The 111802-nt window shown below is 61.9% G+C and carries 109 protein-coding genes and 3 pseudogenes (2 of these 112 running past the window's edge); 60 read left to right on the top strand and 52 right to left on the bottom strand.

The features are described from left to right. Nucleotides 1-41 carry the 5' portion of a FadR/GntR family transcriptional regulator gene (locus tag J3P89_RS00805; RefSeq protein ID WP_434696465.1) on the bottom strand. It extends 667 nt beyond the left edge of the window, so the window shows 41 of its 708 coding nt (coding positions 1-41); its start codon is at nt 39-41; its stop codon lies beyond the left edge, outside the window. 254 nt (nt 42-295) lie between these two features. Between J3P89_RS00805 and J3P89_RS00800 the strand changes: the two genes are divergently transcribed. The 5 genes from J3P89_RS00800 (at nt 296) to ppx (ending at nt 4900) form a co-directional block, all read left to right on the top strand. Beyond that, nucleotides 296-1081: a transporter substrate-binding domain-containing protein gene (locus J3P89_RS00800; RefSeq protein WP_434571010.1), complete on the top strand. Its 786-nt coding sequence runs from the start codon at nt 296-298 to the stop codon at nt 1079-1081. Between the two features lie 21 nt (nt 1082-1102). Beyond that, the gene (locus J3P89_RS00795; RefSeq protein ID WP_434696464.1) at nt 1103-1771 is read left to right on the top strand and encodes an amino acid ABC transporter permease; all 669 of its coding nucleotides are present in this window, start codon (nt 1103-1105) and stop codon (nt 1769-1771) included. After that, the gene (locus J3P89_RS00790) at nt 1768-2418 is read left to right on the top strand and encodes an amino acid ABC transporter permease (protein ID WP_434696463.1); all 651 of its coding nucleotides are present in this window, start codon (nt 1768-1770) and stop codon (nt 2416-2418) included. Before J3P89_RS00795 ends, J3P89_RS00790 begins: the two co-directional genes overlap by 4 nt. Beyond that, nucleotides 2405-3139 (top strand): amino acid ABC transporter ATP-binding protein, encoded by a 735-nt coding sequence (locus J3P89_RS00785; protein ID WP_039590243.1) that lies wholly within the window; start codon nt 2405-2407, stop codon nt 3137-3139. Before J3P89_RS00790 ends, J3P89_RS00785 begins: the two co-directional genes overlap by 14 nt. Nucleotides 3140-3397: 258 nt before the next feature. Continuing rightward, nucleotides 3398-4900: an exopolyphosphatase gene (ppx, locus tag J3P89_RS00780; protein ID WP_434627199.1), complete on the top strand. Its 1503-nt coding sequence runs from the start codon at nt 3398-3400 to the stop codon at nt 4898-4900. Between the two features lie 198 nt (nt 4901-5098). Here the strand turns inward: ppx and ppk1 are convergent, their stop codons facing one another. Next, nucleotides 5099-7315 carry a polyphosphate kinase 1 gene (gene ppk1, locus J3P89_RS00775; RefSeq protein WP_434602202.1) on the bottom strand — a complete coding sequence of 739 codons (2217 nt, stop codon included), beginning with the start codon at nt 7313-7315 and terminating at the stop codon, nt 5099-5101. A gap of 17 nt (nt 7316-7332) precedes the next feature. Next, nucleotides 7333-8346, bottom strand: coding sequence for a porphobilinogen synthase (gene hemB, locus J3P89_RS00770; protein WP_434571002.1), 1014 nt, complete (start codon nt 8344-8346; stop codon nt 7333-7335). A 204-nt stretch (nt 8347-8550) separates the two neighbouring features. Here hemB and J3P89_RS00765 point away from each other — a divergent pair, with 204 nt between their 5' ends. Continuing rightward, entirely contained in the window at nt 8551-9174 is a 624-nt protein-coding gene (locus J3P89_RS00765) for a DedA family protein (protein WP_305498000.1), read from the top strand. Here J3P89_RS00765 and J3P89_RS00760 read toward each other — a convergent pair. After that, on the bottom strand, nt 9155-10390 hold the full coding sequence (locus tag J3P89_RS00760; protein ID WP_434696462.1) for a sterol desaturase family protein: 1236 nt from the start codon (nt 10388-10390) through the stop codon (nt 9155-9157). The genes J3P89_RS00765 and J3P89_RS00760 overlap by 20 nt on opposite strands. A 122-nt stretch (nt 10391-10512) precedes the next feature. Between J3P89_RS00760 and elbB the strand changes: the two genes are divergently transcribed. Then, on the top strand, nt 10513-11181 hold the full coding sequence (gene elbB, locus J3P89_RS00755; protein ID WP_434570998.1) for an isoprenoid biosynthesis glyoxalase ElbB: 669 nt from the start codon (nt 10513-10515) through the stop codon (nt 11179-11181). A 122-nt stretch (nt 11182-11303) separates the two neighbouring features. Here the strand turns inward: elbB and J3P89_RS00750 are convergent, their stop codons facing one another. After that, entirely contained in the window at nt 11304-11759 is a 456-nt protein-coding gene (locus J3P89_RS00750) for a YaiI/YqxD family protein (RefSeq protein WP_434696461.1), read from the bottom strand. Nucleotides 11760-11868: 109 nt separating this feature from the next. Next, complete coding sequence (locus tag J3P89_RS00745; protein WP_434696460.1) at nt 11869-13767, bottom strand: FTR1 family protein; 1899 nt, start codon at nt 13765-13767, stop codon at nt 11869-11871. 313 nt (nt 13768-14080) lie between these two features. On the opposite strand from J3P89_RS00745, the gene J3P89_RS00740 reads away from it, so the two are divergent. From J3P89_RS00740 to J3P89_RS00725, 4 genes are all read left to right on the top strand, one after another. Further along, nucleotides 14081-15475 (top strand): COG3014 family protein, encoded by a 1395-nt coding sequence (locus J3P89_RS00740; protein ID WP_434570992.1) that lies wholly within the window; start codon nt 14081-14083, stop codon nt 15473-15475. Nucleotides 15476-15493: 18 nt separating this feature from the next. Continuing rightward, nucleotides 15494-15865: a DUF1425 domain-containing protein gene (locus J3P89_RS00735; protein ID WP_434627189.1), complete on the top strand. Its 372-nt coding sequence runs from the start codon at nt 15494-15496 to the stop codon at nt 15863-15865. A gap of 198 nt (nt 15866-16063) precedes the next feature. After that, complete coding sequence (gene lpoB, locus J3P89_RS00730) at nt 16064-16651, top strand: penicillin-binding protein activator LpoB (protein ID WP_305497989.1); 588 nt, start codon at nt 16064-16066, stop codon at nt 16649-16651. Between the two features lie 3 nt (nt 16652-16654). Continuing rightward, nucleotides 16655-17398, top strand: a complete 744-nt coding sequence (locus J3P89_RS00725) for a penicillin-binding protein activator LpoB (protein ID WP_434696459.1) — start codon at nt 16655-16657, stop codon at nt 17396-17398. A 140-nt stretch (nt 17399-17538) separates the two neighbouring features. Here the strand turns inward: J3P89_RS00725 and rhtB are convergent, their stop codons facing one another. The 3 genes from rhtB to J3P89_RS00710 form a co-directional block, all read right to left on the bottom strand. Continuing rightward, nucleotides 17539-18171, bottom strand: a complete 633-nt coding sequence (rhtB, locus tag J3P89_RS00720) for a homoserine/homoserine lactone efflux protein (RefSeq protein WP_434696458.1) — start codon at nt 18169-18171, stop codon at nt 17539-17541. A 94-nt stretch (nt 18172-18265) separates the two neighbouring features. Continuing rightward, nucleotides 18266-18847, bottom strand: coding sequence for a mechanosensitive ion channel domain-containing protein (locus J3P89_RS00715; RefSeq protein ID WP_434654799.1), 582 nt, complete (start codon nt 18845-18847; stop codon nt 18266-18268). Beyond that, complete coding sequence (locus tag J3P89_RS00710; RefSeq protein ID WP_434696457.1) at nt 18847-20757, bottom strand: ATP-binding cassette domain-containing protein; 1911 nt, start codon at nt 20755-20757, stop codon at nt 18847-18849. The genes J3P89_RS00715 and J3P89_RS00710 overlap by 1 nt, the downstream gene beginning before the upstream one ends. 50 nt (nt 20758-20807) lie before the next feature. Between J3P89_RS00710 and J3P89_RS00705 the strand changes: the two genes are divergently transcribed. Further along, nucleotides 20808-21272, top strand: coding sequence for a TIGR02444 family protein (locus J3P89_RS00705; RefSeq protein WP_434696456.1), 465 nt, complete (start codon nt 20808-20810; stop codon nt 21270-21272). Here J3P89_RS00705 and J3P89_RS00700 read toward each other — a convergent pair. Beyond that, nucleotides 21269-22426 carry an AlgP family protein gene (locus tag J3P89_RS00700; RefSeq protein ID WP_434696455.1) on the bottom strand — a complete coding sequence of 386 codons (1158 nt, stop codon included), beginning with the start codon at nt 22424-22426 and terminating at the stop codon, nt 21269-21271. The genes J3P89_RS00705 and J3P89_RS00700 overlap by 4 nt on opposite strands. A gap of 193 nt (nt 22427-22619) precedes the next feature. On the opposite strand from J3P89_RS00700, the gene J3P89_RS00695 reads away from it, so the two are divergent. After that, a complete protein-coding gene (locus J3P89_RS00695; RefSeq protein ID WP_434627176.1) occupies nt 22620-23285 on the top strand; it encodes an FKBP-type peptidyl-prolyl cis-trans isomerase in 666 nt (221 codons plus the stop codon). Between the two features lie 57 nt (nt 23286-23342). Here the strand turns inward: J3P89_RS00695 and rsd are convergent, their stop codons facing one another. The 9 genes and pseudogenes from rsd to J3P89_RS00650 all read right to left on the bottom strand — a co-directional run bounded on the left by rsd (nt 23343) and on the right by J3P89_RS00650 (nt 30141). Then, nucleotides 23343-23801 (bottom strand): sigma D regulator, encoded by a 459-nt coding sequence (rsd, locus tag J3P89_RS00690; RefSeq protein WP_305497980.1) that lies wholly within the window; start codon nt 23799-23801, stop codon nt 23343-23345. Nucleotides 23802-23965: 164 nt separating this feature from the next. Further along, nucleotides 23966-24520, bottom strand: coding sequence for a disulfide bond formation protein B (locus tag J3P89_RS00685; protein ID WP_434627174.1), 555 nt, complete (start codon nt 24518-24520; stop codon nt 23966-23968). 252 nt (nt 24521-24772) lie between these two features. Further along, nucleotides 24773-26008 (bottom strand): heme biosynthesis protein HemY, encoded by a 1236-nt coding sequence (locus J3P89_RS00680; protein WP_434696454.1) that lies wholly within the window; start codon nt 26006-26008, stop codon nt 24773-24775. Next, nucleotides 26005-27135, bottom strand: coding sequence for a uroporphyrinogen-III C-methyltransferase (locus J3P89_RS00675; protein WP_434698076.1), 1131 nt, complete (start codon nt 27133-27135; stop codon nt 26005-26007). Before J3P89_RS00675 ends, J3P89_RS00680 begins: the two co-directional genes overlap by 4 nt. A gap of 36 nt (nt 27136-27171) precedes the next feature. Continuing rightward, nucleotides 27172-27918: pseudogene (locus J3P89_RS00670) on the bottom strand (uroporphyrinogen-III synthase); the annotation flags it as partial. Beyond that, nucleotides 27915-28856: a hydroxymethylbilane synthase gene (hemC, locus tag J3P89_RS00665; protein WP_434696453.1), complete on the bottom strand. Its 942-nt coding sequence runs from the start codon at nt 28854-28856 to the stop codon at nt 27915-27917. The gene hemC and the pseudogene J3P89_RS00670, both read right to left, overlap by 4 nt. 127 nt (nt 28857-28983) lie before the next feature. Next, nucleotides 28984-29730: a LytR/AlgR family response regulator transcription factor gene (locus J3P89_RS00660; protein ID WP_305497976.1), complete on the bottom strand. Its 747-nt coding sequence runs from the start codon at nt 29728-29730 to the stop codon at nt 28984-28986. Then, nucleotides 29727-29876: pseudogene (locus tag J3P89_RS00655) on the bottom strand (sensor histidine kinase); the annotation flags it as partial. The gene J3P89_RS00660 and the pseudogene J3P89_RS00655, both read right to left, overlap by 4 nt. 43 nt (nt 29877-29919) lie before the next feature. Further along, nucleotides 29920-30141 (bottom strand): hypothetical protein, encoded by a 222-nt coding sequence (locus tag J3P89_RS00650; RefSeq protein WP_434602214.1) that lies wholly within the window; start codon nt 30139-30141, stop codon nt 29920-29922. Nucleotides 30142-30192: 51 nt separating this feature from the next. On the opposite strand from J3P89_RS00650, the gene argH reads away from it, so the two are divergent. Then, nucleotides 30193-31587 carry an argininosuccinate lyase gene (gene argH / locus J3P89_RS00645; protein WP_434696452.1) on the top strand — a complete coding sequence of 465 codons (1395 nt, stop codon included), beginning with the start codon at nt 30193-30195 and terminating at the stop codon, nt 31585-31587. 131 nt (nt 31588-31718) lie between these two features. On the opposite strand, the gene J3P89_RS00640 is transcribed toward argH, so the two are convergent. Beyond that, entirely contained in the window at nt 31719-32378 is a 660-nt protein-coding gene (locus J3P89_RS00640; RefSeq protein WP_434570968.1) for a glutathione S-transferase family protein, read from the bottom strand. Between the two features lie 124 nt (nt 32379-32502). Here J3P89_RS00640 and J3P89_RS00635 point away from each other — a divergent pair, with 124 nt between their 5' ends. From J3P89_RS00635 to J3P89_RS00625, 3 genes are all read left to right on the top strand, one after another. Further along, the gene (locus J3P89_RS00635; RefSeq protein WP_434570967.1) at nt 32503-32787 is read left to right on the top strand and encodes a hypothetical protein; all 285 of its coding nucleotides are present in this window, start codon (nt 32503-32505) and stop codon (nt 32785-32787) included. Nucleotides 32788-33025: 238 nt separating this feature from the next. Continuing rightward, the gene (locus J3P89_RS00630; protein WP_150724924.1) at nt 33026-33271 is read left to right on the top strand and encodes a TIGR02647 family protein; all 246 of its coding nucleotides are present in this window, start codon (nt 33026-33028) and stop codon (nt 33269-33271) included. A 176-nt stretch (nt 33272-33447) separates the two neighbouring features. Next, nucleotides 33448-36291, top strand: coding sequence for a class I adenylate cyclase (locus J3P89_RS00625; RefSeq protein WP_434696451.1), 2844 nt, complete (start codon nt 33448-33450; stop codon nt 36289-36291). A gap of 6 nt (nt 36292-36297) precedes the next feature. On the opposite strand, the gene rnk is transcribed toward J3P89_RS00625, so the two are convergent. The 3 genes from rnk to cyaY form a co-directional block, all read right to left on the bottom strand. Next, a complete protein-coding gene (rnk, locus tag J3P89_RS00620; protein WP_434627157.1) occupies nt 36298-36708 on the bottom strand; it encodes a nucleoside diphosphate kinase regulator in 411 nt (136 codons plus the stop codon). A gap of 258 nt (nt 36709-36966) precedes the next feature. Continuing rightward, nucleotides 36967-37185: a DUF1289 domain-containing protein gene (locus J3P89_RS00615; RefSeq protein WP_305497964.1), complete on the bottom strand. Its 219-nt coding sequence runs from the start codon at nt 37183-37185 to the stop codon at nt 36967-36969. Nucleotides 37186-37189: 4 nt separating this feature from the next. Next, nucleotides 37190-37522, bottom strand: a complete 333-nt coding sequence (gene cyaY, locus J3P89_RS00610) for an iron donor protein CyaY (RefSeq protein WP_434696450.1) — start codon at nt 37520-37522, stop codon at nt 37190-37192. A gap of 184 nt (nt 37523-37706) precedes the next feature. Here cyaY and lptM point away from each other — a divergent pair, with 184 nt between their 5' ends. Genes lptM through J3P89_RS00580 form a run of 6 tightly spaced genes read left to right on the top strand, consistent with a single transcriptional unit; the run spans nt 37707 to nt 42310 of the window. Then, the gene (gene lptM / locus J3P89_RS00605) at nt 37707-37877 is read left to right on the top strand and encodes an LPS translocon maturation chaperone LptM (protein WP_047226132.1); all 171 of its coding nucleotides are present in this window, start codon (nt 37707-37709) and stop codon (nt 37875-37877) included. 9 nt (nt 37878-37886) lie between these two features. Continuing rightward, nucleotides 37887-39134 (top strand): diaminopimelate decarboxylase, encoded by a 1248-nt coding sequence (gene lysA / locus J3P89_RS00600; RefSeq protein ID WP_434627154.1) that lies wholly within the window; start codon nt 37887-37889, stop codon nt 39132-39134. A 4-nt stretch (nt 39135-39138) separates the two neighbouring features. Continuing rightward, nucleotides 39139-39969 carry a diaminopimelate epimerase gene (gene dapF, locus J3P89_RS00595; RefSeq protein ID WP_305497961.1) on the top strand — a complete coding sequence of 277 codons (831 nt, stop codon included), beginning with the start codon at nt 39139-39141 and terminating at the stop codon, nt 39967-39969. 12 nt (nt 39970-39981) lie between these two features. Continuing rightward, complete coding sequence (locus J3P89_RS00590; protein WP_305497960.1) at nt 39982-40707, top strand: DUF484 family protein; 726 nt, start codon at nt 39982-39984, stop codon at nt 40705-40707. A gap of 2 nt (nt 40708-40709) precedes the next feature. Beyond that, nucleotides 40710-41609 (top strand): tyrosine recombinase XerC, encoded by a 900-nt coding sequence (xerC, locus tag J3P89_RS00585; protein ID WP_434696449.1) that lies wholly within the window; start codon nt 40710-40712, stop codon nt 41607-41609. Then, nucleotides 41606-42310 carry an HAD family hydrolase gene (locus J3P89_RS00580; RefSeq protein WP_305497957.1) on the top strand — a complete coding sequence of 235 codons (705 nt, stop codon included), beginning with the start codon at nt 41606-41608 and terminating at the stop codon, nt 42308-42310. Before xerC ends, J3P89_RS00580 begins: the two co-directional genes overlap by 4 nt. Nucleotides 42311-42509: 199 nt before the next feature. Here the strand turns inward: J3P89_RS00580 and sutA are convergent, their stop codons facing one another. The 4 genes from sutA to glnK all read right to left on the bottom strand — a co-directional run bounded on the left by sutA (nt 42510) and on the right by glnK (nt 45282). After that, nucleotides 42510-42833 (bottom strand): transcriptional regulator SutA, encoded by a 324-nt coding sequence (gene sutA, locus J3P89_RS00575; protein ID WP_007941277.1) that lies wholly within the window; start codon nt 42831-42833, stop codon nt 42510-42512. A gap of 101 nt (nt 42834-42934) precedes the next feature. Then, nucleotides 42935-43360 carry a secondary thiamine-phosphate synthase enzyme YjbQ gene (locus tag J3P89_RS00570; protein ID WP_434570954.1) on the bottom strand — a complete coding sequence of 142 codons (426 nt, stop codon included), beginning with the start codon at nt 43358-43360 and terminating at the stop codon, nt 42935-42937. Between the two features lie 214 nt (nt 43361-43574). After that, a complete protein-coding gene (locus tag J3P89_RS00565; protein ID WP_305497956.1) occupies nt 43575-44909 on the bottom strand; it encodes an ammonium transporter in 1335 nt (444 codons plus the stop codon). Between the two features lie 34 nt (nt 44910-44943). Beyond that, complete coding sequence (glnK, locus tag J3P89_RS00560; protein WP_002555808.1) at nt 44944-45282, bottom strand: P-II family nitrogen regulator; 339 nt, start codon at nt 45280-45282, stop codon at nt 44944-44946. A 415-nt stretch (nt 45283-45697) separates the two neighbouring features. On the opposite strand from glnK, the gene J3P89_RS00555 reads away from it, so the two are divergent. The 10 genes from J3P89_RS00555 to J3P89_RS00510 all read left to right on the top strand — a co-directional run bounded on the left by J3P89_RS00555 (nt 45698) and on the right by J3P89_RS00510 (nt 55747). Further along, on the top strand, nt 45698-45958 hold the full coding sequence (locus J3P89_RS00555) for an accessory factor UbiK family protein (protein ID WP_434602221.1): 261 nt from the start codon (nt 45698-45700) through the stop codon (nt 45956-45958). Between the two features lie 400 nt (nt 45959-46358). Beyond that, nucleotides 46359-46790: a hypothetical protein gene (locus tag J3P89_RS00550; RefSeq protein WP_434696447.1), complete on the top strand. Its 432-nt coding sequence runs from the start codon at nt 46359-46361 to the stop codon at nt 46788-46790. 99 nt (nt 46791-46889) lie between these two features. Then, entirely contained in the window at nt 46890-47690 is an 801-nt protein-coding gene (locus J3P89_RS00545; protein ID WP_434696446.1) for a hypothetical protein, read from the top strand. A gap of 400 nt (nt 47691-48090) precedes the next feature. Then, the gene (locus J3P89_RS00540) at nt 48091-48522 is read left to right on the top strand and encodes a hypothetical protein (protein ID WP_434696445.1); all 432 of its coding nucleotides are present in this window, start codon (nt 48091-48093) and stop codon (nt 48520-48522) included. A 103-nt stretch (nt 48523-48625) separates the two neighbouring features. Beyond that, nucleotides 48626-49420 carry a hypothetical protein gene (locus J3P89_RS00535; protein WP_434696444.1) on the top strand — a complete coding sequence of 265 codons (795 nt, stop codon included), beginning with the start codon at nt 48626-48628 and terminating at the stop codon, nt 49418-49420. A 100-nt stretch (nt 49421-49520) separates the two neighbouring features. Then, on the top strand, nt 49521-50180 hold the full coding sequence (locus tag J3P89_RS00530; RefSeq protein ID WP_434698075.1) for an ABC transporter ATP-binding protein: 660 nt from the start codon (nt 49521-49523) through the stop codon (nt 50178-50180). Further along, a complete protein-coding gene (locus tag J3P89_RS00525) occupies nt 50173-51375 on the top strand; it encodes an ABC transporter permease (RefSeq protein ID WP_434696443.1) in 1203 nt (400 codons plus the stop codon). Before J3P89_RS00530 ends, J3P89_RS00525 begins: the two co-directional genes overlap by 8 nt. Next, nucleotides 51368-52846, top strand: coding sequence for a TolC family protein (locus tag J3P89_RS00520; protein ID WP_434696442.1), 1479 nt, complete (start codon nt 51368-51370; stop codon nt 52844-52846). The genes J3P89_RS00525 and J3P89_RS00520 overlap by 8 nt, the downstream gene beginning before the upstream one ends. Further along, nucleotides 52839-54098, top strand: coding sequence for an HlyD family secretion protein (locus J3P89_RS00515; protein ID WP_434696441.1), 1260 nt, complete (start codon nt 52839-52841; stop codon nt 54096-54098). Before J3P89_RS00520 ends, J3P89_RS00515 begins: the two co-directional genes overlap by 8 nt. A 155-nt stretch (nt 54099-54253) precedes the next feature. After that, nucleotides 54254-55747, top strand: a complete 1494-nt coding sequence (locus tag J3P89_RS00510; RefSeq protein WP_434602234.1) for a YifB family Mg chelatase-like AAA ATPase — start codon at nt 54254-54256, stop codon at nt 55745-55747. 5 nt (nt 55748-55752) lie between these two features. Here the strand turns inward: J3P89_RS00510 and J3P89_RS00505 are convergent, their stop codons facing one another. The 3 genes from J3P89_RS00505 to J3P89_RS00495 all read right to left on the bottom strand — a co-directional run bounded on the left by J3P89_RS00505 (nt 55753) and on the right by J3P89_RS00495 (nt 60429). Further along, nucleotides 55753-56967: an aldose 1-epimerase family protein gene (locus tag J3P89_RS00505; RefSeq protein ID WP_434696440.1), complete on the bottom strand. Its 1215-nt coding sequence runs from the start codon at nt 56965-56967 to the stop codon at nt 55753-55755. Nucleotides 56968-57351: 384 nt separating this feature from the next. Next, nucleotides 57352-59328 (bottom strand): methyl-accepting chemotaxis protein, encoded by a 1977-nt coding sequence (locus J3P89_RS00500; RefSeq protein ID WP_434696438.1) that lies wholly within the window; start codon nt 59326-59328, stop codon nt 57352-57354. 180 nt (nt 59329-59508) lie between these two features. After that, entirely contained in the window at nt 59509-60429 is a 921-nt protein-coding gene (locus J3P89_RS00495; protein ID WP_434654744.1) for a LysR substrate-binding domain-containing protein, read from the bottom strand. A gap of 157 nt (nt 60430-60586) precedes the next feature. Between J3P89_RS00495 and J3P89_RS00490 the strand changes: the two genes are divergently transcribed. Further along, nucleotides 60587-61981: a NorM family multidrug efflux MATE transporter gene (locus J3P89_RS00490; RefSeq protein ID WP_434698074.1), complete on the top strand. Its 1395-nt coding sequence runs from the start codon at nt 60587-60589 to the stop codon at nt 61979-61981. 129 nt (nt 61982-62110) lie between these two features. Here the strand turns inward: J3P89_RS00490 and J3P89_RS00485 are convergent, their stop codons facing one another. Beyond that, on the bottom strand, nt 62111-63781 hold the full coding sequence (locus tag J3P89_RS00485) for a putative bifunctional diguanylate cyclase/phosphodiesterase (RefSeq protein WP_434654738.1): 1671 nt from the start codon (nt 63779-63781) through the stop codon (nt 62111-62113). A 274-nt stretch (nt 63782-64055) separates the two neighbouring features. On the opposite strand from J3P89_RS00485, the gene rep reads away from it, so the two are divergent. Together rep and J3P89_RS00475 are read left to right on the top strand one after the other, a co-directional pair. Beyond that, nucleotides 64056-66065, top strand: a complete 2010-nt coding sequence (gene rep / locus J3P89_RS00480) for a DNA helicase Rep (RefSeq protein WP_434696437.1) — start codon at nt 64056-64058, stop codon at nt 66063-66065. Nucleotides 66066-66119: 54 nt separating this feature from the next. Continuing rightward, a complete protein-coding gene (locus tag J3P89_RS00475; RefSeq protein ID WP_003206836.1) occupies nt 66120-66692 on the top strand; it encodes a xanthine phosphoribosyltransferase in 573 nt (190 codons plus the stop codon). Between the two features lie 108 nt (nt 66693-66800). Here the strand turns inward: J3P89_RS00475 and J3P89_RS00470 are convergent, their stop codons facing one another. From J3P89_RS00470 to dadA, 6 genes are all read right to left on the bottom strand, one after another. After that, nucleotides 66801-68735, bottom strand: a complete 1935-nt coding sequence (locus J3P89_RS00470) for an acetyl-CoA hydrolase/transferase C-terminal domain-containing protein (protein WP_434696436.1) — start codon at nt 68733-68735, stop codon at nt 66801-66803. Between the two features lie 138 nt (nt 68736-68873). Beyond that, nucleotides 68874-69287: a c-type cytochrome gene (locus J3P89_RS00465; RefSeq protein WP_434574329.1), complete on the bottom strand. Its 414-nt coding sequence runs from the start codon at nt 69285-69287 to the stop codon at nt 68874-68876. A gap of 183 nt (nt 69288-69470) precedes the next feature. Beyond that, entirely contained in the window at nt 69471-70019 is a 549-nt protein-coding gene (locus tag J3P89_RS00460) for a cupin domain-containing protein (RefSeq protein ID WP_030138196.1), read from the bottom strand. A 128-nt stretch (nt 70020-70147) separates the two neighbouring features. Then, complete coding sequence (alr, locus tag J3P89_RS00455) at nt 70148-71221, bottom strand: alanine racemase (protein WP_434696435.1); 1074 nt, start codon at nt 71219-71221, stop codon at nt 70148-70150. Between the two features lie 97 nt (nt 71222-71318). After that, nucleotides 71319-71672 carry a RidA family protein gene (locus tag J3P89_RS00450; protein ID WP_434602243.1) on the bottom strand — a complete coding sequence of 118 codons (354 nt, stop codon included), beginning with the start codon at nt 71670-71672 and terminating at the stop codon, nt 71319-71321. After that, a complete protein-coding gene (gene dadA / locus J3P89_RS00445) occupies nt 71644-72948 on the bottom strand; it encodes a D-amino acid dehydrogenase (protein ID WP_434696434.1) in 1305 nt (434 codons plus the stop codon). The genes J3P89_RS00450 and dadA overlap by 29 nt, the downstream gene beginning before the upstream one ends. Nucleotides 72949-73103: 155 nt before the next feature. Here dadA and J3P89_RS00440 point away from each other — a divergent pair, with 155 nt between their 5' ends. Then, nucleotides 73104-73592 (top strand): Lrp/AsnC ligand binding domain-containing protein, encoded by a 489-nt coding sequence (locus J3P89_RS00440; protein ID WP_003206849.1) that lies wholly within the window; start codon nt 73104-73106, stop codon nt 73590-73592. A 108-nt stretch (nt 73593-73700) separates the two neighbouring features. Here J3P89_RS00440 and J3P89_RS00435 read toward each other — a convergent pair whose 3' ends face one another. Next, complete coding sequence (locus J3P89_RS00435; RefSeq protein WP_198796221.1) at nt 73701-74054, bottom strand: YkgJ family cysteine cluster protein; 354 nt, start codon at nt 74052-74054, stop codon at nt 73701-73703. 146 nt (nt 74055-74200) lie between these two features. On the opposite strand from J3P89_RS00435, the gene J3P89_RS00430 reads away from it, so the two are divergent. Next, nucleotides 74201-75514 (top strand): NAD(P)/FAD-dependent oxidoreductase, encoded by a 1314-nt coding sequence (locus tag J3P89_RS00430; RefSeq protein ID WP_434696432.1) that lies wholly within the window; start codon nt 74201-74203, stop codon nt 75512-75514. 147 nt (nt 75515-75661) lie between these two features. Here the strand turns inward: J3P89_RS00430 and J3P89_RS00425 are convergent, their stop codons facing one another. After that, nucleotides 75662-75907, bottom strand: coding sequence for a DUF1127 domain-containing protein (locus J3P89_RS00425; protein ID WP_305497928.1), 246 nt, complete (start codon nt 75905-75907; stop codon nt 75662-75664). A 178-nt stretch (nt 75908-76085) separates the two neighbouring features. Between J3P89_RS00425 and J3P89_RS00420 the strand changes: the two genes are divergently transcribed. Together J3P89_RS00420 and J3P89_RS00415 are read left to right on the top strand one after the other, a co-directional pair. Next, on the top strand, nt 76086-77519 hold the full coding sequence (locus J3P89_RS00420; RefSeq protein WP_434627115.1) for a PLP-dependent aminotransferase family protein: 1434 nt from the start codon (nt 76086-76088) through the stop codon (nt 77517-77519). Nucleotides 77520-77581: 62 nt separating this feature from the next. Beyond that, on the top strand, nt 77582-79147 hold the full coding sequence (locus J3P89_RS00415) for a phospholipase D family protein (protein WP_434696431.1): 1566 nt from the start codon (nt 77582-77584) through the stop codon (nt 79145-79147). Between the two features lie 136 nt (nt 79148-79283). Here the strand turns inward: J3P89_RS00415 and J3P89_RS00410 are convergent, their stop codons facing one another. Continuing rightward, nucleotides 79284-80426 carry an MFS transporter gene (locus J3P89_RS00410; protein WP_434696429.1) on the bottom strand — a complete coding sequence of 381 codons (1143 nt, stop codon included), beginning with the start codon at nt 80424-80426 and terminating at the stop codon, nt 79284-79286. A gap of 209 nt (nt 80427-80635) precedes the next feature. Further along, complete coding sequence (locus tag J3P89_RS00405; RefSeq protein ID WP_434696428.1) at nt 80636-82129, bottom strand: aldehyde dehydrogenase; 1494 nt, start codon at nt 82127-82129, stop codon at nt 80636-80638. A gap of 231 nt (nt 82130-82360) precedes the next feature. On the opposite strand from J3P89_RS00405, the gene J3P89_RS00400 reads away from it, so the two are divergent. Further along, nucleotides 82361-82723: a cupin domain-containing protein gene (locus tag J3P89_RS00400; RefSeq protein ID WP_434627107.1), complete on the top strand. Its 363-nt coding sequence runs from the start codon at nt 82361-82363 to the stop codon at nt 82721-82723. Between the two features lie 105 nt (nt 82724-82828). Then, nucleotides 82829-83140 carry a hypothetical protein gene (locus tag J3P89_RS00395; RefSeq protein WP_434654720.1) on the top strand — a complete coding sequence of 104 codons (312 nt, stop codon included), beginning with the start codon at nt 82829-82831 and terminating at the stop codon, nt 83138-83140. 101 nt (nt 83141-83241) lie between these two features. On the opposite strand, the gene rpmG is transcribed toward J3P89_RS00395, so the two are convergent. Beyond that, a complete protein-coding gene (rpmG, locus tag J3P89_RS00390; RefSeq protein ID WP_003177274.1) occupies nt 83242-83397 on the bottom strand; it encodes a 50S ribosomal protein L33 in 156 nt (51 codons plus the stop codon). 11 nt (nt 83398-83408) lie between these two features. Next, the gene (gene rpmB / locus J3P89_RS00385; RefSeq protein WP_003177273.1) at nt 83409-83642 is read right to left on the bottom strand and encodes a 50S ribosomal protein L28; all 234 of its coding nucleotides are present in this window, start codon (nt 83640-83642) and stop codon (nt 83409-83411) included. Nucleotides 83643-84089: 447 nt separating this feature from the next. On the opposite strand from rpmB, the gene J3P89_RS00380 reads away from it, so the two are divergent. Next, entirely contained in the window at nt 84090-85676 is a 1587-nt protein-coding gene (locus J3P89_RS00380) for an ABC transporter substrate-binding protein (RefSeq protein ID WP_434696427.1), read from the top strand. Between the two features lie 137 nt (nt 85677-85813). Here J3P89_RS00380 and radC read toward each other — a convergent pair whose 3' ends face one another. After that, nucleotides 85814-86488, bottom strand: coding sequence for a RadC family protein (radC, locus tag J3P89_RS00375; RefSeq protein WP_434627101.1), 675 nt, complete (start codon nt 86486-86488; stop codon nt 85814-85816). A 144-nt stretch (nt 86489-86632) separates the two neighbouring features. On the opposite strand from radC, the gene coaBC reads away from it, so the two are divergent. The 4 genes and pseudogenes from coaBC (at nt 86633) to argB (ending at nt 90886) form a co-directional block, all read left to right on the top strand. Then, nucleotides 86633-87841 (top strand): bifunctional phosphopantothenoylcysteine decarboxylase/phosphopantothenate--cysteine ligase CoaBC, encoded by a 1209-nt coding sequence (coaBC, locus tag J3P89_RS00370; RefSeq protein ID WP_434696425.1) that lies wholly within the window; start codon nt 86633-86635, stop codon nt 87839-87841. A 5-nt stretch (nt 87842-87846) separates the two neighbouring features. Further along, entirely contained in the window at nt 87847-88302 is a 456-nt protein-coding gene (gene dut / locus J3P89_RS00365) for a dUTP diphosphatase (RefSeq protein ID WP_053126549.1), read from the top strand. Between the two features lie 248 nt (nt 88303-88550). After that, nucleotides 88551-89957, top strand: a pseudogene (locus tag J3P89_RS00360) (phosphomannomutase/phosphoglucomutase); the annotation flags it as partial. Between the two features lie 23 nt (nt 89958-89980). After that, a complete protein-coding gene (argB, locus tag J3P89_RS00355; RefSeq protein ID WP_305497915.1) occupies nt 89981-90886 on the top strand; it encodes an acetylglutamate kinase in 906 nt (301 codons plus the stop codon). Between the two features lie 193 nt (nt 90887-91079). On the opposite strand, the gene pyrE is transcribed toward argB, so the two are convergent. Beyond that, nucleotides 91080-91724 (bottom strand): orotate phosphoribosyltransferase, encoded by a 645-nt coding sequence (gene pyrE / locus J3P89_RS00350; RefSeq protein WP_434570908.1) that lies wholly within the window; start codon nt 91722-91724, stop codon nt 91080-91082. A gap of 82 nt (nt 91725-91806) precedes the next feature. Here pyrE and J3P89_RS00345 point away from each other — a divergent pair, with 82 nt between their 5' ends. After that, on the top strand, nt 91807-92586 hold the full coding sequence (locus J3P89_RS00345; RefSeq protein WP_013694557.1) for an exodeoxyribonuclease III: 780 nt from the start codon (nt 91807-91809) through the stop codon (nt 92584-92586). Between the two features lie 175 nt (nt 92587-92761). Here the strand turns inward: J3P89_RS00345 and J3P89_RS00340 are convergent, their stop codons facing one another. Further along, nucleotides 92762-93130, bottom strand: coding sequence for a DUF4870 domain-containing protein (locus J3P89_RS00340; RefSeq protein ID WP_434570906.1), 369 nt, complete (start codon nt 93128-93130; stop codon nt 92762-92764). A gap of 30 nt (nt 93131-93160) precedes the next feature. Next, complete coding sequence (gene rph / locus J3P89_RS00335; RefSeq protein WP_434570905.1) at nt 93161-93883, bottom strand: ribonuclease PH; 723 nt, start codon at nt 93881-93883, stop codon at nt 93161-93163. A 264-nt stretch (nt 93884-94147) separates the two neighbouring features. Between rph and J3P89_RS00330 the strand changes: the two genes are divergently transcribed. From J3P89_RS00330 to J3P89_RS00305, 6 genes are all read left to right on the top strand, one after another. Beyond that, a complete protein-coding gene (locus tag J3P89_RS00330; RefSeq protein ID WP_305497911.1) occupies nt 94148-95011 on the top strand; it encodes a YicC/YloC family endoribonuclease in 864 nt (287 codons plus the stop codon). A 12-nt stretch (nt 95012-95023) separates the two neighbouring features. Continuing rightward, the gene (gene gmk, locus J3P89_RS00325) at nt 95024-95644 is read left to right on the top strand and encodes a guanylate kinase (RefSeq protein ID WP_434696424.1); all 621 of its coding nucleotides are present in this window, start codon (nt 95024-95026) and stop codon (nt 95642-95644) included. A 167-nt stretch (nt 95645-95811) separates the two neighbouring features. Continuing rightward, a complete protein-coding gene (gene rpoZ, locus J3P89_RS00320) occupies nt 95812-96075 on the top strand; it encodes a DNA-directed RNA polymerase subunit omega (protein ID WP_003177259.1) in 264 nt (87 codons plus the stop codon). A gap of 60 nt (nt 96076-96135) precedes the next feature. Next, complete coding sequence (spoT, locus tag J3P89_RS00315) at nt 96136-98241, top strand: bifunctional GTP diphosphokinase/guanosine-3',5'-bis pyrophosphate 3'-pyrophosphohydrolase (protein WP_407682909.1); 2106 nt, start codon at nt 96136-96138, stop codon at nt 98239-98241. 35 nt (nt 98242-98276) lie between these two features. Then, nucleotides 98277-98657, top strand: coding sequence for a RidA family protein (locus J3P89_RS00310; RefSeq protein WP_030142177.1), 381 nt, complete (start codon nt 98277-98279; stop codon nt 98655-98657). 55 nt (nt 98658-98712) lie between these two features. Then, nucleotides 98713-99453, top strand: coding sequence for a hypothetical protein (locus J3P89_RS00305; RefSeq protein ID WP_434602252.1), 741 nt, complete (start codon nt 98713-98715; stop codon nt 99451-99453). Nucleotides 99454-99571: 118 nt separating this feature from the next. On the opposite strand, the gene J3P89_RS00300 is transcribed toward J3P89_RS00305, so the two are convergent. Next, nucleotides 99572-100429, bottom strand: coding sequence for an NAD-dependent epimerase/dehydratase family protein (locus tag J3P89_RS00300; RefSeq protein ID WP_434696423.1), 858 nt, complete (start codon nt 100427-100429; stop codon nt 99572-99574). A gap of 189 nt (nt 100430-100618) precedes the next feature. Here J3P89_RS00300 and exbB point away from each other — a divergent pair, with 189 nt between their 5' ends. The 6 genes from exbB (at nt 100619) to J3P89_RS00270 (ending at nt 107467) form a co-directional block, all read left to right on the top strand. Next, the gene (gene exbB, locus J3P89_RS00295) at nt 100619-101599 is read left to right on the top strand and encodes a tonB-system energizer ExbB (RefSeq protein WP_434627086.1); all 981 of its coding nucleotides are present in this window, start codon (nt 100619-100621) and stop codon (nt 101597-101599) included. Nucleotides 101600-101605: 6 nt separating this feature from the next. Beyond that, nucleotides 101606-102034, top strand: coding sequence for a TonB system transport protein ExbD (gene exbD, locus J3P89_RS00290; RefSeq protein WP_305497902.1), 429 nt, complete (start codon nt 101606-101608; stop codon nt 102032-102034). After that, on the top strand, nt 102031-102786 hold the full coding sequence (locus tag J3P89_RS00285) for an energy transducer TonB family protein (RefSeq protein WP_305497900.1): 756 nt from the start codon (nt 102031-102033) through the stop codon (nt 102784-102786). Before exbD ends, J3P89_RS00285 begins: the two co-directional genes overlap by 4 nt. Before the next feature lie 198 nt (nt 102787-102984). Continuing rightward, nucleotides 102985-103905 (top strand): LysR substrate-binding domain-containing protein, encoded by a 921-nt coding sequence (locus tag J3P89_RS00280; RefSeq protein ID WP_434696422.1) that lies wholly within the window; start codon nt 102985-102987, stop codon nt 103903-103905. A 9-nt stretch (nt 103906-103914) separates the two neighbouring features. Then, complete coding sequence (gene recG, locus J3P89_RS00275; RefSeq protein WP_434696421.1) at nt 103915-105990, top strand: ATP-dependent DNA helicase RecG; 2076 nt, start codon at nt 103915-103917, stop codon at nt 105988-105990. Between the two features lie 79 nt (nt 105991-106069). Further along, nucleotides 106070-107467, top strand: a complete 1398-nt coding sequence (locus J3P89_RS00270; protein WP_434570889.1) for an HDOD domain-containing protein — start codon at nt 106070-106072, stop codon at nt 107465-107467. Nucleotides 107468-107670: 203 nt separating this feature from the next. Here the strand turns inward: J3P89_RS00270 and J3P89_RS00265 are convergent, their stop codons facing one another. The 4 genes from J3P89_RS00265 to J3P89_RS00250 form a co-directional block, all read right to left on the bottom strand. Further along, the gene (locus tag J3P89_RS00265) at nt 107671-108051 is read right to left on the bottom strand and encodes a helicase (RefSeq protein WP_305497892.1); all 381 of its coding nucleotides are present in this window, start codon (nt 108049-108051) and stop codon (nt 107671-107673) included. 634 nt (nt 108052-108685) lie between these two features. Further along, on the bottom strand, nt 108686-109627 hold the full coding sequence (gene tagQ / locus J3P89_RS00260; protein ID WP_305497890.1) for a type VI secretion system-associated lipoprotein TagQ: 942 nt from the start codon (nt 109625-109627) through the stop codon (nt 108686-108688). An 85-nt stretch (nt 109628-109712) separates the two neighbouring features. Beyond that, nucleotides 109713-111440, bottom strand: coding sequence for a formylglycine-generating enzyme family protein (locus J3P89_RS00255; RefSeq protein ID WP_434696420.1), 1728 nt, complete (start codon nt 111438-111440; stop codon nt 109713-109715). Beyond that, nucleotides 111433-111802 carry the 3' end of an FtsX-like permease family protein gene (locus J3P89_RS00250; protein ID WP_434696419.1) on the bottom strand. 827 nt of this gene lie beyond the right edge of the window, so the window shows 370 of its 1197 coding nt (coding positions 828-1197); its start codon lies off the right edge, out of view; its stop codon occupies nt 111433-111435. Before J3P89_RS00250 ends, J3P89_RS00255 begins: the two co-directional genes overlap by 8 nt.

Genomic DNA, 111802 nt, shown 5'->3' with positions numbered 1-111802 from the left:
TGCAGGGCGACTTCCGGAACGGCACGAGAAATGGAATTCATGGTTTTTCAGGGAAACCGAGTCAATGAGCGGCTAGTTGTAAAGCTATTCGAAGCCCTCGGCAAGTCGTGCCCCAGCAGGGTTCGGCGGCTTGTATCAACGCTCGATAAAGGTGCGAAACGCGACGCAACTGTTCAGACCAGTCAGACCGATGCCCGCCAGCAAAATCGCGGCTTTGGTGGATCAGCAAGGCCTTTGGCATGGCCTGTGCTCTGTCCGATCAGAGAAATCACATCATCGACTGCGGAGATTCACCATGATCCAGCGTTGCAGCGTCCTGCTCACTGCCCTGTTTGCCAGCCTGATGCTTTGCCAATTGCCCGCCCACGCTGATGGCCTGGAAGACGTGGTCAAGCGCGGTACGCTCAAGGTTGCGGTGCCTCAGGATTTTCCACCGTTCGGCTCCGTGGGTCCGGACATGAAGCCACGCGGCCTGGACATCGATACGGCGAAACTGCTTGCCGACCAGCTCAAGGTCAAGCTTGAACTGACGCCCGTCAACAGCACCAACCGCATTCCATTCCTGACCACTGGCAAGGTCGACCTGGTGATTTCCAGCCTGGGCAAGAACCCCGAGCGTGAAAAAGTCATCGACTTCTCCAGCGCCTACGCGCCGTTCTACCTGGCCGTATTCGGCCCGCCTGATGCCGCCATCAACGGCCTGGACGACCTCAAGGGCAAGACCATCAGCGTCACCCGTGGCGCCATCGAAGACATCGAGCTGAGCAAGGTCGCCCCCGAAGGCACCACCATCAAGCGCTTCGAAGACAACAACTCGACCATCGCCGCCTACCTGGCCGGCCAGGTGGACCTGATCGCCAGCGGCAACGTGGTGATGGTCGCCATCAGCGAGCGCAACCCCAAGCGCGTTCCGGCGTTGAAAGTGAAACTCAAGGACTCGCCGGTGTACGTGGGCGTGAACAAGAACGAGCCGGCGCTGCTGGACAAGGTCAACCAGATCCTCGCTACCGCCAAGACCGATGGCAGCCTGGAAAAAAATTCCCAGACCTGGCTCAAGCAGCCACTGCCGGCCGACCTCTGACCGTCGCTTGAGAGGCTGAGCATGGCTTATCAGTTCGATTTCCTGCCGGTGGTGCAAAACACCGAGCTGCTGTTGCGCGGCGCGCTGTTCACCCTTGAACTGACGGCCATCGGCGCGTTGCTCGGGGTCGGCCTGGGCATCGTCGGGGCGGTGGTTCGGGCGTGGAATATCCGTCCGTTCGCGGCGATATTCGGCGTGTACGTGGAACTGATCCGCAACACGCCGTTCCTGGTCCAGTTGTTTTTCATCTTCTTCGGCTTGCCGTCCCTGGGCCTGCAGATTTCCGAGTGGCAGGCGGCGGTGCTGGCGATGGTGATCAACCTCGGCGCGTATTCCACCGAGATCATCCGGGCCGGCATCCAGGCTATTCCGCGAGGGCAACTGGAAGCCGCAGCGGCACTCGCGATGAGCCGCTTCGAAGCGTTCCGCCACGTAATCTTGCTGCCGGCACTGGGCAAGGTCTGGCCGGCGCTGAGCAGCCAGATCATCATCGTGATGCTCGGCTCCGCCGTCTGTTCGCAGATCGCCACCGAAGAGCTGAGCTTCGCCGCCAATTTCATTCAGTCGCGCAATTTCCGCGCGTTCGAAACCTACGCGCTGACGACGCTGATCTACCTGTGCATGGCGCTGTTGATCCGCCAGTTTCTCAACTGGGTCGGGCGTCGCTACATTGCCAGGAGCAGCCAATGAGCGATTTCACTTTCTGGGACGTGGTGCGCAACCTGCTCACCGGCCTGCAATGGACCCTGGCGCTGTCGCTGGTGGCGTTTATCGGCGGCGGTGCGATCGGCTTGCTGGTGATGGTGCTGCGCATCTCCAAACGCGCCCTGCCGCGTAATGTCGCCCGGACCTATATCGAGCTGTTCCAGGGCACGCCGCTGTTGATGCAGTTGTTCCTGGTGTTCTTTGGCGTGGCCCTGGCCGGGGTGGAAATTTCCCCCTGGATGGCGGCGGCGATTGCCCTGACGCTGTTTACCAGTGCCTACCTGGCGGAGATCTGGCGCGGTTGCGTCGAGTCGATTTCCAACGGTCAATGGGAAGCGTCCGCGAGCCTGGCACTCAACCCGCTGGAACAGTTGCGCTACGTGATCCTGCCCCAGGCCCTGCGGATTGCCGTGGCGCCGACCGTGGGCTTCTCCGTGCAGGTGGTCAAGGGCACGGCCGTAACGTCGATCATCGGCTTTACCGAACTGACCAAAACCGGCGGCATGCTCGCCAATGCCACGTTCGAGCCGTTCATGGTCTACGGCCTGGTGGCCCTCGGTTATTTCCTCCTTTGTTACCCCTTGTCCCTCAGCGCGCGCTACCTGGAAAGGAGACTGCATGCCTCTGCTTAGAATTTCCGCCCTGCATAAGTACTACGGCGATCACCACGTGCTCAAAGGCATCGACCTGAGCGTCGAGGAAGGCCAGGTGGTGGCGATCATCGGCCGCAGCGGTTCGGGGAAATCCACCTTGCTGCGCACCCTCAACGGTCTCGAATCGATCAACGACGGCGTGATCGAAGTCGATGGCGAGTACCTCGACGCGGCACGCGCCGACCTGCGCAGCCTGCGCCAGAAAGTCGGGATGGTGTTCCAGCAATTCAATTTGTTCCCGCACCTGACGGTCGGCGAGAACGTGATGCTCGCGCCACAAGTCGTGCAAAAAGTGCCCAAGGCCAAGGCGGCCGAGCTGGCGCGGCAGATGCTGGAGCGGGTCGGGCTCGGCGAGAAATTCGATGCCTTCCCGGACCGTTTGTCCGGCGGCCAACAGCAACGGGTAGCGATTGCCCGAGCCCTGGCGATGTCGCCGAAGGTGCTGCTGTGCGATGAAATCACCTCGGCCCTGGACCCGGAGCTGGTCAATGAAGTGCTCAGCGTGGTGCGGCAATTGGCCAAGGAAGGCATGACGCTGATCATGGTCACCCATGAAATGCGCTTTGCCCGGGAGGTGGGGGACAAGCTGGTGTTCATGCACCAGGGCAAGGTGCATGAAGTGGGGGACCCGAAGGTACTGTTCGCCGATCCGCAGACGGCCGAGCTGGCGAACTTCATCGGGACGGTGGAGCCTGCCTGAACTTTGCTGGCAAGACCTTCTGTGGCGAGGGAGCTTGCTCCCGCTCGACTGCGCAGCAGTCGCAGGCCCTGCCAGCCGGTTTATTCCTGATGTATAGGGTTGATTCATTTGGGGCTGCTGCGCAGCCCAGCGGGAGCAAGCTCCCTCGCCACAGAAGCCAAGCCAAGCTGCTCTGGGTCAGTGGTTTGGATCAGGCGCGTTGGCGTAAGCGATCGATCGTGGCAGGATGGCAAGGTTATCGACCGAGACTTTTTGACCATGCCGCTATCCCAAGCCAAGAATCTGTCCCTGATCGCTGCCATAGACCTGGGCTCCAACAGCTTTCACATGGTCGTCGCCAAGGCCCAGAACGGGGAAATCCGCATTCTTGAGCGACTCGGCGAGAAGGTCCAGCTGGCCGCCGGTATCGACGAAGAACGTCAACTGAGCGAAGAATCCATCCAGCGCGGCCTCGACTGCCTCAAACGGTTTGCCCAACTGATCAACGGCATGCCCCTGGGCGCGGTGCGCATCGTCGGCACCAATGCCCTGCGCGAGGCGCGCAACCGCGGCGAATTCATCCGGCGCGCCGAAGAGATCCTCGGCCATCCGGTGGAAGTCATCTCCGGCCGTGAAGAGGCCCGCCTGATCTACCTGGGTGTTTCCCACACCCTGGCGGACACCCCGGGCAAGCGCCTGGTGGCGGACATCGGCGGCGGCAGTACCGAATTCATCATCGGCCAGCGCTTCGAACCACTGTTGCGCGAAAGCCTGCAGATGGGTTGCGTCAGCTTCACTCAGCGCTACTTCCGCGACGGCAAGATCACCCCGGCCCGCTACGCCCAGGCCTACACGGCGGCGCGCCTGGAAATCATGAGCATCGAGCACGCGCTGCACCGCCTGACCTGGGATGAAGCCATCGGCTCCTCGGGCACCATTCGCGCCATCGGCCTGGCACTCAAGGCTGGCGGCCATGGCAGCGGCGAGGTCAACGCCGAAGGCCTGGCCTGGCTCAAGCGCAAAGTGTTCAAGCTGGGCGAATCGGACAAGATCGACTTCGAAGGCATCAAGCCTGATCGCCGGGCGATTTTCCCGGCGGGCCTGGCGATTCTCGAGGCGATTTTTGACGCCCTCGAGCTGCAACGCATGGATCACTGCGAAGGTGCCCTGCGTGAGGGCGTGCTCTACGACCTCCTGGGGCGCCATCATCACGAAGACGTCCGCGAGCGCACCCTCGGCTCGCTCATGGAGCGTTACCACGTCGACCAGGAACAGGCGGCGCGGGTCGAGCGCAAGGCCCTCCACGCGTTCGACCAGGTGGCCGACGACTGGGACCTGAACGACGGTGTCTGGCGCGAACTGCTGGGCTGGGCCGCTAAAGTTCACGAAGTCGGCCTGGACATCGCCCACTACCATTACCACAAGCACGGCGCCTACCTGATCGAGCACTCGGACCTGGCGGGTTTCTCTCGCGAGGACCAGCAGATGCTTGCGCTACTGGTGCGTGGTCACCGGCGCAATATTCCCAAGGATAAATTCGCCGAGTTCGGCGATGACGGCATCAAGCTGATCCGCTTGTGCGTGCTGTTGCGCTTCGCAATCCTCTTCCACCACATCCGCGGCACCCAGGAAATGCCCCAGGTAACCCTGCATGCCAATGGTGATCAACTGGATGTGATATTCCCGGACGGCTGGCTGGAAGAAAACCAACTGACCCAGGCCGACTTCGCCCAGGAAGCGGAATGGCTGACCCGGGTCGGGATTGTGCTGAATATCCACTGATCGGCACCACGGCACGCTCCCCCGTGGCGAGGGAGCTTGCTCCCGCTCGACTGCGCAGCAGTCGCAGGATCTGCCTGAAATGGAAGTTTTCCTGATACACCGAGCTGAATGGCTTCAGGGCTGCTGCGCCCGAAGCGTCGGACCGACCCAGCGGGAGCAAGCTCCCTCGCCACGAAAAGCCGATCCGGCCTCCAGGCGTTAACGAACCGCCAACACCGGGCTGCTAAGCCGATCCAGCAAGGTCGCCTGGGCACTGCGCGGGTTCTGGTTGCCGGTCGGCGTGTTGCGGATGTAACGGCCGTCCGACTGCAGGCTCCAACTGTGGGTGTTGTCGGTGAGGTAGCTTTCCAGCTCTTTCTTGACCCGCAGGATCAGCTTCTTGCCCTCCACCGGGAAGCAGGTCTCGACGCGCTTGTCGAGGTTGCGCTCCATCCAGTCGGCACTGGAGAGGAACATTTGCTCCTCGCCGCCATTGAGGAAATAGAACACCCGCGTGTGCTCCAGGAAGCGCCCGATGATCGAGCGCACATGGATGTTGTGGGACACCCCAGGAATGCCTGGCCGCAGGCAGCACATGCCGCGTACCACCAGGTCGATGCGCACGCCCGACTGGCTGGCCTTGTAGAGCGCGCGAATGATCTTCGGATCAGTCAGCGAGTTGAATTTGGCGATGATGTGCGCGGGCTTGCCGTCCAGGGCGAACTGGGTTTCCCGGGCGATCATGTCGAGCATGCCCTTTTTCAGGGTGAACGGCGCATGCAGCAATTTTTTCATGCGCAGCGTCTTGCCCATGCCGATCAGTTGGCTGAACAGCTTGCCGACGTCCTCGCACAGCGCATCATCCGAGGTCAGCAGGCTGTAGTCGGTATACAGCCGAGCGTTGGCGGCGTGATAGTTGCCGGTGCCCAAGTGCGCGTAGCGCACAATCTCGCCGGCCTCGCGCCGCAGGATGAGCATCATCTTGGCGTGGGTCTTGTAGCCAACCACGCCGTAGATCACCACCGCGCCGGCCGCTTGCAGGCGGCTGGCCAGTTGCAGGTTGGATTCTTCGTCGAAACGCGCGCGCAATTCGATCACTGCGGTGACTTCCTTGCCGTTTCGCGCCGCGTCCACCAGGGCGTCGACGATCTCCGAGTTGGCGCCGCTGCGGTACAACGTCTGGCGCACCGCCAATACGTGGGGATCCTTGGCGGCCTGGCGCAGCAAGTCGACCACCGGCGTGAACGACTCGAAGGGGTGCAGCAGGAGGATGTCCTGCTTGCTGACCACACTGAAAATGTTCTCGCTGTTCTGCAGCAGTTTCGGAATCTGCGGCGTAAACGGCGAGTACTGAAGCTCCGGATGGCTGTCCAGGCCGGTGATGCTGAACAGTCGCGTCAGGTTCACCGGACCATTGACCTGATACAGCTCGGTCTCGTGCAGGTTGAACTGCTTGAGCAAGTAGTCGGACAGGTGTTTCGGACAGGTGTCGGCCACTTCCAGGCGCACCGCATCGCCGTAACGGCGGGAGAACAGCTCGCCGCGCAGGGCGCGGGCCAGGTCTTCGACGTCCTCGGTGTCCACCGACAGGTCGGCGTTACGGGTCAGGCGGAACTGGTAGCAGCCCTTGACCTTCATGCCCTGGAACAGGTCATCGGCATGGGCGTGGATCATTGACGACAGGAACACATAGTTGTCGCCAGGCCCGCCGACATCTTCCGGCACGCGAATGATGCGCGGCAGCAGGCGCGGCGCCGGAATGATCGCCAGGCCGGAATCGCGGCCAAAGGCGTCGATGCCTTCCAGCTCGACGATGAAGTTCAGGCTCTTGTTTACCAGCAATGGAAACGGGTGCGTCGGGTCGAGGCCGATCGGGGTAATGATCGGGGCGATCTCGTCGCGGAAGTAACGGCGTACCCAGGTCTTGAGCTTGGTCGTCCAGTAGCGGCGACGGATGAAGCGGACCTGATGTTTTTCCAGCTCCGGCAGCAGGATGTCGTTGAGGATCGCGTACTGGCGGTCAACGTGGCCGTGTACCAGCTCGCTGATGCGCGCCAGGGCCTGGTGCGGTTGCAAGCCATCGGCACCGGCCTGCTCGCGGGCGAAGGTGATCTGTTTTTTCAGGCCGGCGACGCGAATCTCGAAGAACTCGTCCAGGTTGCTGGAAAAGATCAGCAAAAACTTCAGCCGCTCCAGCAGTGGATAGGACTCATCCAGTGCCTGCTCCAGCACGCGGATGTTGAATTGCAGTTGCGACAGCTCGCGATGGATGTACAGGCTGCTGTCATCCAGGTTGGTGATCGCGATCGCCGGAGCAGGGGCCGGCTCGGGCACGGCCGCTGGAGCCGACTCCAGCTCCGGCGGCGTTTCGGCGGCTTGCTCGACCACGGGCTGAGCGTCTTTTACGGCAACTTCTGTGAGTCCTTCGGTATTCATCGCAAGTTCCTGGGAGGCTATTTCTGCTCTCGTAACAATTGGGCGGCGCGCACGGCAAAGTAGGTCAGGATGCCATCAGCACCCGCACGTTTGAAAGCGGTCAGGGACTCGAGAATCACCCCTTCGCTCAACCAGCCGTTCTGGATCGCGGCCATGTGCATCGCATACTCGCCGCTGACCTGATAAACAAAGGTCGGTACTTTGAATTCTTCCTTTACCCGGCAAAGAATGTCGAGATAAGGCATCCCCGGCTTGACCATGACCATGTCTGCGCCTTCTGACAAGTCGGCAGCCACTTCGTGCAAGGCTTCGTGGGTGTTGGCCGGGTCCATCTGATAGGAAGCCTTGTTGGCCTTGCCCAGGTTCAGGGCCGAGCCGACCGCGTCGCGGAACGGACCGTAGTAGGCGCTGGCGTACTTGGCCGAATAGGCCATGATGCGCACGTTGACATGACCGGCCACTTCCAGGGCTTCGCGGATCGCCTGGATGCGACCGTCCATCATGTCGGATGGCGCCACGACCTGGGCCCCCGCTTCGGCGTGGGACAACGCTTGCCTGACCAGCGCATCGACGGTGATGTCGTTCTGCACGTAGCCTTCTTCGTCGAGAATGCCGTCCTGACCGTGGGTGGTAAACGGGTCCAGCGCTACGTCGGTGATCACGCCGAGCTCCGGGAAGCGCGCGCGCAGGGCACGGGTCGCGCGCTGGGCAATACCCTCGGGGTTCCAGGCTTCGGCGGCGTCCAGCGATTTGAGCGCTGGCGGGGTGACCGGGAACAGCGCCAGCGCCGGGATACCCAGTTCCACCCACTCGGCCGCCGCTTCGAGCAGCAAGTCGATGGTCAGGCGCTCCACGCCAGGCATCGACGCCACCGCTTCACGACGGTTTTCCCCGTCCAGCACGAACACTGGCAGGATCAGGTCATTGGTGGTCAGCACATTTTCACGCACCAACCGACGGGAGAACTCATCACGGCGGTTGCGGCGCAGACGGGTGGCGGGGAACAGACGATTGGCGGGGGTAAAGCTCACGGCAGACTCCTGAGCCCGCAGACGGGCGAGCGTGACAGTTATAAGCGGTCATTATGACGAACACATGACAGTTGTGCTGAAGCGCGACCACTAGTCGCAGCGATTGTCTTCTGTAGGAAATGTTCACGTCGAGACACATTTCGATACTTTCCTGAATGTGTCTGAAGGGTTAGGCTGCGCGTTCATTTCGCCAGCACCCAGACAATGCTCCAACAATTTCTGCATGACTTCGGCTACTTGGCCCTGTTTATCGGCACGTTCTTCGAAGGCGAAACCATCCTCGTGCTCGCAGGCTTCCTGGCGTTCCGTGGCTATATGGACATCAACCTGGTGGTGGTCGTGGCATTTTGCGGCAGCTACGCGGGCGATCAGCTGTGGTACTTCCTGGGCCGCAAACATGGTCGCAAGCTCCTGGCGCGCAAGCCGCGCTGGCAGTTGATGGGGGATCGCGCGCTGGAGCACATCCGCCGCCATCCGGATATCTGGGTACTGAGCTTTCGCTTCGTCTACGGTTTGCGCACCGTGATGCCGGTGGCGATCGGCCTCTCTGGCTATCCACCGGGTCGCTACCTGCTGCTCAACGGTATCGGCGCGGCGATCTGGGCCACGGCCCTGGCGGCTGCCGCGTACCACTTTGGCGCGGTGCTCGAAGGCATGCTGGGCAGCATCAAGAAATACGAACTGTGGGTACTTGGCGCCCTGCTGGTTCTGGGCTTGGGCCTATGGCTGCGTCGACGCATCAAGAACGCACGGCTGGCCAGACAAGTCCTTGCGGCAGAACGTCTCGAACAAGCCAAGTCCGCCGAAACTACGACGCCAGGCGAGTGAGACGGTTGCGGCAATAGTACAAGCCGATGCCACTGATCAGGCTGTAGCTGAGCAAGCCAACCCAGGCCACCGGGCTGGCCGGCCATAACCCGGCCAGCGGCGCCAGCCACACCAGCGGCAGGTTCGCAGCCAGGCGCAAAAGCTCAAGCCTCAGCGTCCACGGGCGATTCTCCAGAGTCGCGCCCAACACGAACAGACCCAACGCTACCGCTCCCCACCCCAACACCAGGGCAGTGGCCGGCAGGCTGTTTTCCAGGTTCATCAAATAACTGCCCAGGGCGATGTAGAGACAAAACTGCAGCGCCACGTACCACTGTTGTCGCGCGTCCAGGGATACTTCGAATTTGCGGAACCGGCTCAGGTCCGGCTTGTTCAGCGGGTACCTGGCGGCCACATCGGCTGGCCGCCAACCGGTGGGCATGAACCAGATCCGCAGCTTGTCCCACCAGCGCTCGGCGCGCCGGGCATCGGCCCACAGTTGCGCATAGAACTGCAGATTGGCCCACAACGGATTCCAGCTCGCCAGTGGCGTGGTCACGCCGAAAATGACCGGCTCGTTGTCGTCCTCTTCCTGGAAGGTGCCAAACAGACGGTCCCAAATAATGAACACGCCGCCGTAGTTGCGATCCATGTAGAGAGGGTTCTGTGCATGGTGGGCACGATGATTGGATGGCGTGACGAAGCACCACTCCAGCCAGCCGAGCTTGGGGATGTGCTGGGTATGCACCCAGAACTGATACAGCAGGTTCAACGCCGCGACACTGACGAACACCAGCAGCGGCACGCCCAGCACCGCCAGCGGCAGGTAGAAGATCCAGCTCAGCAGGAAACCGCTGCTGGTCTGGCGCAACGCCGTGGAGAGGTTGTAGTCCTCGCTCTGGTGGTGCACCGAATGGGCGGCCCAGAGGATGTTGCGCTCGTGGCCCAAGCGGTGCAGCCAGTAGTAGCAGAAGTCATAGAACACAAAGGCGAATACCCAGGTCCAGGCCTGGTCGGTCGGCCATTGAAAGACCGCCAGATGCTCCAGGGCAAAGGCATAGGTCACCAGGCCCACGCCCTTGGTCAACAACCCCGTCGTGGTCGACAGCACACCGGTGCTCAGGCTGTTGATCGCGTCCGCCAGGCGATAGTGGCTCACGCCACGCCAGCGATCGGCCAGCAACTCGACGGCAATCAACACGAAGAAAAACGGCACGGCATACAGGATGAAATTCATGACGCGACCCGGGCATGCAAGGCAGGAAGGAGCTGGCAGATTAGGTGTAGCTGCCGGATCCCCCTATGGCAACGAGTGACAAATTAGTAGACATTTAACGCCATGAATCTGGAGAAAAGCCCATGAGCAAAAAAGTTGCAGTGATCCTTTCCGGCTGTGGCGTGTACGACGGCGCAGAGATCCACGAAAGCGTGATCACTTTGCTGCGTCTCGACCAGCGCGGCGCGCAGGTCCAGTGTTTCGCCCCCAACATCGCCCAATTGCATGTCATCAATCACCTGACCGGTGAGGAAATGCCCGAGAGCCGCAACGTGCTGGTGGAATCGGCGCGCATCGCCCGGGGAAATGTGAAAGACCTGCGCGAAGCCAGGGCCGAGGACTTTGATGCGCTGATCGTGCCCGGCGGCTTCGGCTCGGCGAAAAACCTCTCCAATTTTGCCGTCGAAGGCGCCGGTTGCAGCGTCCAGCCGCAAGTCCTGGCGTTGACCGAAGCCTTCGCCGAGGCCGGCAAGCCGGTTGGGCTGATCTGCATCTCACCGGCCCTGGCGGCGAAAATCTACGGCCCTGGGGTGACCTGCACCATCGGCACGGACGCCGACACCGCCGCTGCCGTGACCAAGATGGGCGGGACTCATGAAGAGTGCCTGGTCACCGATATCGTCGAAGACACCGCGCGCAAGCTGGTCAGCACCCCCGCCTACATGCTGGCGCAGAACATCAGCGAAGCGGCTTCGGGAATCAACAAGCTGGTGGACCGGGTGCTGGAGCTGACGCACGAGAATGATGAGTGACCTCCCGTCTCTTTTCTGTGGGAGCGAGCCTGCTCGCGAAAACGCCGGTACAGGCAACCTGTCCATAGGCTGATAGGCCGCCTTCGCGAGCAGGCTCGCTCCCACAGGGATCCAGGCAAGGTTCAAGACAAGCGAGACAACCGCGTCAATATCCGATCCAGCGCATTGGCAAATCCCTGCTTGTCCCGCTCGCTGTACGCCGCCGGGCCACCGCCCATGTGGCCCTGTTCCCGCAAGTCGGTGAACAGGTTGCGCACCGCCAGTCGATCGCCCATGTTCTGCGCGTCGAACTCCTTGCCCCTCGGGTCAAGGGCTGCGACGCCTTTCTTTACCAGGCGGTCGGCCAGCGGCACGTCGCTGCAGATCACCAGTTCACCCGGGACGGCATGCTCCACCAGATAATCGTCCGCCGCATCAGGCCCGCTGGGCACCACGATCAGCTTCACCAGAGCCAGGCCCGGCTTGATCTGCGGCTGCCCGGCCACCAGTACTACTTCAAACTGGCGCTTCAAGGCGAACTTGACCACCAGTTCCTTAGCGGCCTTGGGGCAGGCGTCGGCGTCGATCCATACACGCATCGGGTTATTCCTCTCTAAAAGCTTCGCGAGCGGGCTCGCTCCCACAATGGATAGCCTACCTCCTGTGGCAGCGAGCTTGCTCGCGATTATGAGCGCAGCGAATGCTTTTTCAGGAAACCTGCACCCGACGTTTCTCCGCCACCCAACTGCGCCCGTACAGCACAACGATCGCGATGATCGCTACCGCCTGGGCCGCCAGGGAATAAGCATCGGCATGGATGCCCAGCCAGTCGAACTCGAAGAACGCCACCGGCCGCGTGCCGAAGATTCCGGCTTCCTGCAAGGCCTTCACGCCATGACCGGCAAATACCACCGACAACGCACACAGCAAACCGGCGTTGATGCTGAAGAACAGCGCCAGCGGCAATTTCGCCGAGCCGCGCAAGATCACCCAGGCCAGTCCCACCAGCAGCACCAGCGCCGTCGCGCCACCGGCCAACACCGCGTCATGCCCGGCCGGGCCGGCCTGCAGCCACAGGGTTTCGTAGAACAGGATCACCTCGAACAGCTCTCGATAGACCGAGAAAAATGCCAGGATCGCGAAACCGAAACGGCCTCCGCCGCCCACCAGGCTGCTCTTGATGTAATCCTGCCAGGCCGCTGCGTGGCGCCGGTCGTGCATCCACACACCCAACCACAGCACCATCACGCTGGCGAACAACGCCGTCGCGCCTTCGAGCAATTCACGCTGCGCGCCACTGACATCGATTACGTATGCGGCGAGCGCCCAGGTCGCCAGGCCGGCCAGCAGCGCCAGGCCCCAGCCAACGTTGACGCTGCGCACCGCCGACTGCTGGCCAGTGTTGCGCAAGAACGCCAGGATCGCCGCCAGGACCAGGATCGCTTCCAGGCCTTCGCGCAGCAGGATCAGCAAGCCTGAAATGTAGCTCAGCGACCAGCTCAAGCCATCGCCACCGAGCAGGCCGGCGGACTCTTTCAACTTGGCCTTGGCCGCGTCCAGGCGTTGCTCGGCCTGCTCGACCGGCAAACCGTCCTGCAGGGACTGACGGTAGGCCATCAAGGCCTTCTCGGTATCTTTACGGGCGTTGGCGTCGACATTGTCCAGTGAGCTTTCCACCAGCTCGAAGCCTTCCAGGTACGCCGCCACCGACAAGTCGTAGGCCTGGTCGTGGTCACCTGTGCGATACGCCGCGATGCTCTTGTCCAGGGTAGCGGCGGTGTAGTCAAGCAACTGCGCCGGGCCGCGCTGCACCTGCGGTGGCTGGGCGCGCTGGGCGCGGAACGTCGCCGCTGCCGCGGGCCCCTGGGCGGCGAGGACTTCGGCCGGGGTCTGGCGGGCCAGGTCGGCAAGGTTGAAGGCCTGCTGGCCCTTGGCCGCAGCCGGGTCGGCGCTGAAGCTGGCGATGTAGGTCGCCAGGTCCCAGCGTTGACGGTCGTCGAGCTGATCGGCGAAGGCCGGCATATCGGTGCCTTCGACGCCCATGCCCAGGGTGTTGTAGATCGCGTAGAGGCTCAGGCGATCCAGGCGCTGCCCGTCGCGCAGGTTCGAGGGCGGCGGCTCCAGGCCGACACCCGCCGGACCGTCGCCGGCACCGCTGTCACCATGGCACACCGAGCAGTTCTGGGCATACAACGGCGCCCCGCGCGTCGGGTCCGGGGTGATCACCGGCGCCTGGCTGACCTCATAGGCTACAGCCAGCCTGGCCCCCAGCTGCCGCGCCAGACGGGCCACGTCAGCGCCGTCCTGGCGCTGGCTGATCACACTGCGCAACGTACCGATGCCTTGCGTCAGCTCAGCTTTCTCCGGCTTGCCTGGCAGCGCGGCGACCAGCCCTTCCAGCACTTGAGTGAATTCCAGTTGCTCGCGATATTCGGCATCGTCGATGACCTTCCCCGCGTCGACGGTCGCCGGGTAATCCGCCCCGATGTAATCCAGCAAGTGCAGCGCCTGTGGCGCGCCTTCAACAGTGTCAGCCAGCAGATCGGCACTGCAAAGCGCAAGCATCGGCAGCGCAATCCAGGCCAGGAAACGAAACGGGGCAGTCATGAATGACTCTCGATTGGAAATAAGAAGTAACACATTGTTCACTTCCAATGCGCTTGGCTCAAGCACCGATGTGTTCCGGCCAAGCATTTTCATCGGATCTTCATGCTTTGAAGATGACATCACAAAAACATCATTTAGAAACTAAAAAGCCACTACACAAGCAAATCCACTGATTATAATGCGCCGCCTACTTATTAGAAGAAGGCATAAAAGCTCCTCTGGACTTGAGGAACCGACGGCGCAAAAGCGCCTGTCCGTGGATCGCCCCAGCCCGACCCGCACCCCCCGGCTGATACTCAGGGAAGAAGTGTTCATGGCATCCCGTGCTCTTTTCTCGGTCGCCCTCGGCGCGATCACCTTGCTGTCCGGCTGCTCGGCGTTTCGCAACTACGACAGCGAACTGGCCCAGACCAATCAGCAACTGGCCTCGGGCAACGTCGACGCGGCATTGACCCTGCTGGAAAAAAACAACACCAGCAAAGACAAAGACCTGCTCTATTTCTTCGAAAAGGGTGAGCTGCTGCGTGCCAAGGGCGACCTGTCCGGCAGCCAGACCGCCTGGACCAGCGCCGACCAGCAAGTCGGGCAGTGGGAAGACGCCGTCAAGCTCGATACCGCCAAGTACGTTGCGCAGTTCGGCAGTTTCCTGGTCAACGACAAAGTCCGGCGCTATGAGGGTTATGACTATGAAAAGGTCATGCTCACCACTCAGATGGCGTTGAACCTGCTGGCGGTGAATGACTTCGACGGCGCACGGATGCAGATCAAGAAGACCCACGAGCGCGAAGCCGTGATCGCCGACCTGCGCGACAAGGAATACCTCAAGCGCGAGGAAGACGCCGAGAAACAGGGGGTCAAGACCGAATACAAGGACCTCAAGGGTTATCCGGTCGCCAGCCTTGACGCCCCTGAAGTGGTCAGCCTGAAAAACAGTTACCAGAGCGCGTTCAGCCATTACCTGGCAGGTTTCGTCTACGAAGCCCTGGGCGAGAAAGATCTGGCCGCGCCGGGTTATCGCAAGGCCGCCGAACTGCGTCCCAACACCCCGCTGCTGGAACAGGCGCTGCTCAACCTCGACAAGCCTGCCGCGAAGGACGACGACAGTGACGTCCTGATTGTGGTGCAGAGCGGCCTGGCGCCATCCCGTGACTCGATGCGAATCCCGCTGCCCTTGCCGATCAGCGGCAATGTAGTCATCACGCCACTGTCCTTCCCGCTGATCAAGCCGGACACCTCCACCGCGACCTTCGCCCAGATCGGCGTCGACGGCCGCCAGTTGGACCTGACCCAGCTCAACAGCACCACCGCCATGTCGCGCCGGGCCCTGCGCGACGACATGCCGGGGATCATCCTGCGCACGACCGTGCGGGCCATCACCCGTGGCGTCGCACAGAAACAGATCAACGAAACCAACCCGCTGGCCGGCCTGGCCGTGGGCATCACCTCGGCCGTGCTCGAAGGCGCCGACACCCGGACCTGGCGCACCTTGCCGGACTACACCCAAGTGGTGCGCCTGCGCCTGAAGAAGGGCGAACACCAGGTCACCCTGCCAAGCGCGGTAGGCGGCTCGGTGGTCAAGGTCAAGGTTGATCAGCGCTACCAGGTCATCAGCCTGCGGGCGGTGGGCAGCCAGGTCTTCGCCGGCGGCCTCGCGGCCCAGGTGATCCCGAGCGCCAACCCGACCGCCATCGCCCTCAAGCAACCTTAAGAACGGAGTCTTGTTCACATGCGTTTAAAACTGATCGCCGTCGGCGCCCTGGCCTTGCTGGCCGGTTGCGCCACCCCACCACCACCGGAGCAGGGCACTGCCGCCAGCAAGGTCGTGGCGATGGGCAAGACAAAAAACATCGTGGTCGGCGCCATGCGCGTCGCCCGCGAAAACGGCTACATGACCGTCAACGTGCAGTTGAGCAACACCAGTTTCAATAACAAGACGATGTATTACCGCTTCGCCTGGCTGGGACCGGAAGGCTTCCCGATCGCCGAAGAGGAAAGCTGGAAAACCCTGACGCTGTATGGCGAACAGACCCGCTTCCTGCCGGCCATCGCACCGACGCCCAAGGCCGTGGACTTCCGCTTGGAAATCAATACCCCTTGAGCCCTGTTCCGGTCGATCAGGTCAGCACCAGCCCCGTGGCGAGGGAGCTTGCTCCCGCTCGGTTGCGCAGCAACCGCAAGATTTTGGGGCCGCTTCGCAGCCCAGCGGGAGCAAGCTCCCTCGCCACGGGGATTTTCGGCACGGCCTGCCCTGCTTGGCACTGCGACTAATTCATTTATTCCTTTAGAGAGCACCTAAATGTTCCTACGCATCTCCTCCCTCGCCCTCGCCGCCCTGCTGGTCAGCGGCTGCGCCAACAACTCGCCGGTCCTGGGCAACAAGAACATCAGCTATGGCGACACCAAGGCCGTGGAAACCGTCACCAACGAGTTCGGTTCCACCGACCTGCAGATGATCGCCGAGTCCATGACCCGCTCCCTCGCTCAGTCCGGCATCCTGCAGGGCCGTCCGGTGGTGCAGGTCTACGACGTGAAGAACAAGACCAGCGAGTACATCGATACTCGCGAGATCACTACCAGCATCAAGACCCAACTGATGAAAACCGGCGCGGCACGCTTTGCCAGTGACAACAATGCCATGGACAGCCAGGTCGACCAGCTCAAGCTGCAGAACCAGAGCGGCCTGTACAAAAAAAGCACAGTGGCCAAGACCGGCAACATGATCGCCGCCAAGTACCGCATCGAGGGTTCCATCAGCTCGATCGTCAAGCGCAGCGAAGACTACAAGGACGTCTTCTACAAATTCAGCCTGCAACTGATCGATGTCGAAAGCGGTCTGGCCGAATGGATGGACGAGAAAGAAATCCGCAAGACCACGGAGCGTTAAGCCATGCGTACATGGATCGGAATCATGGCCCTGGCCTGCGCATTCAGTGCGCAGGCGGCCCCAAGAGTCGCAGTGACTGACCTGGCGTACCAGCAACGCGTGGAAGAATACATCCACACCGTTTCGGCCCAGAGCAACTTCCAGGCGAACCCGTACAGCGCCAGCGCGTCGTCGAGCTACGAAGAGATGGAAGCGACCAGCAGCTACATCGAGCAAGGCGAACTGCGCAAGTTCACTGGCGACATCAAGGGCGAGATCCTGCGCAGCGGTATGTTCCAGCTGGTGCAGGGCACGCCGCACACCGCATCGTCCACGGGCGATGTCTATGACGTGATCAAGCGAATCAAGGCCGGGCATTTCAAGGGCGCCGACTATGTGCTGTTCGGCACCGTGTCGGACATCGATTTCACTCGGGACATCAACGAGCTGGGCACTGCCGACAGCTACTCGGCGGTGCTCGCACTGTCGCTGGTGGCGGATTTCAGCCTGATCAACACCAAGACCTATGAAATCACCTCGGCCTTCACCGCCATGGGCGAGGGCCAGGACACCAAGCTGTTGAACCACCGGGACGTGCGTATCAGCCTCAATCGCCCACGGGTCGTGCGCGAAGTGTCCAAGGCGTTGGGTGAAGACGTGGCGCGGCAGTTGAGCGAGCAGCTCGGTGGCCCGAGCCATGAACAGCCTGGCGAGCCGGCGCAGCGCAATAACCTGCCGAGGGATACCGCGCCGGTAATCCTGCGCTGAAGCGCATTGCCAGGTAAGTGCTTTCGTGGCGAGGGAGCTTGCTCCCGCTCGGTTGCGTAGCGACCGCCTCTTTTGGGGCTGCTACGCAGCCCAGCGGGAGCAAGCTCCCTCGCCACAAGAGCTCGCCTTCGCCACGGTAACTACACCGCAGCCCTGCGAATCGTCGCCAGCAGACCTGCCGCGCCGATGAACAGCCCGGCGAAGGTCCGGTTCATCCGCCGTTGCTGTTTCGGGGTACGCAACAGGCGCAAGACCTTGGATGCCAGCCCGGTGTACCCGGCCATGACAATGAGGTCGACGCAGATCATGGTCACGCCCAGGATCAGGTATTGCTTGACCAACGGGGCATGAGGATCGATGAACTGCGGCAGCACCGCGAGCATGAATACCAGCGCCTTGGGGTTGCTGACATTCACCAGGAAACCGCGGAACACCAAAGCCAGGGGTTTGCCGATGGGGCGCACCGCCGCGTCGTCGCTAAGGTTTGCGGGAATGGCCCGCCATTGCTTGACGCCCAGATAGACCAGGTACGCCACGCCGAACCACTTGATTGCGTAAAAGGCGGTAGCTGACGCGGTGAGAATCGCGCCAACACCGGCGGCGACAATCACGATCTGCAACGCCAGGCCCAATTGCAGGCCCAGGGCGTTCCAGTAGCCACGCCAGAAACCGTATTGCAGACCGCTGGACATCGATGCAATGGCACCGGCGCCCGGCGAAAGGCTGATGACCCAGCAGGCGGCGAAGAACGCCAGCCACGTTTCCAGCAACATCGCACACCTCGGCTCAGTTCCGTCGAAACGAATAAACTAATGCGCCGCCGTGCGGATAACCACCGTTTTTTTCAGAACCCGCCCAGGGATCGGACTATTCGACGAAACCGCCGACCGGAAACGCTTCGCTGCCGCGCCAGCGCCGGACCGAACGCTGGAAGAACAGGCTGTTGGGCACCTGCACCATGGAGCTGCCGGTACCGAGTTCCTCGGGTTCGATCAAGGTGGTGTAGAGCAGGTTGATCGCCACCACCCGCCCCTTGATGCCAGGCTTGTCGGTGGCCTCGACCAGCTCGACCACGTCACCCAGGCGGAACGGGCCGACGGTGTAGATCAGAATGGCGCAGAGCAGGTTCGAGAGCACGCTCCAGATGGCGAAGAACGCCACCGCCGCAACGGCAACGAACCCCGACAGCGCGGTCCACAGCACCGTGGCCGAGACGCCGAGGCGTTCGAGCGCCACCAGTACCGCGCTGCCCATGATCAGCCAGCGCAGCACACCGCGCAGGATGATCACCAACTGGGACGGCAGTGGATAGCGCTCGCCGAGCCCGGTGAGGAAGCGCGCGACGACACGCTGGGCAACATAACCGACCAACAGAATCAGCAGGATTTGCACACCGAGCCAGATCGGCTCGATCCACATGACGGGTATAGGCAGGGACAACGCTTCCATCAGGACAACGCCTCCAGCTCCGCTTGCAGGTTTTCCAGCAACTCCAGGGCTTGCATCCACGCCTCCTCAAGTTCCGCTTCTCGAACTTTCAGCCTGGCCTGTTCAGCCAGCAGATCACGCAGCTCGTCCTTGCGCGCTGCCTCGTAGAGACCGCTGTCGCCAAGGCTGGTTTCGATTTTCTGCAGCTTTTCATGCAGTTTGCCCAACTCGGCTTCGAGCTTGTCGGCCTCGCGCTTGTGCGGCGCCAACTGCTGACGCAACGCTGCCGCGGCCTGGCGCTGGGCCTTCTTGTCGGTTTTGTCCGGGTTCACCGGGGTGCTGCTGACCGGTGCGTTGCGCTGGCGATATTCCACCAGCCAGCGCGCATAGTCTTCGAGATCGCCATCGAACTCCTCGACCTTGCCGTCGGCCACCAGGAAGAAGTTGTCCGTGGTGCTCTTGAGCAAATGCCGGTCGTGGGAGACCACCAGCACCGCGCCGCTGAACTCTTGCAAGGCCATGGTCAGGGCCAGGCGCATCTCCAGGTCCAGGTGGTTGGTCGGCTCGTCGAGCAGCAGCAGGTTCGGCCGGTCCCAGGCGATCAACGCCAGCGCCAGGCGCGCCTTCTCGCCACCGGAGAAATTCAGCACCGGCTCGTCGATACGCGCGCCGCGAAAGTCGAAACCACCGAGGAAATCGCGCAGAGTCTGTTCACGTTCGGTCGGCGCCAGGCGTTGCAGATGCAACAGCGGGCTGGCCTTGGCATCGAGCGAATCCAACTGATGCTGGGCGAAGTAGCCGACCACCGTGTTTTCGCCGCGCGTCAGGCGTCCGGCCAAGGGCTGGAGCTCGCCAGAGAGGTTCTTGATCAGGGTCGACTTACCGGCACCGTTGGGCCCCAGCAGACCGATCCGCGCGCCTGGGGTCAGTTGCAGCTTGACCTTCTCCAGCACGGTCTTGTCGCCGTAGCCCAGGCGCGCGTCGGACAGGTCGATCAGCGGACTGGAGATCTTGCTCGATTCGCGGAAGACAAAATCGAATGGTGAGTCGACGTGGGCCGCCGACAGTTCTTCCATCCGCTCCAGCGCCTTGATCCGGCTCTGGGCCTGGCGGGCCTTGGTAGCCTGGGCCTTGAAGCGGGCAATGTAGCTTTCCATGTGCGCACGTTGCGCCTGTTGCTTCTCGTAGGCCTGCTGTTGCTGGGCCAGACGTTCGGCACGGGCACGCTCGAAGGCACTGTAGCCGCCGCGGTACAAGGTGAGCTTGCGCTGGTCGACATGGGCTACGTGATCCACCACGGCGTCGAGGAAGTCGCGGTCGTGGGAAATCAGCAGCAGTGTACCGGGGTAACTCTTGAGCCACTCTTCGAGCCAGATGATCGCGTCCAGATCCAGGTGGTTGGTCGGCTCGTCGAGCAGCAACAGGTCCGACGGACACATCAGGGCCTGCGCCAGGTTCAGGCGCATCCGCCAGCCACCGGAGAAGTCGCCGACCTGGCGATCCATCTGTTCGTTGGTAAAGCCCAGGCCGGCCAACAATTTACGTGCCCGGGCGTCCGCCGTGTAGCCGTCGGCACTGTCGAGCTCCGAGTGCAGGCGCGCCTGGGCGGCACCGTCATGGGCGGCTTCGGCCGCGGCGAGATCGCGTTGCACCTGACGCAGACGCAGGTCGCCATCGAGCACATAATCCACGGCCAGGCGTTCGAGCGTATCGACCTCCTGACGCATGTGGGCGATGCGCCAATCCGCCGGCAGGAAGCAATCGCCGGAGTCCGGGTGCAACTCGCCGCGCAGCAAAGCGAACAGGCTCGATTTGCCGGCGCCGTTGGCACCGATGAGGCCAGCTTTGTGGCCGGCGTGCAGGGTCAGCTCGGCGTCTTCTAGCAGACGTTGCGGGCCACGCTGTAAAGTCAGGTTCTGAAGTCGAATCATAATGGCGGCGGAGTCTACCAGCTTCGCTCGCAACTGGCGCGAGTAGCACGATGTCCTCTGATCTGTGGAGCTTTTCGATCAACCTTTATGCCAGGCCTGGCGTGGAAGCGGCTTGCCTGGCGTTGCAGGCAGAAGGCGCGAACGTCTGCCTGGTGCTTTGCGGGCTGTGGCTGGAACAACGCGGGGTAACCTATGATGAGCAGAGGTTGCAGCAGCTTAGGCACGTGGCCGGCCCCTGGGACGCAGCCGTCGTCCAGCCATTGCGGACGCTGCGCACACGATGGAAAGACCTCGCCCGCCAGGACGCCGGGCTGGGTAGCCTGCGCGAACAGATCAAGAAACTGGAGCTGGAAGCCGAACGACAATTGCTGGAGCGGCTGGAAACCAAGGCAGGGGACTGGCCCAAGGGCCAGGATGAAGCGACAGCGCAGTGGCTGCAGAGGCTGGTGGCGAATGCCGGCCAAACCAACCGCGACGCGCTGCATCGGCTGCGCGTCGCGGCAGTCACCCCTTAGGAAGCGCGGGGCGGAGTAGTACTCGGCGCGGTGGTTACGCTTGGGTTCACCGCTGGCGCCGGCGTGCTGGTCGTTGGCGCAGGCGTCACTGTGGCCGCTGGTGCTGGCGCGGCAGGCTTGGCAACCGGAGCCGTCACCGGTTTTGCAGCAGCAGGCTTTTTCACGGCAGGCTTCGCAGCGGGTTTGGCTGCAGGTTTTGCAGCGGCCGGCTTGGCCGTTGCCGGCTTGGCGGCTGGTTTGGCTGCTGCGGGTTTTGCCACGGCCTTTACAGGGGCTTTGACGGGAGCCTTGGCAGCAGCAACCGGCTTGGCCGCCGATTTGACAGCAGGCTTGGCGGCAGCGGGTTTGGCAGCGGCAGCCTTGGCGGCCGGCTTCGCGGCAGCAGGTTTGGCCGCCGCTTTCGCAGCAGGCTTGGCAGCGGCGGTCTTCGTCGCAGGCTTGGCAGCGGCGGTCTTCGTCGCAGCGGGTTTGGCAGCAGCGGTTTTAGCGGCAGGCTTGGAGGCAATTTTTGCGGCTGGTTTGGCGGCAACAGGCTTGGCAGCAGGAGCTTTGACGGCAGGCTTGGCAGCTGCTTTCACGGCTGGTTTTTTCGCCGCAGGTTTTGCAGCGCTGGCAGCGACTGGTTTCACGGCAGGTTTGGCAGCAGGCTTGCTGGCAACTTTGGCGACTGGCTTGACGGGCGCCTTGGCCGCAGTTTTTGCCGCGACAGGTTTAGCCGCTGGCTTCTTGGCCGATACAGCGGCAGGCTTGGCCGCGCGAAGGCTCAGCGCCTTGCCGGCGGCTTCTTGAACGCGACCGACACCTTGGGCCAGCTTCAGGCTTTCCTGGGCATCACGCTTGAGTTGCAGGATGTAGGCGCGGGTTTCGGATTGACGATCCTTCAAGGCATCGAGCAGGTCTTCGAGTTCCTTCACGGCATCCTTGGCCTTGGTTTGTGCCTTGGCCTTGCCGGCGGTTGCCGCGTCTTGCAGCTTGGTTCGCGACTTGTGCAGTTTTTCCTGCGCCTTGCCGCGTTGTTTTTCCAGCTTGGCGAGCAGTTTTTCAGCATCAGCCAGAGCTTGGGAGCAGGCATTTTCCAGATGCTCGAGCAAGCTGCCCGACAATTGTTGGAGCAAGTGCAACGGAGTGTTTACAGGCTTCTTGGTGGCCGACATGGTTTACCTCCTGACTGACGTGAGTGCGGCTCATACTAGACCTCTGCTGCAACCGCCGCTAGGGCATGTTGACACTACACAAGGCGTTGCGTTGCACGAGGCAAAAAATAGTCTGCAGCACTGCCAGGACAAATCGCTTCGAGCGTTATCGACACTGGCATAATCCCTAAAATCGAGGGCGGAGAACGTACACATGTCGCGTCACCTTTTTTTATTTCTTTGCATGGTTTTCTCCCTGGCTCAGGCCGCTGAAAAATCCGACGCCAACGACGGTCGCGACCTGGCCTACAGCCTCGGCGCCAGCCTGGGCGAGCGCCTGCGTCAGGACGTGCCGGACCTGGAGATCCAGGCCTTGGTCGAAGGCCTGCAGCAGGCCTATCTGGGTAAACCGTTGGCCCTGGCAGATGAACGCATCGAACGGATCCTGGCCGAACATCAGGCGCAACTTCTGGCGCAGTCGTCCACGCCACAAACGCAAATGGCGCTGAAGAGCGAGCGGAAATTTCTCGATGAGGAAAAAGGCCGGCCGGGCGTCCAGCAATTATCGGACGGCATCCTGCTGACCGAACTCAAGCCGGGCAGCGGCGCGAAGGCCGGCCCCCACGGCAAGGTCCAGGTGCGGTATGTCGGTCAATTGCCGGACGGCACCGTGTTCGATTCCAACCATCAGGCGCAGTGGTTCAATCTTGACAGCGTGATTGATGGGTGGCGCAGCGCACTGCCGCAGATGCCGGTGGGCGCGAAGTGGCGATTGGTGATTCCTTCGGCCCTGGCCTATGGCGCCGAAGGTGCCGGGGACGTGATTCCACCCTTCACGCCGCTGGTGTTCGAAATTGAATTGCTGGGCGCAACGACCTGAAGCCGTTAAACGAAAAACGGCGCGCAAAGCGCACCGTTTCATGTCACCGCCAAGCCCTCAAGCCTGGGCGGTAGCCTCTTCCTTGTGGGCGTTGTGCAGCACCTCGATCAGGCAATCCTCCAGCTCGAAACGCTCATGCAACAAACCGCCCAGTTCCTTGAATTTTTCCGCTACGCATTTACCTTCATCACAGAGGTCATTGAAGGCCAACAGCTTCTCGGTGATGACGTCGATGCGCGGATAAATCGTATCGGCCAGTTCCAGGCCGCGTTTGTCATTGAAGGCCTTGGCCTCGCCCGTCAGTTGCTCGTAGATCTCGAAATGACCGGCCGACACATAGTCCACCAGCACACCGCAAAATTCCTGCAAAGGCTTGCGACTTTCACTCAGTGCTTCAGGCTTGTCGCCAAGAGCATCATAGGCTCGAACCAGTTCATGACGCTCCTGCAACCAGCGGTCGATCAGCAGATGCACCCCACCCCAGCGTTCCTGAGCATTCTGACAACTTTCGAGCATGGTGATTTCTTCCCTTCTGAGTCACACCCCTCGCAGTCTGGAGCACACCTGGATGACCAGGAACGAGCCAGACACAACCAGATCGAGTGGCATGATTCCAATGATACGTGCCGGCCAGATTATGCCCGCACGACAACTGCTTCAAGGTACGCAGGCTATAAAGTTCATACAAGTGTTTGATCCAGCCTTCGGACCAACTGCGACGTCTCGTCGCCGAGCGGTGGCACCAGGGCATTCCAGGCCAGGCGCAGCAGCAGATAAGTCATCGAGATGAAGAGCGCGATAAAAAACAGCAGGCTCCATTCAGGGATGCTCAGACGAAACAGCGTCCAGGAGACGCTCGTGCAATCGATCGCTCCGTCAAGCGCGCGATGCATGGCGTGCCACCACAAATCGGCGCCCCTGAGCTTGGCGAGGCAGTCGGGCAACAGCTCGATCGAATCGCTCTGCGCAAGGACGTGATACCACGCCAGCGCCAGCCCTCCCGAGACGAAGACCACGCCCACCGCCGCATACACAACGCTACCTCTCAGAGCCGGGCCATGCACGCAAGCGGCAAGACAGGTCATCAGGAACAGCGTCAGGCATAACCGCTGCAAAATGCACAGGCTGCACGGGGTCAGACCGACCGCATATTCCAGGTAAAACGTGATCCCCAAAACCAGAGCCGCGGCGATGGAAGCCAGGAGAAACAGAGAGCGAGAGCTGGCCAAAGACATGGCGGTTCCGTAACAGAAAAGACAAGCGGTTACGGTAGAGGAAAGCCCTCGGACCTTTCAAGACGAGGCGTTGCGGAGACTTCGTCAAAGATGTAAGGAATACCCGACAAGCACCACGAGACTTGGCGCAACAGGCTGTAGGATTTTACTGAAGAGAGCTTCAGCGGCCGCATAACGGACCCAATTCACCTTCGACGGGATGAAAATGCGGCAAGGAAGCAAGCTTCCTCGCCACGATGATTCATTAGTAATTCAAGTGCTCGGAACCGGCAAGGGTGCCGCCAGCAAGCGCTCGTCCAGCAGCCCCAGCCCCTCTTGAAATAACTGGTTGCTGCGCTCCGCATCGCCCAGTTGCGCCAGCAAGCGGGCCAGTTCGGCACAAGCCTCAGGGTTGCGCTGGATGCGCAGGCTGCTTTCGAGATAATCCCGCGCCTTGCCCCACAAGCTGTTTTGCAAGCACAGACGCCCCAGCGTCAGGAGCAGGCTCGGGTCATTCGGATGCTCCTTGAGCCAGCCCTCGGCCGCTTGCAACTGGCGGCTCGGGTCAGCGCCGCGAACCAGTCCGTACAAACGCGCCAGGTGGCTGTCGTAGTGACGCTTGAGCGCAACCCGCAATACCTCCTCAGCCTGCGCCTGGGCGCCCAGCTGACGAAGTTGCTCGGCATAGGCGAGCACCATTGCCGGTTCCTGGCGTTGGGCTGAGGTGAGCTGTTGCCAGGCCCGATCGAGCGATTGCAAGCCGACGCTTCCGTCAGCTTCGCGATGGGCAGCCAAGGTGAGGTTTTCACCCCAGGCCCGCCGTTCCAGCTCAGCCAGTTCGGCGGGCGGCAGGACCTTGTCCTTGCGCAGCTCCGGCAACAGCCGGATCACCGCCGACCAGTCACCGCGCTGCTGGTGCAAGCGCTGCAACTGACGCAGGGTCTGGGCATTGTGAGGATGGCGTTCATGCATGGCTTGCAGCGTGCTCAACGCACCGTCGGTGTCACCCCGGTCCGTCTGCAACTGGGCGTGAGTCAGCGCGATGGCCAGCTCGGCCTGGGGCTGCCGCTCCAGAGCGCGCTCAAGCAGACTGTCGCTTTGCTCATAGAGGCCTTGTTCATTGGCCGCGCGGGCGGCGCCGAGGTAATACAACAAGGGCTGGCGCTCGGCTTCGGCGGCGCGGTGAAGATGCCGCTGGGCGCTGGCCCAACGGCCTTCGGCCAGGTCCAGCTGGCCATGTTCGATTGCAACTTGTACGCGACGACTGCGGTTGCGTCGCGACCACGGGTTGACCACGCCAGTGGACGTGGTTACCAGCCCGACCAGAGCAAACACTGCGCGCCACAACAACCAGGCCACCGCGATCAGTGCGAGGGTGACCCACAGGCCGGCTTCGTAGCGAAAGCTCTTGTACGCCACCAGCACGTAACCCGAATGCTCGGAAATCGCCACGCCCAGCAAGGCTGCGGCCGCGATGACCACGAACAGAATCACGTAGAGACGTTTCATGGCGCGGTCTCCTGCCCGCCCGCCTTGGGCAGCGGTTTGACCGAGTCTTCAGCATTCAGGTTGCGGCGCTCGAGGTAGGCCTGGACGGCGCTCAGAGTGCCGGTCAGGTCCGGCGTGACCACTGTCACCGGCAGCTTGCTCAACTCGCCAACCCGCTCGAGCATGATCTTGCTTTGCGGGTTGTCCTGGTTGAAGTTGTTCCTGAGCACGTCACGCGCCTCGGCCAGCGCCTGGGTGTACACCGCCGCCTGCCCATTGAGCGCGGCCCATTGCGCCTGCTCCAGCGCCAGGCTCAAGGCCAGGCGCACCTGGACCAGGCTCTGTCCGGCCAGAAGTGGACGGACGTTTTCATCGGCATTGAAATCGATGCGGATATAACGCGAGACCCGGTCCCACCACTGCGCCCAGCGACTGGCACCATCGCCGTCACTCGTCAGCCCCAGCAGCGACTCGCCACGATCCTTGTATTCGGGCGCAAGCTCGGTCAGCTGCAGCACCTGGTCACGCAAGGCACCCAGTTGCAGGAACAGCCCGGTGCGATCCGGCTGCTCGGTGCTGCGCAGCGCAGCGAGGGTCTTGGCCAATTGTTCGCGGGCAGCGAATGAGCCCGGGTCGTTCTGCTCGCGCAGGATTTCATCGGCGCCCTGTACCAGTGCCTGGGCACTGCTGATGTCCTGCAGGGCGGAAAGACGCAGGCTGGCCAGGCGCAACAAATGCTCGGCTTCGGCCAGGCGCCAATCCTTGCGGCTGGCACCCAGCACGGTTTCCAGGCGCTGGTTGAGACGCTGCTGGTCGCCTTGCAACTGGGCAACCTGGCGGCGGCGCTCCTCCAGTTCTTCGGCCGGAGGCAATTGCTCCAGGCGCGCGCTCAGGCGTTGCTCATTGAGCTTGAGGCCCTGGGCCTGGTCATTGAGCGACTGGACCTGGGCGGATTGCTGCTGGGTGCTGGCTTGCAGATGACGCACTTGCCATACACCCCAGCCACCCACGGCGACGCCGGCAGCCCCCAACAACAACGCGACAATCGCCAGCCCGTTGCCGCGACGCGGTGCTATCGGCGGCGCCGTTTCAAGCGGCGCATCGAGCGCTGGCTGGTCCTGATCTTTTGGCAAGGCTGTTTCGCTCACGTATCCATCCTTTGCATTGGAAAACGGCACGGATTGTTCCCGTAATGCCGCCAGCAAAGCCGCGGCGCTGGCGCCACGGCAATCAATAACTGTCCGGGCCCCGGCGGCACGCGCCATGTCGACGACCCTGGGGCTTGGAACGAACAACGGCAGCCGCGCCAGGGCGGGCCACGCTTCACCGGCGAGCCGGCGCAGATGCTCGAAGCTCTGCCCACTGCTGACCACCAGCGCGTTCAAGCGTTCCGCTTCGACCCTGGCCGGCAGTTCGCCCTCGGCGTATTGCGGCAGGCCGCGCCGGTACAGCTCAAGATAGTCGACACTAGCACCTTGCTCGCGCAAACGCTCTGCCAGCAATCCGCGCCCACCCTCACCACGGACGATCAAGACACGGGGATCGGGCCGGTCGAGCACCTGGCGCAACGCCCCGAGCTCAAGCAAGGCTTCGCTGTCGTCGCCGTTATCGGGATAAAACACGCTGAGGCCGGCATCGGCAAGAATCTGTCCGGTTGCGGCGCCCACGCTGAACCATGGCAAGACCGGAGGTTGCGGCCAATACTGACGCAGCAGCTCCACGCACAAGCGCGCGGCGGGCTTGCTGACCACGATCACGGCGCAATACTGATTCAATTCACGGAGGATCGCCTGCCCGGACTCGGTCACCGGGACCGGCTCGATATCCAGCAGCGGCAGGCTGCTGCTGTAGATCCCCGCATCCGCCAGCACAGCCGCCAGGGCCGCCGATTCGTCCGTCGGCCGGGTCAGCAGCAGCCGCCAGCCCGTCACGCGTGGCCAGCCTCGCCGTAGACTTTCTTGAGGATGTCATCGGCGCCCTGGCTCAGCAGGTCTTCGGCCACCCGCACGCCCAGCGCCTCGGCATCGCGGCGCGGTGCTCGGGCCTGGGCGCTGAGCAGTTGGCCGCCGCTGGGATCGCCCACCAGGCCACGCAGCCAGATTTGCTCGCCTTCGAGCACGGCGTAGCAGGCAATCGGCACTTGGCATCCGCCGTTCAGATGCTTGTTCAGGGCGCGCTCGGCGAAGACCCGCGTGGCGGTGTCGTCGTGGTGCAACGGCGCCAGCAGCGCATGGATTTCGCTGTCGGCGCTACGGCATTCGATGCCCACCGCGCCCTGCCCACCGGCCGGCAGGCTGTCATCGACGCTGATGGCCGAGGTGATGCGATCTTCAAACCCGAGCCGGATCAGGCCGGCGGCGGCGAGGATGATCGCGTCGTATTCGCCAGCATCGAGCTTGGCCAGGCGCGTGTTGACGTTGCCGCGTAGGAAGCGGATCTGCAGGTCCGGACGCCGCGCCAGCAACTGCGCCTGGCGACGCAGGCTGGAAGTGCCGACCACACTTCCCGGGGGCAATGCTTCAAGATTGGAAAAGCTGTTGGAGACAAACGCATCACGCGGGTCTTCCCGCTCGCAGATGCAAAAAAGGCCCAGGCCTTCGGGGAAGTCCATGGGCACATCTTTCATCGAATGCACGGCGATGTCGGCTTCGTTGTCCAGCAGGGCGGTTTCCAGCTCCTTGACGAACAGGCCCTTGCCACCAATCTTCGACAGTGGCGAATCGAGCAGTTTGTCACCGCGACTGACCATCGGCACCAGCGATACGATCAGGCCAGGGTGGGCCGCTTCCAGGCGGGTTTTGACGTACTCGGCCTGCCAGAGAGCCAAGGCGCTTTTACGGGTGGCGATGCGGATCTCGCGAGGGGACATGGATCAATCCGTACTTAAAAGATACGGCAGATAATAACAGCTCAGCCAAATCCGCTTTGACTTGAATCACGACGCAAAGGCCTCCCTGGCCGCCAATCCTGGAGATGGAACGCTGCGGGACGCCACGCTAAAGCTGTTGCATCATCTTGCGCACGCCCGCCACATGCCGCCGGCTAACGATCAGCGCGTCGCCATTGAGCCCCTTGAGGTAAAGCTGGAAGTGCCCGAGGGGGGTGCGTTGCAAACGCTCGATACGCTCGCGAGCCACCAAGGCGTTGCGGTGGATGCGTACGAACCGTTCGCCGAACTCGTCCTCCAGCGCCTTGAGCGGCTCGTCCAGTAGCACTTCTCCGCTTTCGTGGCGCAAGGTCACGTATTTGTGGTCGGCAATGAAGTACACCACCTGGTTCAACGGAATCAGCTCGATACCTTTTCGGGTCCGTGCGCTGATGTGGCTGCGCGGGCCGCTGCCGCTCTCGGCGGCCGGGCGGGTAAGCGCCGCCAGTTGCACGCGGTTCGGTCGCTCAGCCTTGCGCAACGCTTCTTCCAGCGCCTCGACGGAAACCGGTTTGATCAGATAGCCCACGGCACCGGCCTGCAACACCTCCGGAGGAAAATCGTCCCGGGTGGTACAGAACACCACCGCGGGAGGCGACTCGCGCTCGCACAGCTTGGCCGCGACCTGCAGCCCGTCCAGGCCAGGCATGCGGATGTCGAGCAGCACGATATCCGGCTTGTGGCTGTCGATAAGGGCCAACGCCTCTTCGCCATTGGTGGCGCTCGGCTCCAGGACACTGTAACCCTCGAGTTCGCCAAGCATTCGGCTCAGGCGCTCGCGGACCAGTGGTTCGTCGTCAACGATCAGGACATTCATATTGCGCTGGATTCCTGCGTGAGTCTCGCACAAGGATAGCGTAGACAGGGGAAGTGACATCCGTCACCGCGATCCACGCTAAGACTCGTCCGAGGGCCAAAAAGTGCCGCGAGGTGGTTGCCTATCTTTACCAGCGCTTGCCTACCGGAGCTCGAGGCCTGTTGTCGCACAACGTCGCCACAGGGACTGTTAACACTCGATCTGATCAATATGAGCACCCCCCATTTTTTTGGTGCGTCCGATGCGTCCAAGATGAAAAAGCAAAGCCCTACGTCCACTGTAGACGGTTGCCACGACGATATTGCTCAATCGAAAAATATCGTTGTGCAAAAACCCGGCAAATGCGTGGCTTTTCCGGGTAAAAAACCTGCCGACCATTGCCAGCGCCAGCCCCGGCAACCCTGCTATCATCCGCCGCAGCCTTAACCGCTACTTTTTCTTCAGCCGATCACGAGCGAATTCATGAGCACTGACAAGACCAATCAGTCCTGGGGCGGCCGCTTCAGTGAACCCGTCGACGCCTTCGTCGCCCGCTTCACCGCCTCCGTCAACTTTGACCAGCGCCTGTATCGCCACGACATCATGGGCTCGATCGCCCACGCCACCATGCTGGCCAAGGTCGGCGTGCTGACCGATGCCGAGCGCGACAGCATCATCGATGGCCTGAAGACCATCCAGGGCGAGATCGAGGCCGGCCAGTTCGAGTGGCGCGTGGACCTTGAAGACGTGCACATGAACATCGAAGCGCGCCTGACCGACCGCATCGGCGTGACCGGCAAGAAGCTGCACACCGGTCGCAGCCGTAACGACCAGGTCGCCACTGACATCCGCTTATGGCTGCGCGATGAAATCGACCTGATCCTGGCAGAAATCACCCGCCTGCAAAAAGGCCTGCTGGAACAGGCCGAGCGCGAGGCGGAGAGCATCATGCCGGGCTTCACGCACTTGCAAACCGCGCAACCTGTAACGTTTGGGCATCACATGCTCGCCTGGTTCGAGATGCTCAGCCGCGACTACGAGCGCCTGGTCGACTGCCGCAAACGCACCAATCGCATGCCCCTGGGCAGCGCCGCGCTGGCCGGCACGACCTATCCGATCGACCGTGAATACACCGCGCAACTGCTGGGCTTCGATGTGGTGGGCGGCAACTCGCTGGATAACGTTTCGGACCGCGACTTCGCCATCGAATTCTGCTCCGCCGCGAGCATCGCGATGATGCACCTGTCGCGCTTCTCCGAAGAGCTGGTGCTGTGGACCAGCGCGCAATTCCAGTTCATCGATCTGCCCGACCGCTTCTGCACCGGCAGCTCGATCATGCCGCAAAAGAAAAACCCCGACGTGCCGGAGCTGGTACGGGGCAAGAGCGGCCGGGTATTCGGCGCGCTGATGGGCCTGCTGACCCTGATGAAAGGCCAGCCACTGGCCTACAACAAGGACAACCAGGAAGACAAGGAGCCGCTGTTCGACGCCGCCGATACCTTGCGCGACTCGCTGCGAGCGTTCGCCGACATGATCCCGGCCATCAAGCCCAAGCATGCGGTCATGCGCGAAGCGGCCCTGCGCGGCTTCTCCACCGCTACCGACCTGGCCGATTACCTGGTCCGCCGTGGCCTGCCGTTCCGTGATTGCCATGAGATTGTCGGCCATGCCGTGAAGTACGGCGTTGACAACGGCAAGGACCTGGCGGAAATGAGCCTGGACGAACTGCGCCAGTTCAGCGACCAGATCGAGCAGGACGTGTTCGCGGTGTTGACGCTGGAAGGCTCGGTCAATGCCCGTGATCATGTTGGCGGTACGGCGCCAGCGCAGGTAAAAGCAGCGGTCGTTCGTGGCCAGGCGCTTCTCGCCAGCCGATAAGCCAAAAGCCAAAGCTTCGCGAGCAGGCTCGCTTTCACACTGGTTCTCCATGTTCACAAGACTTTGTGTTCACTGAAGATCCGCTGTGGGAGCGAGCCTGCTCGCGAAGGCGTCCTCAAGGCGCCAGAACCTTATTTCCTGGCAGCAATCTTCGCCAGGAACGCCGGCATTTCCGCCTCTCGATCCGCCGCAATCCGCTGCACGTGCGGATTCTGCCCGAGCAGCTCCATCAAGGCCCTGGCCTTCGGCATCTCTGCCAGCAAGTCGATATCGAAAACCTTCTTGCCCACCGGCAAGGCCAGCGAAAGGCTGTAGTAGAAATACAGGTCGGCAATGCTCAGGCTGTCACCCGCCACATAAGGCGAGAATTTTCCGTGCCGGCCAAGCGAGGCAAACCCGAGCAATAGCTCGCCCTTGGCCTTGTCCTTGATCGCCTCGGGCACCGCCATGCCAAAAAACGCTTCGGGATAGCAGGCACGTCCCGGCAGCTCGATGTACAACTCGATTTCCCGGCACAAGGCCAGCACTTGGGCGCGCTCGAACGGGTCGTTGGGCAGCAGGGCCTTGCCCGGCTGGGTTTGCTCGATATATTCCAGAATGACGCTGGTCTCGTTGATAAAGCCCTGCTCGGTCTTCAATACCGGCACCTTGCCGCGCGGGCTGATAGCCAGGGCTTCCGGGGTCTGGGCGCCAAAGAACTGGACCTCTTCGAAGGGCAGCCCCTTCTCCAGCAGCGCCAGCTTGACCATGTTGTAATAATTGCTGACAGAAAAACCATAAAGCTTGAGCATTCCATAGCCTCCAGGCCGTGCGGGGTTGGCAGCCTTGGGTTATAGACCGGCGGGACATTTCGCGCCAGGCGCATCACGCTGCTGAATGCAGGTAAACTGGCGGCCTTTTCTACAGGAGGCTGCCATGAGCGAGCCAAGCGATATCGAACATGACGAAGAAGAGTTCGTCGAATCCACGCTGATCCAGGCCATCGAGAACCAGATCGAAAGCGACAACCCGCCAGCGGCCAAGGCCACCTTCAACAAGTTGACCCTGGTCGGTTATGAGCGTGACGAAATCCTCAACCTGATGGCCCACGTGCTGGCGGTGGAAATCGACGCGATCCTGGAAGAAGACCGTCCGTTCAATACCGAGTGGTACGAAGCCGCCCTGCGCGCCTTGCCTGAGCTGCCGCCGGAAAAGAAATGACCCGACGGGCAACGCCGCTCTTGTGGTGAGGGAGCTTGCTCCCGCTCGGCCGTCCGACGCTTCGGGCGCAGCAGTCGCAAATTTTCGGGGTCGCTTCGCAACCCAGCGGGAGCAAGCTCCCTCGCCACAAAAAAATCGCTTTAAACAAAAAAGCACCACACTGACACTGGACAGCTCGGCCGAGTGCGCTCACCTTAGTGACGCTGTCGACCAAATTCCTAGAAAGTCTGGAGTCCTTATGTCGCTTACCCCTGAGCTGGTTGCCGAACTGGAAATCCTTGCACTCTTCAACCTGGACAGTTCCCAGGAAGGCCTGAAAATTCATCAGACCGCTGCCCCGAAAGCCATCGCCGCTGCCAAGCGCCTGTTTGAAAAAGACCTGATAGACCAACCCGATGGCGGTTATCTGACCAGCCTGGGGCGTGATGCCGCGCAAAATGTGCAAACTGTCCTGACGATACTCCGCGCCGAAGAAACCGCCTGATCTCCTCCCGCCCACGGAAATCCCTTTGCCTCGGGGTTTCCGCAGGCGCATGGCTTCTTTCGTAAAAATCCTGGCGTCAAAATCATTTTTCAGCTCAAGAATTCCACGATTCGGGCGCTAACCTGCCATCACTTGTGCTTCCCCACGTGCGACGCCGCGAGCCGGTTTGAGCTGACATGACCCGCAATCACGAAATACGCCCCGATCTGGACCAGGGAATCGACCGCAAGGTCCTGAGCCAGTTGCGCGCGCGTTTCCTCAAGCTCAATTCCGGCCGCATGGAGCGCGCCCTGGAAGGGTTGTCGACCCGCCAGCAGGGCGTATTGACGCTGCTTCCGCTGTTCTTTCACGTCAACCATCCACTGCTGCCCGGCTACGTCTCCGGCAGCACGCCCGCCGGGTTGTCGAATTACGAGCCCGACGCCAATGTCCTCGCCGAGGCCCAGCGGCTGACCCGCTCGTTTTCGTATAAGCCGCGCCATGGCAGCAACCCTCCGCGGCCAATCCTCGGCCTGTTCCTGATGGGCAGCCTCGGCACGCTCGCCCAGGCCGACCAGAGCGACATGGACGTATGGGTGTGCCACGGCCCGGACCTGAGCGAGGATGAACTCGCCGAGCTACGCAAGAAATGCCAGCTGCTGGAAATCTGGGCCGCCACCCAAGGCGCCGAGGCTCACTTTTTCCTCATTGACCCGGCGCGATTCGTCCGCGGCGAACGGGACAACCAGCTCAGCTCCGATGACTGCGGCACCACCCAGCATTATCTGTTGCTGGACGAGTTCTACCGCACCGCCATCTGGCTGGCCGGGCGCACGCCGATCTGGTGGCTGGTGCCGGTCTATGAAGAAGAGAATTATCAGCAATACACCCACACGCTGATTTCCAAGCGCTTCATCCGTGCCGACGAAACCCTCGACCTGGGGCATCTGGCTTACATCCCGCCGGGCGAATTCATCGGCGCCGGGCTCTGGCAGTTGTTCAAGGGCATCGAGTCACCCTACAAATCCGTGCTCAAGCTTTTGCTGACCGAGGTCTACGCCAGCGAACACCCGGACGTGCGCTGCCTGAGCCTGCGCTTCAAGCAGGCGGTGTTCGCCAATCGCCTGGACCTGGACGAGCTGGACCCGTACATGGTGGTTTACCGCCGTCTCGAGGAATACCTCAACGCCCGTGGCGAACCGGAACGCCTGGAGCTGATTCGCCGCGCGCTGTACCTGAAGGTCAATCGCAAGCTCACCGGCCATGCCCGCAGCAGCGGTTGGCAACGCAATCTGCTTGAGCGCCTGGCGCGGGATTGGGGCTGGGATCAACGCCAACTCGCGTTGCTCGACAGCCGCAGTCAATGGAAGGTCCGCCAGGTCAGCAATGAGCGGCGCGCACTGGTCAACGAGCTGACCTACAGCTATCGCTTCCTGACCCAGTTCGCCCGCACCGAAAAGACCGTCAGCCTGATCAACAAGCGCGACCTCAATGTCCTTGGCCGACGTCTGTATGCGGCCTTCGAGCGCAAGGCCGACAAGGTCGAGTTCATCAATCCCGGAATTGCCCCGGACCTGGCCGAAGACACCCTGACCCTGGTCCAGTCGCCGAACAAGAAAGAGCCGGGGCAGAACCAGTGGGGCTTGTACAACGGCAGCCTGAATGCCTTGGAATGGGAGAATTTCGCGCCGATCAAGCGCAGCCGAGAGTTGCTCGAATTGCTCACCTGGTGCCACCGCAACGGCGTGATCGACAGCAGCACGCGGCTGGCGCTACACCCCGGCGACAGCGACCTGAGCGAGTTCGAGCTGTTTAACTTGCTGGGCAGCCTGCAACAGTCCATCGCCCTGCCCCTGGCCACGGTTGACGAAGAACAGCTGCTGCATGCCAGCGTACCCGGCGAAGTGCTGATACTGGTGAACGTCGGCGTCGACCCGCTCAAGCATCACCGCGACTTGAACATCCTGATGACCACCGAGCGCACCGACTCGTTGAGCTACGCCGGTGTTCGCGAAAACCTGGTGTTGACCCTCGACCAGGTCACGCTCAACAGCTGGAATGAAGTACTGGTCAACCGGTTCGACGGCGAGCACGCCTTGCTCGATTGCCTGCGCGACTACCTCAACGACTTGCCCCTTACGCAGCGTCAGCCACGCTTACAGGTGCGCTGTTTCTGCCACAACCGTGCGCAGTTCATCGCGCGACGGGTTGAAGAAGTCATCGAGACCGCCCAGACCTTGCTCCTGAGCAAACTCAACTACCGCTACCTGCTTCAGGTCCAGCAGCATTATCACGTGCTGGAGCTGGTGCCCGGCCAGGTCAACCATGTGGCGTTGAGCAGCCTGCCGGCGTTGATGGACTACCTGGGCGAAGAGTTGACGGCGTACAGCCCGCTGCATCTGGACGCGATGGCCATGGAAGAACACGACGCGGCCCTGATCCTGCCAATGGGCCAGCCCGAGTGCATCCAGGTGTTCTACCGGGTCTACGAGGACGAAGCAGAGCTGTATGTGCTCGATGAATTCAACGCGTTGTGGCAGCAGCGCCTGCCCTATCACGATGACCAAAGCCTGTTGGTGCCGCTGCAGCGCTTCCTGCAGTCGGTGCTGTATCGCCGCGACGCCTTGCTGCCGATGGACGCCACCCAGCCGTTGACCCTGGAAGTCCTTTATTACCAGCTCCTGCCTTCGGGTAACGGGCGGGCCCGGCGGGTCGAATCACGGCAGGCGCCGCAGACGCCGGTCAACAAGCCCTTCTACGACGTACAGGCGATCATCGGCAAAGCGGCGCACGGGCAAGTGCACGTCACCCTCTATTGCGACCAACGGGAATTTTCGGAGCTGGAGCATGGCGACCAGCTGTTTCACGTGGTCGCCAGGGAAATCGTCGGGCAGCGCCGCGACGCCGAACGCTATCGCTGCTATATCACCGACCTGGACCTCTCCGGCCTGGTCGGTGACGGTGCCTGCCCAAGCATTTTGTTCCTGCGCTACAAGGCCGACCTGGAGCGCGCACTGAACGAAGCATTGAATCAGGTCTGACGGGGTTCAGGACGGGAAATCACCGCCATTGGCCGGCTGGGACTCGACTTCCAGCAACGTCAGCTTCAAGGTCTTGCCACCCGGCGCCGGCCAGTCGATGTGCTGCCCCACCTTCAAGCCCAGCAAGGCACTGCCCACCGGCGCCAGGATCGAAATCCGGCCCTGGTCGGCGTTGGCGTCCTTCGGGTAGACCAGCGTCAGATGGTAATCCTTGCCGCTGCTTTCCTCGCGGCAGTGCACGCGCGAATTCATGGTCACGACATCGGCGGGCACTTCATCGTGGCCGACCAGTGTCTCGGCGCGATCCAGTTCGGTTTGCAACGCGATCACACCGGGAAGCGTGTCATCCAGGCTGTCGATCAAGCGCTCCAGACGTTGTACGTCCAAGCGAGTCAGGGTGATGGAAGGTGCGGTCATGATCCAGGCAGACTCCTTTCTTCTGCACGAAAAAAGCAAAACCCCGCCACATAAGACGGGGTTTTCACGCGCCTCGATGAGTTGAGGCGTTGCTGGACACTACCACAGCTCAATAAATATACAACCCGGATGGTTCTTGCCCATCAGGTGGAAGGCTTTTGTGGCGAGGGAGCTTGCTCCCGCTGGGTTGCGAAGCGACCCCAAGAATCTTGCGACTGCTTCTCAGCCGAGCGGGAGCAAGCTCCCTCGCCACGGGCATCATGACAAAGACTTGCGTTTGGCCGCCTCGGCACAGATCACCCGCCGGCGCTCATCATCCGCCGAGCGCCATTCGCGGATATCTTCCACGTGCCGGAAACAGCCGAGGCAGACCTTCTGCTCATCCAGCTTGCACACGCTGGTGCAAGGCGACGGAACGGCGGGGCTGACGTTGCTGTAGAGCGGCTTGGGTGGCCGCGCCGGGGCTGGCTGGCTCACGCGTTCACAGTCCTTCGAATTCGAGCTCAGCGCCCGCCTGCTGCTTGACGATGCGTTCGAGCATCTCGCCCAACTGCTCTTCGCTCTTGTCGCACATCCAGCGCTCGCTTTCCTCGTCATAGTCGAAGTGAAAACCACCGGACACCGCCGCCAGCCACAACTGCCGCAACGGTTCCTGGCGGCTGAAGATCAGCTGGCTACCGTTCTCGAACTTGACGGTCAGTACACCAGCGGAGCTTTCCAGGTCGATATCCATGTCGCTCTCGTCGAAGATATCTTCCAGCGTTTGCTGGGTCGCATCGACCAGGTCGTGGAAACGGGCTTCAGTCAAACTCATTGCGGCAACCTCGAAAATGTCTGCTCATGCTCAAGCGCCGCAAGATACGGACGCTTCCCGGCGATTGCAAAGGATATACCGGTTGAGACAACCAGCGCCGCCGGACGGGCGCCCCGTTGCATAGGCAAGCTGACGGGTGGCCGGTATACTCCGGCGCAATTAACGCATTTTCAAGGATTTCGCCATGAAGCGCCTGATCTCTTCCCTTGCTGCGCTCGTCGCGGTTGCCTGCCTTGTGACAGCCTGTGGTCAAAAAGGTCCGCTGTACCTGCCTGATGACAGCAAGTCCCCTGAAGAACAGGCCAAGTCGTCGCAATCCAAGTCACACGCGCACGACACCCACACCACTTACTAAGGGACCGCCATGGACGCTTTTAACTACCGTGGCGGGGAGCTGTTCGCGGAAGGGGTTGCCCTGTCCGCGATAGCCGAACGTTTCGGCACGCCGACCTACGTCTATTCCCGTGCCCATATCGAAGCCCAGTACCGCACCTTCGCCGATGCCCTCGAAGGCATGCCGCACCTGGTGTGCTTCGCGGTAAAAGCCAACTCGAACCTGGGCGTGCTCAACGTCCTGGCGCGCCTTGGCGCCGGCTTCGACATCGTATCCGGTGGCGAGCTGGAGCGTGTGCTGGCCGCGGGTGGCAGCGCCGACAAGATCGTTTTCTCCGGTGTCGGCAAGACCCGCGAAGACATGCGCCGCGCGCTGCAAGTCGGTGTGCATTGCTTCAACATCGAATCCACCGACGAGCTGGAGCGGTTGCAGGTCGTCGCCGCCGAGCTAGGCGTGCGCGCACCGGTTTCCCTGCGCGTGAACCCGGACGTCGATGCTGGCACCCACCCGTACATTTCCACTGGTCTCAAGGAAAACAAGTTCGGCATCGCCATTGCCGACGCCGAGGACGTGTACGTACGTGCAGCCCAGTTGCCGAACCTGGAAGTGCTCGGCGTCGATTGCCATATCGGCTCGCAACTGACCACCCTCGAACCGTTCATCGATGCCCTCGACCGCCTGCTGGCGCTGGTCGATCGCCTCGGCGATTGCGGCATCTACCTGCGTCACATCGACCTGGGCGGCGGTGTCGGCGTGCGTTATCGCGACGAAGAGCCGCCATTGGTGGCCGACTACATCAAGACCGTGCGCGAGCGCCTCGAAGGCCGCGACCTGGCATTGATGTTCGAGCCCGGTCGCTACATCGTCGCCAATGCCGGCGTGCTGCTGACCCAGGTCGAGTACCTCAAGCACACCGAGCACAAGGATTTCGCCATCGTCGACGCGGCCATGAATGACCTGATCCGTCCGGCGCTGTACCAGGCCTGGATGGATGTCACCGCGGTGCGCCCACGCGATACCGCGGCCCGCGCCTACGACATCGTCGGGCCGATCTGCGAAACCGGCGACTTCCTGGCCAAGGGTCGGGAGCTGGCGCTGGAAGAAGGCGATCTGCTGGCCGTGCATTCGGCGGGTGCCTACGGGTTTGTCATGAGTTCCAACTACAACACCCGCGGCCGTTGCGCCGAGGTGCTGGTGGACGGTGATCAGGCATTCGAAGTGCGCCGCCGCGAGACGGTAGCCGAGCTGTTTGCCGGCGAAAGCCTGTTGCCGGAGTAATACCATGCTGCTGCGTTTTACCAAGATGCACGGCCTGGGCAATGACTTCATGGTCCTCGACCTGGTCAGCCAGCACGCGCACATCCTGCCCAAGCATGCCAAGCAATGGGGCGACCGCCACACCGGCATCGGCTTCGACCAGTTGCTGATCGTCGAGGCGCCGAACAACCCGGACGTGGATTTCCGCTACCGGATCTTCAATGCCGACGGTTCCGAAGTGGAGCAGTGCGGCAACGGTGCGCGCTGCTTCGCCCGCTTCGTGCTGGACAAGCGCCTGACTGCCAAACGGCAGATTCGCGTCGAGACCAAAAGCGGCATCATCGAACTGGATGTCCGCAGCGACGGCCAGATCGGCGTCAACATGGGCGCCCCACGCCTGGTTCCGGCGGACATTCCGTTCCAGGCACCGGCCCAGGCCCTGAGCTATACCGTCGACGTCGACGGTACGCCGGTGGAACTGGCGGCGGTGTCCATGGGCAACCCCCATGCCGTGCTGCGGGTGGATGATATAAACAGTGCGCCCGTGCACGAACTGGGGCCGAAGATCGAGCATCATCCGCGCTTCCCGGCGCGGGTGAACGTTGGCTTCCTGCAGGTCATCGATCGGCATCGCGCGCAACTGCGTGTCTGGGAACGCGGCGCCGGGGAAACCCAGGCGTGCGGCACCGGCGCCTGCGCTGCCGCCGTCGCCGCGATCAGCCAGGGGTGGATGGATTCGCCATTGCTGATCGACCTGCCCGGCGGGCGCCTGTCCATCGAATGGGCAGGCCCTGGCCAACCGGTGATGATGACCGGCCCGGCCGTACGCGTATACGAAGGACAAGTTCGTCTTTGAGTGAGCCAAACCATGACCGATAAGCCTCAGGTTCCAGCCCCGCAGCCCGACGAATCCCCGAGCCAGAACCCGGAAGCCGCAGCCGTGGCCGCTTACCTGGAGGCCCATCCGGACTTTTTCGTCGAGCATGAAGACCTGCTTTCGACGATGCGCATTCCCCACCGGCGCGGCGATACCGTGTCGCTGGTGGAGCACCAGATGAAGATCCTGCGCGAACGCAACATCGAAATGCGCCACCGTCTTTCGCACCTCATGGACGTGGCGCGTGACAACGACCGGCTCTTCGACAAGACCCGTCGCCTGATCCTCGCGTTGATGGACGCCAGCACACTGGAAGACCTGGTGATGAGCGTCGAAGACAGCCTGCGCCAGGATTTCCAGGTGCCTTTTGTCAGCCTCATCCTGTTTGGCGACAACGCCATGCCGGTGGGGCGCTGGGTGACTCACGCCGAAGCGCAGACCGCCATCGGCGGCCTGCTCACGGAAAACAAAAGCGTCAGCGGCAGCCTGCGCGAACATGAGCTGGATTTCCTGTTCGGCGAAGAACAACGCAAGCAGATCGGCTCTACGGCCGTCGTCGCCATTGCCCACCAGGGCGTGCACGGCGTGCTGGCCATCGCCAGCCGCGATCCGCAGCACTACAAGAGCTCGGTCGGCACATTGTTCCTGAGTTATATCGCCGAAGTCACCGGCCGCGTGCTGCCACGGGTTGCCGGTTCGCTGCGCTCGGTACGCTGACGATGGAGCGGCAACTGGACGCCTACTGCGAGCACCTGCGCAGTGAGCGCCAGGTGTCGCCCCACACCTTGTCGGCGTATCGCCGCGACCTCGAAAAGGTGCTGGGCTGGTGCCGGAAACAGAATATCGGCAGCTGGTCGGCCCTGGATATCCAACGCCTGCGCAGCCTGATTGCCCGCCTGCATCAACAAGGGCAATCCTCCCGCAGCCTGGCGCGACTGTTGTCGGCGGTGCGCGGCTTGTACCAGTACCTCAACCGTGAAGGCCTTTGCGACCACGACCCGGCCACCGGCCTGGCACCGCCCAAGGGCGAGCGTCGGCTGCCCAAGACCCTCGACACCGACCGCGCCTTGCAATTGCTGGAGGGCGCCGTCGAGGATGACTTCCTCGCGCGACGAGACCAGGCAATCCTGGAGCTGTTCTATTCCTCGGGCCTACGGCTTTCGGAACTGACCGGGCTGAACCTGGAACAACTGGACCTGGCCGACGGCATGGTTCAGGTGCACGGCAAGGGCAGCAAGACCCGGCTGCTGCCTATCGGTCGCAAGGCCCGCGAAGCCTTGGACCTGTGGCTGCCGCTCCGGGCAATGGCCAACCCGGCCGATGATGCGGTCTTCGTCAGCCAGCAAGGCCGGCGCCTCGGGCCGCGAGCGATACAATTGCGGGTCAAGGCTGCCGGTGAGCGCGAACTTGGGCAGAACCTGCATCCACACATGCTGCGACATTCGTTCGCCAGTCACCTGCTCGAATCGTCCCAGGACCTGCGCGCCGTCCAGGAGTTGCTCGGCCATTCGGACATCAAGACCACCCAGATCTATACCCATCTGGATTTCCAACACCTGGCGACGGTCTATGACAGTGCCCACCCCAGGGCCAAACGCATCAAGGGCGACGAATCATGACCATCGAACTCATCACTTTCGACCTGGACGACACCCTGTGGGACACCGCCCCGGTGATCGCCAGCGCCGAAGCCGTATTACGTCAGTGGCTGACCGATAACGCACCGGACCTGGGCGACTTTCCGGTGGAGCGCTTGTGGGCGATCCGCACACAAGTGCTCAGCGAAGAGCCGGACCTCAAGCACCGCATCAGTGCCTTGCGCCGACGCGTGCTGTTCCGGGCGCTGCAAGACGCCGGCTATGACCAATGGCGGGCTTCGGAGCTGGCAGACCAGGGATTCGAGGCCTTCCTGCATGCCCGCCATCAATTGGAGGTGTTTCCCGAGGTGCAGCCGACCCTGGAATTGCTCGCCAATGATTACGCCCTTGGCGTCGTCACCAATGGCAACGCCGACGTGCGGCGCCTGGGGCTGGCGGATTACTTCAAGTTCGCCCTGTGCGCCGAGGACATCGGCATCGCCAAGCCCGACGCCCGGCTGTTTCACGAAGCCCTGCAACGCGGCGGCGCGACCGCGCAGACTGCCGTGCACATCGGCGATCACCCGGGCGACGACATCGCCGGCGCCCAACAGGCCGGCCTGCGCGCAGTGTGGTTCAACCCGACAGGCAAGGCGTGGGACGCCGACCATGCGCCGGATGCAGAAATCCGCAGCCTGACCGAACTGCCGGGGTTATTGGCAGGATGGCATAACCCGCGCTGAGCCCCCGACAACCACAACGCCGCCTATGTGGGAGCGAGCCCGCTCGCGAAGACGGCGGCACATCCCACATCGATGCCAACAGACCCACCGTTATCGCGAGCAGGCTCACTCCCACAAGGGCCCGCCCTGGACACCTGATCCGCACCCATGAAAAAGCCCGCAGCGACGGCGGGCTTTTTCAGCAAGCAAGGGCAGATACTCAGATCGGGCGGCTGCCGTACTTGTTGTCAGGCTTCTTGGGCGGATCGGCGACCACATTGGCCTCCACTTCCTGCACCTTGCCACCTCGGGCCAGGAATTCCTCCATGGCCTTGGCGAGCGCATCACGCTCCTTGTTCTTGGCCTCTACGCTCGGCAACTCGTCGACCGATACCGCCGCCTTGGCCTTGCCTTTGGCGGTCGGGACCGGAACATCGGCACCGTCATCGTCAGCGACGTCTTCAGCCGCCGCTTCCAGGCCTTCTTCGGCCTCGTCTTCATCACCTACTTCGAGGTCGTCGTTTTCCAGATCATCGTCGCTCATGTTCTACCTCATGACTTGCGAAAAGCAGATTAGTTATAGCCCAGCTTCGCCATCTGTCGAAGGCTGCCAGAAAAAATTCAACATCCGCCAACCATCAGCGGTCATGCCCCTTCACCGTACAAGGTGGCGAGGACTTTACGAGTACCGCCATGATCACGGTGCTCGCCCAGATAAACACCTTGCCAGGTGCCCAACGCCAACCGTCCCGCCGTCACCGGAAGACTGAGCTGACATCCCAGCACGCTGGCCTTGAAGTGCGCCGGGAGGTCGTCCAGGCCTTCGTCGTTGTGCTCATAGTCGGCGGTTCCTTGTGGGATCAGCCGATTGAAAAATCGTTCGAAGTCTCGACGTACCGCCGGATCGGCGTTCTCGTTGATGGTCAGCGAGGCCGAGGTGTGCTGCAGCCACAGATGCAACAGACCGACACGACATGCCTTGAGTTCAGGCAGGCCGGCGAGCAACTCGTCCGTTACCAGATGAAAGCCCCGGGGCCTTGCCCGCAGGGTTATCAGCGTCTGTTGCCACATACAGTTCTCCGCACGTTCGGCGCGCATTCTAGCGCGCTCTGGGAAAAAACAAAGGGCCTAATATTCCTGCTTTCCTGTAAGTCTTTGGCGGTAGAAAAACCCGTGTCGCATACACAACAAAAGGCGTCGGAAAAACCAGCACGCCCTGTGAGCAATGACAAACTCCAGACAAAAAAATGCCCGGCGAACCGGGCATTTTTTTATTGGAGCGCGATTACAGGTTGTAACCACGTTCGTTGTGCTGGGCCAGGTCCAGGCCCACGGCCTCTTCTTCCTCGGAGACCCGCAGACCCATGACGGCGTCGAGGACCTTGAGGATGATGAAGGTGACAACCGCCGTGTAGATCACGGTGAAGCCTACGCCTTTGAACTGAATCCACACTTGCGCACCGATATCGGTCACGGTGCCGAAGCCGCCCAGGGCTGGCGCTGCGAACACACCGGTCAGGATGGCGCCGAGGATACCGCCGATGCCATGCACGCCAAAGGCGTCCAGGGAGTCGTCATAGCCGAGTTTGCGCTTGAGGGTGGTGGCGCAGAAGAAGCACACCACGCCCGCCGCCAGGCCAATGACCAGGGCGCCCATCGGGCCCACGGTGCCGGCCGCCGGGGTGATTGCAACCAGGCCGGCCACGACGCCCGAGGCGATGCCCAGTGCGCTTGGCTTACCGTGGGTGATCCACTCGGCGAACATCCAGCCCAGCGCGGCGGCTGCGGTGGCGATCTGGGTGACCAGCATCGCCATGCCGGCGGTGCCGTTGGCCGCGACGGCGGAACCGGCGTTGAAACCGAACCAGCCCACCCACAACATGGCCGCGCCCATCAGGGTGTAACCCAGGTTGTGCGGCGCCATCGGCGTGGTCGGGAAGCCTTTGCGCTTGCCCAGCACCAGGCACGCCACCAGGCCTGCGATACCGGCGTTGATGTGGACCACGGTGCCACCGGCGAAGTCCAGTACACCCCAGTCCCACATCAGGCCGCCGTTGCCGGACCAGACCATGTGCGCAATCGGCGCATACACCAGGGTGAACCACACGCCCATGAAGATCAGCATGGCGGAGAACTTCATCCGCTCGGCGAACGCGCCGACGATCAGGGCCGGGGTGATGATCGCGAAGGTCATCTGGAAGGTAATGAAGACTGCTTCAGGGAACAACGCCGCCGGGCCGGTGATGCTGGCCGGGGTGACGCCCGCCAGGAACGCTTTGCCCAGGCCGCCGACGAAGGAGTTGAAGTTGACGACGCCCTGCTCCATGCCGGTGGTGTCGAACGCGATGCTGTAGCCATAGATGACCCACAACACGCTGATCAGACCGGTAATGGCGAAGCACTGCATCATCACGGAAAGAATGTTTTTCGACCGAACCATGCCGCCGTAGAACAGCGCAAGGCCGGGAATGGTCATGAACAGAACAAGAATCGTGGCCGTCAGCATCCAGGCGGTGTCGCCGGAATTGAGGACTGGGGCTGCCGCTTCTTCTGCCATGGCCAGGCCAGGCATTACGAAGGACAACAGGGCTCCTAGCCCTGCGAATTTACGCAGAGTCATATTGTTTTCTCCTGGGGCGTTGGGGTTTGGCGGCTTAGATAGCGTCGGTATCGGTTTCGCCGGTACGGATGCGGATAGCCTGTTCCAGATTGACCACAAAGATCTTTCCGTCACCAATCTTGCCGGTGTTGGCGGCCTTGGTAATCGCCTCGATGACCCGATCAAGATCCTTGTCGTCGATGGCAACGTCGATCTTCACCTTGGGCAGGAAATCGACCACGTATTCCGCGCCGCGGTACAGCTCGGTGTGACCTTTCTGCCGACCGAAGCCTTTGACTTCAGTGACGGTAATGCCCTGCACGCCGATTTCGGACAGCGACTCGCGCACGTCGTCCAACTTGAACGGCTTGATGATGGCAGTGACTAGCTTCATGAAACTCTCTCCCGAATTGGTGGACTTGCCCCAGGAAAACAAACCCGACTCAAGTCTAAGCGCAGTGCCTGGCTTTGTAACGCGTCGTCGGCCCAAGTTGCCCGACTGGCGCCAGCTGACTACTCCTGACGAAACTCCCCGCTCCGCCTGCTGCACTGCATTCGTCACAGCGACTGCATCAGTGCATGGGTCATCAGCCACTAAGCAGAAAGCTTGCCATCTGTGCCCAACCCCCCGGATTTCAACCCCCTTGACCACCGCGCCCGCCCGGCACGCGCCACGAACCGGAGCGATACGCACAACAACGGTGCGGTGGCGCCCGGCACAGTGCGCGAAAAGCGTGCATCCGCGCCTGGCAAATTGACTATAGACCCTGCGTGATACACTGCCCGTCATCGTTTCCAGGACACCTGCCATGCTTGCCCCCAAAGATCTCCTCGACGCCCTGAGCGGCCACGCCTCCCGTCTGTTGAGCGGCGACACCCCCCTGCCCAAAAGCGAAATCGAAAGCCAGTTCAAGGCTTTATTGCAAAGCGGGTTCAGCAAGCTGGACCTGGTCAGCCGGGAAGAATTCGACAGCCAGATGGTGGTGCTGGCCCGAACTCGGGCGCGGTTGGAGAGCCTGGAGGCGAAGGTGGCGGAGTTGGAGGCGCGGCTGAATCCACCTGCGGAATAACGCGTACTTCTGAAGGCATTACCCGGGGCCGCGATTTTTGGTTTTTTACTTGCGGCCATCCCAATAGCGGGAAACTTTCTCTCGCCCTTTCTCTTCCGGATGAGTTCGGCGCATCAGCCGCGACGGCCATCTTCGCGAAAAATCCTACAAAATCTTCCTAAATTCGTCGAATACGCGAACTTTATCCAAAATCCCGTTAAAGCTTCCCTGGCATTCGCCGCTAAATCTTCGTAATGGAATGCGCTAACGAGCTGGACTTTGCGCAAGTCGGACTTTCAACGAATGGGGTCGACGCGAAGTAACCGGAATGGACATGCAGCCAGCATCAAGGCTGTAAACCGGGCAAGGCGGACAGCTGTCCGTCGTGCGACATACGAACATGTCAAACAGGTAAAACGGCATGCAATTGAAAAAACGCAGCGTCGCGGCTTTGGCCGTCTGCTCCCTGTTCGTCGCTGGTGCGGCGCAAGCAGGTCCATTGATCCGGGTAACCGTCAAAAACCTCGGCAATGTAGAGGCCAAGTACTCGGTCATCGGCAATAACGAAGCCCTCACCAACGCCAATGCACAACCCAAGCCCGAGGATACGATCAAACCGCAGCAGTCCAGCTCCTTTGAGGTGCGAGATCAACGCAACCCTGCCATTGCCACCGCGGTCATCCGCTATAGCGTCGACGGCAAAACTTGCGTGTTCAGTACCTTTTACAGCAACCCCAAGATACCTAAATGGACGAAAGATGCGCAGAGCAGCAACGGAGCTCGCTGCACGGCGGCAATTACTTCGGTAAGCGCGTCCGACCATTCGTGGACCACCGAATTCACGATCAGGTAAACCCCGGCAGGTGTGTCCAGGGCGGCCATACGAGGCGGCCCTGGCCTTATCAAACGCAGCGCACAAACCGCACTGCAATTGAGATACGGAGATAAAACAATGGATGGTATCAACGGTGCACGTACGCCCTACGCAACAACCTTGAAAACCACCTCAAGCCTTCTAAAACCTACCGACTACAAAGCCGGCCCCGGTCTGACGACCGAGGTGCAACCCAGCGCCCTGAAAGACAATACCGATACCGCCCAACTCTCGCCGCTTGCACAGATGCTCAGCGACGCGGCGGTACGTGCAGCAGAACGGGACGCCAGTAATGACCGTACTGGCTTGGCGTACATTGCCAAGCGAGTCACGCAAGACATTTACAGCCCTGTCTTCCAAAGAAACAAGCAAGTTAACGACGCCGAGGTGCCGGCGTCGGACGATCCGCAGCGGCTGGAACAGGCTCGACAGGCGACGAACCACCTCAACAACAAGGGCGCCAACCCTTTTCAGGATCTGTCCCTCGAGCAACTGACGTTGATCGTCTACGACGACAGTGGTGACTTTACCGTCAATGAACGCAGGGCCGCTTGGAGCGCGGCCCATGATTTGGAATCCGCATGGGCCAAGTCAGTGTTTTACAAGAGCATCGGGGAGCAAGAGCGCAATGGGTATGTGTCCCCGCAGCACTTCCAGGACACTCTCAATCATTACAAGAACCTGCCGCCCATCATGGAGGCACAAGTCTTCGGCGACTACGAAGCCGATTACAACCAAATGATCAAGAGCGCCGAACTTGCCAAGGCGCGGAAGATAAGCGGCAGCGACGACGGAATGCCCCCATGGCAATCGTTGCTTGAGCTGATGCTGGCGCAGCAGCAGAAAGACAAACCCGAAACGCCCGCGACAGACGCTTGAGCAGGCTTCGACCGTCCCCCTTTCCACGAAAGGGGGCTCGCTCAGGATGGAAAAGGAATGCCTGAACACCTCCCTCCGGAGCGTTTGTGTCAGTGCCATGGATATGGCTCATGCTGGATTTCCTATACAGTCAGGAAAAATCCTACAAAAACCGCCTAAATGTATCGATCAGGCGCAAATTATCCAGAAACCGATTAAAGCTTCCTTGCCGCTCGCCGCTAAATCTTCGTAATGGAATGCGCTAACGAGCTGGACTTTGCGCAAGTCGGGCCCTTTCAACCAAAGGGGTCGATGCGAAGTAACCGGAATGGACATGCAGCCAGCATCAAGGCTGTAAACCGGGCAAGGCGGACGGCTGTCCGTCGTGCGACATACGAACATGTCTAACAGGTAAAACGGCATGCAATTGAAAAAATGCAGCGTCGCGGCTTTGGCCGTCTGCTCCCTGCTCGTCGCTGGTGCGGCGCAAGCAGGTCCATTGATCCGGGTAACCGTCAAGAACCTCAGCAGCGCGACGGCCCAGTATTCGTTCCAGGGCAACAACGAAGCCCTCACCCACGCGAATGCGACACCCAAGCCTGCGGATACGATCAAGCCGCAAGAATCTTTTAACTTCGTGGTGCGGGACCAGCGCAACCCAGCGATTGCCACCGCAGTCGTCCGCTATGGCGCCGACGGCAAAACTTGCGTGTTCAGCACTTTTTACACCAACCCCAATCTGCCTAAATGGACCAAAGACGCGCAAGCCACCGGCCGAGTCCGCTGCAACGCGACGATTACCGCAATAAACGCGTCCGATCACTCGTGGAACATTGAGTTCACGATCCAGTAAAGGCCGGCCAGGTGTGTCTTGGAGGATAAGTCCAAGGCAGCCCTGGCCTGATCGAATGCATTGCGCTTACAGCGCACTGCAGCTTAGAGATGGAGAAAAAACAATGGATGGTATCAACGGCGCACGCCCTCCCTACGCAACGAACCTGAAAGTCACCGCAGGCCCGGTAGAACCAACCGACAAGGTCGGCACCAGCCCGACGAGCGAGGTGCAACCCGGCGCCTTGAGCAGCAATACCACCACCCAACTCTCGCCAATGGCACAGCTGCTCAGCGACGCGGCAGCACGCGCTGCGGAGCGGGACGCCAGCAACGACCGCGCAGGCCTGGCATACATTGCCCGGCGAGCCACGCAAGATTTCTACGTCCCCTACTCCGCAAAAAACAAGGAAATTCGCGACGCCGAAGTGCCCCCCTCGGACGATCCGCAGCGCCTGGATCAGGCGCAGCAGGCAACGAACTTCCTCAACAAGAAGGGCGTCAACCCGTTCCAGAACCTTTCCAACGAGCAACTGACGCTGATCATCTACGACGACAGCGGTGACTTTACCCACAATGAACGCAGAGTGGCATGGGAAGCCTATACCGACTCGCACGCAGCCTGGGCCCTCACAGTCACCAATAAGCTGATGGACGAGTATCACCGCAACGGGGATGTATCCCCGGAGACCATCAGGGATGTTCTCGATTACTACAAAAGCCTGCCCCCCATTCAGGAGTCTCTGATGCTCGGCGATTACGAAGCCGACTTTACTCAACAGATCAAGAGCGCCGAATTGGCCAAAGCGCGGAGGTTAAGTGGCAGCGACGAAGGAATGCCCCCATGGCAATCGTTGCTTGAGCTGATGCTGGCGCAGCAGCAGAAAGACGAACCCGAAACGCCCGCGACAGACGTCTGAGCAGGCTTCGACCCTGAACCCCTTACCATGAAAGGGGCTCGCTCAGGATGGACAACGAATGCCTGAAAATCCCGCTCCCGAACTGATCCGCGTACAAAGCATGAGCCATATCCATGGCACCGACGCGACCGCACGCGCCACCTTGCGCGATGTGTCGCTGACCATCAATGCAGCACAGAGCTGCGCCATTATCGGCGCCTCGGGATCCGGCAAAAGTTCCCTGCTCGGCTTGATCGGCCTGCTTGACCAACCTTCGACCGGGCAGGTCTACCTGGCTGGCCGCGACATGACCCAGGCAAGCGCTGACGCTCGCGCGATGATGCGCAACCGACACATCGGCTTCGTCTTTCAGAGCTTCAACCTGCTGCCACGCCTGGACGCCCTGGACAATGTCGCGCTGGCGCTGCTCTACCGCGGCATATCTCGCCAGGCTGCCCAGGCAGCCGCGCGGCGCCAGCTATTGCAGCTCGGTCTGGGCGAACGCCTGCATCATCGCCCGGCACAGTTGTCCGGAGGCCAACGCCAGCGCGTGGCCATCGCGCGAGCGCTGGTGGGAGAACCGGCCCTGCTGCTGGCCGACGAACCCACCGGCAACCTCGACAGCCAGACCGCCAGCGAGGTCATCGAACTGCTGCTGGCGCTCAATCGGGAGCGGGGCGTCACCCTGATAGTCGTCACCCACGACCCGGACATCGCCAAGCGCATGCAGCGCTGCCTGCGGATCAGCGAGGGCCGCCTGTGGGAAATGCCTCATGACTGAGTCGACTCGCTACGGACCGTTGCCCTGGCAACTGCTGACCGAGGCCCTCGACAGCCTGCGCCGCCTGGGACGACGAGCCTTGCTGGCATTGCTGGGTATCGCGGTTGGCTGCGCGGCGGTAGTTGCGCTGCTGAACATTGGCCATAACGCCCAAGCCCGGAGCATGGAGGTATTCCAGGCGATGGGCAGCGACCTGCTGGTCGCGGACGTGAAGCCGGCCTCGAACAAGGGAGTGCCGGGGCATGCCCCGACCAATCTCGATAACCAGGCCCTTCGCGAGGCGTTACCTGAGGTGCTGGCGGTCAGCGCCCTGAACCTGGCCTCAGTGCACGCAAGCATGCGTGGGCGACCGCTCAACACCCTGCTGGCCGGGGTCGACCCGGAAATAGCCTCGGTGCTTGGCCTGCAGCCGGAGCAAGGACGATTCCTCAGCCGCTACGATGCCCAGAGCACCCATGCAGTGCTCGGCGCAACCTTGGCCGCTCAGCACGCCCCCGTCGCGCTGGGTGATACGTTGCAACTGGCCGGCTATCTGTTTCAGGTGATCGGCATACTCCACAGCCATGGTCAAAATCCCCTGCTGCCGCTGCCCATCGATGACAGCATCCTGGTGCCGATCGAGAGCATGCGCCGCCTCGTTTCCGCACCGCAAATCGGCACTGTGCTGGTGCGCAGCAACGAAGGCGCGGACTCACAAACCCTAGCCCAGAAACTGCATGACTATCTGCTGACATCCTTGCCCGGTCGGGAGATCGACGTGCAGGTCCCGCAGCGGTTACTCGACGGTCTCGCCCAGCAATCGCAGTTGTTCTCCTGGTTGCTGGCAGGGTTGGGGGGAATTTCGCTCTTGGTCGGTGGCGTCGGCGTGATGAACATCATGTTGATGAACGTCGCCGAACGCCGCGGCGAAATCGGTGTGCGCATGGCACTGGGTGCTCGCCCGCGGGACATCGCCTGGCTGTTTCTGCTGGAGGCCATGGTGCTGACAGTCGCCGGAGCGTCCACCGGTGCTCTGCTCGGAGTGGCAACCGGCTGGTTGTTCGTCGTGCTGTCAGGCTGGATGGATTTCACGCTCTCGCCCCTTTCACTGCCGCTGGGCATGGGCGGTGCGCTGCTCACGGGGTTGCTCTTTGGCCTGAGCCCGGCGCTGTCCGCCGCGCGTCTGCAGCCGGTGCAGGCGCTGCGTGATGATTAAAGCCTGGGCGGTTGCCTTGCTGCTGACGCCGCCCAGTGGGGCGGTGCTGGCAGATACAGCGCTGTCACCGTCACAGGCGACTCGGCCAGGCGCTCCCTCCGCGGCTGTCGCCAGCGCCTCGCTCAAGGCCCATGGCATCAACCTGACCCTCAGCGATGCGATCTACCTGGGACTGCGCGACAACCGCGCCATTCGCAGCGCTTACCTGGAACGGATCGGCCAGAAATTCGCTTTGCGCGTGGCCGAGGACCGCTTCAGCCCCAAGCTGTTCGTGCGCGGCAGTTACCTGTCCAGCCATAACCAGCTCGATCGCTATCGGCAAGGCGACATCGCACCGGTTTCAACCCTGCTCACCCCTTACGGCACGCGCGTCGGCCTGGGCTGGACCTGGCGCCAGACCGATGCCGACAGGGCGGGACTGACACGCAATGACGGCGCCAATATCACGATCATCCAGCCGCTGCTGCGCGGCGCCGGCCGCGATGTCGCCACCGCCCCAGTACAACTGGCGCGCCTGAGCGAGCAGGTCAACCGCCTGGCGCTGAAAGACCGGGTGGCGCAGACGATCACCCGGATCATTACCGCCTACCGCACGCTCCTGCAGGCTCAGGAACAGCTGAACATCTCCAGCAACGCCTTGGCGCGGGCGCACCAACTGCTCGGCGTCAACCGGGCGATGATCGACGCCGGGCGCATGGCCGCGTTCGAGATCGTCCAGACCGAGGCCGAAGTCGCCAACCAGGAGCTGAGCCACGAAGACGCCCGCAACCAACTGGAAAACACTCGCCTGGCATTGTTGCAACTGCTTGCGCTGGACCTCGACACTCCAATCATTGCCAGCGAGGCCATGCAAGCCGCGCCCCTCGACATCGACACTGCGCAGGCCGTGCGCCAGGCCGAAGCATTGCAACCGACCTACCTCATCCAACTGATCGCCGGCCAGCAGGCCCGGATAAACAGGGTCGTGGCACGCAACGAGCGCCTATGGGACGTATCGCTGGTCGGCGGCGGCGGTCAGGTCCGTGATCGCAACAATCTCCACGGCAGCACCCGAAGCTGGGAGAACTACGTGGGCGTGCAGGTGGAGATTCCGATCGGCGACCTGGGCGCCCGCCAGGCTGAAGTCCAGGCCCGGGTCGACGTGGAGAACCAGCAGGTCCGCACGCAAGAGGCTCATCAGGAACTGCAGCGTGGCGTGACCAACGCAGTACGCGACATCGGCGCGCGCTGGCGACAGTATCAAATCGCCCGGCGCGCCGAGGAGCTGTCCCAGCGAAAGCTGGACATCGAGCAAGAAAAACTCACCGTGGGGCGTTCGAGCAACTTTCAGGTTCTCAGCTTCGAAAATGACCTGCGCATGGCGCAGAGTGCCCGATTGGCCGCACTCATCAGTTACCTCAACGCCCAGGCGGAACTGGATCAGACCTTGGGCACCACCCTGCAAAGCTGGGACATCGCGTTGAATGACTAACCCCATCACACTCAAGCCTGCATTGCTCTTTTTCGGATTGGGCGCGTTGATCATTATCGCGTTGCGCTGGCCGCCGGCGCCCGCAGGCACCCGCGCAACGACAAGCACAGCGCCTGACTGGGTGCATATCGAACCGCGATTGCTGGAAAGCCGGCTGGGGCTGATCGGACGTATCCAGGCCGTCAACCAGGTTACCTTGACCGCCCCGTTTGATGGCTTGCTTGCCGAGGTGCGGGTACACGAAGGACAACGGGTCGAGAAAGGCCAGGTGCTGCTGACGCTGGACCCCGCGCAATTGCAGATCCAGCTGCGCCAGGCCCAGGCGCAACTGCTCAAGGCACAGCGCGAGGCCCGCCGCTTGCAGCATTGGAGCAAAGGCTCCGAGGTCAGCAATGCCCGACGGGCTCTGAACAATGCCAGGCAGAGCCTGGCCGCCAGCGAAAGTAACCGGCGTGACACGCAAGCGTTGTTCGAACGTGGCATCGTCGCGAGAATGGAACTCGAAACGCTGGAGCAGCAGGTGCGCAGCGACCAGCAACAGCTCAGCGCGGCAACCGAGGAACTGGCCACGACACTGGCGTACGGCCAGGGCGAGGAACGCCATATCGCCGAGATGGAGCTGGCTAACGCGCAGGCGCATCACCAGGCGTTCGAAACGCTGTATGCCCGCCGAGAAGTGACGGCGCCGGTGAGCGGTTATGTCGTGCGACCTGTCATGCCGGGTGACGGCCAACCGGTAGCGGTGCAACCTGGCGTGGCCGTGAGCCGGGGCACGCCGTTGCTTGGCGTCATTGGCCTGGACCGTTTCCAAGCCCTTGCTCGCGTGGATGAAACCGACCTGTACCTGTTACGTGAGGGCATGCCAGTGCAAATCACTGGTGATGGATTCGCCGGTGAACTGAGCGGCCGCATACTGGCCATCGGAATCCAGAACGAGGCGGCCGACCAGCAGGACACAGGCGCGCGCTATAAGGTCCAGGTGTCAATTGATACGGCCGTCGCCGATTTCGACCCCCCGCTGCGGACCGGTATGAGCGCGCGTCTGGCAGTGATTCTGTACCGCGACGAACAGGGTATCGCCGTACCACCGCACGCCCTTCGCCGCGATGAGTCCGGTGCCACCTACGTGCTGTACCGGGCGACAGCACAAGCCCGCCCCGAGCGCGTAATGGTCAGCGCACGTACAACAGTCGCGGAAGGCGTGGTCGTGCAGGGGCTTACGCCCGGGTTTGTCGAGGTGCCGGGTTCATAAAACCGCGGTGGAACCGGGCACGAGCGGCGCTGATTCAACTCTGGCGCAACATTTTGCCAACCTTTTGTCATCGATCGCCATAACCAAACGCTCCCTCACAACTAACCTTCAAGAACCGCAGGATGCGGTCCTCTCTACCACTCAAGGAACGATTCATGTCACTCGCCATCGTTCACAGCCGCGCCCAGGTCGGCGTCGAAGCACCCGCTGTCACCGTCGAAGTCCATCTGGCCAATGGCTTGCCGTCGCTGACCATGGTCGGCCTGCCGGAGGCGGCGGTGAAGGAAAGCAAGGATCGGGTGCGCAGTGCGATCATCAACTCGGGGCTCAGCTTTCCGGCGCGGCGCATCACCCTGAACCTGGCGCCGGCGGACCTGCCCAAGGACGGCGGGCGGTTCGACCTGGCGATTGCCCTTGGCATCCTGTCGGCCAGCGTGCAGGTGCCGACGCTGATGCTGGACGACGTCGAATGCCTCGGCGAGCTGGCGTTGTCCGGGGCGGTACGACCGGTACGCGGGGTGTTGCCCGCGGCGCTGGCGGCACGCAAGGCTGGACGCATGCTCGTGGTGCCTTGGGCGAATGCCGAGGAGGCCTGCCTGGCGTCGGGACTGAAAGTGATCGCGGTGAATCACCTGCTCGAAGCGGTGGCGCATTTCAATGGCCATACCCCGGTCGAACCCTTTGTTTCCAACGGGCTGCTTTCGGCCAGCAAGCCCTACCCCGATCTCAGTGAAGTCCAGGGCCAGGCCGGGGCCAAGCGCGCGTTGCTGATCGCGGCAGCAGGAGCCCATAACCTGTTGTTCAGCGGCCCGCCCGGTACCGGCAAGACGCTGCTGGCGAGCCGTTTGCCAGGGTTATTGCCACCCTTGGCCGAAAGCGAGGCCCTGGAAGTCGCGGCGATCCAGTCGGTCGCCAGTTGCGTGCCGTTGAGCCATTGGCCGCAGCGTCCGTTCCGTCAGCCGCATCATTCGGCGTCCGGCCCGGCGCTGGTGGGCGGTGGGTCCAAGCCGCAACCGGGAGAAATCACCCTTGCTCATCATGGCGTGCTGTTTCTGGATGAGTTGCCGGAATTCGACCGCAAGGTGTTGGAAGTGCTGAGAGAACCGTTGGAGTCGGGGCACATCGTGATATCCCGCGCCCGGGACCGGGTGCGCTTTCCGGCGCGCTTCCAGCTGGTGGCGGCGATGAATCCCTGCCCGTGTGGCTATCTCGGCGAGCCCAGCGGTCGTTGCTCCTGCACACCGGACATGGTGCAGCGTTACCGCAACAAACTGTCCGGCCCGCTGCTCGACCGGATCGACTTGCACCTGACCGTGGCCCGGGAAGCCACCGCACTGAACCCCAAGAGCGAACCGGGGGACGACACCGCCACCGCCGCCGAACGGGTGGCCGATGCCCGTGAACGCCAGCAAGCACGCCAAGGCTGTGCCAATGCGTTCCTGGATCTGCCGGGCCTGCGCCGGCACTGCAAACTGTCCACGACCGACGAAGCCTGGCTGGAAACCGCTTGCGAACGGCTGACCCTGTCGCTGCGAGCCGCCCATCGCCTGCTCAAGGTCGCCCGGACGTTGGCCGACCTTGAGCAAGCGGAGCGAATCAGCCGCGAACATCTGGCCGAAGCCCTGCAGTATCGCCCCGCCACGGTTTGAACCGCTTACGGCTTGCTTAGGTCCACCAGCGGGGCATCGCGCACCTCGGTTTTCCGATCGCCCTGGATGTCATCAATGCGCTTGAGCGCCTTGTCAACGGCAGCCTTGTCCGCCAACAGGCTGTAATGGATCTGGAACTGCTTGCGCTCTTTCGGCGCGATGGTCGGCACCAGGCCCAGTGGTCGCTGATAACGACGGTTGTAGGAGAAACTGGTGCCCGGCTCGAGGCCGGTCACGTAGCCCTGGCCTTGGGTATCGGTGTTTTTCCACAGGGAAAATACCGGAAGCGTCCCGGTGTTGAAGCCCACCGATACGCCGAGGCTACCGGCCTTGTTGTGCAATACGGTCAGCGTATCGCCCTTGGCGTCGGCATAAGGCACGACGTTGTAGACGGTTTCGTCGTAGTCCTTGGTTGGAGCACGGTAGGTTTGCCAGTCTTTCAGGTCGCCCTTGGCCTTGTCGTTGAACGGCGACACCTGTTTGACCGGTGCTGCGAAGCGCGCATCCTGCTCCAGGAATGGCGTACTGAAGTTGCTGTGATAGAGCGCCTGGTATTCCTTCGGATAGTCGCCGTTGTTGGTCAGCGTGTCGCTGAGCGCGAAGGTCACGCTGCCGGGTTCGGTGACCAGTTCGGTCTGCACCGAAAAGTCGACTTTCTTGAACGCCTGCTCCTTCAACTCGCCTCGCAGGGTAATCGCGTAGGGCGGCTTTTCATCGATGTGCAGGGTGACTTTGTTCGCCGGGATATTGGCCGCGCGGCCGTGCAAGGTCAGCAGCTCGCCATTGTCCATGCCCGGATGACCGACCCATTCGTAGCCGCAGCGGGTGACCAGCTCGTTGAATCCTTCCAGCCAACCCAAGCCGCCCCGGCCATTGAGCTCGATGAATGCCGGATTGACCACTTCGTTGACCGGCGAATCCCACCCCATACGGACATCGCCGACCGAGGCCTGCAGCACATTCATGCCGCGGGTCGGGACGACAGAGAGTTTCATCGTGCCGTTGTCGATATCGACGATGCTGACGCCTTCCTGGCGACCGCCATGCAGGGTGCGCATCGTCACGGAAAACGGTTTGTCGGTCTTCACACCGAGCTGCTGACTGGTGATTTGCCAAGGCTGTGCGGCCTTGTCGGTATCGAGCAGGACATAATCCCAGGCCATGGCGTGGGAGGCAGCACCGAGGGCGCTGAGGGTAACGAGGAGTTTGAGCGGAGTCATGGAAACGACCTTTTATTGGAGTTGTGCGGTTTTTATAGACTTGAAGAAACGTTTCAGCAAGCCGAAAAACAGCAATCAACCGCAAAAATGAAGGCGACTACAGGATTAGGGAGATTTTTGTGGGAGCGAGCTTGCTCGCGAAAGCGGTGAGTCAGTTGATAGAGAGGCGGCAGGAAGGCCGCCTTCGCGAGCAGGCTCGCTCCCACATTGGTTTTGGATAGGGCGTGAGAATTGGGGCCGCCACAGTTCTTCTGTGGGAGCGAGCTTGCTCGCGAAAGCGGTGCGTCAGTTGATAGAGATGTGGCTGGTCAGCCGTCATCGCGAGCAAGCTCGCTCCCACAGTAGTTCTGGGTGAGCTTGCTCGCGATGGGGACGGGGGAAGCCTCAGCGGAACCGATCAACCTCTTTGCGCAGGTCCTGCGCCAGTTTTTCCAGTTCCTTGGCGGTGATTGCCAGGTTCGAGACTACTTCGCGTTGTTCGCTGTTGGCCATCGCGATACTTTGCAGGTTGCTGCTGAGCAAGGTCGCGGTGCTGCTCTGCTCCTGGGTGGCCGTGGTGATCGCTGCAAACTGCTGGCCGGCCGAGCGGCTTTGCTCGTCGATGCGCGCCAGGGCCGAGGCGACGTTGGCGTTGCGCGACAAGCCTTCCTGCATGAGCAGGTTGCCCTTCTCCATCGTACTGATGGCATTGCCGGTTTCCTGCTGGATGCTGTTGATCATGCCAGAGATTTCGTCAGTGGCCTGGCGGGTACGCGACGCCAGGCTACGGACCTCGTCGGCCACCACGGCAAAACCACGGCCCTGTTCACCCGCGCGCGCGGCTTCGATGGCAGCGTTCAAGGCCAGCAGGTTGGTTTGCTCGGCAATCGAGGTGATCACGCCGACGATGCCGCCAATTTCCTGGGAGCGCTGACCCAAGGTGTTGATGACCGTGGCCGTGCTGTTCAACGCGCCAGCGATCTGTTCCAGCGATGACGAAGCTTCGTCCATCGAGGTCCGGCCGATGCGGGTCTGCTGGGCGTTGTCCTGCGCCAGACGCTCGGTATTGCCCATGTTGTCGGCGATGTTCAACGAGGTGGCGCTGAACTCTTCCACTGCGCCCGCCATGCTGGTGATTTCGCCGGACTGCTGCTCCATCCCTTCATACGCACCGCTGGACAGTCCGGACAACGCCTGGGCACGACTGTTGACCTCCTGCGAGGCCTTGCGGATATGCTCGACCATGGTCGACAAGGCTTGGCTCATCTGGTTGAAGGCTCGGGCCAGTTGACCAATTTCATCGTGGCTGGACACGTTCAGACGCACGCTCAGGTCACCGGCGCCCAGCGCTTCGGCCTGACGTACCAGATCGCCCAGGGGCGCCAGTTTGCTACGCAACAGCCACACCGCCGCGCCGACCGCCAGCAACATTGCCAGCAGGCTGCCAATGGCCAATTGCGTACCGACGTTCCAGGTTACTGCGTTGATTTCGGTTTTCGGCATGCTCGCCACGACCGCCCACGGCCCGCCCTCGAACGGCGCGGCGACGCTGTAGAATTCTTCTGCGGTGTCTTCCCAGAACGCACCCTTGCCCGGCTTCTTGATCAAACCGGTGATAGCCGCGGTGGCTTTGTCCAGCGCCTGCACACCCGCTGGCGGTACCAACCATTTGTTCTGTTCGTCCAACAGCGCCAGGGAACCGGTCTGGCCGATGCGGAAGCGCTTGAGGTTGTCGAATTGCGCATTCTGCGCATCGGTGTAATCGAATCCTACGTACAACACGGCAATGATCTTGCCGCTGCCGTCGCGAACGGGCGTGTATTGCGACATGTAGAAACGACCGAAGAGCAAGGCCCGGCCGATGTAGCTCTGCCCGCTGATTACCGGGCCGTACGCCGGGCCGGCGCGGTCGAGTACGGTGCCGATGGCCCGCGTACCGTCCTGCTTGCTCACCGAAGTACTGACGCGGATGAAGTCGTCGCCGCTACGCACGAATATAGTCGCCACGCCGGCGGTCATCGCCTTGAACTCGTCCACTTCCTTGAAGTTGTTGTTCAACACTTCGCTGCCCAGGCTCAAGCCTGGCGTCTGCACGCCCGCCACCGTCACCGGCTGGTCCGGATGCACGCTCAGACCCGCGCTGAAGCGCTTTTCGAACAGCCCCGCCAACCGCTGAGTGCTCTCGCGCAAGGTGCTGTGGAAGGTATTGAGCTGGTCGGCCATCAGGCGCGCTTCGCTGGCCAGGTGCTCTTCACGAGTGGAAAGGTTGGCGGCGTCCAGTGAACGCAAGGCGAAGACGGTACTGCCGGAAATCACGACCGCCAGTATCACGGCAAGGGCAAGGCCTAGCTGTGAGGCGATCCGGGCGCGGGGTTGAGACATGACGGCTCCTGGCCGAGAGACTGGATCATCCTGATCACGTCGCACGCTCGGCATTCAATTTTTGAGATGTGGGCCCTTTCTGTACGAAGGTTCTATGTTCACGGATTCGGCAGCAAAACCGAATACTTGAGCGCCCTGGAAGGAATAATACCAAGTAGCCACTACCGCACCTTCAACCTTTCAGGCCAGTCGCTTCACCTCGGGTAGCTGCATGGCGCTGACCTCGCCTTGGAGAAAATCGCTGAGCCTGCGCAAACGTTCACCTCCAGGCCGGGTCTTCGGCCAGACGAGGTAATAGTGCTCGCCGCTGGCAACAGCCGTAGGCCACGGCAGACTCAAGCGTCCCTGGGCAACGTCCTCGGCGACCATCAACAGATCGCCCATGGACACACCATAGCCCCGCGCGGCAGCGATCATGCCCAGTTCCAGCGTATCGAATACCTGGCCGCCCTTGAGCGAGACCTTGTCCGCCAGTCCCATTCGCTGCAACCAGTTGCGCCAGTCCCGGCGATCCGGCGTGGGGTGCAGCAGCTCCGCGCTGGCCAGCCGCGCCACGTCCCAGGGTTGGTCGTTGAGCAGAGTCGGTGCGCCGACTGGAATCAGCTCCTCGGGGAACAGCAGACTGGCCTCCCAGTCCGCCGGAAAGTGCCCGTTGCCCAGCAGAACCGCGCAGTCGAACGGCTCGGTGTTGAAGTCCACCGAGTCGACGTCCATCCAGGCGCTGGTCAATTGCACTTCGTTGCCGGGTTGCAGATGCCGAAAGCGGCTCAGGCGCGCCAGCAACCAACGCATGGTCAGGGTCGACGGAGCCTTCATGCGCAAAATTCCGTCCTCGCCGTGCAAGGTATGGCAAGCACGCTCCAGCGCCATGAAACCCTCCCGCACGCCCGGCAGCAGCAGGCGTGCCGCCTCGGTCAGTTGCAGGTTGCGGCCGCTGCGCTGAAACAGCCGACAGGCGAAGTGTTCCTCAAGCGTCCGAATGTGCCGGCTGACCGCGCTCTGGGTAATCGACAGTTCTTCAGCGGCCCGGGTAAACGAGCTGTATCGCGCCGCCGCTTCGAATGCCCGCAACGCATAAAGAGGAGGGAGGCGACGAGACATCGGAAAGACTCCTGTGGCTTTTCCGAACCCTATCAGAAGATTCGCCCAGCATGAGTTTTAATCATGCCAGCAATCGGATTTATCCTTTTGTGCAAACCACCGCAAGCGCCGAGAATCGACGTCTTACTGCCTTGTTTGAACATGGAGCGTGATGATCATGCGGCATCCGGTGCGTATCGAACTCTGGGCCATCCTGCGGCTGGCGGGGCCGTTGATTGCTTCGCAGTTGGCGCACATGCTGATGGTGCTGACCGACACCCTGATGATGGCGCGCCTGAGCCCTGAAGCCTTGGCCGGTGGCGGTCTGGGGGCGGCGAGTTACTCGTTTGTGTCGATTTTCTGCATCGGCGTGATCGCTGCCGTCGGTACGCTGGTTGCGATCCGCCAGGGCGCTGGCGATATTGAAGGCGCCACCCGGCTGACCCAGGCCGGGTTATGGCTGGCCTGGTTGATGGCGCTGGTGGCCGGGTTGCTGTTGTGGAACCTCAAGCCGGTGCTGCTGTTGTTCGGCCAGACTGAAACCAACGTCCTCGCCGCCGGCCAGTTCCTGCTGGTGCTGCCGTTCGCCCTGCCCGGCTACCTGAGTTTCATGGCCCTGCGTGGATTTACCAGCGCGATCGGCCGGGCCACTCCGGTCATGGTGATCAGCCTCGGCGGCACGGTGGCCAACTTCCTGCTCAACTACGCGCTCATCACCGGCATGTTCGGCTTGCCGAAACTCGGCCTGATGGGGATCGGCCTGGTGACGGCGATTGTTGCCAACTGCATGGCCCTGGTGCTCGCCTGGCACATCCACCGGCACCCGGCCTACCGCGCCTATCCACTGCTTGAAGGCCTGTCGCGGCCCAATCGCCAATACCTCAAGGAACTGTGGCGCCTGGGCCTGCCGATTGGTGGTACCTACGCCGTGGAAGTCGGGCTGTTCGCATTCGCCGCGCTGTGCATGGGCACCATGGGCAGCACGCCGTTGGCTGCGCACCAGATCGCTCTGCAAATCGTCTCGGTGGCATTCATGGTTCCGGCGGGCATGTCGTACGCGATCACCATGCGCATCGGCCAGCATTACGGCGCCGGGCAATTACTCATGGCGCGCCTGGCCGGACGGGTCGGGATCAGCTTTGGCGCAGCGGCGATGCTGGCCTTCGCCATGGTGTTCTGGCTGCTGCCCAATCAACTGATCGGTTTGTTCCTGGATCACAATGACCCGGCGTTCCGCCCGGTGATCGACCTGGCTGTGAGCCTGCTGGCCGTGGCGGCGTGGTTCGAGCTGTTCGACGGTACGCAAACCATTGCCATGGGCTGTATCCGTGGCCTGAAGGACGCCAAGACCACCTTCCTGGTAGGCCTGGGTTGCTACTGGCTGATTGGCGCGCCCGCTGCGTGGTGGATGGCCTTTCATTTGAACTGGGGGCCGACTGGTGTCTGGTGGGGCCTGGCCCTGGGGCTGGCGTGCGCGGCGGTGAGCCTGACGTGGGCATTCGAGTGGAAGATGAAGCGGATGATTCGTCGTGAGCCGGGGCAGCAAAGCTTCGAGGCCATCCAGGCCAAGTGAAATCCATCCCTTTGTGGGAGCGGGCTTGCTCGCGAAAGCAGTGTGTCAGTCGAAGAATGTATGGCTAATACACCGCATTCGCGAGCAAGCCCGCTCCCATAAAAGCCCGCCTCCTATAGGAACCTTGTGTCAGCTCACGATTTCCTGCGTCGCCTGGCCACCCTCAAACGTCAGGTATTCAACCAACTCCACCAACGGCAGCGGCTTGCTGATCAGGAAGCCCTGCACCTGATCGCAACCGAAACCCCGCAGCAGATCCATCTGTTCACGGGTCTCGACGCCTTCGGCCACGACTTCAAGATTGAGGTTATGGGCCAGGTTGATCATCGCGTGCACCAGCTTGCGGTTCTCTTCACGCTGCTCCATGCCGCCAACGAAACTCTTGTCGATCTTGAGCAGGGCGATGGGCAGGCTGTTGAGGTGCACGAACGAGGAAAATCCGGTGCCGAAATCGTCCAGGGAGAACCGCACACCCAGGCGGCCCAAGGCATCCATGGTCTGCTTGACCATTTCGCTGCGACGCATGACGGCGGTTTCGGTGAGTTCGAACTCCAGCCACTGGGCCTCGACACCCCGTTCGCTGATCAACCGACTCAAGGTCGGCAGCAGCTGACTGTCCTGGAATTGCCGGAACGACAGGTTGATCGCCATATGCAGCGGCGCGAGCCCGCGCTCGCGCAAGGCCTGCATGTCCCGTAGCGCCCGGGAAATTACCCAGTAGCCCAACGGTACGATCAGGCCGCTCTGCTCGGCCAGTGGCACGAATTCGCTCGGCGGCAACAGCCCGCGCTCGCCGTGACGCCAGCGCACCAGGGCTTCGAGGCCGACGATGGTGCCATCGGCAAGGTTCAGCCGCGGCTGGTAATGCAATTCCAGTTCGTCGCGACGCAGCGCCCGGCGCAGTTCGCTTTCCAGGTCGGCGAGACTGCGGGCGTTGCGATTGATGCGCTCATTGAAGATATGAAAAGTGCAGCCTTGCGTGCTCTTGGCCTGCTGCATGGCGATATGCGCGTGCCACATCAGCGGGTCGGCACCGGCCTGGGCGCGAGCATGGGCGATCCCCAGGCTGCAGCCGATCAGCAGGCTTTCGCCATCGACCCAGTAGGGTTCGGCCATGGCTTCGGTGATGCGCTCGGCCATCCACTCGGCCCGCTGGGGCGCGCGGCGGGTATCGATCAGCAGGGCGAATTCGTCGCTGCCCAGCCGCGCCAGTTGATCACCGACTTCCAGCGCGCCCTTGAGCCGCGAGACCACCTGCAGGATCAGACGGTCGCCGGCCTGATGACCGAGCGCGTCGTTGGCGTGACGAAAGTTATCCAGATCCAGATGGCCGAGCGCCAGGCCACGGCCTTCGTTTTCAGCCAGGCGTGCCGCCAGCAGGGTCTGGAAGCCTTGGCGGTTGGCGATGCCGGTCAACGGGTCCTGCTCGGCGAGCCGTTGCAGAGTGTTTTCCAACACCCCGCGCTCGCGCACATGACGAAGGCAACGACGCAGCGTCGCCTCATCGAGTACGTCACGCACCAGCCAGTCGCTGACGCCGTCCGGGGGAGTCGCCGGCTCGTGCTCAAGCAACAGCACCGTTGGCAGGCGGCAACGACCGGGCGCTGGTTGCAAAGCAGCGACAGTCAACAGGACCGCATTGCGGTTGTCTTCGAACAGGCTGCTGACCGACTCCCAGCTCGGGGCGCTGATCAACACGACCGAGGGGCCCATGGGCGCCAGGCACTCGCGCAATATCGCTGACCACTCAGGCGTTTCGGCCAATAAGAGCAAACGCAAGGGTTCGACAGGCGTAGACAAGCTGACTCCCTAGACTCTGCAAGGTGGTAGGCGCGGGGCATTATGACTCGCCGACGGGCAATCACCAATGCCAATGGTTCTCAAACACTCGGTTTTGACGGTTTTTCACCTTAAAAACGAACGTTAGACCCAAATCCCGTCCGCATCCTGAGGGAAAGTAACAAAAGCGGCAATTGAAGATGATGTGCAGCGTCACAAGTCGGACAGAGCAGCACAAATCTCAGAGCCTGTTAAAATGCCGGCCCATTTCGCAAACGACTCCCTGAACCCTGTCATGTCCCGACTCAATCCCCGGCAGCAAGAAGCCGTGAACTATGTCGGCGGCCCTCTTTTGGTGCTCGCCGGTGCAGGCTCCGGCAAGACCAGCGTGATCACCCGCAAGATCGCGCACCTGATCCAGAATTGCGGCATCCGCGCCCAGTACATCGTCGCGATGACTTTCACCAACAAGGCCGCGCGGGAAATGAAGGAACGGGTCGGCGGTCTGTTGCGCGCCGGCGAAGGCCGTGGCCTGACGGTCTGTACGTTCCACAACCTGGGCCTGAACATCATTCGCAAGGAACACGCGCGACTGGGCTACAAGCCGGGCTTCTCGATTTTCGACGAGACCGACGTCAAGGCCTTGATGACCGACATCATGCAGAAGGAATACTCGGGCGACGACGGCGTCGACGAGATCAAGAACATGATCGGCGCCTGGAAAAACGACCTGATCCTGCCGCCCGAAGCCCTGGAGAACGCCCGCAACCCCAAGGAACAGACCGCCGCCGTCGTCTACGCCCACTACCAGCGCACCCTCAAGGCCTTCAACGCGGTGGACTTCGACGACCTGATCCTGCTGCCGGTCAAGCTGTTCCAGGACCACGCCGACATCCTTGAGAAATGGCAGAACAAAGTCCGTTACCTGTTGGTGGACGAATACCAGGACACCAACGCCAGCCAGTATCTGCTGGTGAAACTGCTGATCGGCAAACGCAACCAGTTCACCGTGGTCGGCGACGATGACCAGTCGATCTACGCCTGGCGCGGCGCGCGGCCGGAAAACCTGATGTTGCTCAAGGAAGACTACCCATCGCTCAAGGTGGTGATGCTGGAGCAGAACTATCGCTCCACCAGCCGCATCCTGCGCTGCGCCAACGTGCTGATCTCCAACAACCCCCACGAATTCGAAAAGCAGCTGTGGAGCGAAATGGGTCACGGCGACGAGATCCGTGTGATCCGTTGCCGCAACGAAGACGCCGAAGCCGAGCGCGTGGCCATGGAAATCCTCAGCCTGCACCTGCGCACCGACCGGCCCTACAGCGATTTTGCGATCCTCTATCGCGGCAACTACCAGGCCAAGCTGATCGAGCTGAAGTTGCAGCATCACCAGATCCCCTATCGTCTGTCGGGGGGCAACAGCTTCTTCGGACGCCAGGAAGTGAAGGACCTGATGGCCTACTTCCGCCTGATCGTGAACCCGGACGACGATAACGCCTTCTTGCGGGTGATCAACGTGCCACGCCGGGAAATCGGTTCGACCACCCTGGAAAAACTCGGCAACTACGCCACCGAGCGCAAGATCTCGATGTACGCCGCCACCGATGAAATCGGCTTGGGCGAGCACCTGGACAGCCGCTTCACCGATCGCCTGGCGCGCTTCAAACGCTTCATGGACAAGGTCCGCGAGCAGTGTGCCGGCGAAGACCCGATCGCGGCGCTACGCAGCATGGTCATGGACATCGACTATGAAAACTGGCTGCGCACCAACAGTTCCAGCGACAAGGCCGCCGACTACCGCATGGGCAATGTCTGGTTCCTGATCGAAGCGCTGAAAAACACCTTGGAAAAGGACGAAGACGGCGACATGACCGTCGAGGACGCCATCGGCAAGCTCGTTTTGCGGGATATGCTCGAGCGGCAGCAGGAAGAGGAAGAAGGCGCCGAAGGCGTGCAGATGATGACGCTGCACGCCTCCAAGGGCCTGGAATTTCCCTACGTGTTCATCATGGGCATGGAAGAGGAAATCCTCCCGCACCGCTCCAGCATCGAAGCCGACACCATTGAAGAAGAACGGCGCCTGGCCTACGTCGGGATTACCCGGGCGCGCCAGACGCTGGCCTTCACCTTCGCCGCCAAGCGCAAGCAGTACGGCGAAGTGATCGACTGCGCCCCGAGCCGTTTTCTCGATGAACTGCCGCCGGACGACTTGGCCTGGGAGGGCAATGACGACACGCCGACGGAAGTCAAAGCCGTTCGCGGCAACAGCGCCCTGGCGGATATACGCGCGATGTTGAAGCGCTAGAATCGATTATTTTTCACTGACTTCAGGCGCCGACGCGTCATCAGAGGAGGCTTCATGGAAGCCCTGCACCAGAAAATTCGTGAACAAGGCATCGTGCTTTCCGATCAGGTCCTGAAGGTTGATGCGTTCCTCAACCACCAGATCGACCCGCAGTTGATGAAGCTGATCGGCGACGAATTCGCCGCGCTGTTCAAGGATTCGGGCATCACCAAGATCGTCACCATCGAGGCCTCGGGCATCGCCCCGGCGATCATGACCGGGCTGAACCTTGGCGTGCCGGTGATCTTCGCGCGCAAACAGCAGTCGCTGACCCTGACGGAGAACTTGTTGTCCGCCACCGTGTATTCGTTCACCAAGAAGACCGAAAGCACCGTCGCCATCAGCCCGCGCCACCTGACCAGCAGCGACCGCGTGTTGATCATCGATGACTTCCTGGCCAACGGCAAAGCCTCCCAGGCGCTGATTTCCATCATCAAGCAGGCCGGCGCTACCGTCGCCGGGCTGGGCATCGTGATCGAGAAATCCTTCCAGGGTGGCCGCGCTGAGCTGGATGCCCAGGGCTACCGCGTCGAGTCGTTGGCGCGGGTGAAGTCGCTGGCGGGCGGGGTTGTGACCTTCATCGACTGATCTCCCATACCCCCTGTGGGAGCGAGCTTGCTCGCGATATCGGTCTGTCAGACACATTTTATTTAGCAGATACACCGCCATCGCGAGCAAGCTCGCTCCCACAGGGGGTCAGGTTGCTGTTTGTTGCACAGTCGCCTTCAGCCCCGCCAGCAACAACCGCTGGGCCAACTCTTCCTTCAGCCCCTCCGGGCTCGTCAGCTGCATCCGGTCCAGATGCCCGGCAAACTCCCAGGGCTCCGGTGCATCCAGCGCGGCCTTCCCCAACTCCAGGATCTCGGTGAGCTTGAACTTGCTCTTGAGCCAGTTCAGCGCTCGCAGCAGATCCCGCTCCAGCCCATCGAAATCGCAGCCCAACGGATACTCCGGGAACAGATTGGGATGCCGCGCCTGAATCGCCTGCAAACGCTCCGACGTGTTGTCGGCGAAACGTGGGTCGAGACGGAAGTCCTTCGGCAATTTGCCGGCGCTCTGGGCCTGCTCGATCAGCCCCGGCTGGAAGCGTGAATCGCTGATGTTGAGCAATGCCTCGATCACCGCCGCGTCGGTCTTGCCGCGCAGGTCGGCAATGCCGTACTCGGTCACGACGATGTCCCGCAGGTGCCGGGGAATCGTGCAATGCCCGTATTCCCAGACGATATTGGAGCTGACCACGCCGCCTGACTCGCGCCAACTGCGCAGCAGCAGGATCGAGCGCGCCCCTTCCAGCGCATGCCCCTGGGCAACAAAGTTGTATTGCCCACCCACACCGCTGAGCACCCGCCCGTCTTCCAACTGGTCAGCCACCCCGGCGCCGAGCAACGTCATGGTGAACACCGTGTTGATGAACCGCGCATCAAGCCGCTGCAGGCGCTTGAGTTGTTCCTGGCCGTACAGCTCGTTGATGTAGCTGATGCGCGTCATGTTGAATTCGAAGCGCCGGCTCTGCGGCAATTCGCGCAGGCGCTCGTAGAAGCTGCCCGGGCCGAGGAAGAACCCGCCATGGATGCAAATGCCGTCGGGTTGCGCCGCCTCGTCGAGCGTTCCGGCGTTCGCCTGCTCCTGGGTCGGCTCATCGGGATAGACCTTGCGCCGGATAATCCCGGCCTCCGCAAGCACCAGCAAACCGTTGACGAACATTTCGCTGCAACCGTACAGCCCTTTGGCAAACGGCTCGGTCCCGCCTTCACGCTCGATCAACTGCGCCCACTGGCTGAGATTCAGGTCCGCCAGCAACGCCTGGTAACCGGCGTTATCGGCCTGGCGCGCCAACAGCGCCGCCGTCAACGCATCGCCCATGGAGCCGATGCCGATCTGCAATGTACCGCCGTCACGCACCAGGGTACTGGCATGCAGGCCGATCAAGTGGTCCTGGAACCCCACCGGCATGTTCGGCGTGGAGAACAGCGTGTGGCTGTCCTTCTCGTCGATCAGCAGGTCGAACGCGTCAATGCCGATTTCCGCATCACCGGGCATGTAGGGCAATTCGCTGTGGACCTGCCCGACCATGAGGATGGTCTCCCCCGCCTCGCGTCGCCTGGCAATCATCGGCAACAGGTCCAGGGTGATGTCCGGGTTGCAGCTCAGGCTCAGGCGATCCGGATGTTCCGGGTCGCTCGCCACCAATTGCGCAATCAGGTTCAGGCCGGCCGCGTTGATGTCCCGCGCCGCGTGGCTGTAGTTGCTGCTGACGTAGTCCTGCTGCGCCGCTGCACTGTGCAGCAGGCTGCCGGGCTGCATGAAGAACTGCTGCACGCGGATGTTTGCCGGCAGGCTGTCGCGCTGCAGATCGGCAAGGTAATCGAGTTCGGGATAATCGCCGAAGACCCGTTCGACGAAGGGCTCGAGGAAACGCTTCTGCAAACCGTCGCCCAGGCTCGGTCGACCCAGGCTCAACGCCGTGTAGATAGTCAGCTGCCGCTCGGGCAGTTGGGCGATGCGCCGGTACAGCGCGTTGGCGAACAGGTTGGGCTTGCCAAGCCCCAATGGCATGCCCAGGTGGATATGCGCGGGCAAGCGCTCGAGCACGTCATCCACTGCCTGTTCGATTGAACACAACTGCACCATCCGATCCTCCGGGACATTCCTTGAATGTGGGTTGGACCGAGCTTGCCGGGTCTTGGTTGCGATGAACAGCCCTGGAAAAAAACTCCAGGCGCAAAAAAGCCGCTCGAAAGCGGCTTTTTCGTGAAAGATGCTGGCGAATTACAGGCCGGACATCTCTTTGATGGCGCCCTTGAGCTCATCATCGGAGCAGTCGGCGCAAGTGCCTTTGGGCGGCATGGCGTTTACGCCAGTAATAGCCTTGGCCAGGATGCCGTCGAGGCCGCCCTGGTGATCGGCACGCTCTTTCCAGGCCGCCTTGTCACCGATTTTCGGAGCGCCCAGCAAGCCGGTGCCGTGGCAGGCGTTGCAATGCTTGGCAATGACGTCTTTGGGTGCCTTGGCACCGCCTGCGCCGCCGGCTGCAGTGGCCACTTCCATGCCTTTGCATTCCTTGCCCTGAACGCAAACCTGGCCAACGGGTTCAAGGCGCTTGGCGATTTCGTCGTTCGGCGCCGCTTGAGCGCTCGCAGCCCATAGGGCCAATACGGTTGCTGGTGCAGCCAGCATTTTCATAATTAGGTTCACGCGTACACCCTCAATGGTGGCTAGTCACGCCTGCGGCCACGGTTTGCAGGCGGGCGCAAGTATAGCGGTAAGCCTGTCACTCTGAAACAACCCCAAAGTCACAAGGGTCTTGTTTGTCATGACAGCCCAACATGCGGGCGCCTGTGGCGTGCGGGCCTGGCGCCTCTTGGTCTAGAAATTCGCCGGAGTGGCTGCGCTGATCAGTCGCGCCGGCACGTCGAACGGATTGCGGAAACGATGTGGCTTGGTACTTTCAAAATAGTAGCTGTCGCCGGCCTCGAGCACGAAGGTTTCTGCGCCCACCACCAGTTCCAGTCGCCCTTCCACCAGGATCCCGGTTTCCTCGCCCTCGTGGGTGAGCATTTCGTCACCGGTGTCGGCGCCAGGCGGATAGATTTCGTTCAGGAAGGCGATCGCCCGACTCGGATGCGCCCGGCCCACCAGTTTCATGGTCACGGCGCCGTCGGAGATGTCGATCAGTTCGTTGGCTTTATAGACGATCTGGGTCGGTTTCTCCTGGAGGATCTCCTCGGAAAAAAACTCGACCATGGACATGGGAATCCCGCCAAGGACCTTGCGCAGCGAGCTGATCGAGGGGCTCACGCTATTTTTCTCGATCATCGAAATAGTGCTGTTGGTGACGCCCGCGCGCTTGGCGAGTTCACGCTGGGAAAGGCCTTTGAGTTTACGAATGGATTGCAGTCGTTCACCGACGTCCAATGCTGGAGCCTCCAGGGAATCAGGTTGTGTGGAAAGTGAGCGTTATCATGGCGACAGCGTTCAGTATTTACAACACTTTGACCCGAATCCTGTGCGGTGAAGCGACTTCCGGTAGGCGGCGCCTGGTCTCACGTCCCGGAATAGAGCCGCGGGACACGTCGCAGGTTGCAGAAGATCTGGTAAGGAATCATGTCGGCGGCCTGCGCCACATCGCTGGCGAGAATGTTCTTGCCCCAGAGTTCGACGGTCGAGCCGAGGCCGGCCTGGGGAATATGGCTCAGGTCGACACACAGCATGTCCATCGAGACCCGCCCGACCAGCTGGCTGCGCTGACCATCCACCAGCACTGGCGTACCGTTGGGCGCCTGGCGCGGGTAACCGTCGGCATAGCCCATGGCGACCACGCCGACCCGGGTCGGCTGGGCGGTAACGAAACGAGCGCCGTAGCCCACCGGTTCGCCGGCGGGAAGCTCGCGCACGCTGATGATCTTCGACTCCAACGTCATCACCGGTTGCAGGCGCGAAGCCACGGCATTGGCCTCGTCGAACGGTGTCGCGCCGTACAACATGATGCCCGGCCGCACCCAATCGCTCGGTATCTGCGGCCAACCCAGCACCGCCGGCGAGTTGCGCAAACTGACCTCGGCCATCAGGCCTTGGCGGGCCTGATCGAACACCGCCAATTGTTGCAGACTGCTGGGGTCGTGCAATTCGTCGGCGCGGGCGAAGTGGCTCATCAAGACGATTTTTGCCACCTTGCCACTGGCCAGCAGGCGACGGTAAGCCGACTGGTAGTCGGCCGGATGCAAACCGACCCGATGCATGCCCGAGTCGAGCTTGAGCCAGACCGTGATCGGCTTGCCCAGCGTCGCGCGCTCTATCGCTTCGAGCTGCCACAACGCATGCACGACACACCAGAAGTCGTGCTCGACGATCAATGCCAGCTCATCGGCCTCGAAGAACCCTTCCAGCAACAGGATCGGCCCACGTATACCACCGGCCCGCAGTTCCAGGGCCTCTTCAATGCAGGCCACGGCGAACCCATCCGCCGTCTCCTGCAAAGCCTCGGCGCAGCGCACCGCGCCATGCCCGTAGGCGTCGGCCTTGATTACTGCAAGGGCCTTGGCCCCAGTAACTTCACGGGCCAGTTGATAGTTGTGACGCAGGGCTTGGAGATCGATCAGGGCACGGGCAGGACGCATGGCGGCAGGCTTCTAGGCGGTCATGGGTAAAAAAACCGGCGCAGGCTGACGGCATCAGCCATCAACGGCGCCGGGAGAGGGAGCTTTTTGACAGTTGTCAGGGCAGCGCGGCCACCACGGACAGCTCGACCAGGATCTGCGGTTCGCACAACTTGGCCTCGACAGTCGCGCGGGCCGGGGCGACACCCTTGGGCAGCCATTTGTCCCACACCGCATTCATGCCTTGAAAATGGGCGTCGATGTCCTTCAGGTAGATCGTCACCGACAGCAGGCGGCTCTTGTCGGTCCCGGCCAGGTCCAGCAGACGCTCGATATTGGCCAAGGTCTCGCGGGTCTGCTGCTCGATGCCGGCGCTCATGTCGTCGCCGACCTGCCCGGCCAGGTAAACGGTGCCGTTGTGCACAACGACCTGACTCATGCGGTCATTGGTGAGCTGGCGCTGGATTGCCATGTTTAGCGGACTCCTGAGGTTTGCTGCCATAACGGGAAATATCGAGGCCTTCGGCGCTGATCTGCGGCTTTTTCTTCGCCATCAGGTCCGCCAGAAGGCGACCGGAACCACAGGCCATGGTCCACCCGAGGGTGCCGTGGCCGGTATTGAGGAACAGATTCTTGAACGGCGTGGCGCCAACGATCGGCGTGCCGTCCGGGGTGGTCGGGCGCAGGCCGGTCCAGAAACTGGCCTGGGCCAGGTCGCCGCCCTGAGGATAAAGGTCGTTGACGATCATCTCCAGGGTTTCACGCCGACGCGGGTTGAGCGAGAGGTCAAAACCGGCGATTTCCGCCATGCCGCCGACGCGAATCCGGTTGTCGAACCGGGTGATCGCGACCTTGTAGGTTTCGTCGAGGATGGTCGAGGTCGGCGCCATCGCCGCATTGGTGATCGGCACGGTCAGGGAATAGCCCTTGAGTGGATACACCGGCGCGCGGATACCCAGCGGCTTGAGCAATTGCGCCGAATAGCTGCCCAGGGCCAGGACATAACGGTCGGCGGTTTCCAGCTTGCCGTCGATCCAGACACCATTGATGCGATCCCCGGCAAAATCCAGGCGCTCGATGTTCTGGTCGAAGCGAAATTGCACGCCGAGCTTCACGGCCATTTCCGCGAGGCGCGTGGTAAACATCTGGCAATCGCCGGTCTGGTCATTAGGCAGGCGCAAGGCACCGGCCAGAATGTCGGTGACATTGGCCAGGGCCGGTTCGACCCGGGCGATGCCTTCGCGATCGAGCACTTCAAACGGCACGCCCGACTCCTTGAGCACGGCGATGTCCTTGGCCGCACCATCGAGCTGGGCCTGGGTGCGGAACAATTGGGTAGTCCCCAGGCTGCGACCTTCGTAGGCGATGCCGGTTTCGGCGCGCAATTCGTCGAGGCAGTCACGGCTGTACTCGGACAGGCGGACCATGCGCTCCTTGTTGATCGCATAGCGGCTGGCGGTGCAGTTGCGCAGCATCTGCGCCATCCACAGGTACTGGTCGATGTCGGCGGTGGCCTTGATTGCCAGCGGCGCGTGACGCTGCAGCAGCCACTTGATGGCCTTGAGTGGCACACCCGGCGCAGCCCACGGCGAGGCGTAGCCCGGCGATACCTGGCCAGCGTTGGCGAAGCTGGTTTCCATGGCTGGCGCCGGCTGACGGTCGACCACCACCACTTCAAACCCGGCACGTGCCAGATAGTAAGCACTGACGGTACCGATGACGCCGCTACCCAAGACCAAGACGCGCATGTTGAAACCCTCATCGCGGATAACCGCTGACGTTTGTTATACAAAGCTTAGATGCGCGCAGTGTAAAAAAGATCAGCCAGTGCTTTTCACTATATAAATGCCTATATTTGGCGAGAATTCTCGGCAAAAACCCTTTTCACGGAGGCGCATCACCTGTGCGTACCAATACCCAGACCAAACGCGAGCTGGACAAGATCGACCGCAACATCCTGCGCATCCTCCAGGCCGACGGGCGAATTTCTTTCACCGAGCTGGGGGAAAAGGTCGGGCTTTCCACCACGCCTTGCACCGAGCGGGTGCGACGGCTGGAGCGCGAGGGGATCATCATGGGCTACAACGCCCGGCTCAATCCGCAGCACTTGAAGGGCAGCCTGCTGGTGTTCGTCGAAATCAGCCTCGACTATAAATCCGGCGACACGTTCGAAGAGTTCCGACGTGCCGTGCTGAAGTTGCCTCACGTACTGGAATGCCACCTGGTGTCGGGGGATTTCGACTATCTGGTGAAGGCGCGAATTTCCGAGATGGCCTCGTACCGCAAGCTGCTGGGCGACATCCTGCTCAAGCTGCCCCACGTTCGTGAGTCCAAGAGCTACATCGTGATGGAGGAAGTGAAGGAGAGCCTGAACCTGCCGATTCCGGATTGAGCCCGGCTCCAGAACGCTTTCGCGAGCAGGCTCGCTCCCACGCAGGTAGGTGGCGAGCTTGTGGGAGCGAGCCTGTTCGCGAAAGCCGCGACTCGGTATCCCAGACCGCTAGACCAACACTTGCCGAGTGCTGGCCATGTATTCATGAATCTGCTTCTCGACCCGCGGATGAATCAGCTCAACCGGCCGCCGCCCATTAGGGCATGGCAAGGTCGCGGTGGTGCCGAATAACCGGCAGATCAGCGGCCTTTCATCGTAGACCGTGCAACCGTTCGGCCCCAGGTGCACGCAATCGAGCGCCTCCAGGGCCGCGTCCTGTTCGGCGCGGCTCTTGCGTGGCAAACGAGCCATTTCTTCGGGCGAGGTGGTCACCGGACCACAGCAGTCATGACAGCCCGGTACGCACTCGAACGTAGGAATCTGCTGACGTAGCGTGCGGATTTTTTGACTGTTGCAGCTCATCGAGGCCATTACCGAATCGGGACAGCTGAGGATTCTGCCTTAAAAGCCCCATGCCAGACAGCGTCCGCCGACCAGTGTTGCCGACTGGGGAAAGCCCGGCTTATGCTCCGTAAAATTTCTCAAACACAACAATCAGGATTACGCACATGAACGCCCGTGTTCAGCAACCTGTCCCGAGCCACGCGCACGCCGCCTCCTACTACGCCGCCAGCAGCCTGCCGCAGCCGGACCATCCGGTGCTGCAAGGCGAGTTGGTGGCGGATGTCTGCGTGGTGGGCGGCGGGTTCTCCGGGCTGAACACAGCCATCGAGCTGGCCGAGCGCGGCCTGAGTGTGGTGCTGCTTGAGGCTCATAAGATCGGTTGGGGCGCCAGCGGGCGGAACGGCGGCCAACTGATTCGCGGCGTGGGCCATGGTCTCGATCAGTTTGCGCCAATCGTGGGCACCGACGGCGTGCGTCAGATGAAATTGATGGGGCTCGAAGCGGTGGAAATCGTCCGCCAGCGGGTCGATCGTTTTCAGATTCCTTGCGACCTCACCTGGGGCTACTGCGACCTCGCCAACAAACCCGCCGATCTTCAGGGTTTCGCCGAGGATGCCGAAGAACTCCGCAGCCTGGGCTATCGCTACGAGACGCGACTGCTGCAAGCCGATGAAATGCACAGCGTGGTGGGCTCGGATCGCTATGTTGGTGGCCTGGTCGACATGGGCTCGGGCCACCTGCATCCGCTCAACCTGGCATTGGGAGAGGCGGCCGCAGCGCAGCAACTGGGGGTCCGGCTGTTCGAACGATCGGCGGTGATACGCATCGACTACGGGCCACAGGTAAAAGTACACACCCAACAAGGCTCGGTCCGCGCCACGACACTGGTGCTGGGCTGCAATGCCTACCTCAACGGCCTGAACCAGGAGCTGAGCGGCAAAGTGCTGCCCGCTGGCAGCTATATCATTGCCACCGAACCGCTGAGCGAAGCGCAGGCAAACGCGCTGTTGCCACAGAACATGGCGGTCTGTGACCAGCGGGTGGCGCTGGATTACTACCGGCTTTCGGCGGATCGACGTTTGTTGTTTGGCGGGGCTTGTCACTATTCCGGCCGAGACCCGCAAGACATCGGCGCGTACATGCGGCCGAAAATGCTCAAGGTCTTCCCGCAACTGGCAGACGTGAAGATCGATTATCAATGGGGCGGGATGATCGGCATCGGCGCCAACCGCCTGCCGCAGATCGGCCGACTCAAGGATCAGCCCAACGTGTACTACGCCCAGGCCTATTCCGGTCATGGGGTGAATGCCACGCACCTGGCCGGCAAGTTGTTGGCCGAGGCTATCAGCGGCCAGCAGGGCGGTGGGTTCGACCTGTTTGCCAAGGTACCGCACATGACATTCCCGGGCGGCAAGCATTTGCGCTCGCCGCTGTTGGCGCTGGGTATGCTGTGGCACCGGTTGAAGGAGCTGGTTTAGTTGAAGAGCGGCCTCGATTGAAGAGCCTGTTTAACCGTGGCGAGGGAGCTTGCTCCCGCTGGGTTGCGTAGCGGCCCTGAGATCCTGCGGTCGCTACGCAACCGAGCGGGAGCAAGCTCCCTCGCCACAGGTTTATGTGATATCGCTTCAAAGCCGCCAGAACGGCTTCAACCCTTCCGCCCGGGCCTGCTCCCGGCTCAGGCCGATATCGCGCAACTGTTCGGTTGTCAGCTCCAACAAGGCCTTGCGTGTATGCAGACGATGCCAGAACAGGCCCCAGCGGCTCAAGCCGGACGGGGCATTGCGCAGCATGGCATCACGCAGCCCCTTTTCCTGCCCCGCCGCCAGTTCCTGACTGTGTAACGTCAGCCGTACATCGCTCAAGCCGTTCATTTTGATCGCTCCTGTTTACTTGGGTAGCCAGAGCTTTCATGATGCGCGGGCGGCCAGATTCAATACAGATTCAACCAATACCTTTTATAGCCATACAGAATGAGCGTTTTGCGCACTGAATTGTAGTTTTGCGGCTCATCTGTATCGGTTGGCGTTTTCATCTCATCGGGGATGCACCATGACTCTTTACGTGAACCTCGCCGAATTGCTCGGCACCCGCATCGAACAGGGCTTCTACCGTCCCGGCGACCGGCTGCCGTCGGTGCGTGCCTTGAGCACCGAACACGGGGTCAGCCTGAGTACTGTGCAGCAGGCCTATCGCGTCCTGGAAGACAGCGGACTGGCGATGCCGAAACCCAAGTCCGGCTATTTCGTCCCGGTCAGCCGCGAGCTGCCGGACCTGCCAGCGGTTGGACGCCCGGCCCAGCGCCCGGTGGACATCTCCCAATGGGACCAGGTGCTGGAGCTGATACGCGCGGTGCCGCGCAAGGATGTCGTACAGTTGGGCCGCGGCATGCCGGATATCCATTCACCGACCATGAAACCGTTGCTGCGCAGCCTGGCGCAGATCAGCCGACGCCAAGACATGCCCGGCCTGTACTACGACAATATCTACGGCAACCTCGAACTGCGTGAGCAGATCGCCCGGCTGTCCCTGGACTCGGGCTGCCAGCTCGGCGCCAGCGACCTGATCGTCACCACCGGTTGCCACGAGGCGTTATCGGTCAGCATCCGCGCCACCTGCGAGCAGGGCGACATCGTTGCGGTGGACTCCCCCAGCTTCCACGGTGCCATGCAGACGCTGAAGGGCCTGGGCATGAAGGCTTTGGAAATACCCACCGATCCACTCACCGGCATCAGCCTGGAAGCGCTGGAACTGGCACTGGAGCAATGGCCGATCAAGGCCATACAGTTGACCCCCAGCTGCAACAACCCGCTGGGCTACATCATGCCGGAGGCCAACAAGCGCGCTTTGCTGACCCTGGCGCAGCGCTTCGATGTGGCGATTATCGAAGACGATGTGTATGGGGAACTGGCCTACACCTATCCGCGTCCCCGCACCATCAAGTCCTTCGACGACGACGGTCGCGTCCTGCTCTGCAGTTCTTTTTCCAAGACCCTTGCCCCTGGCCTTCGGGTCGGCTGGGTAGCGCCGGGGCGCTATCTGGAACGAGTGCTGCACATGAAATACATCAGCACCGGCTCGACCGCGCCGCAACCCCAGATAGCCATCGCGGAGTTTCTCAAAGGCGGACATTTCGAGCCGCATTTGCGGCGGATGCGCAGCCAATACCAGCGCAATCGTGACGTGATGATTGATTGGGTCAGCCGTTATTTCCCGGTAGGTACCCGCGCCAGCCGTCCCCGCGGCAGCTTCATGCTGTGGGTCGAATTACCCGAGGGCTTCGACACATTGAAGCTCAACCGGATGCTGCACGACCAAGGCGTGCAGATCGCCGTTGGCAGTATCTTTTCGGCCTCGGGCAAATATCGCAATTGCCTGCGCATGAACTACGCTGCCAAGCCAACGGCACAGATCGAGGATGCAGTGCGCAAGGTTGGTGCCGTGGCTATAGCGTTGTTGAACGAAACCCAGCGAGACACCGTCTGACCGTGTAGGCAGGGAAGCAGCACCCAACAGCCGACCCACGCTAACAATCGGAACGAGCCTACGTGAGATCCAGACCGATCCTGCACGCGCTAATGCTAGTCGCCTCGCTGTTGAGCGGCTGCGCCAGTCTTGATGTCACCCGCGAACCCTCCCAGGCGTTGCCGGCCTCCGACTCAGCGTTCGGCCGCTCGGTGGCGCAACAGGCCGCCCCGCACGAGGGCCGCTCAGGCTTTCGCCTGCTGTCCGACAGTACCGAAGCCTTCACCGCCCGGGCCGAGCTGATTCGCAACGCTCAAAGCAGCCTGGATTTGCAGTACTACATCGTTCATGACGGCATCAGCACGCGCATGCTGGTCGACGAACTGCTGAAGGCAGCGGACCGTGGGGTGCGCGTGCGGATCCTGCTTGACGACACCACCAGCGACGGCCAGGAGCAAGTCATCGCGACCCTGGCCGCGCACCCGAACATCCAGATTCGCCTGTTCAACCCGTTGCATCTTGGCCGCGCCACCGGCGTGACCCGCAGCCTGGGGCGCCTGTTCAATCTGTCGCAGCAGCATCGTCGGATGCACAACAAGCTCTGGCTGGCGGACAACAGCATGGCCATCGTCGGCGGCCGCAATCTCGGCGACGAATATTTCGATGCCGAACCCAACCTGAACTTCACCGACATCGACCTGCTCAGCGTCGGCCCGGTGGCCGAGCAATTGGGACACAGCTTCGACCAATACTGGAACAGCGCGCTGAGCAAACCGATCGAACAATTCCTTTCCCATCGACCGACCCCCAAGGACCTGGAGAACAGCCGCTTGCGCCTGCAAGCTTCGCTTGAGCAGACGCACAAGGAAAACCAGACGCTCTACCAGCAACTGACCGCCTACAAGACCCAGCCGCGCCTGGACATCTGGCGCGGACAGTTGATCTGGGCCTGGAACCAGGCGCTGTGGGATGCGCCTAGCAAGGTACTGGCCAAGGATGAGCCAGACCCTCGATTGCTGCTGACGACACAACTGGGGCCGGAGCTGACCGGCGTCAGCAAGGAACTGATCATGATCTCCGCCTACTTCGTGCCCGGACAGCCAGGGCTGGTGTACCTGACCAGCCGTGCCGATGCCGGTGTCTCCGTGAGCCTCTTGACCAATTCGCTGGAAGCCACCGATGTGCCGGCGGTGCACGGCGGCTACGCGCCGTATCGCAAGGCCTTGCTGCAGCATGGCGTACGACTGTTCGAGTTGCGCCGCCAACCCGGCGACAGCGGCGGCAGCCCGCATCTGTTCTACAGCAAGTCTTATGGCGAATCGGACTCCAGCCTGCACAGCAAGGCAATCATCTTCGATCAACAGAAGTCATTCATCGGCTCGTTCAATTTCGATCCTCGCTCAGTGCTTTGGAACACCGAGGTCGGCGTACTGGTAGACAGCCCAGAACTCGCCGGCCAGGTTCGGGAGCTGGCTTTGCAGGGCATGGCCCCGACCCTGAGTTATCAGGCCCGCCTGGAGGATGAAAGACTGGTCTGGACCACCGAAGACAACGGCAAGCTGCACGACCTGGATCGCGAACCGGGCAGCTGGTGGCGCCGCTTCAATGCCTGGTTCGCCACGACGATCGGGTTGGAGCGGATGCTTTAGAATCTGGACACTCTGGAGCCGCTTTTGTGGCGAGGGAGCTTGCTCCCGCTCGGTTGCGCAGCGACCGCTGGAATGCCGGGCCTGCTTCGCAGTCCAGCGGGAGCAAGCTCCCTCGCCACCGGGTATCTGGTTGTGTTCAAGCGGTTTGTGTCGCGCCGAACGCCCCTTGGCGCAACAACAGAATGACCAGGCCGAACGCCCCCGCCGCCATGAACAACGGCAGCGCATGGCCGCTGACCCACTGGCTGCCCGCCCCCGCCACCAGCGGCCCGACCAGGCAACCGATCCCCCACAGCTGCGCAACATGGGCGTTGGCCCGCACCAGCGCATCATCGCGGTAGCGCTCGCCGATCAGGATCAGCGACAAGGTAAACAGCCCACCCGCGCTGGCGCCAAACAGCACCCACAGCGGCCAGATCAACAAGGTATCGATCAGCAGCGGCACCGCGAGGCTGGACAACATCAGTGCCACCGCGCAGCCGGTGAACAGCGACCGCCGCGACAGGCGATCGGCCAGGGCGCCAATGGGCAGCTGCAACAGGGCGTCGCCGACCACCACCGTGCTGACCATCGCCAGCGCAATATCGGCACTGAAGCCCTGGCGCAGGCAATAGACCGGGAGCAGCGTCAGGATCATCGCCTCGAATGCGGCGAACAACGACACCGCCCAACCGATTGCCGGCAGGCCTCGACAAAATTCCCACAAATCGCCGAAGGTAACGCTGCCCGCCTCACTGGCAGGCGCACCGCTGCGGCCAAGCAACAACAACGGGGCGGTCAATAGCAGCCCGACACCCACCCAGAACCCGTAGTCATGATCGGTCCCCAGCGCACCGAGCAGCAGCGGGCCGGACAATTGGCTCAAGGCATAGCTGGCCCCGTACAGCGCCACCAACCGCCCGCGCCATTGCTCGATGACCAGCTGGTTGATCCAGCTCTCGCCGAGAATGAACACCAATGTCAGGACGACTCCGATCAACAGCCGCAAGAGCAGCCAGACCGGATAGCTGGGCAACAGCGCCAACAACCCGATGGACACCGCCCCGCCCCACAGGCACAGGCGCATCAGCGCCGCCGTACCGAAATGCGCCGCCAGCCGGCTCGAAACCTTGGCCCCGACCAGTACGCCAACGGCTGGCATCGCCGCCATGACGCCAATGGCAAACGAGCCATAACCCCAGCCCTCCAGGCGCAGCGACACCAGGGGCATGCTTACGCCGAGGGCAAGGCCGACGCTCAGGACAGAGGCCAACACGGCGAAATAGGTCGCCCAACGCATTTCCACGCTCCTGGGAAGGGTTATCGGTTTGAGCCATCACCCAAAAACATTGTGGGAGCGAGCTTGCTCGCGATGACGGCGCAACATTCAACAAATTCGTCGACTGTCATACCGCTAATCGCGAGCAAGCTCGCTCCCACAGGAGTTGTGTGTCGACCGCCAGCCTCAGTCTCATGTAGGAGCAGACTTGCTCGCTCCCACAGGAAGGATCAGAGCTTGATCCAGGTCGCCTTCAGTTCGGTGTATTTGTCGAACGCATGCAGCGACTTGTCACGGCCGTTGCCCGACTGCTTGAAGCCACCGAACGGTGCGGTCATGTCGCCACCGTCATATTGGTTGACCCATACGCTGCCGGCGCGCAAGGCCTTGGCGGTCAGGTGAGCCTTGGAGATGTCCTTGGTCCACACTGCCGCAGCCAAGCCGTACGGGGTGTCGTTGGCAATCTGGACAGCCTCTTCGGCACTGTCGAAGGCGATGACCGACAACACCGGCCCGAAGATTTCTTCCTGGGCGATTTTCATCGCGTTGCTCACGCCATCAAAAATCGTCGGCTCGACGTAGGTGCCGCCGGTTTCCTGGAGAATCCGCTTGCCACCCGCGACCAGCTTGGCGCCGTCGCTGTGACCGGCTTCGATGTAGGACAGCACGGTATTCATCTGCTGGGTATCGACCAGGGCACCGACATTGGTCGCTGGATCCAGTGGATTGCCAGGTTTCCAGCCCTTGAGAGCCTCGATCACCAGCGGCAGGAACGTGTCCTTGATCGAACGCTCCACCAGCAGGCGCGAGCCCGCCGTGCAGACTTCGCCCTGGTTGAAGGCGATGGCACCGGCGGCAGCTTCGGCGGCGGCCTGCAGGTCCGGAGCATCGGCAAATACGATGTTCGGGCTCTTGCCACCCGCCTCCAGCCAGACGCGCTTCATATTCGACTCGCCGGAATAGATCATCAGTTGCTTGGCGATCTTGGTGGAACCGGTGAACACCAGCGTATCGACATCCATGTGCAAGGCCAGGGCCTTGCCGACCGTGTGGCCATAGCCTGGCAGCACGTTCAACACGCCTTTGGGGATGCCGGCCTCGATGGCCAGCGCGGCGATACGAATGGCGGTCAGCGGGGATTTTTCCGAAGGCTTGAGCACTACCGAGTTGCCGGTGGACAACGCCGGGCCGAGCTTCCAGCAGGCCATCATCAACGGGAAGTTCCACGGAACGATGGCACCGACCACGCCGACCGGTTCCCGGGTGACCAGGCCCAATTGGTCATGCGGGGTGGCGGCCACTTCATCGTAGAGCTTGTCGATGGCTTCACCGCTCCAGCTCAGCGCCTGCGCCGCGCCTGGAACGTCAATATTCAGGGAGTCGCTGATCGGCTTGCCCATGTCCAGGGTTTCCAGCAAGGCCAGCTCTTCGGCGTGCTGCTTGAGCAAGCCGGCAAAACGAATCATGGTGGCTTTGCGCTTGCTCGGCGCCAGGCGCGACCAGGCGCCAGAATTGAAAGTCGCGCGGGCGTTTTCGACGGCGCGCTGGGCGTCGGCCACGTCGCAACTGGCGATCTTGCCCAACAGGCGGCCGTCGACCGGGCTGAGGCAATCGAAGGTCTCGCCGGACACTGCATCGGTGTATTCGCCATTGATGAAGGCGCGGCCTTCGATCTTCAGGTCGCGGGCGCGCTGTTCCCAGTCGGCACGAGTCAGGGTGGTCATGCGAGTGTCCTCCTCTTGTTTGGGTACGAACGCCACGCTATGCGTAGCGTTCAAGAATTCTGCCCTGCCGATGTGTATTCGGCACAAGGCACCCGCCACCCTAAACCAGCGACCGGGGATGTTTCAATATATTTGACAAAAAACCAGCAAACGGCCTTGCGATGTTCGTTTTAATAAACATAGACTTTTGCTCTCCCAGCCATCCGCGCCGCAAGCACCGAGGGTAACCGTATGAGCATCCAGGACATCGTCGATTTCAGCCAGGCCAATACCACCGCCGACCGCTATCGACCGGACCCGGTCAAGGTACTTAAAGGTGATCCCGAGCAAGCGGTGTTCAATCATTACAGCAGTCCTTGCGGACAGATGAATGCGGGGGTGTGGGAAGGCGCGGTGGGCCAGTGGACGGTCAACTATACGGAGCACGAATACTGCGAAATCGTCCAAGGTGTTTCGGTGCTGCGGGACAATGAAGGCAATGCCAAGACACTTCGAGCGGGCGATCGTTTTGTAATTCCGGCCGGATTCCAAGGAACTTGGGAAGTGCTGGAAGCGTGCCGCAAGATTTATGTAGTGTTTGAGAAACAGGAATGAATCAAACGCTTACACAGTACGATATACATGGCCGCCACCCTCCTGTAATTATATCCGGGCGCCTCAATGAGGAGGCGCTGATTATAAATTATGCCAGGAGGCAACATGGCCAAAAAAAAAGCTACTACACCGCGGATCGCAGCATTGGCTGCCCTGCTGACACTAAACATTGGAGCGCTTGAAGCAATTGCCAACGAGATCCACCCTTCAGGCGTATGCACGGCTAATTTTGCTTTCAACTCCCTGCTGCCGATGAAGGTAGACGCGCAATTTCTGCACGACATGCAAGCCTATTCGGGAGCCAAGATCGTACGCCATATACGCTCAGGCGAAGCCTACACCATGGACTATCGAGATGATCGGCTCTACGTCTTCAGCGACAAGGAAAACTTTTATACCGGTCACAAGTGTGGCTGATTAATTATCAGGCAACGTTGTAAACGGTCAGGATTTCAGCCCTGAAAGAAAAAGGCCCGTATCTCGCGATACGGGCCTTTTTCGTTAGAAGAGAAAATCAATTACTTGATTTTGCCTTCCTTGTAGATCACGTGCTTGCGAACAACCGGATCATATTTCTTGATCTCGATTTTGTCCGGGGTAGTACGCTTGTTCTTGTCGGTAGTGTAGAAGTGACCAGTACCGGCGCTCGAGATCAAACGAATCAATTCACGCATGATTAGCTCCCTTAAACCTTGCCATCGCGACGAAGTTCGGCCAGCACGACACTGATGCCACGCTTGTCGATGATGCGCATGCCTTTGGCAGATACGCGCAGACGCACAAAACGTTTCTCTTCTTCAACCCAGAAGCGGTGATGCTGCAGGTTCGGCAGGAAACGACGACGGGTTTTGTTGTTTGCGTGGGAAATGTTATTCCCAGTCACCGGACCCTTACCGGTAACTTGACAGACTCTCGACATGCCTCAGCCCTCTAAAACCACATGCCCAACCCGGCATGGGTTGGCCGCTTAATCTCTCAGTCATTTGGCGCCAGGCGCCGCGTTTCTTTAAGGGTCTTACCGGCTACACCTACAGTGAAGGAACCGGGCCCCTAGAAAAGAGCGCTGCTTTATACCAGAAAGACCCAGGCACAACAACAGCCGGTGTGATTTGTCTTTACTGGAAACCCTCGATCAACAGCCTCAGGCGGCTGCGGCAAGGGCCCGCGATGCCCTGACCGCTCGTCGCGGCGCGCAGGTTTTTTTCATTCATCGGCGAGCTCGCGCCCTGAGCACGTCCCGCGAAGCGCTGCAAAGAGTGCCGGAAAATGCAAAAAGGGGATAGTCATTTGCAGGCGAGCCCACTAGGGTAGACCTTTTCCAGACTGCACTCGCAGATGGGCCTCCGACCTGCACAGGAAATCAATCATGCGCCTCGCTGCCCTACCGCTGTTGCTCGCCCCTCTGCTACTCACTCCGCTGGCCCAGGCCGCCGCCCTGAGCGTGTGTACCGAGGCCAGCCCGGAAGGGTTCGATGTCGTCCAGTACAACTCCCTGACCACTACCAACGCTTCGGCCGACGTGCTGATGAACCGCCTGGTCGATTTCGACACCGCCAGCGGCAAAGTGGTGGCCAGCCTGGCCGAGAGCTGGGAAGTTTCGCCCGATGGCCTGAGTTATGTCTTCAAGTTGCGCCCCAAGGTCAGGTTTCACCACACCGACTACTTCACACCGCGTCGCGACTTGACGGCCGAAGACGTCAAGTTCAGCTTCGAGCGCATGCTGGACCCGGCCAACCCTTGGCACAAGGTCGCCCAGAGCGGCTTCCCCCACGCCCAATCCATGCAACTGCCGGCGCTGATTACAAAAATCGATGCCCTGGACCCGTTGACAGTGCGCTTCACCCTCGACCATGCCGATTCGACCTTCCTGGCGACGTTGAGCATGGGTTTCGCATCGATCTATTCGGCTGAATATGCCGACCAGTTGATGAAGGCCGGCAAGCCGGAGCAACTCAACAGCCAGCCCATCGGCACCGGCCCGTTCATTTTCAACCGATTCCAGAAAGATGCCTCGATTCGCTACAAGGCCAACGGGGACTATTTCGGCGGCAAGCCCCAGGTGGACCCGCTGATCTTTGCCATCACGCCAGACGCCAACGTGCGCCTGCAGAAGTTGCGCCGAAATGAATGCCAGATCGCCCTGTCGCCCAAGCCGCTGGACGTGCAGGCCGCCCGGCAGGAGCCGACATTGAAGGTGGCGCAGACTGACGCGTTCATGACCGCTTTCCTGGCGATCAACAGTCAGCATCCGCCGCTGGACAAGCCTGAAGTCCGTCAGGCCATCAACCTGGCTTTTGACAAGGCCAGCTACCTCAAGACCGTTTTTGAAGGCACGGCCGAAGCGGCCAACGGCCCTTATCCGCCCAACACCTGGAGCTACGCGAAAAACCTGCCCGGCTATGCCCATGACCCGGCCAAGGCTCGGGAATTGCTGGCCAAGGCCGGTTTGAAGGAAGGCTTCAAGACTACTATCTGGACTCGCCCGTCCGGCAGCCTGCTCAATCCCAATCCGAGCCTCGGCGCGCAGCTGTTGCAATCGGACCTGGCGGGAATCGGCATCCAGGCGGAAATCCGCGTGATCGAATGGGGCGAGCTGATCCGCCGCGCCAAGGCCGGCGAGCACGACCTGCTGTTCATGGGCTGGGCCGGCGACAACGGTGACCCGGACAACTTCCTCACGCCGCAGTTTTCCTGCGCGGCGGTCAAGTCCGGGACCAATTTCGCTCGTTACTGCAACCCGGACCTGGACAAACTGATCAGCGCCGGCAAGACCACTAGCGAACAGGGCGTGCGCACCAAGCTCTACGAACAGGCCCAGGCGCAGATCCAGCAGCAGGCCCTCTGGCTGCCCCTGGCGCACCCGACAGCATTCGCGCTGACCCGCAAGGATGTGCAGGGTTATACGGTCAGCCCGTTTGGGCGGCAGGATTACTCCAAGGTCAACCTCAAGTAACCCGGCCTAGCCCCAGTCCCCTTGTGGGAGCGAGCCTGCTCGCGAAATCGGTTTGTCAGCCAACTTTGAGTCAACTGATACACCGCATTCGCGAGCAGGCTCGCTCCCACAAAGGCTCCAATATTGTCAGCCCCTGCCTACATCCACCCACACTCCGCCATCGACAACGGCTCCCCATCGCCGACGATAAAATGGTCGAGCACCCGCACATCGATCAGCTCCAGCGCGTCCTGGAGCCGCTCGGTGAGCATTCGGTCGGCCTGGCTGGGCTCGGTGCTGCCGGAGGGGTGGTTGTGGCACAGGATCACGGCAGCGGCGTTGTGGGCCAGGGCGCGCTTGACCACTTGCCGGGGGTGGACACTGGTGCAGGCGATGGAGCCACGAAAAAGCGCTTCGAACGCCAGCACCTGATGTCGTGAGTTGAGAAACAGGCAGCCAAACACCTCGTGAGGTTCGTGGCGCAGCATTGACTTGAGATAGTCACGAACGGCCTGCGGGTCTTCCAGCATTGAATTCTGCCGAGTCCGCGCCGCCAAGTGTCGCCGGCCCATTTCGAGCACCGCGCGCAATTGAGCGAATTTCGCCGGACCCAGTCCCATATGACTGCTGAACGTAAGCTGATCAGCCTCAAGCAGCGCCCGCAGGCAGCCAAATTGGGACAACAGATGTCGAGCCAGATCTACCGCACTTTTACCCGACACACCCGTGCGTAAAAATATCGCCAGCAGCTCGGCGTCTGAAAGACTCTCCGCCCCCGACACCAACAATCTCTCCCGTGGCCGCTCGGCCACCGGCCAGTCCCGAATACTCATGGCATCTCCCTGATAATGGGCGCCGCTGTTCCGTAGCGGACGCTGTGATATCTTAGCCCATCTTTTTTGCAGGCGATTTGCACCCAGGCAGGCTGCTGCCGAGGGTTCGCCCTGCACTGACCATTAAAATCGAAAGGCAGGCCTATGCAGCGGCTGTATCGGAAACGCATCGTTCTGGGCGTCGGCGGCGGCATTGCTGCCTACAAGAGCGCCGAGCTGGTTCGCAGGCTTATCGACCAGGGCGCCGAAGTACGGGTCGTCATGACCCGCGGCGGCAGTGAGTTCATCACCCCGCTGACCATGCAGGCCTTGTCCGGGCACCCGGTCCACCTGGATCTGCTCGACCCGGCGGCCGAGGCCGCCATGGGTCATATCGAGCTGGCCAAATGGGCTGACCTGGTGCTGATCGCCCCGGCCACGGCCGACCTGATCGCCCGCCTGGCCCAGGGCATCGCCAACGACCTGCTGACCACCCTCGTACTCGCTACCGACGCCGTGGTCGCCGTGGCGCCGGCCATGAACCAGGCCATGTGGCGCGACCCCGCCACCCAGGCCAACCTGCAACTGCTCGAAAGCCGCGATCTGAAAGTCTTTGGCCCAGCCTCTGGCAGCCAGGCCTGCGGCGACGTCGGCATGGGCCGCATGCTCGAAGCCAACGACCTGGTTCTGTGCGCCGCCGACTGCTTCCAGCGCCAGGCGCTGACCGGCAAGCATGTGCTGATTACCGCCGGCCCGACCCAGGAAAACATCGACCCGGTGCGCTACATCACCAACCACAGCTCGGGGAAAATGGGCTTCGCCCTGGCCGAAGCCGCCGTCGAAGCGGGCGCGCGGGTGACGCTGATCACCGGGCCGGTGCACCTGCCAACCCCGGATCGAGTGACCCGCATCGACGTCGTCAGCGCCCGGGACATGCTTGCGGCCTGTGAGGCCTCGATCCCGTGCGACCTGTTCATCGCCTCGGCGGCGGTGGCGGACTACCGCCCCGAAGTCGTTGCCCCGCAAAAATTGAAGAAAGACCCTACGAGCGGCGACGGTCTGCTCCTGCAAATGGTACGTAACCCGGACATCCTGGCCACCATCGCCACCCGTCCCGACCGTCCATTCAGCGTCGGTTTTGCCGCCGAAACCGAACACCTCCTCGATTACGCCGCGCGCAAGCTCAAGGACAAGAATCTGGACCTGATCGTCGCCAACGACGTCGCCAACCCGAGCATCGGCTTCAACAGCGAAGAGAACGCTTGCAGCGTGATCGACCGCCAGTTGCACGCCACGCTTTTCGCCCAGACCAGCAAGGGCAAGATTGCCCGCCAACTGATCACTTTCATCGCCGAACGGCTGAACCAGGTTTAATTTCAATGCACGCTCTACAAGCCAAGATCCTCGACCCTCGCATCGGCAGTGAATTCCCGCTGCCGCAGTACGCCACGCCGGGCTCAGCCGGCCTCGATCTGCGGGCGATGCTCAAGCAGGACACGATCCTGGAACCGGGCCAGACCCTGCTGATTCCCACCGGCCTGTCGGTCTACATCGGCGATCCGGGCCTGGCCGCGCTGATTCTGCCGCGCTCGGGCCTGGGCCATAAGCACGGCATCGTGCTGGGCAACCTGGTGGGCCTGATCGACTCCGATTACCAGGGCGAACTGATGGTGTCCTGCTGGAATCGCGGCCAGACCGCTTTCAACATCGCAGTGGGCGAACGCATTGCCCAACTGGTGCTGGTGCCGGTGGTCCAGGCCCATTTCGAATTGGTCGAGGAATTCGACGAGAGCCAGCGCGGCGCCGGCGGTTTCGGTCACTCCGGTAGCCACTGATCCGGCTGCTCGGGCCGGGCAGCAGGCCCGGCCGCTTTATTAAGCTTCTGTTTCAGGACGAAAAATGCGTAACGGCTCGAGGCGACGTTTCCCATCCGGAATCAACGTTTTAGACCGTTCGCGCTGGGGTAACGCTGTCTCATGGCACTTTCCCACCGCGAACTCTCTGTCGAAAACGCCGTCATACCCTTCAGCTTGAGCCTGCCGACGCCCGTCGTCGGCCTGTCCAGTCACTTTCCTGATAGAGCACCCCGCCCATGAACACCCCAGCCGCAATCGCCCCGATCTTCCCTGACAGCATCTTCCGCGCCTACGACATCCGTGGCGTCGTGCCGGAAACCCTGACGGCTGAAACCGCCTACTGGATCGGCCGCGCCATCGGCTCCCAGAGCCTGGCCCAGGGCGAACCGAACGTGAATGTCGGCCGCGACGGTCGCTTGTCCGGCCCGGAGCTGGTCGAGCAGTTGATCAAAGGCGTTGCCGACAGCGGTTGCCACGTCAGCGACGTCGGCCTGGTGCCGACCCCGGCGCTTTATTACGCCGCCAATGTCCTGGCCGGCAAATCCGGCGTGATGCTCACCGGCAGCCACAACCCGTCGAACTACAACGGCTTCAAGATCGTCATCGCCGGCGACACCCTCGCCAACGAGCAGATCCAGGCCCTGCACACCCGCCTCAAGACCAATGACCTGAGCAGCGGCCAGGGCAGCGTGACCAAGGTCGACATCCTCCCGCGCTACAACGACGAAATCGTCAAGGACGTGAAACTGGCCCGTCGCCTGAAAGTAGTGGTCGATTGCGGCAACGGCGCGGCCGGCGTCATCGCCCCGCAACTGATCGAAGCGCTGAACTGCGAAGTCATCCCGTTGTTCTGCGACGTCGATGGCAACTTCCCCAACCATCATCCGGATCCGGGCAAACTGGAAAACCTTGAGGACCTGATCGCCAAGGTCAAGGAAACCAACGCCGACCTGGGCCTGGCCTTCGACGGCGACGGTGACCGCGTGGGTGTGGTGACCAATACTGGCAGCGTGGTGTTTCCGGACCGCCTGCTGATGCTGTTCGCCAAGGACGTGGTGGCACGCAACCCCGACGCCGAGATCATCTTCGACGTGAAGTGCACCCGTCGCCTGGTCCCGCTGATCAAGGAATATGGCGGTCGCCCACTCATGTGGAAAACCGGCCACTCGCTGATCAAGAAAAAAATGAAACAGAGCGGCGCCCTGCTGGCCGGCGAAATGAGCGGCCATATCTTCTTCAAGGAGCGCTGGTTCGGTTTTGATGACGGCATCTACAGCGCGGCACGCCTGCTAGAGATCCTCAGCAAGGAGAAATCCACCGCCGAAGAGCTGTTCGCGACCTTCCCGAACGATATTTCTACGCCGGAAATCAATATCCATGTGACCGAAGAGAGCAAATTCAGCATCATTGATGCACTGCACGACGCCCAGTGGGGCGAAGGCGCCGAACTGACCACCATCGACGGTGTGCGGGTCGACTACCCACAAGGCTGGGGCCTGGTTCGCGCCTCCAACACCACACCGGTGCTGGTGCTGCGTTTCGAGGCCGACAACGAGGCTGAACTGCAGCGCATCAAGGATGTGTTCCACAGCCAACTCAAGCGTGTTGCACCTGATCTCCAACTACCGTTCTGATTGAATCACCACCGGAGCCCTGAATGACCCTCGAACGCGAAGCCGCCGCCAACACCGCCAAGGTCCTGTCCGAAGCGCTGCCTTACATCCGACGCTACGTCGGCAAGACCCTGGTGATCAAGTACGGCGGCAACGCAATGGAAAGCGAGGAGCTCAAGACCGGCTTCGCCCGCGACATCGTGCTGATGAAGGCGGTGGGCATCAACCCGGTGGTGGTTCACGGCGGTGGTCCGCAAATCGGCGACCTGCTCAAGCGCCTGTCGATCGAAAGCCACTTCATCGACGGCATGCGCGTGACCGATGCGCAGACCATGGATGTGGTGGAGATGGTCCTCGGCGGCCAGGTCAACAAGGACATCGTCAATCTGATCAACCGCCACGGCGGCAGCGCCATCGGCCTGACCGGCAAGGACGCCGAACTGATCCGGGCGAAGAAACTCACCGTAACCCGCCAGACGCCGGAGATGACTCAGCCGGAAATCATCGACATCGGCCAGGTGGGTGAAGTGGTCGGCATCAACACCGATCTGCTGAACCTGCTGGTCAAGGGCGACTTCATTCCGGTCATCGCGCCGATCGGCGTGGGCGCCAATGGCGAGTCGTACAACATCAACGCCGACCTGGTGGCCGGCAAGGTTGCCGAAGCGCTGAAAGCCGAGAAGCTGATGCTGCTGACCAACATCGCCGGCCTGATGGACAAGACCGGCAAGGTCCTGACCGGGTTGTCGACCCAGCAAGTCGATGACTTGATCGCCGATGGCACCATCTACGGCGGCATGCTGCCGAAGATCCGTTGCGCGCTGGAAGCGGTCCAGGGCGGTGTTGGCAGTTCGCTGATCATCGACGGCCGCGTGCCGAATGCGATCCTCCTGGAGATCTTCACCGATACCGGCGTGGGTACGCTGATCAGCAATCGCAAGCGTCATTAAGCGACACCTGTAAAAAAAGACCCCGCTCAACCTGGTTGAGCGGGGTCTTTTTTCATCACTTCTTCAGAAGATGCTTGTGTGGCGAGGGAGCTTGCTCCCGCTGGGCTGCGCAGCGGCCCCAACATTTTGCGGTCGCTGCGCGACCGAGCGGGAGCAAGCTCCCTCGCCACAAGATCAAAACCAGCGGGGCTTTTTAGACGCCGAACTGGGCGCGATAGGCCTCAACCGCCGGCAAATGCTGCTTGAGCTGCGGATCATCGGCCAAGAACTCCAGCACCTGGTTCAGCGACACAATGCTGATCACCGGGATACCGAAGTCGCGCTCCACTTCCTGGATCGCCGACAGCTCACCGTTACCGCGCTCCTGGCGGTTCAAGGCGATCAGCACGCCGGCAGCCTTGGCGCCTTCCTGGGAAGCGATGATCTGCATCACCTCGCGAATGGCGGTACCGGCGGTGATGACGTCATCGATGATCAGCACTTCGCCGGTCAACGGCGCGCCGACCAGGCTTCCGCCTTCACCGTGAGCCTTGGCTTCCTTGCGGTTGAAGCACCAGGGCAGGTCACGGCCATGGTGCTCGGCCAGGGCGACGGCGGTAGTGGCGGCCAATGGGATGCCCTTGTAGGCCGGGCCGAACAGCACGTCGAACGGAATGCCGCTTTCAACGATGGCGGCGGCATAGAACCGGCCCAACTGCGCCAGGGCGGTTCCGCTGTTGAACAGGCCGGCGTTGAAGAAGTACGGGCTGGTGCGCCCGGACTTGAGGGTGAATTCACCGAAGCGCAAAACGCCGCGATCGATGGCAAAGCGAATGAAATCGCGCTGATACGCCTGCATGAAAAAAGCCTCAAATACCGCGGATTTAGCTAAATAGGTAGACGGCGTGTATCATACACGCACGTGATTTTTGGGGCCATTTATGCGGATCATCAGTGTGAACGTCAATGGTATTCAGGCTGCAGTGGAGCGTGGTTTGCTCAGTTGGCTGCAAGCACAGAATGCCGACGTCATCTGCCTGCAGGACACCCGCGCCTCCGCCTTTGAACTGGACGATGCAGCCTTCCAACTGGACGGTTACTTCCTTTACGCCTGCGATGCCGAAGTCCCCGCCCAGGGTGGCGTGGCTTTGTACTCGCGGCTGCAACCGAAGGCTGTCATCAACGGTCTCGGTTTCGAGACGGCGGACCGCTACGGGCGCTACCTGCAAGCCGATTTCGACAAGGTCAGCATCGCGACCTTGCTGCTCCCTTCGGGGCAGAACGGCGATGAAGATTTGAATCAGAAATTCAAGTTGATGGACGACTTCGCCCGTTACCTTGATAAACAGCGGCGCAAACGTCGCGAGTACATCTACTGTGGCTCGCTGTACGTGGCGCAACAGAAGCTGGATATCAAGAACTGGCGCGACAGCCAGCAGTCGCCTGGCTTCCTGGCGCCGGAACGGGCCTGGATGGACGAGATCATCGGCAACATGGGTTATGTCGACGCCCTGCGCGAAGTCAGCCGCGAAGGCGACCAGTACAGCTGGTGGCCGGATAACGAGCAGGCCGAGATGCTCAACCTCGGCTGGCGCTTCGACTACCAGCTGCTGACGCCCGGGCTGCGCCGCTTCGTCCGCAGCGCCCGCCTGCCACGCCAGCCGCGGTTCTCGCAGCACGCGCCGCTGATCGTGGATTACGACTGGACGCTGACCATCTAGGTCATTTTCGTACCCATAAAAAAACCGACAGCAATGTCGGTTTTTTTATGAGCGCCGAAAACAACTGTGGGAGCGAGCCTGCTCGCGATAGCGGTGGGTCAGCCGACATCAATGCTGACTGATAGATTGCCATCGCGAGCAGGCTCGCTCCCACAGGGGATATATGTGCTGCTCGTTATTTGACCAGCCGCCAGGTAAATGGATACCGATACGGCTGCCCTTCATTGGCCTTCACGCCAGCAATGATGGTCAGCACCAGCGCACCGATCGCCACCAGGCCAAACAGGAAGAAACCAATCACCACGATCATCAGCAGCAAGCTGATCGCCGCGGCGATCGCCACAGTGATTTGGAAGTTCAGCGCTTCCTTGCCCTGGGCATCGATGAACGGGTCGGATTCACGCTTGAGCTGCCAGATGACCAGCGGCCCGATCAGCGAACCGAACGGAATGAAAATGCCCAATAGTGCAGACAGGTGACAAAACATTGCCCACTGCCGCGCTTCTCTGCTCGGCTGGGGCAACAGGACTTGCTCATCACTCATGACACTCTCCTTGTCTGAAGCGCAAAAAAATCAGTCGGCCAACGCGGCCTTTTGCAATTCGAAGATTTCGCCCATGCCTTTCTTCGCCAGCTCCAGCATAGCGGTCAATTCTTCCGGCTGGAACGGCGCGCCCTCGGCGGTGCCCTGGACTTCGATGAAGCCGCCGGCACTGGTCATGACCACGTTCAGGTCGGTCTCGGCAGCGGAGTCCTCCAGGTAATCCAGGTCCAGCACCGGCTCGCCCTGGTACATGCCCACCGACACCGCGGCGATCATTTGCTTGAGCGGATCGCCGCCCTTGAGGCCGCCACGCTTCTTGATCACTTTCAAGGCATCGGCCAGCGCAACCATGGCACCGGTGATGGAGGCGGTGCGGGTGCCGCCGTCAGCCTGGATCACGTCGCAATCAACATACAGCGTCACATCGCCGAGCTTGGACATGTCCAGCGCGGCACGCAGCGAACGACCGATCAGGCGCTGGATTTCCAGGGTCCGTCCGCCCTGCTTGCCACGACTGGCCTCGCGCTGGTTCCGCTCGCCGGTAGCCCGCGGCAGCATGCCGTATTCGGCGGTCAACCAACCCTGGCCCTGGCCCTTGAGAAAACGAGGCACGCCGTTTTCGACGCTGACGGTGCAGATGACCTTGGTATCACCGAACTCCACCAGTACAGATCCCTCGGCGTGTTTGGTGTAGTTGCGGGTAATGCGGATCGAGCGAAGCTGATCGGCAGCGCGACCACTTGGACGTTTCATAGGGAACACCTGTACAGAGGACGGAAAACTGCCGGCATTATAGAGCCGCGAATCGTCATAGGGCAGTTCTAATAAACTGACGCGACGGGTGAACGCACTCAAAGCCCCGCCCGACGGGCTGCAGCGCTTTGTAACCGGAGCTGTTTGGGCGCTTGCATCCCACTGCGCTACAATCCTGCGCCTTTGCTGCCCTTCGGCATCCACCCACAGATCCCAGGCCCCACAATCAACGGTTGTGGCCAGCCTGCATTGCGAGGAACCCCCATGGTGCACAGCATGACCGCCTTCGCCCGCGTCGAAAAGGCCGGCGCCCAAGGCACGCTGAGCTGGGAGCTGCGCTCGGTCAACAGCCGTTACCTGGAGCCGCACCTGCGCTTGCCCGAGTCCTTCCGCGACCTCGAAGGCGGCGTGCGTGAAGCGCTGCGCCAGGGCCTGTCCCGGGGCAAACTGGAATGCACCCTGCGGTTTACCGAAGAGAGCAGCGGCAAAACCTTGCAAGTGGACCGCGAGCGCGCCGCGCAATTGGTCGCCGCCGCCGAAACCGTCGCCAGCCTGATCAACAATCCCGCCGCCCTGAACCCGCTGGAAGTCCTGGCCTGGCCGGGCGTGCTGGTGGGCGACGCGAGCGACCCGCAGGCGCTGAACGCCGAGGCCCTGGCATTGTTCAATCAAGGGCTGAACGAGCTCAAGGCCGGCCGCGAGCGCGAAGGCGCGGAACTGGCCCGGCTGATCAACGAGCGCCTGACCTCCATTGAAGAAGACGTCGCCACCCTGCGCGAACTCGTTCCGCAGATGCTCGCCACCCAGCGCCAGAAAGTCCTCGACCGCTTCGCCGACATGAAGGCCGAGCTGGACCCGCAGCGCCTGGAACAGGAAATGGTCATGCTCGCCCAGAAGAGCGACGTGGCCGAAGAACTGGATCGCCTGAGCACCCACATCATTGAAGTCCGCCGGGTGCTCAAGTCCGGTGGCGCGGCCGGCCGCCGCCTCGACTTCCTGATGCAGGAGCTCAACCGCGAAGCCAATACACTGGGCTCCAAAGCCTTCGACCCGCGCAGCACCCAGGCGGCGGTCAACCTCAAGGTGTTGATCGAACAAATGCGCGAACAAGTGCAGAACATTGAGTAAGGCTAACCCGACATGACCCACAGCACTGGCACCCTCTATATCATTTCCGCGCCCTCCGGCGCCGGCAAGACCAGCCTGGTCAAGGCGTTGATCGACGCCGAGCCGCAAATTCGCGTCTCGGTCTCTCACACCACCCGCGCCATGCGTCCTGGTGAAATGAACGGCGTGAACTATCACTTCGTCGACCGCGAAGAGTTCGTGCGGATGGCCGAGCACGGCGACTTCCTGGAGCGCGCCGAAGTCTTTGGCAATCTCTACGGCACCTCGCAAAGCGTCCTTCAGCAGACCTTGGACGAAGGCCACGACCTGATCCTGGAAATCGACTGGCAAGGCGCCGAGCAGGTGCGCAAGTTGATGCCCCAGGCCCGCTCGATCTTCATCCTGCCGCCGAGCCAGCAGGCCTTGCGCCAGCGCCTGACCAACCGTGGCCAGGACAGCGACGAGATCATCGAAGGGCGGATGCGGGAAGCGGTCAGCGAAATGAGTCACTACGTTGACTACGATTACCTGATCATCAACGACGATTTCTCCCACGCGCTGGACGATCTGAAGGCAATTTTCCGCGCCAGCCAGCTCCAGCAAAAACGCCAGCAGCAACGTTTCGGTAAATTACTGGCCGAACTGCTGGGCTGAACAGCCCTTCCCAAAACCGCTGCGACGGCTTTACATTGGTAGTCGCAGCGCGCCGAGGGGTTTGCTCAAAAAATCAGCGCTTCCCTAAACGCTGGTGTTTTTTTAAACTGTCGAGTCCGCTCGCCCAACCGGGCAGCGCGCATATTGCATTCGCTCCGAGGAATACCATGGCCCGCGTAACCGTTGAAGACTGCCTAGAACACGTGGAAAACCGCTTTGAGCTGGTCATGCTCTCTACCAAGCGTGCCCGTCAACTGGCCACCGGTGGCAAAGAGCCGTTGGTCCAGTGGGAAAACGACAAGCCTACCGTGGTAGCGCTGCGTGAAATCGCCGAAGGCCTGATGAGCTACGAGTTCATCGCCAACGCTGAAATCGTTGAAGACGAACCGCTGTTCGCAGCGTTCGAGGACGAGTCCAACGAGGCGGTCTAAGCCTATGCCTGGTCGACGTAGCACGGCGCGGGGTCACAGCAGACGGCAGGAGTCATCATCATGCCGAGCATAGACGCCCTCGCCGATCGCTTATCGGCCTACCTCGGCACGGACCAGGTCAACTTGGTCCGCCGAGCCTATTTCTACGCCGAACAAGCCCACGACGGCCAGCGCCGCCGTAGCGGCGAGGCGTACGTCACGCACCCGCTTGCGGTGGCGAATATTCTTGCCGACATGCACATGGACCATCAGAGCCTGATGGCGGCGATGCTGCATGACGTGATCGAAGACACCGGCATTGCCAAGGAAGCGCTGCAAGCGCAGTTCGGCGAAACCGTGGCCGAGCTGGTCGACGGGGTCAGCAAGCTGACCCAGATGAACTTCGAGACCAAGGCCGAGGCCCAGGCCGAGAACTTCCAGAAAATGGCCATGGCCATGGCGCGCGACATCCGGGTGATCCTGGTCAAGCTCGCCGACCGCTTGCACAACATGCGCACCCTGGAAGTGCTCTCCGGCGAAAAACGTCGGCGCATCGCCAAGGAAACCCTGGAAATCTATGCACCCATCGCCAACCGACTGGGTATGCACGCGATCCGCATCGAGTTCGAGGACCTGGGTTTCAAGGCCATGCACCCGATGCGTTCGGCGCGGATCAACCAGGCCGTCAAGCGCGCCAGGGGCAATCGCAAGGAAATCGTCAACAAGATCGAAGAGTCGCTGAGCCACTGCCTGGCGATCGACGGCATCGAAGGCGAAGTCAGCGGGCGGCAGAAACACCTTTACGGCATCTACAAGAAAATGCGCGGCAAGCGCCGAGCCTTCAACGAGATCATGGACGTCTATGCGTTCCGGATCATCGTCGACAAGGTCGATACTTGCTACCGCGTGCTCGGTGCTGTGCATAATCTGTACAAACCATTGCCGGGGCGCTTCAAGGACTACATCGCGATCCCCAAGGCCAACGGCTACCAGTCGCTGCATACCACGCTGTTCGGCATGCATGGCGTACCGATCGAAATCCAGATCCGCACCCGTGAAATGGAAGAGATGGCCAACAACGGCATCGCCGCCCACTGGCTGTACAAATCCAGCGGCGATGAACAGCCCAAGAGCACTCACGCCCGCGCCCGTCAGTGGGTCAAGGGCGTGCTGGAAATGCAGCAGCGCGCCGGCAATTCCCTGGAATTCATCGAGAGCGTCAAGATCGACCTGTTCCCGGACGAGGTCTACGTCTTCACGCCCAAGGGCCGGATCATGGAGCTGCCCAAAGGCTCCACCGCGGTGGATTTCGCCTACGCCGTGCACACCGACGTCGGCAACAGCTGCATCGCCTGTCGCATCAATCGCCGCCTGGCCCCGTTGTCCGAACCGCTGCAAAGCGGCTCCACCGTGGAGATCGTCAGCGCCCCCGGTGCGCGGCCGAACCCGGCGTGGCTCAATTTCGTGGTCACCGGCAAGGCCCGCACGCACATCCGTCACGCGCTGAAGCTGCAACGTCGCTCCGAATCCATCAGCCTTGGCGAGCGCCTGCTGAACAAAGTGCTGAACGGTTTCGACAGCTCGCTGGACAAGATCCCGGCCGAGCGCGTGCAGGTCATGCTCAACGAGTACCGCCTCGAATTGATCGAAGACCTGCTCGAAGACATCGGCCTGGGCAATCGCATGGCCTATGTCGTCGCCCGCCGCCTGCTCGGCGAAGGCGAACAGTTGCCAAGCCCAGAGGGCCCGCTGGCGATTCGCGGTACCGAGGGCCTGGTGCTCAGCTACGCCAAGTGCTGCACGCCGATACCGGGCGACCCGATTGTCGGCCACCTGTCCGCCGGCAAGGGGATGGTGGTGCACCTGGACAACTGCCGCAACATCAGCGAAATCCGCCACAACCCGGAAAAATGCATCCAGCTTTCGTGGGCCAAGGATGTCACCGGCGAATTCAACGTCGAGCTGCGCGTCGAACTCGAACACCAGCGCGGCCTGATCGCCTTGCTGGCGAGCAGCGTCAACGCCGCCGACGGCAACATCGAGAAAATCAGCATGGACGAACGCGACGGCCGCATCAGCGTCGTCCAACTGGTGGTCAGCGTGCACGACCGTGTGCACCTGGCCCGCGTGATCAAGAAACTGCGCGCCCTGACCGGGGTCATTCGCATCACCCGCATGCGCGCATAGCTCCCAATAGCCGCCCTCATTACAAGGAGTCATGAATGACCAAGACCGTTATTTCCAGCGACAAGGCCCCGGCCGCCATCGGCACTTATTCCCAGGCGATCAAGGCGGGCAACACGGTGTACATGTCGGGCCAGATCCCGCTGGACCCGAAAACCATGGAGCTGGTCGAGGGCTTCGAAGCCCAGACCGTGCAGGTCTTCGAGAACCTGAAGGCCGTGGCCGAAGCTGCCGGCGGTTCGTTCAAGGACATCGTCAAGCTCAACATCTTCCTCACCGACCTGAGCCACTTCGCCAAGGTCAACGAGATCATGGGCAAGTATTTCGACCAGCCTTACCCTGCCCGCGCCGCCATTGGCGTGGCCGCCCTGCCAAAGGGTGCCCAGGTCGAGATGGACGCCATCCTGGTCATCGAGTAATAAACCCGGCGCAGCTTCCCCCGCTGCGCCGTTTTCGTTCTGAAAGGATTCCTCCATGCGCAACGCGCTTGCTTTCTCGCTGCTCGCCCTGATTCTCGGCGGTTGCGCCAGCGACCCTGCCGACCGTGACATCAGCGGCACCTGGATCAACCAGGCCGCCATCGACGCTGCCGCCAAGGGCGGCCCGCTGCGCGAAGCGCTGCAAGGCTACGGCCCGAACCTGGAATGGGACGTCAACACCCGGGCCGGTCAGGCGCGCTACACCAACGGTTTTGAAAACGTCGAAGGCAAGCTGCTCGGTGAAGAAGACGGTGCCTGGAAAGTCGATTTTTATGGCAGCTCGGCCAGCGAACTGAAGCGCGACGGCGACCAACTGAGCCAGGCTGCCACCGAAAACGAACCGCAGCAGGTATTCGAGCGCGCCAAGGTGCAGGTCCCGGACGGCGCGCCCATCGGCGCCAGCTTCGAGCGGGCGCTGTATGGCGCCTACCTGGGCGGCACCTGGAACATCGCCGAAGGCCCCGGCCAAGGCGCCACGGTGCAATTCCAGCCCGATGGCCAGGTCAGCGGCCTGCCGGGCGCTGATCGCTACGCCTTGTGTCTCGCCGGCGACTGCGCCTCGATGAGCGGCGGCAACGACAACATCTGGCTGCAGCAGAACGGCCAGGGCAACACCTGGATTTTCGCGCGTAATGGCAAGAAGCTGGAAATCTTCCAGACCGTGAATGCGGCGCTGGCCGATGAGATGCCTTCGTTCACGCCGGGTGATCGGCGCTGGGTACTGGAGAAACAGTAATCCCTGTGGGAGCGAGCCCGCTCGCGAAAGGGGTGTGACAGTCAACGCTGCCGTTGAATGTCATGACCTCTTCGCGAGCAGGCTCGCTCCCACAGTTGCTTTTGGTGTGCCGGGAAAATCAGCAACGCCCTTCCAGGATCGCCGCATACCCCTCGCGAAAACTCGGATAACGCGGTGTCCAACCCAGGGCCTTCGACCGGGCATTGCTGCAGCGCTTGCTGCCGGCGCGGCGCACGCTGGCGTCCTCGGCCCACTCAGTGATGCCCATGTACTCGCGCAACCAGCCCACCACTTCCGCCAACGGCGCGGGAGCGTCGTCAACGCCGATGTAGCAGTCCTTCAACGCCTGGCCTTGATTGTCGGCCTTGAGCAGGAACGCCAGCAGGCCGGCGGCATCGTCCGCGTGGATGCGATTGCCGTACAGCGGCGGATCGGTCACCACCCGATAACCCTGACGCACCTGGCTGAGCAGCCACTCCCGGCCCGGCCCGTAGATGCCGGTCAGGCGTACACGACTGGCCGGGATGCCACTGCCCAGCGCCACTTGCTCGGCTTCGAGCATGACCCGCCCGGAATAACCACCCGCCTCGGTAGGTGAGCTTTCATCGACCCACTCGCCGTTCTGTTGTCCATAGACACTGCTGCTGGACACAAAAAGCAAGCGCTTGGGTTGCTGGCCATGTTGCTTCAACCAGCCCAACACATGTTGCAACCCTTCGACGTAAGCCATGCGGTAGCCCGCTTCGTCATGGTCGGTGGCGGCAGCACTGTAGACCAGGTAGTCCAATGGCCCGCTGGGCCAGTCGGTGGGGCATCGCTCGTTGAACAAGTCGCCCGTGACACCGATGACCCCGGCCGGCAGGTTCGAAACCGTGCGCCGCAAGCCGTGCACCCGCCAATGTTCGGCCACCAGTTGGCTGGCCAAACGGCCGCCGATATCACCACAGCCGGCAATTAGAACAGAAGGCGCGGACATCAGAATCTCCTCTGGCAAAGCCGCAGACTAGCTGCCAGAGAGGACGAGCGGCTAGCATTCTTCGAAAAAAAGATACTGTATTACTTTTGTTAACAAGAATTACTTGCAATAATGCTCGCCACTTTTGTTCTCGGCCTCACGAGGCCTGGAAGAACATCAACCTTCTTTTTTCTCTCAGGTCCGGCCAGCATGACACGCTCTCTCTCCTCCGCTTCGCCAACCAATCGACCTCGCGCCTGGAGCGCTGTGGCAGCGTTGCTGTTCAGCCTGCTGCTGGCGCCTGCCGCCGCATTCGCCGATGCCCAGACGCCGGCCAGCACGTCCACCACGGCACCCGCTGCCACCCAGGCGCCGGCCGACACGACAGCACCTGTAGCCGCTCCCGCAGCCAGCGACCCGGCCCAGGCCGTCGAAGCCAGCGCAGCCGACGCGCCTCAAGTGCTTGAAGCCGACAACACCCTGGGCATGGCCCACGACCTGTCGCCCTGGGGCATGTACAAGAACGCCGACGTGGTCGTCAAAGCCGTGATGATCGGCCTGGCCATCGCCTCGATCATCACCTGGACCATCTGGATCGCCAAAGGCTTCGAGCTGCTGGGTGCCAAGCGCCGCTTGCGTGGCGAGATCGCCGCCCTGAAAAAAGCCGCCACCCTCAAGGAAGCCAGCACCACCGCTGGCAAGGAAGGCACCCTCGCCAACCTGCTGGTGCACGATGCGCTCGAAGAGATGCGCCTGTCGGCCAACAGCCGCGAGAAGGAAGGCATCAAGGAACGCGTGAGCTTCCGTCTCGAGCGCCTGGTCGCGGCCTGCGGTCGCAACATGAGCAGCGGCACCGGCGTACTCGCCACCATCGGTTCCACCGCGCCCTTCGTCGGCCTGTTCGGCACCGTGTGGGGGATCATGAACAGCTTCATTGGCATCGCCAAGACCCAGACCACCAACCTCGCCGTCGTTGCTCCCGGCATCGCCGAAGCTCTGCTGGCGACGGCTTTGGGCCTGGTCGCAGCGATCCCCGCCGTGGTCATCTATAACGTCTTCGCCCGCTCCATCGCCGGCTACAAGGCCCAGGTCTCCGACGCTTCGGCCGAAGTCCTGCTGCTGGTCAGTCGCGACCTCGACCACCTGCCGCCCGAGCGCAGCTCGCAACCGCACATGGTGAAAGTGGGGTAATCGGCCATGGGCCTGCATTTGAAAGAAGGCGCAGACGACGATCTGGCCGAGAACCACGAAATCAACGTCACGCCATTCATTGACGTGATGCTGGTGCTGTTGATCATCTTCATGGTGGCCGCCCCGCTCGCCACCGTGGACATCAAGGTTGACCTCCCCGCATCGACGGCCAAGCCGTCGCCACGCCCGGAGAAACCGGTGTTCCTGAGCGTCAAGGCCGACCAGCGCCTGTTCCTCGGTGAAGAGGAAATCAAGGTCGACAGCCTCGGCGCGACCCTGGACGCCAAGACCCAGGGCAAGAAAGACACGACGATCTTCTTCCAGGCCGACAAAGGCGTGGACTACGGCGACCTGATGAGCGTGATGGACGCCCTTCGTGGCGCCGGCTACCTGAAGGTCGGTCTGGTCGGACTCGAGACGGCGCCGAAGAAATGATCACGACGCGCCAAAAGCTGACGCGTTACAGCGGTAGCCTGGCCGTGGTGCTGGGCGTGCATGCGCTTGCCATCGCACTCGCGCTGAACTGGACGACGCGTGCGCCCATCGAATTGCCTCCCCAGGCGATGATGGTCGAACTGGCGCCGGTTCCAGCACCGCCACCGCCTGCACCGCCAAAAGTCGTCACGCCGCCGCAACCGCCCGAGCCTGTCGAAGAGCTGCCGCTGCCTAAACTGGCCGAGGCACCGAAGGCGGAAATCGCCGTGCCCAAACCGGTCAAGCCCAAGCCAAAGCCACAGCCGCCCAAGCCAAAGCCGGTGGAGAAAAAGCCGGAGCCGCCGAAGGAAACGCCGTCGGAGCAAAAGCCCGCCGACACTCAGCCGACCCAGGCACCGACGGAGAAGTCCGCGCAACCGGCCCCTGGCCCATCGCCCGCGCAGATGGCCGCCAAGGCCAGTTGGCAAGGTACGTTGCTGGCGCACCTGGGCAAGTACAAGAAGTACCCGGCCAGCGCCCAGGCACGTGGCAAGGAAGGCATGAACCGCTTGCGGTTCGTGGTGGATGCCGAAGGCAACGTGGTGTCGTTCGAACTGGTGGGCAAGTCAGGCAACGCCGATCTGGACCGGGCCACCCTGGAAATGATCCGCCGCGCCCAACCGCTGCCCAAGCCACCGGCCGACCTGCTGAGCAACGGCACGGTCGAACTGACGGCACCGTTCCTGTACTCCATCGACAAGCGCCGGCGCTGAGTTCCAGACAGCGCCCTGTTTGGGCCGGGGGGCTGGTAACTCCCAGCCACAATGACCAAGGCATCGAAAGATGCCTTTTTCATATCCGGCAACGACCACACAGGCATTCGCCAGTGTCGCACCGCGCCTCCAGTCTGATAACGTGCGTCTATCGATTGCAGCCGGTATGCTTGGCTCGCAACTTCACGGACGCTCGCCATGACCCTCACAGAATTACGCTACATCGTGACCCTCGCCCAAGAGCAGCACTTCGGCCATGCGGCCGAGCGTTGCCATGTCAGCCAGCCGACGCTGTCGGTGGGCGTGAAAAAGCTTGAAGACGAACTCGGTGTGCTTATTTTCGAGCGCAGCAAAAGCGCGGTGCGCCTGACGCCGGTCGGCGAAGGCATTGTCGCCCAGGCGCAAAAAGTCCTGGAACAGGCCCAGGGCATTCGCGAGCTGGCCCAGGCCGGCAAGAACCAGCTGACCGCCCCGCTGAAAGTCGGCGCGATCTACACCGTCGGCCCGTACCTGTTCCCGCACCTGATCCCGCAACTGCACCGGGTCGCCCCGCAGATGCCGTTGTACATCGAAGAAAACTTCACCCATGTGCTGCGCGACAAGCTGCGCAACGGTGAGCTGGACGCGATCATCGTCGCCCTGCCGTTCAACGAAGCCGATGTCCTGACCCTGCCGCTCTACGACGAGCCGTTCTACGTCCTGATGCCGGCCCAACACCCCTGGACCCAGAAGAAAACCATCGACGCCGCCCTGCTCAATGACAAGAGCCTGCTGTTGCTCGGCGAAGGCCACTGCTTCCGCGACCAGGTGCTCGAAGCCTGCCCGACCCTGACCAAGGGCAGCGAAGGCGCCAAGCACACCACGGTGGAATCCAGCTCCCTGGAAACCATTCGCCACATGGTCGCCTCCGGCCTGGGCATTTCGATCCTGCCGCTGTCGGCGGTGGACAGCCATCATTATTCACCCGGCGTGATCGAAGTCCGTCCATTGACCGCGCCGGTGCCGTTCCGCACCGTTGCCATCGCCTGGCGCGCCAGCTTCCCGCGACCCAAGGCCATCGAGATCCTCGCCGATTCGATCCGCCTGTGTTCCGTGGCCAAGCCGCCCGCCGCCAAGTAAGCCGCTGCCATGACTGAGCTGTCGAAAGTGCCGGTCACGGCACTCAAGGGTGTCGGTGAAGCCATGGCCGAGAAACTCGCCAAGGTCGGCCTGGAAACCCTCCAGGACGTGCTGTTCCACCTGCCGCTGCGTTACCAGGATCGCACCCGCGTGGTGCCCATCGGCCATTTGCGACCCGGGCAGGATGCAGTGGTGGAAGGCACGGTCAGCGGCGCCGACGTGGTCATGGGCCGGCGGCGCAGCCTGGTGGTGCGCCTGCAGGACGGCACCGGTGGGCTCAGCCTGCGCTTCTACCATTTCAGCAACGCGCAAAAGGAAGGCCTCAAGCGGGGCACCCGCGTGCGCTGCTACGGCGAGGCGCGGCCCGGCGCGTCCGGGCTGGAAATCTACCACCCGGAATACCGCGCCATCACCGGCGATGAACCGCCGCCAGTGGCTGAAACCCTGACGCCGGTCTACCCCCTCACCGAAGGCCTGACCCAGCAGCGCTTGCGCCAGCTCTGCCAGCAGACCCTGACGATGCTCGGCCCCACCAGCCTGCCGGACTGGCTGCCCAAGGAACTGGCGCGGGACTATCAATTGGCGCCGTTGGCCGACGCGATTCGTTATCTGCACCACCCGCCCGCCGATGCCGACGTCGAAGAGCTCGCCCTTGGACATCACTGGGCCCAGCATCGCCTGGCGTTCGAAGAGCTCCTGACCCATCAACTGTCCCAGCAACGCCTGCGCGAAAGCCTGCGCTCGCTGCGCGCCCCGGCCATGCCCAAGGCGACAAAACTGCCGGCTCGCTACCTGGCCAATCTCGGTTTCGCGCCCACCGGGGCCCAGCAACGGGTCGGCAATGAAATTGCCTACGACCTGAGCCAGCCCGAGCCGATGCTGCGGTTGATCCAGGGCGACGTCGGCGCCGGCAAGACCGTGGTCGCCGCTCTCGCCGCGCTGCAAGCGCTGGAGGCGGGTTATCAGGTGGCGTTGATGGCGCCGACCGAGATTCTCGCCGAACAGCACTTCATCACGTTCCAGCGCTGGCTCGAACCGCTGGGCATCGAGGTCGCCTGGCTGGCCGGCAAGCTCAAGGGCAAGAACCGCGTCGCCGCCCTGGCGCAGATCGCCGAGGGCGCACCGATGGTGGTCGGCACGCACGCGCTGTTCCAGAACGAAGTGCAGTTCAAGAACCTGGCCTTGGTGATCATCGACGAACAACACCGCTTCGGCGTCCAGCAGCGCCTGGCCCTGCGGCAGAAAGGCGTGGGCGGACGAATGTGCCCGCACCAGTTGATCATGACCGCCACACCGATTCCGCGGACCCTGGCGATGAGCGCCTACGCCGACCTCGACACCTCGATCCTCGACGAACTGCCGCCCGGCCGCACGCCGGTCAACACCGTGCTGGTCACCGACACCCGGCGGGTCGAAGTGATCGAGCGCGTGCGCAGCGCCTGCGCCGAAGGCCGGCAAGCCTATTGGGTGTGCACCTTGATCGAGGAATCGGAAGAGCTGACCTGCCAGGCGGCTGAAACCACTTTCGAGGACCTCATCGCCGCCCTTGGCGAACTGAAGGTCGGGCTGATCCACGGCCGCATGAAGCCTGCCGAGAAAGCCGCGGTCATGGCCGAATTCAAGGCCGGCGCCTTGCAATTGCTGGTTGCGACCACGGTGATCGAGGTCGGCGTGGACGTGCCCAACGCCAGCCTGATGATCATCGAGAACCCCGAGCGCCTGGGCCTGGCGCAGTTGCACCAATTGCGTGGCCGGGTCGGCCGGGGCAGCGCGGCCAGCCATTGCGTGTTGCTGTACCACCCGCCGCTGTCACAAATCGGCCGCCAGCGGCTGGGCATCATGCGTGAAACCAATGACGGTTTCGTCATCGCCGAAAAAGACCTTGAACTGCGCGGCCCGGGTGAAATGCTCGGCACGCGCCAGACCGGTCTGCTTCAATTCAAGGTAGCCGACCTGATGCGCGACGCCGACCTGCTCCCTGCGGTCCGCGACGCCGCCCAGGCGTTGCTGGAGCGCTGGCCGGACCACGTCAGCCCGCTGTTGGATCGCTGGTTGCGCCACGGGCAGCAATACGGCCAAGTGTGAGCACGCGCTCAGTTTTCTGGACGCGCCTGCCCGACAAGCTGGTTATACTGACCAACTTGTAGGAAAACGGATACAGACCATGACCGAAGCTGCCCTCGTCCCCGAAACCCCGCACGCTCCGTCTGTTATTCGGCAGTTGCTCGAGAAATTGGGCATCGCCTTTGACGAAGTCATCGAGCGACCGGGCTTGAACCCCGCTCGTAAAGTGCAGGCCGTGCTGCTGCACGACGCTGTCGGCGCGCTCATGGTCCTGTTTCCGCAAAACCAGTTGCTGGACCTCAACCGGCTGGCCGAGCTCACCGGTCGTAAGCTCACGGCTGTGCCGACCGAGCGCCTGGAACGCATGCTCGGCAAACACAACCTGAGCCTGCTGCCCGGCCTGCCAGCGCTGACCAGCTCGCCGTGCCTGTATGAAGAAGGCCTGCTGCGCGAGCCGAAACTGCTGATCAATTCCGGCGAGCCGGGGCTGCTGCTGGAAGTCACCAGCGAAGCCTTCAAGACCATGCTCACCAAGGCCAGCGCCGCGACGTTCGGCGAGCCTTTGAGCAATATCACGCCAAACCTGGACCGCCCGGACGACGACCGCAAGGAAATCACCATGGCCGTGCAGGCCTTCACCGCGCGGCGTATCCAGCAACGCCTGGAAGAAACCATCGAGATTCCGCCGCTGGCCGAAACCGCGCAGAAGATCATCAAGTTGCGGGTCGATCCCGACGCGACCATCGATGACATCACCGGCGTGGTGGAAACCGACCCGGCCCTGGCTGCGCAAGTGGTGAGCTGGGCCGCGTCGCCGTACTACGCCTCGCCAGGCAAGATTCGTTCGGTGGAAGACGCCATTGTCCGGGTGCTGGGCTTCGACCTGGTGATCAACCTGGCATTGGGCCTGGCCCTGGGCAAGACCCTGAGCCTGCCCAAGGACCACCCGCAACACACCACGCCTTACTGGCAGCAGTCGATCTACACCGCCGCTGTCATCGAAGGCCTGACCCGCGCCATGCCGCGCGCCCAGCGCCCCGAAGGCGGCCTGACCTACCTGTCGGGGCTGCTGCACAACTTCGGCTATCTGCTGCTTGCCCACGTGTTCCCGCCGCATTTCTCACTGATCTGCCGGCACTTGGAGGTCAACCCGCACCTGTGCCACAGCTACGTGGAACAGCACTTGCTGGGCATCAGTCGCGAGCAGATTGGCGCCTGGCTGATGCGCTACTGGGACATGCCCGACGAACTGGCCACCGCCCTGCGCTTCCAGCACGACCCGCACTATGACGGCGAATACGCCGCCTACCCGAACCTGGTGTGCCTGGCCGTTCGCCTGCTGCGCTCGCGCAGCATCGGCTCGGGCCCGGACGAGGACATCCCGGACTCGCTGCTCGAACGCGTAGGGCTGACCCGGGAAAAGGCCAACGACGTGGTCAGCAAAGTGCTCGAAGCCGAAGTGTTGCTGCGGGAGCTGGCTTCGCAGTTCAGCCATTGATCAGCTGCTGGACAAGCTCACTGATGAGCCTCCGTGGCGAGGGAGCTTGCTCCCGCTCGGCTGCGCAGCAGTCGCGAAACCAGCCGACGCGATCCGCCTGAAGGATCGCGCCAGCCCATCTTGGGGCCGCTGCGCAGCCCAGCGGGAGCAAGCTCCCTCGCCACGGGTGTTAACCATGACCCCGGACCAAACAGGGATCTTGGCTAAACCTTCTTCGGTTTCTTCGGCTTCAGATACTTCATCAACCCCTGAAACCAGATCACCAGCGCCGGGTTGCCTTTGATCTGGATCGACTTGTCCTGGATCCCGGTCATGAATGCCAACTGCTTGTTCTTCGCCTGCATCGTGGCGAAGCCATAGGCTGCATCCTTGAAGGCGATGGCGAAGGCCGGTGTCGGGTAGACACCGGAGTGGCTGGTGATGCGCTGGTTTTTCACGGTGTAATGCCTGGCGACCTTGCCGTCCAGGGTTTGCAGCTGGAACACCAGCTCCCGGTCGGCCAACTGTTGCTGGAACGCCGGATTGTTACGACTGGCCTTGCCCATCAACAACCCGAGCATCCACAGCAGCAAACGAAATTTCATGGGCACAGCCTCGTGAGAAAATGAACGGCCGGCGCAGTTTAGCGATTCTGTGCCGGAACGCCATCATCGAATCCGTTTTGCGGGAGATCGGCCTCCATTCCGGCATGATGACTGCCAAGTCACGTTTTTACATTGATGCCAACTGAAAGGACTTTCGCGAGCAGGCTCGCTCCCACAGGGGATTTTGGGTTTGATGCGGATCTTCAGCCACACACAAAACAACTGTGGGAGCGAGCCTGCTCGCGAAAGCTATGCCTCAGTCGACATCAATGCCAACTGAACGGACGCTATCGCGAGCAAGCTCGCTCCCACAGGGGATTTTGGGTTTGTTGCGGATCTTTCAGCCACACAAAAAAAACTGTGGGAGCGAGCCTGCTCGCGAAAGCTATGCCTCAGTCGACATCAATGCCAACTGAACGGACGCTATCGCGAGCAAGCTCGCTCCCACAGGGGATCTGGGTTTGATGCGGATCTTCAGCCACACACAAAAAACTGTGGGAGCGAGCTTGCTCGCGAAAGCGGTGCCTCAGTCAACATCACTGCCAACTGGACGGACGCTATCGCGAGCAAGCTCGCTCCCACAGGTTTTACAGGTTGGTCACTCCTGGAGGAGTGACCAACCGACATCAATCAATCAGACATTCGGGCAAGGCACCGGTGCCCAATCGCCCAGGTCCGGGTTTTTGCACATGCTGTTGACCTGGGTGGTGCCGGCGCTGGCGACCTGCTTGCCTTCATCCTGCTTGGCCTTGGCGGTCTGCAGGGTTTTCTCGGTGGCGACCGCCTCTTTCGGCACGGTTGGCAGCTCTTTCTTCTTCGCCGGCGTCACTTTCTTTTTATTCTTGGTGCTGGTCTGTGCCGCCACAACTTGCGTGGTATCAGCAGTGGCCACGGTCACCACGTCAGTACGCTGCACACCCACTTGCTGCAGGTCTTTTTCATAGGCCTGGGTGTAGTTGTTCAGGTCTTCGGCGGCTTTGCCGTTCACGGCGACGATCAGGTCGTTGGACTCTTTCAGGCCGGCAACGATTTCCGCCAGGCGCTTGCGGCCTTCGGTGTCGTTGACGGTCTTGGCCTTGCGGTCGGCGACCAGTTTGCTGAACGCGTTCTGGTAGCACTGTTGCGAAGCCTTGGCGTACGCGGTGCTGCGGTCGATGTCCGAAGCGCTTTTGCTGACATCGGCGGCGTAGGAGGCGATGCGCATGTTGTCATCGGCGATCTGCTTCTGGCGCTCGGTGTAGTAACCGGCTGCGCCACCGGCCAGGGCGCCGCCCGCGGCACCGATGGCGGCGTTGCGGCCACGGTCTTCCTTGTCAGCGGTCAGCGCGCCCAGCAAGGCACCGCCGACGGCGCCGACGGCTGCGCCGGTGACCACGGACTTGGTCATGTTGCCTTCAGTGGAGCGCAGGTGCTGCACCGGCTCGTAGCAGTTCGGGTAGTACTCGACCTTGGTGCTCGAAGCGACCTTGGACGTCGGCGACGTGGCGCAGCCGGTCAGCACGGTGCTGAAGCCAACAGCGACCATCAGCAAATGACGCTTGGAAACCGAAGCAAAAGGTTTACGGGAGAAAAGCATAGTTGTGTTCTCGTTTAAGTTTTGACCAGCTCAGCACAGCCCTATCGCCGCCTGAGTCCCTTCCAAGCTCGCTGACAACGAACACTCAAGACCGCTGAGCGCTCGATGCGAGCAATTCCTTCAATATCGCCGCCGGGTCGGCTCGTTTCTGCTGACGATAATCCCCGACATGACGAACGAATAACGTTGCACGCGCCACCAGGCTCTTGCCCAGTACCGGTTTGCGCTCCAGCTCTTCCTTGATGCGCTGGAACTGCGCCTGGATCACGGCATCGGTGTAGCGCGTGCCGGTTGCCAGGTTGTCGATGTAGATCGCCACCGCGCCATCCAGCGCGCTGCGGCCGTTGTCGATGGCCGTGGCAAACAACGTGGCGCTGGCCTCGTCCTTGGCGTCCAGGGCCGCCTGCCGGCTGTTTTGCAGGTTGGTCAGGCGAATGTTGTAGTTGTTGATGGTCTCCGCCACCAGGGCCGAAGACTGGATCAGGTTGCCCGCCGCTTCCTCGCGCTGCTGGGCGATGAGCGAGACGTTGCGCTTGAGCTCTTCGTTGACCAGCCCGAGCTCGGCTTGCAGGCGCGGGTCGGCGCTGGCGGCGATGATGCTGTCCAGGCGCTTGGTCGGGTCTTCGGCATCGTCGATGGCATCGGTGAGGGACGCGAGCCGGCCTTCCTTCTGCCATTGGGCGAACAATTCCTTGTAGCGCGAGCGCGGCGCCGACAACGCCCCGACGGCCACGCGAAAGCCGGTGGTTTCGTTGCTCTGTTCGGTGCCATCGGCGGCGAACAACGGGTACTCGCGGCGCATGCCGGTAAACAACGTGCCCTCGCCTTCCAGGTAGTTGCCACCCTTGACTACAAAACCGCCATAGGCGCCCTGACGGCGGCCGGCATGCACAAGCTGGAAGGATTCCTGGACCATCTCGGCGGCGTTGCCCACCACATCGAACAACCCGATCGGGTTCGCCAGCTTGGTGCCGATGGGCATCAGTCGCGCCGCCTGGCCGGTGCCACCGGCGACCTGGTTGAACACCGCCCAATCGGCCAACGGCCCGTCGCTTTCGCTGCCTTCCAGGCGTCGGGGAAACAATCGTCCTTCCAGGTCCTGGCGGCTCACGGCATGTCCACCACGGGCGGCGAATTCCCATTCGACCTCGGTGGGCAGGCGCACGAAGCCCAGCCCACCGTCTTCAGCGGAGGTACCGCGGCCGCTCACCGGCAACAGGTCCTTGTGGTATTTCATCAGCCAGGCGCTGTACACCGCCGAGAAGCGCTCGGCCTCGAACTTCGACAGCTTCACCTTGGGCAAGCGCCCGGCCATGCCCTGGGGCAACTCGGCCAGCAGCGCCTCGCAGGCCGGTGCCGGCTCGCCGCTGGCCAGCGACTGGGCCTGGGCCATGACCTGGGCATACTGGCGGGCGGTAACCTCGTATTTGCCGATGAAGTACAACATCGGCTTGAGCGGCGTCTTGGCGTCAGTCTTGGGCATCAACGGCGTGATGGTCTTGTTCCAGTCCTTGGGCAAGTCCTTGAGGGTGAACTGGCCGTTGATGAAATCGCGCCGGTAGCCGGAAATGAACGACTGTTGATAGCCCGCCTCGCCTTCGCTGAACGGGTAGCCGAGGCTGATCTCGCGGTCGTCCAGGGTGCCCTGGGCAAGAATGTAGACGTAGCGGAACACCATCTGCCCCTCGCACGGCAGCGGCAGGCTGACGTCGTCGGGCAATGGCTTGGGGTTGTCCAGTTTGTCCGTGCCCTCATCAGCCCAGACTGAACCGGCCAGGCTCAGCGCCACGGCGGCGCCCAGTAACTTATACATCGCGAATTCCTTCACACGCCTGGATGCGCGCCACCCGCCAGCCGCCACAGGCCGCCGCGACGGCACTGACGCCGAGCACGGCCACCAGGGCCAAGGTGTAATGGCGCACCAGCAGATGGCTGGCGTATTCGCCGGGCATCTGCGCAAATAAATGATTCAGGCCCGACTGCGCCAGGCCATACAGGCCAGCACTCAGCAGGGCCGCAAACGTGGCGCTGTAGAGCGCCTGCAAGACCACGAACAACAACAGCGCCGCGGTGGACACACCCAACAGGCGCAACACCGACAGCTCCCGGCGCTTGCGCTCGACGGCCGCCAGGGCACCGGCAAAAATCGCCGCGAATGCACCGGCCAGCGCCAAT

It is taken from the genome of Pseudomonas sp. Z1-14 (assembly GCF_051132005.1).
GTDB lineage: Bacteria > Pseudomonadota > Gammaproteobacteria > Pseudomonadales > Pseudomonadaceae > Aquipseudomonas.
The sequence above is the reverse complement of the archived record's forward strand: the minus strand, read 5'-3'. Positions and strand labels throughout refer to the sequence as shown.

Coding starts and splice junctions, on each gene's coding strand:
- J3P89_RS00800 (WP_434571010.1), top strand. CDS start 296: ATGATCCAGCGTTGCAGCGTCCTGCTCACTGCCCTGTTTGCCAGCCTG.
- J3P89_RS00795 (WP_434696464.1), top strand. CDS start 1,103: ATGGCTTATCAGTTCGATTTCCTGCCGGTGGTGCAAAACACCGAGCTG.
- J3P89_RS00790 (WP_434696463.1), top strand. CDS start 1,768: ATGAGCGATTTCACTTTCTGGGACGTGGTGCGCAACCTGCTCACCGGC.
- J3P89_RS00785 (WP_039590243.1), top strand. CDS start 2,405: ATGCCTCTGCTTAGAATTTCCGCCCTGCATAAGTACTACGGCGATCAC.
- ppx (WP_434627199.1), top strand. CDS start 3,398: ATGCCGCTATCCCAAGCCAAGAATCTGTCCCTGATCGCTGCCATAGAC.
- ppk1 (WP_434602202.1), bottom strand. CDS start 7,315: ATGAATACCGAAGGACTCACAGAAGTTGCCGTAAAAGACGCTCAGCCC.
- J3P89_RS00765 (WP_305498000.1), top strand. CDS start 8,551: ATGCTCCAACAATTTCTGCATGACTTCGGCTACTTGGCCCTGTTTATC.
- J3P89_RS00760 (WP_434696462.1), bottom strand. CDS start 10,390: ATGAATTTCATCCTGTATGCCGTGCCGTTTTTCTTCGTGTTGATTGCC.
- elbB (WP_434570998.1), top strand. CDS start 10,513: ATGAGCAAAAAAGTTGCAGTGATCCTTTCCGGCTGTGGCGTGTACGAC.
- J3P89_RS00750 (WP_434696461.1), bottom strand. CDS start 11,759: ATGCGTGTATGGATCGACGCCGACGCCTGCCCCAAGGCCGCTAAGGAA.
- J3P89_RS00745 (WP_434696460.1), bottom strand. CDS start 13,767: ATGACTGCCCCGTTTCGTTTCCTGGCCTGGATTGCGCTGCCGATGCTT.
- J3P89_RS00740 (WP_434570992.1), top strand. CDS start 14,081: ATGGCATCCCGTGCTCTTTTCTCGGTCGCCCTCGGCGCGATCACCTTG.
- J3P89_RS00735 (WP_434627189.1), top strand. CDS start 15,494: ATGCGTTTAAAACTGATCGCCGTCGGCGCCCTGGCCTTGCTGGCCGGT.
- lpoB (WP_305497989.1), top strand. CDS start 16,064: ATGTTCCTACGCATCTCCTCCCTCGCCCTCGCCGCCCTGCTGGTCAGC.
- J3P89_RS00725 (WP_434696459.1), top strand. CDS start 16,655: ATGCGTACATGGATCGGAATCATGGCCCTGGCCTGCGCATTCAGTGCG.
- rhtB (WP_434696458.1), bottom strand. CDS start 18,171: ATGTTGCTGGAAACGTGGCTGGCGTTCTTCGCCGCCTGCTGGGTCATC.
- J3P89_RS00715 (WP_434654799.1), bottom strand. CDS start 18,847: ATGGAAGCGTTGTCCCTGCCTATACCCGTCATGTGGATCGAGCCGATC.
- J3P89_RS00710 (WP_434696457.1), bottom strand. CDS start 20,757: ATGATTCGACTTCAGAACCTGACTTTACAGCGTGGCCCGCAACGTCTG.
- J3P89_RS00705 (WP_434696456.1), top strand. CDS start 20,808: ATGTCCTCTGATCTGTGGAGCTTTTCGATCAACCTTTATGCCAGGCCT.
- J3P89_RS00700 (WP_434696455.1), bottom strand. CDS start 22,426: ATGTCGGCCACCAAGAAGCCTGTAAACACTCCGTTGCACTTGCTCCAA.
- J3P89_RS00695 (WP_434627176.1), top strand. CDS start 22,620: ATGTCGCGTCACCTTTTTTTATTTCTTTGCATGGTTTTCTCCCTGGCT.
- rsd (WP_305497980.1), bottom strand. CDS start 23,801: ATGCTCGAAAGTTGTCAGAATGCTCAGGAACGCTGGGGTGGGGTGCAT.
- J3P89_RS00685 (WP_434627174.1), bottom strand. CDS start 24,520: ATGTCTTTGGCCAGCTCTCGCTCTCTGTTTCTCCTGGCTTCCATCGCC.
- J3P89_RS00680 (WP_434696454.1), bottom strand. CDS start 26,008: ATGAAACGTCTCTACGTGATTCTGTTCGTGGTCATCGCGGCCGCAGCC.
- hemC (WP_434696453.1), bottom strand. CDS start 28,856: ATGTCCCCTCGCGAGATCCGCATCGCCACCCGTAAAAGCGCCTTGGCT.
- J3P89_RS00660 (WP_305497976.1), bottom strand. CDS start 29,730: ATGAATGTCCTGATCGTTGACGACGAACCACTGGTCCGCGAGCGCCTG.
- J3P89_RS00650 (WP_434602214.1), bottom strand. CDS start 30,141: ATGATAGCAGGGTTGCCGGGGCTGGCGCTGGCAATGGTCGGCAGGTTT.
- argH (WP_434696452.1), top strand. CDS start 30,193: ATGAGCACTGACAAGACCAATCAGTCCTGGGGCGGCCGCTTCAGTGAA.
- J3P89_RS00640 (WP_434570968.1), bottom strand. CDS start 32,378: ATGCTCAAGCTTTATGGTTTTTCTGTCAGCAATTATTACAACATGGTC.
- J3P89_RS00635 (WP_434570967.1), top strand. CDS start 32,503: ATGAGCGAGCCAAGCGATATCGAACATGACGAAGAAGAGTTCGTCGAA.
- J3P89_RS00630 (WP_150724924.1), top strand. CDS start 33,026: ATGTCGCTTACCCCTGAGCTGGTTGCCGAACTGGAAATCCTTGCACTC.
- J3P89_RS00625 (WP_434696451.1), top strand. CDS start 33,448: ATGACCCGCAATCACGAAATACGCCCCGATCTGGACCAGGGAATCGAC.
- rnk (WP_434627157.1), bottom strand. CDS start 36,708: ATGACCGCACCTTCCATCACCCTGACTCGCTTGGACGTACAACGTCTG.
- cyaY (WP_434696450.1), bottom strand. CDS start 37,522: ATGAGTTTGACTGAAGCCCGTTTCCACGACCTGGTCGATGCGACCCAG.
- lptM (WP_047226132.1), top strand. CDS start 37,707: ATGAAGCGCCTGATCTCTTCCCTTGCTGCGCTCGTCGCGGTTGCCTGC.
- lysA (WP_434627154.1), top strand. CDS start 37,887: ATGGACGCTTTTAACTACCGTGGCGGGGAGCTGTTCGCGGAAGGGGTT.
- dapF (WP_305497961.1), top strand. CDS start 39,139: ATGCTGCTGCGTTTTACCAAGATGCACGGCCTGGGCAATGACTTCATG.
- J3P89_RS00590 (WP_305497960.1), top strand. CDS start 39,982: ATGACCGATAAGCCTCAGGTTCCAGCCCCGCAGCCCGACGAATCCCCG.
- xerC (WP_434696449.1), top strand. CDS start 40,710: ATGGAGCGGCAACTGGACGCCTACTGCGAGCACCTGCGCAGTGAGCGC.
- J3P89_RS00580 (WP_305497957.1), top strand. CDS start 41,606: ATGACCATCGAACTCATCACTTTCGACCTGGACGACACCCTGTGGGAC.
- sutA (WP_007941277.1), bottom strand. CDS start 42,833: ATGAGCGACGATGATCTGGAAAACGACGACCTCGAAGTAGGTGATGAA.
- J3P89_RS00570 (WP_434570954.1), bottom strand. CDS start 43,360: ATGTGGCAACAGACGCTGATAACCCTGCGGGCAAGGCCCCGGGGCTTT.
- J3P89_RS00565 (WP_305497956.1), bottom strand. CDS start 44,909: ATGACTCTGCGTAAATTCGCAGGGCTAGGAGCCCTGTTGTCCTTCGTA.
- glnK (WP_002555808.1), bottom strand. CDS start 45,282: ATGAAGCTAGTCACTGCCATCATCAAGCCGTTCAAGTTGGACGACGTG.
- J3P89_RS00555 (WP_434602221.1), top strand. CDS start 45,698: ATGCTTGCCCCCAAAGATCTCCTCGACGCCCTGAGCGGCCACGCCTCC.
- J3P89_RS00550 (WP_434696447.1), top strand. CDS start 46,359: ATGCAATTGAAAAAACGCAGCGTCGCGGCTTTGGCCGTCTGCTCCCTG.
- J3P89_RS00545 (WP_434696446.1), top strand. CDS start 46,890: ATGGATGGTATCAACGGTGCACGTACGCCCTACGCAACAACCTTGAAA.
- J3P89_RS00540 (WP_434696445.1), top strand. CDS start 48,091: ATGCAATTGAAAAAATGCAGCGTCGCGGCTTTGGCCGTCTGCTCCCTG.
- J3P89_RS00535 (WP_434696444.1), top strand. CDS start 48,626: ATGGATGGTATCAACGGCGCACGCCCTCCCTACGCAACGAACCTGAAA.
- J3P89_RS00530 (WP_434698075.1), top strand. CDS start 49,521: ATGAGCCATATCCATGGCACCGACGCGACCGCACGCGCCACCTTGCGC.
- J3P89_RS00525 (WP_434696443.1), top strand. CDS start 50,173: ATGACTGAGTCGACTCGCTACGGACCGTTGCCCTGGCAACTGCTGACC.
- J3P89_RS00520 (WP_434696442.1), top strand. CDS start 51,368: ATGATTAAAGCCTGGGCGGTTGCCTTGCTGCTGACGCCGCCCAGTGGG.
- J3P89_RS00515 (WP_434696441.1), top strand. CDS start 52,839: ATGACTAACCCCATCACACTCAAGCCTGCATTGCTCTTTTTCGGATTG.
- J3P89_RS00510 (WP_434602234.1), top strand. CDS start 54,254: ATGTCACTCGCCATCGTTCACAGCCGCGCCCAGGTCGGCGTCGAAGCA.
- J3P89_RS00505 (WP_434696440.1), bottom strand. CDS start 56,967: ATGACTCCGCTCAAACTCCTCGTTACCCTCAGCGCCCTCGGTGCTGCC.
- J3P89_RS00500 (WP_434696438.1), bottom strand. CDS start 59,328: ATGTCTCAACCCCGCGCCCGGATCGCCTCACAGCTAGGCCTTGCCCTT.
- J3P89_RS00495 (WP_434654744.1), bottom strand. CDS start 60,429: ATGTCTCGTCGCCTCCCTCCTCTTTATGCGTTGCGGGCATTCGAAGCG.
- J3P89_RS00490 (WP_434698074.1), top strand. CDS start 60,587: ATGCGGCATCCGGTGCGTATCGAACTCTGGGCCATCCTGCGGCTGGCG.
- rep (WP_434696437.1), top strand. CDS start 64,056: ATGTCCCGACTCAATCCCCGGCAGCAAGAAGCCGTGAACTATGTCGGC.
- J3P89_RS00475 (WP_003206836.1), top strand. CDS start 66,120: ATGGAAGCCCTGCACCAGAAAATTCGTGAACAAGGCATCGTGCTTTCC.
- J3P89_RS00470 (WP_434696436.1), bottom strand. CDS start 68,735: ATGGTGCAGTTGTGTTCAATCGAACAGGCAGTGGATGACGTGCTCGAG.
- J3P89_RS00465 (WP_434574329.1), bottom strand. CDS start 69,287: ATGAAAATGCTGGCTGCACCAGCAACCGTATTGGCCCTATGGGCTGCG.
- alr (WP_434696435.1), bottom strand. CDS start 71,221: ATGCGTCCTGCCCGTGCCCTGATCGATCTCCAAGCCCTGCGTCACAAC.
- J3P89_RS00450 (WP_434602243.1), bottom strand. CDS start 71,672: ATGGCAATCCAGCGCCAGCTCACCAATGACCGCATGAGTCAGGTCGTT.
- dadA (WP_434696434.1), bottom strand. CDS start 72,948: ATGCGCGTCTTGGTCTTGGGTAGCGGCGTCATCGGTACCGTCAGTGCT.
- J3P89_RS00435 (WP_198796221.1), bottom strand. CDS start 74,054: ATGAGCTGCAACAGTCAAAAAATCCGCACGCTACGTCAGCAGATTCCT.
- J3P89_RS00430 (WP_434696432.1), top strand. CDS start 74,201: ATGAACGCCCGTGTTCAGCAACCTGTCCCGAGCCACGCGCACGCCGCC.
- J3P89_RS00425 (WP_305497928.1), bottom strand. CDS start 75,907: ATGAACGGCTTGAGCGATGTACGGCTGACGTTACACAGTCAGGAACTG.
- J3P89_RS00420 (WP_434627115.1), top strand. CDS start 76,086: ATGACTCTTTACGTGAACCTCGCCGAATTGCTCGGCACCCGCATCGAA.
- J3P89_RS00410 (WP_434696429.1), bottom strand. CDS start 80,426: ATGCGTTGGGCGACCTATTTCGCCGTGTTGGCCTCTGTCCTGAGCGTC.
- J3P89_RS00405 (WP_434696428.1), bottom strand. CDS start 82,129: ATGACCACCCTGACTCGTGCCGACTGGGAACAGCGCGCCCGCGACCTG.
- J3P89_RS00400 (WP_434627107.1), top strand. CDS start 82,361: ATGAGCATCCAGGACATCGTCGATTTCAGCCAGGCCAATACCACCGCC.
- J3P89_RS00395 (WP_434654720.1), top strand. CDS start 82,829: ATGGCCAAAAAAAAAGCTACTACACCGCGGATCGCAGCATTGGCTGCC.
- rpmG (WP_003177274.1), bottom strand. CDS start 83,397: ATGCGTGAATTGATTCGTTTGATCTCGAGCGCCGGTACTGGTCACTTC.
- rpmB (WP_003177273.1), bottom strand. CDS start 83,642: ATGTCGAGAGTCTGTCAAGTTACCGGTAAGGGTCCGGTGACTGGGAAT.
- J3P89_RS00380 (WP_434696427.1), top strand. CDS start 84,090: ATGCGCCTCGCTGCCCTACCGCTGTTGCTCGCCCCTCTGCTACTCACT.
- radC (WP_434627101.1), bottom strand. CDS start 86,488: ATGAGTATTCGGGACTGGCCGGTGGCCGAGCGGCCACGGGAGAGATTG.
- coaBC (WP_434696425.1), top strand. CDS start 86,633: ATGCAGCGGCTGTATCGGAAACGCATCGTTCTGGGCGTCGGCGGCGGC.
- dut (WP_053126549.1), top strand. CDS start 87,847: ATGCACGCTCTACAAGCCAAGATCCTCGACCCTCGCATCGGCAGTGAA.
- argB (WP_305497915.1), top strand. CDS start 89,981: ATGACCCTCGAACGCGAAGCCGCCGCCAACACCGCCAAGGTCCTGTCC.
- pyrE (WP_434570908.1), bottom strand. CDS start 91,724: ATGCAGGCGTATCAGCGCGATTTCATTCGCTTTGCCATCGATCGCGGC.
- J3P89_RS00345 (WP_013694557.1), top strand. CDS start 91,807: ATGCGGATCATCAGTGTGAACGTCAATGGTATTCAGGCTGCAGTGGAG.
- J3P89_RS00340 (WP_434570906.1), bottom strand. CDS start 93,130: ATGAGTGATGAGCAAGTCCTGTTGCCCCAGCCGAGCAGAGAAGCGCGG.
- rph (WP_434570905.1), bottom strand. CDS start 93,883: ATGAAACGTCCAAGTGGTCGCGCTGCCGATCAGCTTCGCTCGATCCGC.
- J3P89_RS00330 (WP_305497911.1), top strand. CDS start 94,148: ATGGTGCACAGCATGACCGCCTTCGCCCGCGTCGAAAAGGCCGGCGCC.
- gmk (WP_434696424.1), top strand. CDS start 95,024: ATGACCCACAGCACTGGCACCCTCTATATCATTTCCGCGCCCTCCGGC.
- rpoZ (WP_003177259.1), top strand. CDS start 95,812: ATGGCCCGCGTAACCGTTGAAGACTGCCTAGAACACGTGGAAAACCGC.
- spoT (WP_407682909.1), top strand. CDS start 96,136: ATGCCGAGCATAGACGCCCTCGCCGATCGCTTATCGGCCTACCTCGGC.
- J3P89_RS00310 (WP_030142177.1), top strand. CDS start 98,277: ATGACCAAGACCGTTATTTCCAGCGACAAGGCCCCGGCCGCCATCGGC.
- J3P89_RS00305 (WP_434602252.1), top strand. CDS start 98,713: ATGCGCAACGCGCTTGCTTTCTCGCTGCTCGCCCTGATTCTCGGCGGT.
- J3P89_RS00300 (WP_434696423.1), bottom strand. CDS start 100,429: ATGTCCGCGCCTTCTGTTCTAATTGCCGGCTGTGGTGATATCGGCGGC.
- exbB (WP_434627086.1), top strand. CDS start 100,619: ATGACACGCTCTCTCTCCTCCGCTTCGCCAACCAATCGACCTCGCGCC.
- exbD (WP_305497902.1), top strand. CDS start 101,606: ATGGGCCTGCATTTGAAAGAAGGCGCAGACGACGATCTGGCCGAGAAC.
- J3P89_RS00285 (WP_305497900.1), top strand. CDS start 102,031: ATGATCACGACGCGCCAAAAGCTGACGCGTTACAGCGGTAGCCTGGCC.
- J3P89_RS00280 (WP_434696422.1), top strand. CDS start 102,985: ATGACCCTCACAGAATTACGCTACATCGTGACCCTCGCCCAAGAGCAG.
- recG (WP_434696421.1), top strand. CDS start 103,915: ATGACTGAGCTGTCGAAAGTGCCGGTCACGGCACTCAAGGGTGTCGGT.
- J3P89_RS00270 (WP_434570889.1), top strand. CDS start 106,070: ATGACCGAAGCTGCCCTCGTCCCCGAAACCCCGCACGCTCCGTCTGTT.
- J3P89_RS00265 (WP_305497892.1), bottom strand. CDS start 108,051: ATGAAATTTCGTTTGCTGCTGTGGATGCTCGGGTTGTTGATGGGCAAG.
- tagQ (WP_305497890.1), bottom strand. CDS start 109,627: ATGCTTTTCTCCCGTAAACCTTTTGCTTCGGTTTCCAAGCGTCATTTG.
- J3P89_RS00255 (WP_434696420.1), bottom strand. CDS start 111,440: ATGTATAAGTTACTGGGCGCCGCCGTGGCGCTGAGCCTGGCCGGTTCA.